General features: G+C 68.5%; 108 protein-coding genes, 1 tRNA gene, 3 pseudogenes and 1 riboswitch (1 of these 113 only partly in view). Of the genes and pseudogenes, 46 read left to right on the top strand and 66 right to left on the bottom strand.

Features of this window, described 5'->3' with window-relative positions:
• Positions 1–350: the 5' portion of a 23S rRNA (adenine(2503)-C(2))-methyltransferase RlmN gene (gene rlmN / locus ABGB08_RS29145; protein WP_347596171.1), read on the bottom strand. 766 nt of this gene lie to the left of the window's left edge; only the first 350 of its 1,116 coding nucleotides appear in the window; the start codon lies at positions 348–350; the stop codon falls past the left edge of the window.
• A 190-nt stretch (positions 351–540) separates the two neighbouring features.
• Between rlmN and ABGB08_RS29140 the strand changes: the two genes are divergently transcribed.
• Positions 541–1,551 (top strand): suppressor of fused domain protein, encoded by a 1,011-nt coding sequence (locus tag ABGB08_RS29140; protein WP_347596197.1) that lies wholly within the window; start codon positions 541–543, stop codon positions 1,549–1,551.
• Between the two features lie 16 nt (positions 1,552–1,567).
• On the opposite strand, the gene ABGB08_RS29135 is transcribed toward ABGB08_RS29140, so the two are convergent.
• The 6 genes from ABGB08_RS29135 to ABGB08_RS29110 form a co-directional block, all read right to left on the bottom strand.
• Positions 1,568–2,425 (bottom strand): phosphatidate cytidylyltransferase, encoded by an 858-nt coding sequence (locus tag ABGB08_RS29135; RefSeq protein ID WP_347596168.1) that lies wholly within the window; start codon positions 2,423–2,425, stop codon positions 1,568–1,570.
• 114 nt (positions 2,426–2,539) lie between these two features.
• Positions 2,540–3,097, bottom strand: a complete 558-nt coding sequence (frr, locus tag ABGB08_RS29130; RefSeq protein WP_155360320.1) for a ribosome recycling factor — start codon at positions 3,095–3,097, stop codon at positions 2,540–2,542.
• Positions 3,098–3,106: 9 nt separating this feature from the next.
• Positions 3,107–3,805: a UMP kinase gene (gene pyrH / locus ABGB08_RS29125; RefSeq protein WP_218038490.1), complete on the bottom strand. Its 699-nt coding sequence runs from the start codon at positions 3,803–3,805 to the stop codon at positions 3,107–3,109.
• 159 nt (positions 3,806–3,964) lie between these two features.
• Positions 3,965–4,798: a translation elongation factor Ts gene (gene tsf / locus ABGB08_RS29120; protein WP_347596164.1), complete on the bottom strand. Its 834-nt coding sequence runs from the start codon at positions 4,796–4,798 to the stop codon at positions 3,965–3,967.
• Between the two features lie 90 nt (positions 4,799–4,888).
• Entirely contained in the window at positions 4,889–5,797 is a 909-nt protein-coding gene (gene rpsB, locus ABGB08_RS29115; protein ID WP_347596161.1) for a 30S ribosomal protein S2, read from the bottom strand.
• Positions 5,798–5,991: 194 nt separating this feature from the next.
• Positions 5,992–6,675, bottom strand: coding sequence for a helix-turn-helix domain-containing protein (locus tag ABGB08_RS29110; protein ID WP_347596158.1), 684 nt, complete (start codon positions 6,673–6,675; stop codon positions 5,992–5,994).
• 230 nt (positions 6,676–6,905) lie between these two features.
• On the opposite strand from ABGB08_RS29110, the gene ABGB08_RS29105 reads away from it, so the two are divergent.
• Positions 6,906–8,354, top strand: a complete 1,449-nt coding sequence (locus ABGB08_RS29105) for an MFS transporter (protein WP_347596155.1) — start codon at positions 6,906–6,908, stop codon at positions 8,352–8,354.
• On the opposite strand, the gene ABGB08_RS29100 is transcribed toward ABGB08_RS29105, so the two are convergent.
• Positions 8,260–9,045 carry a CoA transferase gene (locus ABGB08_RS29100; RefSeq protein ID WP_347596152.1) on the bottom strand — a complete coding sequence of 262 codons (786 nt, stop codon included), beginning with the start codon at positions 9,043–9,045 and terminating at the stop codon, positions 8,260–8,262. The genes ABGB08_RS29105 and ABGB08_RS29100 overlap by 95 nt on opposite strands.
• 1,681 nt (positions 9,046–10,726) lie before the next feature.
• On the opposite strand from ABGB08_RS29100, the gene ABGB08_RS29095 reads away from it, so the two are divergent.
• Positions 10,727–11,494 (top strand): MerR family transcriptional regulator, encoded by a 768-nt coding sequence (locus ABGB08_RS29095; RefSeq protein WP_347596149.1) that lies wholly within the window; start codon positions 10,727–10,729, stop codon positions 11,492–11,494.
• 700 nt (positions 11,495–12,194) lie between these two features.
• Positions 12,195–12,659 (top strand): hypothetical protein, encoded by a 465-nt coding sequence (locus ABGB08_RS29090; protein ID WP_347596146.1) that lies wholly within the window; start codon positions 12,195–12,197, stop codon positions 12,657–12,659.
• A gap of 84 nt (positions 12,660–12,743) precedes the next feature.
• On the opposite strand, the gene ABGB08_RS29085 is transcribed toward ABGB08_RS29090, so the two are convergent.
• The 21 genes and pseudogenes from ABGB08_RS29085 to ABGB08_RS28985 all read right to left on the bottom strand — a co-directional run bounded on the left by ABGB08_RS29085 (position 12,744) and on the right by ABGB08_RS28985 (position 31,757).
• Complete coding sequence (locus ABGB08_RS29085) at positions 12,744–13,643, bottom strand: tyrosine recombinase XerC (RefSeq protein WP_347596143.1); 900 nt, start codon at positions 13,641–13,643, stop codon at positions 12,744–12,746.
• Positions 13,644–14,336: 693 nt separating this feature from the next.
• On the bottom strand, positions 14,337–14,885 hold the full coding sequence (locus ABGB08_RS29080; protein WP_347596140.1) for a DinB family protein: 549 nt from the start codon (positions 14,883–14,885) through the stop codon (positions 14,337–14,339).
• A 592-nt stretch (positions 14,886–15,477) separates the two neighbouring features.
• Entirely contained in the window at positions 15,478–16,668 is a 1,191-nt protein-coding gene (gene dprA / locus ABGB08_RS29075; protein WP_347596137.1) for a DNA-processing protein DprA, read from the bottom strand.
• Positions 16,669–16,808: 140 nt separating this feature from the next.
• Positions 16,809–16,973, bottom strand: coding sequence for a hypothetical protein (locus tag ABGB08_RS29070; protein WP_347596134.1), 165 nt, complete (start codon positions 16,971–16,973; stop codon positions 16,809–16,811).
• A gap of 343 nt (positions 16,974–17,316) precedes the next feature.
• The gene (locus ABGB08_RS29065) at positions 17,317–18,858 is read right to left on the bottom strand and encodes a YifB family Mg chelatase-like AAA ATPase (RefSeq protein WP_347596132.1); all 1,542 of its coding nucleotides are present in this window, start codon (positions 18,856–18,858) and stop codon (positions 17,317–17,319) included.
• Position 18,859: 1 nt separating this feature from the next.
• Positions 18,860–19,213 carry a YraN family protein gene (locus ABGB08_RS29060; RefSeq protein ID WP_347596129.1) on the bottom strand — a complete coding sequence of 118 codons (354 nt, stop codon included), beginning with the start codon at positions 19,211–19,213 and terminating at the stop codon, positions 18,860–18,862.
• Between the two features lie 477 nt (positions 19,214–19,690).
• Entirely contained in the window at positions 19,691–19,822 is a 132-nt protein-coding gene (locus ABGB08_RS29055) for a hypothetical protein (RefSeq protein ID WP_347596126.1), read from the bottom strand.
• 230 nt (positions 19,823–20,052) lie between these two features.
• Positions 20,053–20,376, bottom strand: a complete 324-nt coding sequence (locus tag ABGB08_RS29050; protein ID WP_030511723.1) for a DUF2469 domain-containing protein — start codon at positions 20,374–20,376, stop codon at positions 20,053–20,055.
• The gene (locus tag ABGB08_RS29045) at positions 20,373–21,080 is read right to left on the bottom strand and encodes a ribonuclease HII (protein WP_347596121.1); all 708 of its coding nucleotides are present in this window, start codon (positions 21,078–21,080) and stop codon (positions 20,373–20,375) included. Before ABGB08_RS29045 ends, ABGB08_RS29050 begins: the two co-directional genes overlap by 4 nt.
• A gap of 22 nt (positions 21,081–21,102) precedes the next feature.
• Entirely contained in the window at positions 21,103–21,696 is a 594-nt protein-coding gene (gene lepB, locus ABGB08_RS29040; RefSeq protein WP_246269125.1) for a signal peptidase I, read from the bottom strand.
• 10 nt (positions 21,697–21,706) lie between these two features.
• Positions 21,707–22,558 carry a signal peptidase I gene (lepB, locus tag ABGB08_RS29035; protein ID WP_347596117.1) on the bottom strand — a complete coding sequence of 284 codons (852 nt, stop codon included), beginning with the start codon at positions 22,556–22,558 and terminating at the stop codon, positions 21,707–21,709.
• 182 nt (positions 22,559–22,740) lie between these two features.
• Entirely contained in the window at positions 22,741–23,106 is a 366-nt protein-coding gene (rplS, locus tag ABGB08_RS29030) for a 50S ribosomal protein L19 (protein ID WP_155360681.1), read from the bottom strand.
• 391 nt (positions 23,107–23,497) lie between these two features.
• A pseudogene (trmD, locus tag ABGB08_RS29025) lies at positions 23,498–24,340 on the bottom strand (tRNA (guanosine(37)-N1)-methyltransferase TrmD); the annotation flags it as partial.
• Between the two features lie 2 nt (positions 24,341–24,342).
• Positions 24,343–24,855, bottom strand: a complete 513-nt coding sequence (rimM, locus tag ABGB08_RS29020) for a ribosome maturation factor RimM (RefSeq protein WP_347596113.1) — start codon at positions 24,853–24,855, stop codon at positions 24,343–24,345.
• A gap of 74 nt (positions 24,856–24,929) precedes the next feature.
• A complete protein-coding gene (locus tag ABGB08_RS29015) occupies positions 24,930–25,172 on the bottom strand; it encodes an RNA-binding protein (protein ID WP_155346803.1) in 243 nt (80 codons plus the stop codon).
• A 1-nt stretch (position 25,173) separates the two neighbouring features.
• Positions 25,174–25,614: a 30S ribosomal protein S16 gene (gene rpsP / locus ABGB08_RS29010; protein WP_347596110.1), complete on the bottom strand. Its 441-nt coding sequence runs from the start codon at positions 25,612–25,614 to the stop codon at positions 25,174–25,176.
• Between the two features lie 158 nt (positions 25,615–25,772).
• Entirely contained in the window at positions 25,773–27,287 is a 1,515-nt protein-coding gene (gene ffh, locus ABGB08_RS29005; protein WP_347596107.1) for a signal recognition particle protein, read from the bottom strand.
• 62 nt (positions 27,288–27,349) lie between these two features.
• Positions 27,350–27,904 carry an ATP/GTP-binding protein gene (locus ABGB08_RS29000; RefSeq protein ID WP_155360716.1) on the bottom strand — a complete coding sequence of 185 codons (555 nt, stop codon included), beginning with the start codon at positions 27,902–27,904 and terminating at the stop codon, positions 27,350–27,352.
• A 22-nt stretch (positions 27,905–27,926) separates the two neighbouring features.
• A complete protein-coding gene (locus ABGB08_RS28995; RefSeq protein WP_347596104.1) occupies positions 27,927–28,310 on the bottom strand; it encodes a DUF742 domain-containing protein in 384 nt (127 codons plus the stop codon).
• A gap of 2 nt (positions 28,311–28,312) precedes the next feature.
• Positions 28,313–28,729 (bottom strand): roadblock/LC7 domain-containing protein, encoded by a 417-nt coding sequence (locus ABGB08_RS28990; protein ID WP_218034378.1) that lies wholly within the window; start codon positions 28,727–28,729, stop codon positions 28,313–28,315.
• Between the two features lie 46 nt (positions 28,730–28,775).
• Entirely contained in the window at positions 28,776–31,757 is a 2,982-nt protein-coding gene (locus ABGB08_RS28985) for a nitrate- and nitrite sensing domain-containing protein (protein ID WP_347596100.1), read from the bottom strand.
• A 406-nt stretch (positions 31,758–32,163) separates the two neighbouring features.
• On the opposite strand from ABGB08_RS28985, the gene ABGB08_RS28980 reads away from it, so the two are divergent.
• The 5 genes from ABGB08_RS28980 to ABGB08_RS28960 are packed head-to-tail and all read left to right on the top strand — an operon-like array spanning position 32,164 to position 36,552.
• Positions 32,164–33,153 (top strand): ABC transporter substrate-binding protein, encoded by a 990-nt coding sequence (locus ABGB08_RS28980; protein WP_347596097.1) that lies wholly within the window; start codon positions 32,164–32,166, stop codon positions 33,151–33,153.
• A 1-nt stretch (position 33,154) separates the two neighbouring features.
• The gene (locus ABGB08_RS28975; RefSeq protein WP_347596094.1) at positions 33,155–33,937 is read left to right on the top strand and encodes an ABC transporter permease; all 783 of its coding nucleotides are present in this window, start codon (positions 33,155–33,157) and stop codon (positions 33,935–33,937) included.
• Entirely contained in the window at positions 33,934–34,746 is an 813-nt protein-coding gene (locus ABGB08_RS28970) for an ABC transporter permease (RefSeq protein ID WP_347596091.1), read from the top strand. The genes ABGB08_RS28975 and ABGB08_RS28970 overlap by 4 nt, the downstream gene beginning before the upstream one ends.
• Positions 34,747–34,774: 28 nt before the next feature.
• Positions 34,775–35,548 (top strand): ABC transporter ATP-binding protein, encoded by a 774-nt coding sequence (locus tag ABGB08_RS28965; protein WP_347596088.1) that lies wholly within the window; start codon positions 34,775–34,777, stop codon positions 35,546–35,548.
• Entirely contained in the window at positions 35,545–36,552 is a 1,008-nt protein-coding gene (locus ABGB08_RS28960) for a methyltransferase (protein WP_347596085.1), read from the top strand. Before ABGB08_RS28965 ends, ABGB08_RS28960 begins: the two co-directional genes overlap by 4 nt.
• A 44-nt stretch (positions 36,553–36,596) precedes the next feature.
• On the opposite strand, the gene ABGB08_RS28955 is transcribed toward ABGB08_RS28960, so the two are convergent.
• The 18 genes from ABGB08_RS28955 to ABGB08_RS28870 form a co-directional block, all read right to left on the bottom strand.
• Positions 36,597–37,211 carry an ATP/GTP-binding protein gene (locus ABGB08_RS28955; protein ID WP_347596082.1) on the bottom strand — a complete coding sequence of 205 codons (615 nt, stop codon included), beginning with the start codon at positions 37,209–37,211 and terminating at the stop codon, positions 36,597–36,599.
• Positions 37,192–37,563 (bottom strand): DUF742 domain-containing protein, encoded by a 372-nt coding sequence (locus tag ABGB08_RS28950; RefSeq protein WP_155360689.1) that lies wholly within the window; start codon positions 37,561–37,563, stop codon positions 37,192–37,194. The genes ABGB08_RS28955 and ABGB08_RS28950 overlap by 20 nt, the downstream gene beginning before the upstream one ends.
• Positions 37,564–37,582: 19 nt before the next feature.
• On the bottom strand, positions 37,583–37,996 hold the full coding sequence (locus ABGB08_RS28945) for a roadblock/LC7 domain-containing protein (protein WP_204043937.1): 414 nt from the start codon (positions 37,994–37,996) through the stop codon (positions 37,583–37,585).
• 5 nt (positions 37,997–38,001) lie between these two features.
• The gene (locus tag ABGB08_RS28940; protein WP_347596079.1) at positions 38,002–41,187 is read right to left on the bottom strand and encodes a nitrate- and nitrite sensing domain-containing protein; all 3,186 of its coding nucleotides are present in this window, start codon (positions 41,185–41,187) and stop codon (positions 38,002–38,004) included.
• A 212-nt stretch (positions 41,188–41,399) separates the two neighbouring features.
• Complete coding sequence (locus ABGB08_RS28935; RefSeq protein ID WP_347596076.1) at positions 41,400–42,680, bottom strand: glycosyltransferase; 1,281 nt, start codon at positions 42,678–42,680, stop codon at positions 41,400–41,402.
• Between the two features lie 85 nt (positions 42,681–42,765).
• Positions 42,766–43,899 (bottom strand): spermidine/putrescine ABC transporter substrate-binding protein, encoded by a 1,134-nt coding sequence (locus ABGB08_RS28930; RefSeq protein WP_347596073.1) that lies wholly within the window; start codon positions 43,897–43,899, stop codon positions 42,766–42,768.
• A gap of 270 nt (positions 43,900–44,169) precedes the next feature.
• Positions 44,170–44,754: an ATP/GTP-binding protein gene (locus ABGB08_RS28925; RefSeq protein ID WP_246264718.1), complete on the bottom strand. Its 585-nt coding sequence runs from the start codon at positions 44,752–44,754 to the stop codon at positions 44,170–44,172.
• Positions 44,735–45,094 carry a DUF742 domain-containing protein gene (locus ABGB08_RS28920; protein WP_155360693.1) on the bottom strand — a complete coding sequence of 120 codons (360 nt, stop codon included), beginning with the start codon at positions 45,092–45,094 and terminating at the stop codon, positions 44,735–44,737. The genes ABGB08_RS28925 and ABGB08_RS28920 overlap by 20 nt, the downstream gene beginning before the upstream one ends.
• Before the next feature lie 9 nt (positions 45,095–45,103).
• Complete coding sequence (locus ABGB08_RS28915) at positions 45,104–45,514, bottom strand: roadblock/LC7 domain-containing protein (protein WP_218038488.1); 411 nt, start codon at positions 45,512–45,514, stop codon at positions 45,104–45,106.
• 5 nt (positions 45,515–45,519) lie between these two features.
• Positions 45,520–48,276, bottom strand: coding sequence for a nitrate- and nitrite sensing domain-containing protein (locus ABGB08_RS28910; protein WP_347596071.1), 2,757 nt, complete (start codon positions 48,274–48,276; stop codon positions 45,520–45,522).
• Between the two features lie 152 nt (positions 48,277–48,428).
• Positions 48,429–50,717 carry a [protein-PII] uridylyltransferase gene (locus ABGB08_RS28905; protein WP_347596068.1) on the bottom strand — a complete coding sequence of 763 codons (2,289 nt, stop codon included), beginning with the start codon at positions 50,715–50,717 and terminating at the stop codon, positions 48,429–48,431.
• Positions 50,718–50,721: 4 nt separating this feature from the next.
• Positions 50,722–51,060 carry a P-II family nitrogen regulator gene (locus ABGB08_RS28900; RefSeq protein WP_155360696.1) on the bottom strand — a complete coding sequence of 113 codons (339 nt, stop codon included), beginning with the start codon at positions 51,058–51,060 and terminating at the stop codon, positions 50,722–50,724.
• A complete protein-coding gene (locus ABGB08_RS28895; RefSeq protein WP_347596065.1) occupies positions 51,057–52,424 on the bottom strand; it encodes an ammonium transporter in 1,368 nt (455 codons plus the stop codon). The genes ABGB08_RS28900 and ABGB08_RS28895 overlap by 4 nt, the downstream gene beginning before the upstream one ends.
• 304 nt (positions 52,425–52,728) lie before the next feature.
• Entirely contained in the window at positions 52,729–53,658 is a 930-nt protein-coding gene (locus tag ABGB08_RS28890) for a sigma-70 family RNA polymerase sigma factor (protein WP_347596062.1), read from the bottom strand.
• Positions 53,659–53,835: 177 nt separating this feature from the next.
• Positions 53,836–54,981, bottom strand: a complete 1,146-nt coding sequence (gene hutI / locus ABGB08_RS28885) for an imidazolonepropionase (RefSeq protein WP_347596059.1) — start codon at positions 54,979–54,981, stop codon at positions 53,836–53,838.
• A gap of 39 nt (positions 54,982–55,020) precedes the next feature.
• Positions 55,021–56,361 (bottom strand): formimidoylglutamate deiminase, encoded by a 1,341-nt coding sequence (locus tag ABGB08_RS28880; RefSeq protein ID WP_347596056.1) that lies wholly within the window; start codon positions 56,359–56,361, stop codon positions 55,021–55,023.
• A complete protein-coding gene (locus ABGB08_RS28875; RefSeq protein ID WP_347596053.1) occupies positions 56,358–57,515 on the bottom strand; it encodes an allantoate amidohydrolase in 1,158 nt (385 codons plus the stop codon). The genes ABGB08_RS28880 and ABGB08_RS28875 overlap by 4 nt, the downstream gene beginning before the upstream one ends.
• A 216-nt stretch (positions 57,516–57,731) precedes the next feature.
• The gene (locus ABGB08_RS28870) at positions 57,732–58,424 is read right to left on the bottom strand and encodes an SDR family oxidoreductase (RefSeq protein WP_347596051.1); all 693 of its coding nucleotides are present in this window, start codon (positions 58,422–58,424) and stop codon (positions 57,732–57,734) included.
• Between the two features lie 55 nt (positions 58,425–58,479).
• Between ABGB08_RS28870 and ABGB08_RS28865 the strand changes: the two genes are divergently transcribed.
• From ABGB08_RS28865 to ABGB08_RS28855, 3 genes are all read left to right on the top strand, one after another.
• Positions 58,480–59,010 carry a PadR family transcriptional regulator gene (locus ABGB08_RS28865; protein WP_347596048.1) on the top strand — a complete coding sequence of 177 codons (531 nt, stop codon included), beginning with the start codon at positions 58,480–58,482 and terminating at the stop codon, positions 59,008–59,010.
• Positions 59,011–59,138: 128 nt separating this feature from the next.
• Entirely contained in the window at positions 59,139–60,098 is a 960-nt protein-coding gene (locus ABGB08_RS28860) for an ATP-binding cassette domain-containing protein (protein ID WP_347596045.1), read from the top strand.
• Positions 60,099–60,118: 20 nt separating this feature from the next.
• Entirely contained in the window at positions 60,119–60,868 is a 750-nt protein-coding gene (locus ABGB08_RS28855; protein ID WP_347596042.1) for an ABC transporter permease, read from the top strand.
• On the opposite strand, the gene ABGB08_RS28850 is transcribed toward ABGB08_RS28855, so the two are convergent.
• From ABGB08_RS28850 to ABGB08_RS28835, 4 genes are all read right to left on the bottom strand, one after another.
• Entirely contained in the window at positions 60,822–61,775 is a 954-nt protein-coding gene (locus ABGB08_RS28850) for a MurR/RpiR family transcriptional regulator (RefSeq protein ID WP_347596039.1), read from the bottom strand. The genes ABGB08_RS28855 and ABGB08_RS28850 overlap by 47 nt on opposite strands.
• Positions 61,776–61,903: 128 nt before the next feature.
• Positions 61,904–63,550 carry a urocanate hydratase gene (gene hutU / locus ABGB08_RS28845; RefSeq protein ID WP_347596036.1) on the bottom strand — a complete coding sequence of 549 codons (1,647 nt, stop codon included), beginning with the start codon at positions 63,548–63,550 and terminating at the stop codon, positions 61,904–61,906.
• A 231-nt stretch (positions 63,551–63,781) separates the two neighbouring features.
• Positions 63,782–65,449 (bottom strand): ABC transporter ATP-binding protein, encoded by a 1,668-nt coding sequence (locus ABGB08_RS28840; protein WP_347596033.1) that lies wholly within the window; start codon positions 65,447–65,449, stop codon positions 63,782–63,784.
• Between the two features lie 68 nt (positions 65,450–65,517).
• Positions 65,518–65,751 (bottom strand): hypothetical protein, encoded by a 234-nt coding sequence (locus tag ABGB08_RS28835; protein WP_155346776.1) that lies wholly within the window; start codon positions 65,749–65,751, stop codon positions 65,518–65,520.
• Positions 65,752–66,094: 343 nt separating this feature from the next.
• Here ABGB08_RS28835 and ABGB08_RS28830 point away from each other — a divergent pair, with 343 nt between their 5' ends.
• The 4 genes from ABGB08_RS28830 (at position 66,095) to ABGB08_RS28815 (ending at position 72,857) form a co-directional block, all read left to right on the top strand.
• Positions 66,095–68,008, top strand: coding sequence for a cellulase family glycosylhydrolase (locus ABGB08_RS28830; RefSeq protein WP_347596030.1), 1,914 nt, complete (start codon positions 66,095–66,097; stop codon positions 68,006–68,008).
• Between the two features lie 158 nt (positions 68,009–68,166).
• Complete coding sequence (locus tag ABGB08_RS28825; protein ID WP_347596027.1) at positions 68,167–69,564, top strand: DUF4331 domain-containing protein; 1,398 nt, start codon at positions 68,167–68,169, stop codon at positions 69,562–69,564.
• 195 nt (positions 69,565–69,759) lie between these two features.
• A complete protein-coding gene (locus ABGB08_RS28820) occupies positions 69,760–71,043 on the top strand; it encodes a tetratricopeptide repeat protein (protein ID WP_347596024.1) in 1,284 nt (427 codons plus the stop codon).
• On the top strand, positions 71,040–72,857 hold the full coding sequence (locus tag ABGB08_RS28815) for a High-affinity nickel-transporter (RefSeq protein WP_347596021.1): 1,818 nt from the start codon (positions 71,040–71,042) through the stop codon (positions 72,855–72,857). The genes ABGB08_RS28820 and ABGB08_RS28815 overlap by 4 nt, the downstream gene beginning before the upstream one ends.
• 197 nt (positions 72,858–73,054) lie before the next feature.
• Here the strand turns inward: ABGB08_RS28815 and ABGB08_RS28810 are convergent, their stop codons facing one another.
• Together ABGB08_RS28810 and ABGB08_RS28805 are read right to left on the bottom strand one after the other, a co-directional pair.
• Positions 73,055–73,351, bottom strand: coding sequence for a DUF3459 domain-containing protein (locus tag ABGB08_RS28810; RefSeq protein ID WP_347596018.1), 297 nt, complete (start codon positions 73,349–73,351; stop codon positions 73,055–73,057).
• Positions 73,327–74,349, bottom strand: a complete 1,023-nt coding sequence (locus ABGB08_RS28805) for an alpha-amylase family glycosyl hydrolase (protein ID WP_347596015.1) — start codon at positions 74,347–74,349, stop codon at positions 73,327–73,329. Before ABGB08_RS28805 ends, ABGB08_RS28810 begins: the two co-directional genes overlap by 25 nt.
• 40 nt (positions 74,350–74,389) lie before the next feature.
• Between ABGB08_RS28805 and ABGB08_RS28800 the strand changes: the two genes are divergently transcribed.
• Together ABGB08_RS28800 and ABGB08_RS28795 are read left to right on the top strand one after the other, a co-directional pair.
• On the top strand, positions 74,390–74,998 hold the full coding sequence (locus ABGB08_RS28800) for a TetR/AcrR family transcriptional regulator (protein WP_347596012.1): 609 nt from the start codon (positions 74,390–74,392) through the stop codon (positions 74,996–74,998).
• Between the two features lie 315 nt (positions 74,999–75,313).
• Positions 75,314–75,988 carry a nucleotidyl transferase AbiEii/AbiGii toxin family protein gene (locus ABGB08_RS28795; RefSeq protein WP_347596009.1) on the top strand — a complete coding sequence of 225 codons (675 nt, stop codon included), beginning with the start codon at positions 75,314–75,316 and terminating at the stop codon, positions 75,986–75,988.
• A gap of 39 nt (positions 75,989–76,027) precedes the next feature.
• Here the strand turns inward: ABGB08_RS28795 and ABGB08_RS28790 are convergent, their stop codons facing one another.
• From ABGB08_RS28790 to ABGB08_RS28780, 3 genes are all read right to left on the bottom strand, one after another.
• A complete protein-coding gene (locus ABGB08_RS28790; RefSeq protein ID WP_347596006.1) occupies positions 76,028–76,180 on the bottom strand; it encodes a hypothetical protein in 153 nt (50 codons plus the stop codon).
• A 78-nt stretch (positions 76,181–76,258) separates the two neighbouring features.
• Positions 76,259–76,993 carry a hypothetical protein gene (locus tag ABGB08_RS28785; protein WP_347596003.1) on the bottom strand — a complete coding sequence of 245 codons (735 nt, stop codon included), beginning with the start codon at positions 76,991–76,993 and terminating at the stop codon, positions 76,259–76,261.
• A gap of 87 nt (positions 76,994–77,080) precedes the next feature.
• Positions 77,081–77,803 carry an FCD domain-containing protein gene (locus tag ABGB08_RS28780; RefSeq protein WP_347596191.1) on the bottom strand — a complete coding sequence of 241 codons (723 nt, stop codon included), beginning with the start codon at positions 77,801–77,803 and terminating at the stop codon, positions 77,081–77,083.
• Between the two features lie 120 nt (positions 77,804–77,923).
• Between ABGB08_RS28780 and ABGB08_RS28775 the strand changes: the two genes are divergently transcribed.
• The 8 genes and pseudogenes from ABGB08_RS28775 to ABGB08_RS28740 all read left to right on the top strand — a co-directional run bounded on the left by ABGB08_RS28775 (position 77,924) and on the right by ABGB08_RS28740 (position 86,833).
• Entirely contained in the window at positions 77,924–79,267 is a 1,344-nt protein-coding gene (locus ABGB08_RS28775; protein WP_347596188.1) for a glutamine synthetase family protein, read from the top strand.
• A gap of 174 nt (positions 79,268–79,441) precedes the next feature.
• Positions 79,442–80,779: an aldehyde dehydrogenase family protein gene (locus tag ABGB08_RS28770; RefSeq protein ID WP_347596000.1), complete on the top strand. Its 1,338-nt coding sequence runs from the start codon at positions 79,442–79,444 to the stop codon at positions 80,777–80,779.
• Between the two features lie 8 nt (positions 80,780–80,787).
• The gene (locus ABGB08_RS28765; RefSeq protein ID WP_347595997.1) at positions 80,788–81,552 is read left to right on the top strand and encodes a 3-oxoacyl-ACP reductase; all 765 of its coding nucleotides are present in this window, start codon (positions 80,788–80,790) and stop codon (positions 81,550–81,552) included.
• Positions 81,553–81,608: 56 nt separating this feature from the next.
• Positions 81,609–82,127 (top strand): annotated as a pseudogene (locus ABGB08_RS28760) (gamma-glutamyl-gamma-aminobutyrate hydrolase family protein); the annotation flags it as partial.
• Positions 82,128–82,249: 122 nt separating this feature from the next.
• A riboswitch (glycine riboswitch) is annotated at positions 82,250–82,347 on the top strand.
• Between the two features lie 129 nt (positions 82,348–82,476).
• On the top strand, positions 82,477–83,553 hold the full coding sequence (gene gcvT, locus ABGB08_RS28755) for a glycine cleavage system aminomethyltransferase GcvT (protein WP_347595994.1): 1,077 nt from the start codon (positions 82,477–82,479) through the stop codon (positions 83,551–83,553).
• A complete protein-coding gene (gene gcvH / locus ABGB08_RS28750) occupies positions 83,550–83,936 on the top strand; it encodes a glycine cleavage system protein GcvH (protein ID WP_155355386.1) in 387 nt (128 codons plus the stop codon). The genes gcvT and gcvH overlap by 4 nt, the downstream gene beginning before the upstream one ends.
• Before the next feature lie 23 nt (positions 83,937–83,959).
• Positions 83,960–85,369: an L-serine ammonia-lyase gene (locus ABGB08_RS28745; protein WP_347595991.1), complete on the top strand. Its 1,410-nt coding sequence runs from the start codon at positions 83,960–83,962 to the stop codon at positions 85,367–85,369.
• 63 nt (positions 85,370–85,432) lie between these two features.
• Complete coding sequence (locus tag ABGB08_RS28740) at positions 85,433–86,833, top strand: hypothetical protein (protein WP_347595988.1); 1,401 nt, start codon at positions 85,433–85,435, stop codon at positions 86,831–86,833.
• Here the strand turns inward: ABGB08_RS28740 and ABGB08_RS28735 are convergent.
• On the bottom strand, positions 86,820–87,287 hold the full coding sequence (locus tag ABGB08_RS28735) for a hypothetical protein (RefSeq protein ID WP_347595985.1): 468 nt from the start codon (positions 87,285–87,287) through the stop codon (positions 86,820–86,822). The two genes, ABGB08_RS28740 and ABGB08_RS28735, sit on opposite strands and share 14 nt — an antisense overlap.
• A complete protein-coding gene (locus ABGB08_RS28730) occupies positions 87,287–87,892 on the bottom strand; it encodes a DUF6286 domain-containing protein (RefSeq protein ID WP_155355388.1) in 606 nt (201 codons plus the stop codon). The genes ABGB08_RS28735 and ABGB08_RS28730 overlap by 1 nt, the downstream gene beginning before the upstream one ends.
• Positions 87,893–88,070: 178 nt before the next feature.
• On the opposite strand from ABGB08_RS28730, the gene ABGB08_RS28725 reads away from it, so the two are divergent.
• The gene (locus ABGB08_RS28725; protein WP_347595981.1) at positions 88,071–89,252 is read left to right on the top strand and encodes an amino acid deaminase/aldolase; all 1,182 of its coding nucleotides are present in this window, start codon (positions 88,071–88,073) and stop codon (positions 89,250–89,252) included.
• A 78-nt stretch (positions 89,253–89,330) separates the two neighbouring features.
• On the opposite strand, the gene ABGB08_RS28720 is transcribed toward ABGB08_RS28725, so the two are convergent.
• Complete coding sequence (locus tag ABGB08_RS28720) at positions 89,331–89,735, bottom strand: DUF3618 domain-containing protein (RefSeq protein WP_155355390.1); 405 nt, start codon at positions 89,733–89,735, stop codon at positions 89,331–89,333.
• 130 nt (positions 89,736–89,865) lie between these two features.
• On the opposite strand from ABGB08_RS28720, the gene bcp reads away from it, so the two are divergent.
• The gene (gene bcp / locus ABGB08_RS28715; RefSeq protein ID WP_347595978.1) at positions 89,866–90,339 is read left to right on the top strand and encodes a thioredoxin-dependent thiol peroxidase; all 474 of its coding nucleotides are present in this window, start codon (positions 89,866–89,868) and stop codon (positions 90,337–90,339) included.
• Positions 90,340–90,438: 99 nt separating this feature from the next.
• A tRNA-Leu gene (locus tag ABGB08_RS28710) sits at positions 90,439–90,512 on the top strand.
• Between the two features lie 198 nt (positions 90,513–90,710).
• Here the strand turns inward: ABGB08_RS28710 and ABGB08_RS28705 are convergent.
• Positions 90,711–91,844, bottom strand: coding sequence for an NAD(P)/FAD-dependent oxidoreductase (locus tag ABGB08_RS28705; protein WP_347595976.1), 1,134 nt, complete (start codon positions 91,842–91,844; stop codon positions 90,711–90,713).
• 392 nt (positions 91,845–92,236) lie between these two features.
• Here ABGB08_RS28705 and ABGB08_RS28700 point away from each other — a divergent pair, with 392 nt between their 5' ends.
• Positions 92,237–92,869 carry a TetR/AcrR family transcriptional regulator gene (locus ABGB08_RS28700; RefSeq protein WP_347595973.1) on the top strand — a complete coding sequence of 211 codons (633 nt, stop codon included), beginning with the start codon at positions 92,237–92,239 and terminating at the stop codon, positions 92,867–92,869.
• An 80-nt stretch (positions 92,870–92,949) separates the two neighbouring features.
• Here the strand turns inward: ABGB08_RS28700 and ABGB08_RS28695 are convergent, their stop codons facing one another.
• The gene (locus ABGB08_RS28695; RefSeq protein ID WP_347595970.1) at positions 92,950–93,849 is read right to left on the bottom strand and encodes an MBL fold metallo-hydrolase; all 900 of its coding nucleotides are present in this window, start codon (positions 93,847–93,849) and stop codon (positions 92,950–92,952) included.
• Between the two features lie 157 nt (positions 93,850–94,006).
• On the opposite strand from ABGB08_RS28695, the gene ABGB08_RS28690 reads away from it, so the two are divergent.
• A complete protein-coding gene (locus ABGB08_RS28690; protein ID WP_347595967.1) occupies positions 94,007–94,900 on the top strand; it encodes a LysR family transcriptional regulator in 894 nt (297 codons plus the stop codon).
• A 102-nt stretch (positions 94,901–95,002) separates the two neighbouring features.
• Here ABGB08_RS28690 and ABGB08_RS28685 read toward each other — a convergent pair whose 3' ends face one another.
• Entirely contained in the window at positions 95,003–95,566 is a 564-nt protein-coding gene (locus tag ABGB08_RS28685; RefSeq protein ID WP_347595965.1) for a helix-turn-helix domain-containing protein, read from the bottom strand.
• A 73-nt stretch (positions 95,567–95,639) separates the two neighbouring features.
• On the opposite strand from ABGB08_RS28685, the gene ABGB08_RS28680 reads away from it, so the two are divergent.
• Positions 95,640–96,026, top strand: a complete 387-nt coding sequence (locus tag ABGB08_RS28680) for a nuclear transport factor 2 family protein (protein ID WP_347595962.1) — start codon at positions 95,640–95,642, stop codon at positions 96,024–96,026.
• A 9-nt stretch (positions 96,027–96,035) separates the two neighbouring features.
• Here ABGB08_RS28680 and ABGB08_RS28675 read toward each other — a convergent pair whose 3' ends face one another.
• Both ABGB08_RS28675 and ABGB08_RS28670 read right to left on the bottom strand, forming a co-directional pair.
• Positions 96,036–96,413 (bottom strand): type II toxin-antitoxin system death-on-curing family toxin, encoded by a 378-nt coding sequence (locus tag ABGB08_RS28675; RefSeq protein WP_347595959.1) that lies wholly within the window; start codon positions 96,411–96,413, stop codon positions 96,036–96,038.
• Positions 96,410–96,610, bottom strand: coding sequence for an Arc family DNA-binding protein (locus ABGB08_RS28670; protein ID WP_347595956.1), 201 nt, complete (start codon positions 96,608–96,610; stop codon positions 96,410–96,412). The genes ABGB08_RS28675 and ABGB08_RS28670 overlap by 4 nt, the downstream gene beginning before the upstream one ends.
• A 376-nt stretch (positions 96,611–96,986) precedes the next feature.
• On the opposite strand from ABGB08_RS28670, the gene ABGB08_RS28665 reads away from it, so the two are divergent.
• From ABGB08_RS28665 to ABGB08_RS28610, 12 genes are all read left to right on the top strand, one after another.
• Entirely contained in the window at positions 96,987–98,177 is a 1,191-nt protein-coding gene (locus tag ABGB08_RS28665; RefSeq protein WP_347595954.1) for a sensor histidine kinase, read from the top strand.
• On the top strand, positions 98,174–98,836 hold the full coding sequence (locus ABGB08_RS28660) for a response regulator transcription factor (RefSeq protein WP_347595951.1): 663 nt from the start codon (positions 98,174–98,176) through the stop codon (positions 98,834–98,836). Before ABGB08_RS28665 ends, ABGB08_RS28660 begins: the two co-directional genes overlap by 4 nt.
• A gap of 115 nt (positions 98,837–98,951) precedes the next feature.
• Positions 98,952–99,695: an ABC transporter ATP-binding protein gene (locus tag ABGB08_RS28655; RefSeq protein WP_347595948.1), complete on the top strand. Its 744-nt coding sequence runs from the start codon at positions 98,952–98,954 to the stop codon at positions 99,693–99,695.
• 3 nt (positions 99,696–99,698) lie between these two features.
• Positions 99,699–102,224: an FtsX-like permease family protein gene (locus ABGB08_RS28650; protein ID WP_347595945.1), complete on the top strand. Its 2,526-nt coding sequence runs from the start codon at positions 99,699–99,701 to the stop codon at positions 102,222–102,224.
• 117 nt (positions 102,225–102,341) lie between these two features.
• Positions 102,342–103,181 (top strand): glutamate racemase, encoded by an 840-nt coding sequence (gene murI, locus ABGB08_RS28645; RefSeq protein ID WP_155355407.1) that lies wholly within the window; start codon positions 102,342–102,344, stop codon positions 103,179–103,181.
• Positions 103,178–103,930, top strand: a complete 753-nt coding sequence (locus tag ABGB08_RS28640) for an MBL fold metallo-hydrolase (protein WP_347595941.1) — start codon at positions 103,178–103,180, stop codon at positions 103,928–103,930. Before murI ends, ABGB08_RS28640 begins: the two co-directional genes overlap by 4 nt.
• A 5-nt stretch (positions 103,931–103,935) precedes the next feature.
• Complete coding sequence (rph, locus tag ABGB08_RS28635; RefSeq protein WP_347595938.1) at positions 103,936–104,652, top strand: ribonuclease PH; 717 nt, start codon at positions 103,936–103,938, stop codon at positions 104,650–104,652.
• Between the two features lie 48 nt (positions 104,653–104,700).
• Positions 104,701–105,306 (top strand): RdgB/HAM1 family non-canonical purine NTP pyrophosphatase, encoded by a 606-nt coding sequence (gene rdgB / locus ABGB08_RS28630; protein WP_347595935.1) that lies wholly within the window; start codon positions 104,701–104,703, stop codon positions 105,304–105,306.
• A 263-nt stretch (positions 105,307–105,569) separates the two neighbouring features.
• On the top strand, positions 105,570–107,264 hold the full coding sequence (locus ABGB08_RS28625) for a molybdopterin-dependent oxidoreductase (RefSeq protein ID WP_347595932.1): 1,695 nt from the start codon (positions 105,570–105,572) through the stop codon (positions 107,262–107,264).
• Positions 107,265–107,965: 701 nt separating this feature from the next.
• Entirely contained in the window at positions 107,966–108,739 is a 774-nt protein-coding gene (locus ABGB08_RS28620) for a toxin glutamine deamidase domain-containing protein (protein WP_347595929.1), read from the top strand.
• Between the two features lie 25 nt (positions 108,740–108,764).
• Complete coding sequence (locus ABGB08_RS28615; RefSeq protein WP_347595926.1) at positions 108,765–109,028, top strand: hypothetical protein; 264 nt, start codon at positions 108,765–108,767, stop codon at positions 109,026–109,028.
• A gap of 332 nt (positions 109,029–109,360) precedes the next feature.
• Positions 109,361–110,671, top strand: coding sequence for an RICIN domain-containing protein (locus ABGB08_RS28610; protein WP_347595923.1), 1,311 nt, complete (start codon positions 109,361–109,363; stop codon positions 110,669–110,671).
• A gap of 122 nt (positions 110,672–110,793) precedes the next feature.
• On the opposite strand, the gene ABGB08_RS28605 is transcribed toward ABGB08_RS28610, so the two are convergent.
• Positions 110,794–111,588: a thioesterase family protein gene (locus tag ABGB08_RS28605; protein WP_347595920.1), complete on the bottom strand. Its 795-nt coding sequence runs from the start codon at positions 111,586–111,588 to the stop codon at positions 110,794–110,796.
• A gap of 127 nt (positions 111,589–111,715) precedes the next feature.
• Here ABGB08_RS28605 and ABGB08_RS28600 point away from each other — a divergent pair, with 127 nt between their 5' ends.
• Both ABGB08_RS28600 and ABGB08_RS28595 read left to right on the top strand, forming a co-directional pair.
• On the top strand, positions 111,716–112,051 hold the full coding sequence (locus ABGB08_RS28600) for a hypothetical protein (RefSeq protein ID WP_347595917.1): 336 nt from the start codon (positions 111,716–111,718) through the stop codon (positions 112,049–112,051).
• 85 nt (positions 112,052–112,136) lie between these two features.
• The gene (locus tag ABGB08_RS28595) at positions 112,137–113,945 is read left to right on the top strand and encodes a DUF3352 domain-containing protein (protein ID WP_347595914.1); all 1,809 of its coding nucleotides are present in this window, start codon (positions 112,137–112,139) and stop codon (positions 113,943–113,945) included.
• A 111-nt stretch (positions 113,946–114,056) separates the two neighbouring features.
• Here ABGB08_RS28595 and ABGB08_RS28590 read toward each other — a convergent pair.
• Positions 114,057–114,276: pseudogene (locus tag ABGB08_RS28590) on the bottom strand (hypothetical protein); the annotation flags it as partial.

Genomic DNA, 114,276 nt, shown 5'->3' with positions numbered 1-114,276 from the left:
GGGTAGCGCATCAGCACCGATTCGACCAGGGAGCCGTCGAACAGCTTCCACAGCGTCTTGCGGGTGGTGCCGTTGTCGCAGGTGATCTCCCGTACCGGACTGAGCAGGTCGGGCATCAGCTGGGCGAGCACCGAGCGGGACGCGGCGGGCAGGTCGGTCATCTGGTCGGCGGACTCGGTGAGCTTGCCGAAATAGTGGCGGGAGAGCTGGTCGGCGCGGAACGCCTTCTCGCCGAGCTCCACCACCGCCGCCCGGCGTTCGGCCATGGTCAGGTCGGCCAGGTGCCGCTGCGGCTTGGCCCGGCGCGGCGCGATGAAGGTCAGCTGGCCCGCCTGAGGCGCCTCGGTCATTGCCCATCCTTCGGATCTCGATACTCATCGCCGCGTCTGCACTTAACGACGGCGGGAAGCGGCCATATTTATTAGAAAGTCGTGATCTGGACAGCCGCGACGGTGAGTCGCCTAACCGGCGGCTATGCGGCTGGCTATGGGACGGGTTTCTGGTAAATGAGTCCTGATCGGGAGGTGAGGTTTGGACAGCATGCTCACCAGCGCCAATCCCTACGGGAGCCGCACGCTGTCCGTCGAGTGCGATCAGGTGTCGTCCGTAGCTTACCTGCGCGACCCGGGCGGCATCGTCCATGGGGCGGTCTGGCTGGCCAATCATGTGCCCGCGCCGACCTCCGTCGATCTTGGCCGGTTGAACGCGGGGCTGCCGCCGATCATGCCGCGCTCGCACACCCGCTACCCGCAGGGGACCGAGCCCTTCGACGGCACGCGGCTGCGGGTGCTGTGGTTCGAGGAGGGGGACGGGGTCGCGCTGTACGAGGGCGAGGAGCTGCTGGCCGTCATCCCGGGCTGGGCCGATCTCGATCGGGGCATGCCGGGGTACGCGCGCGACGCGCTGGGGGAATCGCCGTTCGCCTGGGCGCTGGCGGAGGCGCTGGACGGGTTGGCGCCGCGGGTGCGCAAGGCCAGGGCGTACTGGGAGTGGCGGGAGGCGGAGGGGAGCTGGACGTCGTTCCAGCAGTTCGTGATGGGGCATCTGGACAGCCGGTTGGGGCCGCCCGGGCGGTATTGGGACGCCAGCGCGGGCGGGTTGCCGCGGATCGGGGTGACGGAGCGGCCTGGGCGGGATTACACGATCCTGTCCACGGTGGGGATGAGTTGTCAGCGCATGCCGACGGCTGAGCTGTATGACACGCCTACCCGGGTGGAGCTCGCGGTGGCGACCCGGCAGGATCCCCGGGTGGCGGCGCGGTTGTTCCTGTGGCTGGGGCAGTATCCGTGGCGGTCGGTGACCTGGCTGGGGCACGGGCATACGGCCCGCTGGTATCACCAGCCTGGCACGTTCCCGCTGGGCAACGGCCACGAGGGCGTGATCTTGCTGGCGGAGCCGGTGGGGTTGCCGGATATTTCGGGATTTGCGTTTGGGGGCGACGCCGTACAGTGGCTGTGGCTTGTGCCGATCACGGACACCGAGTTGCGGCTCGCGGCGGAGCGCGGGCACGAGGTGCTGTCCAGCCGGCTAGCCCCGCACACCCGCATTTAAGCCGATTTATCGGCGTTTAGTGGATGAAGAGGCTTAGCAGGAGCCAGCACGGGACCAGGGCGAACAGGAGCGAGTCCAGGCGGTCCATCGCGCCGCCGTGACCGGGGAGCAGGGTGCCCAGGTCCTTGATGCCCAGATCGCGTTTGATGATCGATTCGATCAGGTCGCCGATGGTGGCGCAGACGACCATGACCGCGCCCAGGATCGCGCCCTGCCACAGCGCGCCGCCGAGCAGCCACGCCACCAGCCAGGCCCCGACCACGACACAGGCCAGCGCGGACCCGGCGAAACCCTCCCAGGTCTTCTTCGGGCTGATGATCGGTGACATCTTGTGCCGTCCGAACAGGACCCCCGCGACATACCCTCCGATGTCGCTGGCGACGGTGATCGCGACGAAGGTGACCACCCGGTCGGCGCCATCCTCCGGGCGCAGCAGCAACGCCACGAAACCGGCGAGGAGCGCCGGATAGACCGCGATGAAGACGCTGGCCGTGGCATCCCGTACAAACCCATCCGCGCCCTGAAATGTCCGCACGCCCAGCAGGACCAGCACGGTCATCGCGAACGCGCCGACCAGCGAAACCGGCCCGCCGTAGTACGCACCGCCCAGCATCGCCGCGAGCCCAGCCAGCTGTAGCACCAGCGGCACCCGGATCTGCCGCGACCCGAACGCCTTCACCAGCTCGTGCACGCCGACGCCGACGGTCACCATGACCACGACCAGGAACAACGACTTGACCGTGTAGAGCGACCCGATGACCAGCGCCGCGAGCCCGGCCCCCACCCCGATCGCCGCAGGCAGATTCCGCCCGGTACGGCTCCCGCCCGCCGCTGGGGGCGCGTCGCCGGTACCCACCGGATCGTTGTCGTCCAAGCCGTTTACTCCCTTAATGCGCGTGATCCCTGCCCGTACGGGCGCCGCGGCGTTCGTGGCTGCGTGCGGACAAGGATCACGATGACGCCACCGGCCCGCCGGCCGGTTCGCCGCCTAGAATTCCAGCAGCTCGGCTTCCTTGTGCTTCAGCAGGTCGTCGATCTTCGCGACATGCTTCTGGGTCAGGTCGTCGAGCTCCTTCACCGCGCGATGCACCTCGTCCTCGCCCGTCTCGCCGTCCTTGACCATCTTGTCGAGGGTCTCCTTGGCGTGCCGGCGAATGTTGCGGATGGCCACCCGGCTGTTCTCCGCCTTGGTACGCGCGACCTTGATGTACTCCTTGCGCCGCTCGCCCGACAGCTCGGGGAAGACCACACGGATGATCACGCCGTCGTTGCCGGGGTTGACGCCGAGGTCACTGTCCCGGATGGCCTTCTCGATCGCGCTCATCGACCCCTTGTCATACGGCTGGATGAGGACCATCCGCGCCTCGGGGACGTGGAACGACGCCAGCTGCTGGATCGGCGTGAGCGACCCGTAATAGTCCACGTTGATCTTGTTGAACATCGCGGGCGTGACCCTGCCGGTCCGGATGGCCGCGAAGTCCTCCTTGGCGACCGTCACCGCCTTGTCCATCTTCTCTTCGGCCTCGAAGAGGGTTTCCTCGATCACTGCGGCTCCCTATTTCCCTGCCGGACTCACCAGCGTGCCGATCTTCTCACCGCGGACCGCCCGCAGGATGTTGCCCTCGCCCATCAGTTCGAACACGACGATGGGCAGGCCGTTGTCCTTGCACAGGCTGATCGCGGTGGCGTCCATGACCGCGAGGTCGCGCGCCAGGACCTCGCTGTACTCCAGCCGGTCGAAGCGCACCGCGTCGGGGTTCTTGCGGGGGTCGGCATCGTATACACCGTCCACTTTGGTGCCCTTCAGCAGGGCCTCCGCACCGATCTCCAGGGCGCGCTGCGCGGCACAGGTGTCGGTGGAGAAGAACGGCGAGCCGAGCCCCGCTCCGAAAATGACGACCCGGCCCTTCTCCAGATGCCGGATCGCACGCCTGGGCAGGAACGGCTCGGCCACCTGCTGCATCGTGATCGCGGTCTGGACCCGGGTCTCGATGCCCCGCTTCTCCAGGAAGTCCTGGAGCGCGAGGCAGTTGATGACGGTGCCGAGCATGCCCATGTAGTCGGCGCGGGCGCGGTCGATCCCGCGCTCCGACAGCGCGGCGCCGCGGAACATGTTCCCACCGCCGACGACCACGGAGACCTGCAGGCCCTCCCGGACGGCCTCGGCGATGGAGTCGGCGAGCTTGCCGACGGTGACCGGGTCGATGCCGAGCGAGTCGCCGCCCGCGAAGGCCTCCCCGGACAGCTTCAGCATCACACGCTTCCAGCGCAGCGGCCCGTCGTACGACGGGGCCGCCGGCGTGGCGGGTTCGGTGTTTTCCTGCACGTCGGCGGCCTCCTCGGTGTGGCGGTTCAAGCTGAGCGAGTATCCGTGAGTCAGCTCCTGAGGCGTTTCACGGGGACTGCCCCCAGACTATGCCTGGCCGACCTTGAAGCGGGTGAAGGCCAGCACCTTGACGCCCGCCTCGTCCGCGTACTTCCTGATGGTCTTCTTGTTGTCCTTCACGAACGCCTGCTCCAGCAGCGTGAAGTCCTTGTACCACCCGTTGATCCGGCCCTCGACGATCTTGCTGATCGCGGGCTCGGGCTTGCCCTCCTCGCGGGTCATCTCCTCGAAGAGCGCGCGCTCCTTCTCGATGACCTCGCCGGGCACGGCGGTCGGGTCCAGATACTTCGGCGCCATCGCCGCGGCGTGCTGCGCGATGTCCTTGGCGACCTCGGCGTTGGCCGAGTCCAGCTGGACGAGCACGCCGACGGCCGGCGGCAGCTGCGGGTCGGTCTTGTGCATGTACGCACCGATGTAGCCGCCTTCGAGCACCGAGAACCGGCGGATCTCGATCTTCTCACCGAGAGCCGCGTTGGCCTCGTCCAGGTGCTCCTTGACCGACTTTCCGGCCAGCTCGGACTCCAGCAGGCTGGGCACGTCGGCCGGGCGGGTGGCCAGGATGTGCGCGACGATCTCGGCCGCGAGTTGCTGGAAACGCTCGCCCTTGGCGACGAAGTCGGTCTCGCAGTTGAGCTCGAGCAGCGCCGCGGCGGCGTCGCCCTCCTGCTGGAGAGCGACCAGGCCGTTGGAGGCGGTGCGGGCCTCGCGCTTGCCGACATCCTTGGCGCCCTTGAGACGCAGGAGCTCGACCGCGCGGTCGAAGTCGCCCTCGGACTCCTCCAGCGCCTTCTTACAGTCCATCATGCCGGCGGCGGTCAGCTCACGAAGCCGCTTGACATCGGCCATGTTCACGGAAGCCATTGTCATTCCTCATGGGTTTTCGTCGTGGAGCGGGTGGGCGTTTCCGCTTCGGACGCGCCCACCCGGTGGAGCTTGCTGTGCCTGACCCGGTCAGGCCTTCTCGTCGCCGTCTTCCTGCTCTTTCGGCTCTTCCGGAGCGGTGACTTCCGCGACCTCGGGGGCCGGTTCGGCTTCGGCGGCGGGCTCCTCGGCCGGAGCCTCGGCGGCGGGGGCGGCGCTGCCCTCCAGGAGCTCACGCTCCCACTCGGCCAGCGGCTCGGCGGCGGCCACGCCGGTCGGCTTGTCGTCACCGCGGGCGGCGCCGGCGCGGGTCATCAGACCGTCGGCCACCGCGTCCGCGATCACCCGGGTGAGCAGGCTGACGGCGCGGATGGCGTCGTCGTTGCCCGGAATCGGGTAGTCGACCTCGTCCGGGTCGCAGTTGGTGTCCAGGATCGCGACCACCGGGATGCCCAGCTTCTTGGCCTCGCTGATCCCGATGTGCTCCTTCTTGGTGTCCACCACCCAGACCGCGCTCGGCACCCGGGCCATGTCCCGGATTCCGCCGAGCGTGCGCTCCAGCTTCTCCTTCTCGCGGCGGCGCATGAGGAGCTCCTTCTTGGTGAGCCCCGACGCGGCCACGTTCTCGAAGTCGAGCTCCTCCAGCTCCTTCAGGCGCTGCAGCCGCTTGTGCACGGTGGAGAAGTTGGTGAGCATGCCACCCAGCCAGCGCTGGTTGACATACGGCATGCCGACGCGGGCCGCCTGCTCGGCGATCGACTCCTGCGCCTGCTTCTTGGTGCCGATGAACATGATCGTGCCGCCGTGCGCCACGGTCTCCTTGACGAAGTCATACGCCCGGTCGATGAAGGCGAGCGACTTCTGCAGGTCGATGATGTAGATACCGTTGCGCTCGGTGAAGATGAAGCGCTTCATCTTCGGGTTCCACCGGCGTGTCTGGTGTCCGAAGTGAACGCCGCTCTCCAGCAGCTGTCGCATGGTGACGACGGGGGTGGCCATTGAAATGGTCCTCCATGGTTCTCGGTTGTTCCGCGGGAGCCGTGCGGCCCCCGCCCTGACGCCCCGAACCGTTCCAGCCAGATGGACCGAGGGAACGGTTCGTGTGATGGGCGTGCGAATTCGGCCCACATGCCGCAGGCCACCGAACAGTCTACCCGGATCCGTACCCTCAGTTGTCCGGGGCCTTGACCCCGCTACTCGGCTTTCCTGCCTCGTGGCGGGCGGGGGAACAGCCGGATATGAACCTCCACGAGGCGCGCGCCCGTGGGGGCTTCGGCGGGGTCGCGGAACACGACTTTGTAGGGGGTGAGGATCTCGGCGATTCGCGCGCTGATCTCGCGGAGCTCGTCGGCGTCCGCCAGCAGGACGGAGTGGGTGAGCGAGGTGGCGGATCGCCACTCGGACGACTCGCGCGCCGCCTGGCCGAGATACTCGGCGAGTCGCTTCCGCGCGTCGTCCAGCACGGTTTCGATGACCGCGTCCTGCGCGGCGAGGAGGTCGGGCGTGAGCTCGCCGTGGTCCGGGTCGCGGAGCATCCAGCCTCGTTGAAGCGCCCGCCAGACGCGCTCCCGGCCGTCGCCGCGCGCGGGAGCGTCCTCGACGAAGCCGTGTTTGGCCAGCATCCGGAGGTGGTAGCTGCACGCGCTCGGCGAGAGCCCGACAACCTCGGCGCATTCGGTGGCGGTGGCGGGACCTTCGGTCTGCAGCCGGGTCAAGATCGCCAGCCGAGCGGGGTGGGCCATGGCCCGCAAGACCCCCACATCATCGGTGAGGACGCGATACCGGTTGGTTTCCTGGTCTGACGGCGGCACTGCCGGGGATTCCTGCTCGGACCGCGAACTGACGCCGGACGAGTCCGACCCTGGCATTCGCGACATCGCGGACTCCTGCTCGGACGACGAACCGACTCCCCCAGAGCCCGGCCTTTGGGGCCTTGCGGGCTTCTTCTCGGACCGCGAACCCCCGTGGGGTGAGTCCGAGCCGAGAGTGGGGTCCTCTGTGGAGTGGCGCCGGGCCCCGGGCTTCTCGGTTGTCATGGCCCCCCACCGTACCTTCCTGCCATATCTGAAGGGTTGCTTTCATAGTTGTGAAGGATTAGCTTCATAATATGCTTCAGACGATTCCTCTTCGGAGACAGCGGGACTATCGGCTTCTGTGGGGCGCGCGAGCGGTCACCGAGGCGGGGAGTGAGGTGTCGCGGCTTGCCGTGCCGCTGACGGCGGTGACCTTGCTCGGTGCCTCTCCCCTGCAGATGGGCATGCTCACTGCGGCGGCCTCGCTGCCGTTTCTGCTGGTGGGGTTACCCGTGGGAGTCATCGCCGACCGGATCGCGCGGCGGCGGCCGGTGATGGTCGGGTGCGAGGTCGTGGCGGGGAGCGCGGTGCTGACGGTTCCCGTCGCGTGGGTGGCGGGGTGGCTCACCGTGCCCTGGCTGATCGCGGTGGCGCTGATCGTGGGCACCTGCACCGTGGTGTTCCGCAACTTCAACACACCCCATCTGACCAGCGTGGTTCCGGAACATCAGCGCACCGCCGCGCTGGCCGGGTTCCAGTCCGTGTTCGCAGTCGCGCAACTGGGCGGTCCTGGACTCGCGGGTTTGCTGGTCAGCGTTCTGACCGCACCGCTGGCGTTGATCGTGGACGCGATCTCGTTCCTGGTCTCGGCCGTGTGCCTGCGGTCGATTCGCGCGCCGGAGCCGACTCCTCAGACCCTTCACGGTCAGTCCGGTCGTAGTCAGTCCGACCCTGATCAATCCGACCCTGATCAATCCGGTCACAAACAGTCCGGTCACGGGCAGGTTCAGCCGGACCGGCCGTCCGGCCACGCGACTCGCGGTCGCCGGACGCTTGTTCGGGAGATTCGTCGGACGCTTGTTCGGGAGATAGGCGAAGGAATCCGGACCCTTGTCGGCCATCCGGTCCTGCGGGCGCTCACGCTGGCCGGGATGACGGTCAATCTTTTCGGGGCCGCGCAATTGGCGGTCTATGTGCTCTTCGCGGTCAATGTGCTCGGGCTGCCGGGGTGGCTGGTCGGGATCTCCGTGGTGGGGTTCGGGGGGGGTGGGCTGCTCGGCGCGGTCGTCGCGCCCCGGTTGGAGCGCCGGTTCGGTGGGAATCGGGTGCTGCTCGGGTCGGTGCTGTTCTTTCCGGTGGGGTTTGTCACGATGGCGGCGTCGTCCGGACCCGTTTGGCTGGTCTCCAGCTTGATCGCGGTGTCGGAGGTCGTGGTGGGTGCGGCCGTGGTGTGCTTCAGCGTCTGCTCGGGGGCGGCCACGCTGCGCGAGGCTCCGGAGGCGTATATCGGCAGGGTCAACGCCTCGATCAACTTCGCCACGCAGGGGGTGATGGCGCTGGGCGGATTGCTGGGTGGGGTGCTTGGGGAGTTTCTTGGGCTTCGTCCGGCGATGTGGGTGTGCGCGGCGGGTGCCGTACTGACGATTCCGTGCCTTTGGTGGTCACCGCTCACCAAGCGGGCGCATGTTCCCCACGCCGAGGCGGCGGACTCGCCCAGTACGGCTCCGCACCCTCGATCGACCCAGGAGGCCGAACAAAGGTGAGCTCCCCGAACACGCTGCCCATGGTGTCGAGCAGGTCATCCGCATAGGGTTCCGTGCCGAACTCGCCGCGCCCCAACTCGTCGAGCCACTGCGCGGTCCTCGCCAGCGACAGCTCAGCATGCCAGGAGCCACCCTCGTCAGCCCGGCGCAGCAGCCCCGCAACCGCCGCGAACGCGGCCAGATACCCCGTCGCATGATCAAGTGCCTGACACGGCAACGGCCGGGGACGGCTCCCATCACCCCCTTCATGGGCAATCCCGGACACCATCTGGACCAAACTGTCGAAACCCCGCCGCCCCGCCCACGGCCCCTTCACCCCATACGCCGATATATCCACCACGACAATCCCCGGGCGCACCCTCGCCAGCTCATCGGCCGCGAACCCAAACCCTTCCAAAGCTCCGGGCCGATACCCCCGCAAGATCACATCAGCGCCCCGAACCAACTCCCGCAACTTCTCCGGCTCAACCCGGAGATCAATATGACAAGACCGTTTCCCAAACGCGGTCTCCACCACCAGCCCCGGCACCTCAGGCAGATCCTCGGCACCCACCCGCAGCACATCCGCTCCATACGCCGCCAAGACCCGCCCCGCCACAGGCCCCGCGATCACCCGAGTCAGATCCAACACCCGAACCCCCGCCAAGGGCCGCCCATCCCCACCGAATCCGACTTTCCCAACCTCGACCATCGATCCCGAATCACGCCCGAACCTGGGTTCCCCGACCTCGACCATCGATCTCGGATCACGCCCGTACCTGGGTTCCCCGATCTCTTCCAATGGCCATGCGCCACGAGCGAGCCCAGGTGCCCCATCCTCGCCCTGCCTCTGCGCATCTCCAGCGAAGCCCGGCATCCCACGCACACCGCGGGCCAAATCGGACTGCGGCCCCTGTCCCAGCCGACCAAGCGAGATCAGCGGTCCCGCCGCGACAGCCACGGCCTGCGGGTGGTTCCGCCACTCCTCTCTCGTCCGCATCGCGGCCGCGCATCCCCCACTCCGCGTAACCGCCTCTTCAACCTCCAACGCGGTACGACCCGCGCAACCCCTGGCCAATGCCTCCCGCGAAGCCCGGTCAACCCTCAACGCCCGCAACGCCGCATCCCGGTGATGATCAAAGTTGCAATGCAGACGCACCCACCCATCAGCCGTCGCATAGTCCCCGGACAACGACGCCCACAGGCTCAGCGCTTCACCATTGATCCGGAAATATCCCTCACTTCGAAAAGCCACGGCCGCATGCCGTACATCCACCGAGACCTGCGCTCGCAACCCCGTCCTCCGACCCCACAACGCCGCCACCCCCGCCGTGAAGGCCCCGACGCTGGCCCCCGCCAACATCCCAATCCTGAACGCCGAGGGAAACACTGGCTCCGACCCCAGAACACGCACATCAGGCAACACAACCCCAGCCGCCCGCCCCAACTCTCCCACGAGCGCCCCAACTTCACCGGGACCCATCCCACCTGCAATCAGTCCGTCATCAGCCACGAGCCACCCCAGTTATCCACAGCTTTTATCCACAGCCCACAGGGTTATCCACAGAACCCCGCTCGGAAGCTCCTCCTCCAACCCGGCCGTGCACCCTTACCCCCATGCCCGCATGGATCCTGGCACCCCTCCTCGCACCAGCTCTCCTCACCCTCCAAACTCCCCACCACCAGGACCCGGCGACCCCGAATCCGCGCCCAATCCCGGCGTTCCCGAACCCCCACCAAGACCCAGCAGCTCCGAACCCCTACCTAAACCCAGCCGTCCAAATCCCCTTCCTAGGCCCAGCTGCTCCGAACCTCCACATGAACCCGGCCGTCCCGAACCGCCACCTACGCCTGACCGTGCCGAATACCCGCCTCAACCCGGCCGTCCCGAACTCCCACCTAAACCCGGCCGGCCCAAATCTCTATCTCCGCGCCAACACCCGTAGCCGCCGCGTCCCTCGATGGACCTGGCCGTTGTCGAGTCCACGTCTGGTGCGAAGGTTCAACCCACCTTCCTATCGCTGGCTCCCCGGCCATCGGGGTGTGGACCTCAAGGCCAATCAGGGGCAAGCCGTCATGGCCGCAGGCTCTGGTGTGGTGACTTTCGCCGGCAAGGTCGGCGGCCTGACCGCAATCGCAATCACCCACCCCGACGGCCTGCGAACGACCTATCTCCCAGTCGATCCGACCGTCCACGCAGGCCAGCGCGTCTCAACGGGAACCTCGATAGGCACGATCACCGGTCACCAGATCCCTCATTGCCCCGCGACCTGCCTCCACTGGGGCCTCATCCGCGCAGGCCGTTACCTTGACCCTCTCCTGCTCCTTGGTCATGGGGAAGTCCGCCTCTTCCCCTTGCACCTCACGCGACGTCAGGTCCTACCGTGAAAAACGTGATCGAGGCCGACAACGAACGTCGATGGAGCGTAGGCGAACTGGCACGAGCGACCGGACTGACCGTCCGGACCCTGCACCACTACGACCAGATCGGCCTCCTCACCCCACACGAACGAACAGCATCCGGACACCGCCGCTACACCGAACACGACCTACGACGCCTCTACCGAATCCGCGCCCTCAGCGCACTCGGCCTGTCCCTGGACGAGATCGCCTCAGTCCTGGCCGACCAGGACGACGAGCTGACCGCGCTCCACACCCTCCTGACCGCCCAACTACACGACTTGACCGCCCAAGCCACCCGAATCAACGAACTACGCACCCGAATCGACGGCCTGCTCCAACGCATCGCCGCCCGCCAGATGCCCAGCCCAGACCAATTCATGTCAACCCTGGAGTTGATCACTGTGTACGAGACCTACTTCACCCAGGAACAACGCGACCAACTTGCCCAACGCCGCACCGCCCTGGGCACCGAAGCCATCGAAGCCGCCAAACACGAATGGGCGGCCCTGGTCGAAGAGCTACTCCCACACGTCGCCGCCAACACCCCCACCGACGACCCCCAGGTGGCCGACCTGATCGCCCGCTACCAAGCCCTCGGCGCCCGCTTCCACCCTCCAGCCGAGCAGGGCGAACAAACCGCAGCAGCCGCCCGCCAAATGTGGCAGGACAACAGCACCGAACTCGCCGCCCGCCTCCCCTGGCCCCCCGACCGCATGATCGCCCTCGTCGAATACGTCAATCGAGCCCGCCACCCCTGAACAGCCACCCACCAACTAGCCCGCCTACGAACGTTCCCGTCTTCGGGTATGTCCTGCAGGTTGAGCCCCTGCGATCTGCCTGGCGAACAGCCGCACCCTCCCCGAAGATCAAGCAGGTCTCACACCACCCGAGCCGGAGATGTCCTACTCACGTGCAGAGACTTCTGCTCACGTACAAGAGCTCGCGTACAGAGACTCCGGCTCACGTAGAGACATGGACGAGCACGTGCAGGGACGAATGAGATGCGTAGAGAGACTTCTTTCATGTAGAAACACGGTCCAGTCACGTACAGGGACGAACGAGGTCACGTGCAGGGACACGGACGAGTGTCCTGTGCCAGTGGAGCTTAAGCGCGTGACATCGAACTTTGATCGCTATCGCCACAGGTCGCAGATCGGTCGGCGAGCCGCAGCCACTCAATCTTCGGTGGCACTCCAGGCAAGGTTCGGTGACACAGGACAACGAGCCCTACACGCACTCGGGGCTGATCGGGCTCGAAATGTCGGTGAGAAGTAGCAGCACCAGGAGATTCGACTAATCACTTAATGTGTTCTTGTGATTACCGATAGAGATGTGTGGTGGCCGGCTCGATGATTATCTGGGGTTGTCAAGCGAACTAGCTGGTCAGCTGCTTGATGGTCGCTAACACGTCAGGCAAGTAGGCTGGCTGCGGCTGCAGCGCTGGTGAAGGAGTCGCTAGTGATCACCGACCCGACGATCACCCGGATCGGCCAGGGGGTGGAGTTGCATCACCACCGAGGTCAGCGTGAAGCCGCTCGCGAGTTGTTCGCGCAGATCTGGGACGACATCGGCGGCGAGCAAGGCGATCCGCTGCATGTTTGTGTCCTTGCCCACGCGATGGCCGACGTGCAGGACGACGTGAACCAGGAGCTGATGTGGGATCTGCGAGCGCTTGCCGCCGCGGATCTGATCACCGATGAGCGGGTGGCCCAAGCTGGGGTGACGCTTTCAGTGGCCGGTTTGTATCCGTCGTTGCACCTCAACGTGAGCGAGTGCTATCGCAAGCTGGGCGATTTCGGCCGCGCCCGTAAGCACCTCCAGCAGGCGCGGGCCGAGATCGGCGCGCTTGGCGACGACGAGTATGGGCAGCTCATCAAGGGCGGCCTGGAACGGCTGGCCGAACAGTTGGGTGACGCCACCTGACTGCGCCCGAACGAGCGGACTGGCCCGGCGTGGGACTCCGACGAGAATCCGAGCTTGTTGTCGTTGTCGACATTGTTTCTGCGGTTAGGCGCGTGGGTGGGCTTGGCGGTAGGCGGTGTGGAGACGTTCGATGGAGACGTGGGTGTAGATCTGGGTGGTGCCGAGGGAGGCGTGACCGAGGATCTCCTGGACGCTTCGAAGGTCGGCTCCGCCTTCTAGAAGGTGAGTCGCGGCAGTGTGTCGGAGCCCGTGAGGGCTCAGGTCCGTTACGCCGGTGTCGGTCAGGCGGGCGTGGACGACACGGCGGACGGTGCCCTGATCGAGCCGGCCGCCTCTGATTCCGAGAAACAAGGCAGGACCGGTGCCTTCTCGAATCCAGAGAGGGCGTCCGCGGACACACCAGGCGTCCAACGCGCGAAGCGCGGGCAACCCGAAAGGAACCACCCGTTCCTTCCTCCCCTTGCCGAGGACTCGCAGCGTACGCCGCTCCCGATCGACATCGTCGACATCAAGCCCGCACAACTCGCTCACCCGGATGCCAGTGGCATAGAGCAACTCCAGGACAGCTTGATCCCGCAACTCTTTTGGATCATCGGCCCCAGCGGAGTCCAGAGCCGCCCTCGCCTCGTCCTGATCGAGTACCGCAGGCAAACTCCTCCCGGCTTTCGCCGAACCAAGCAGCAGCCCCGGATCATCGTCCAACCATCCCCGCCGATGGCAGAAGGCCGTGAACACCCGCGCACAAGCCGCCCGCCTGGCCAACGTGGCCCGCGCCTTCCCAGCCCCATGCTGATCGCCCAGCCACTCCCGAAGCATCCCGATATCCAACCCCGCGAGCCCCTCAACCCCAGCACTCTCAAGATGACCGATCAGCGAACCAACATCCCCCAGATACGCCCGCACCGTATGAGGCGACAAATCCCGCTCCACCCGCAAATACCGCTCGAACTCCACAACCACCTCCCCAACCACCGAAACCTCCATCCCTAACCCCGCAACAACGGCCAGCAACACCAGAAGCCAACCGCCGAACACCGAGCCCGAACTCGACACTCATGGCAACACCCGACGTTCAAGCTACCCAGGAGGTACCCAATCCGCAGCTGGCAGCACAAGATCACCTATCTGGTTTTGTTCGTGAGAGTTGGGATCTGGCACAAATTCCGTGAAGCCAACGAGCACGGGCGATCCACGTGAGTCTGTGGGGCCGTCGTCCCAGGTCGTAGCAACCTGCGTGAGCGATCCACGGCGTCGTTCACGGAATGTGTGCCAGAAGCCAGTTCCCGCGAGCAATACACCTATCGCAGTGCCCAGCGAGGCGGCCAGCAACGCCTGACAGCCCCTGCCCCTTCCGGTAACGCCATACAGGCACCAAATCGTGGCGGGCTACCCACCAACGCCAGAGCTTATGCCCCGCGCCTACCCGTTAGCGTCCACGAAGTGGCATATGGGCGATCCCTTCCCGTTTATAACGGTTCATGCCTCGCTAGGGGTTCTCGTGAACTAAGACGGCCACCTCGTAATCCTTCGAGACGCGAATCGAGGAAGGACGCTCCGAGAGATGGCCATAAACGACATCAGTGCCCGCTATCGGGGGCAACTTTGATGAGACCCTGGCCGAGGCGAGCCCGGACCTGCTGCGGGTGGTGGCGAGAAGACGGCAAGGCGCTGGGGAGGTCACATCCCAGTTGCCCCATCAATGCGTTCGCGTAGCAGGTCAGCGTGGCCGTTGTGTCGGGCATATTCGGCGATCATGTCGACCATGATCTTTCGCAGCGATATCGGCTCGCCGGTCTTCTTACGAATCCCCGTCTCATCCAATGACGCCGCAGCCGCCACGATCTGCCGGGAGTGCTCGCATTCTCCCCGCCACACGGCGAAGGCTTCGTTGACGTCGCCGTCCAGGGAATCGAAGTCCTGGTTGGGGTCATCGTCGGAGTAGTAGAGCATCGGAACGTCCTCACCGGTGAACTGGATCCGGAACCACCACCGCTCCACGCCAGCCAAATGCCGCGCCATACCGTGTAGCGAAAGCCCGGACGGAGGCACCGCACGCTCAGACAGCCGCTCTGGCGGCAAGCCCGCACACTTGAGCTCGAAAGTCGCTCGCTGCCAGTCCAGAACAGCACCCAAGATCTCCCGCTCGCCACCCACAGCAGGCGGATCCTCACGAGTATCGCCGTTCCACCTTGGCGAGGAGTGCTTGGGAACAGACGTGCCAGTCATGCTCCACCTCCGGTTCTTGCCCATGCTCACGATCAGTGTCGACGGCGCTGCAAAACGATTGGCCCGCCGTTGACAATCAGGAACGACCGAGTCTTCCAGGCACCACCGACAATTCGCTGCTGCCCCCATACGCTTGAATCCAACCACCCGCCTCGAACATGTTCCGACCCTCCTGACCCCGGAAATGACGACCTCAGGTTGGCGCGCAGCAGCAGCTCCGGCGTCGTCGACCAAATCACCCCAATTCCACGCCTGTGTGGCGCCCATCGGAAGGGACCGGGGATCGGGGACCGGGGACCGGGACCAGGGACCTGTCGGCGGCCACTGGCATGGCCGCAGGTCCGGATCTCCCGGTGGCCGCTCTGACCACCATTCGGGACTCCGAGAGCGGTCTGCTCTTGTGGGGTGCGTCGCGTGGCTCTTGTGGGGCGCGTCGCGTGGCGACCATTCCCAGCCTGATCTTCGCGCTCTGGGGCGAGTGATCTGCTCCTGCGAAGTGCATTGCACGGTTGGCCGAGTTCGGCGTCTAGCAGCTGGTCACGAGTGGTCTGTTCCTGTGGGATGTGCCGCGGTTACGGCGTGGGCTGTTCGTTCAGTTCGCTTGGATGGCATTAGTGGGTGGAAGAGGTTTGAGGCGCCAGCCGTCGGGGGTTCGGAGGATGTAGCCGGCGGATTCGAGGCCGCCGAGGCAGCTCAGTGTCGTGGTCAGGGGGAGGGCGGCGGCGCTGGCGATGGTGGCGGGGCCCGCGGGGGTGCGGGCGGGGACGGCGTCGAGGACTCGTTTGGTTTCTTCGTTGAGAGAGTCGCGGGGGTAGCTGGGGCCTCTCAGGGTGGGGGCAATGTCGTCGCCTATGGAGCCGACCAATTCGATGATCTCGGGTACTGAGGTGACGCAGGTGGCGCGGGCCTCGCGGATGAGGGCGTGGCAGCCGGCGGAGACGTCGCTGGTGATAGGGCCGGGGACGGCCATCAGCTGCCTGTTGAGGGCGGAAGCGTGCGATGCGGTGTTGAGCGCGCCGCTCCGGAGGGCGGCTTGGACGATCACGGTTCCCCGGGAGAGGGCGGCGATGACGCGGTTTCTGACCAGGAAACGCAGACGCGTGGGCTGGACGCCCGGAGGTGATTCACTGATCACCAGGCCTCGTTCGCGGACGGCGCGGAACAGGTCGGCATGGGCGGATGGGTAGCAGACGTCGGTGCCACAGGCCAGCACGACGACTGTTGGCGCGATGCCGGCAAGGGCGCCCCGGTGAGCCGCTCCGTCGATACCGTAGGCTCCGCCGCTGATCACCGACCAGGAGCGATCGCTCAGTCCAGCCGACAATTCCGCGGCCGCGTGTGTGCCGTAGGCGGTGGCCGCGCGAGCCCCGACGACGGACACCGAACGAAGGCATGCGAAACGCAGATCCTCTTCGCCGTCCAGCCACAATCCATACGGCCGCAACCGCCCGAGGTCATTGAGCTGCGACGGCCATCCGGGATCGCCGGGCACCAGCAGCCTCCCAGCAGCGAGATCATCTGCTGCCCGGCCCGCGCAACCCACCGCTCGCCCGGCCCATCCCGTAACCAATTGCCCCAGGTTGAGCCGCCGCCGCTCCGTATTGGCCGACTCCAGCTCCGCCTGAATGAACTCCGGCTCCAGAACGCCACGACGAACTTGAGCGAGCGCCCCCACTGCCCCGTATTCCTCGATCAGCCTCCCCATGACCGGATCCCCCGGCTCCGCGATCCGCGTGATCTCCGCCCGCGCCAACCGATCCGCATCCCCCGCCGGATCGATCACTCCCGAACACGCAGATCCCGACCGCCCAGATCCTGATCCAGAACCCAGCCCTCCAACGCCTGGCCACCTCGCTCCCTCACCATCCTCCGACCGCCCTGCGCCGTCAGCATGAGACTGAGGCAGATCGATCTGGTCCACACTCACGCGAGCAGGAACAGGAGCGATCTTCCCTTGCGAAGAAGGGCGGGGGTCCTGATCTGCCGACAGTGCGTGGCCTCGCCGGAGCCGAGGCTGTGCGTGGTGGCCGCCCCCGGGACCTCGTGGGCGGCTCTCGCGATCCCCGGACTGTTCTCGGCGATCGGCACCTTCCTGATGCGGCAGGCCTTCCGTGTAGGTGTTGAGGGGTGGATAGGTGATTGGGCGGAGAGCTGGGGACCAGTTGCTCGCTGGGTGATGGGAAGGGAATTGGCTGGTGACTGGGATGGGAGCCGAATAGGAGCTGAGGGCTGGGCGAACCGAAGCGCGGTCGGTGGCTTGGTCGGGAGCTAGAGAGCGACTGGAAGCCAGACCGGGAACTGGAGAGTGGTTGGGAGATGGAGAGGAGTTGTTGAGTGGGTAGGCGCGGGTCGAGGGGTTTGGAATGCGGTTGTTGGGGTTCTTCATCAGATCTCCTTCGTGGAAACCCCCGCCTTTACGAGGGGGATGCCGTTACTGGTCTTGTCCCATCCACATGGTTAGGGCGGCGGTGATTTCGTCGAGGCCGGGGCGGTCCTGGGCCGCGAGGTCGGAGATGGTCCAGGCGACGCGGAGGACTCGGTCGAGGCCTCGGGCGCTCAGAGTGCCGACGTCCAGAGCTCGGGTGAGGGGGGTGAGGACGGCGTGGGGGAGGCGGAATTCGCGGTGGAGGACTGCGGAGGAGACCTCGGCGTTGTTGCGCCAAGGGGTGCCCGCTAGGCGTTTGGCGGCGCGTTCCCGGGCTTGGGAGACTCGTTCGGAGACTGTTTTGCTTGGTTCCGTGTGGGCGCGGTCGGCTAGGAGTTCGGCTCGGCTGGGACGGGAGAGCCTGATTTTCACGTCCACGCGGTCGAGGAGAGGGCCGGAGAGGCGGGCGAGGTAGCGGCGGCGGGTGCTGGGGCTGCAGCCGCAGAATCGGCCTGCTTCGCCGCCCAGGCCGCAGGGGCAGGGGTTGGCCGCGAGGACGAGGGTGAAACGGGCGGGGAAGGTGACCGTTCCGGCGGCGCGGGAAACGGTGACCTTGCCGGACTCCAGGGGCTGGCGGAGGGAGTCGAGGACGCCGCTGGCGAATTCGGGTGCTTCGTCCATGAAGAGCACTCCCTGGTGGGCGAGGCTTACCGCGCCGGGGCGGATCAGGCCGGTGCCGCCGCCGATGACTGAGGCGACCGTGGCGGTGTGGTGGGGGGCAATGAACGGGGGTCGGAACAGCAGGGGGTGGCCGCCGGGGAGGGCGCCTGCGATCGAGTGGATGGCGGTGACTTCCAGGGCCTGGTCGCGATCCAGGACGGGGAGGATCGTGGGCAGACGTTCGGCGAGCATGGTCTTGCCTGTTCCTGGCGAGCCGAGGAGCCAGAGGTTGTGGCCACCGGCCGCGCAGATCTCCAGAGCCCAGCGGCCCAGGGGCTGGCCGACGACCTCCATCAGGTCGAGGTCGGTCGGCGGTGCGGGTGGGCGGGCGTCGAAGGAGGCGACGTCGTCGACGCAGGGCAGCCGGTGGAGGTCTCCCGCGCGGAGCCAGTCCACGAGTTCGCGGAGGCTGGATGCGGGGACGACGGTCAGGCCAGGGACCAGGGCGGCTTCGCTGGCGTTGAGCGAGGGGACGACGATGAGGCGGGCGCCGGCTTCGGCGGCGGCCAGTGCGGCGGGGAGGACGCCCCGGATTGGTCTTATCTGTCCGTCCAGGCCGAGTTCGCCTAGGAAGAAGGGGTCCGCGATCCTGGCGGGAGGGATGGATCCGGCCGCGCCGAGGATGGCGACCGCTATCGCCACGTCGAAGATGGATCCTCGTTTGGGCAGGCTGGCTGGGAACAGGCTGACGGTGACCCGGGCGTCGGGCCAATCGAAGCGGCTGTTGAGCAGGGCGGAACGGACACGGTCCCGGGATTCGCTGATGGCGGTGTCGAGGAGGCCGATGAAGTGCGTGCCGACTACGCCTCTGCCGACGTCGGCTTCGATTTCGACGGTGTGCCCGGCGACGCCGACCAGGGCGACGCACCGCGTGCGCGCGACGGGCATGTCAGACGAGCCCCCGCTCGTGCCGGATCGAGAAGTCGCCTGCGAAACGCTCCAAGGCGATCACGTCAACGCGGATCGAGTCGAACCACTCGTGTTGGGCCGCCAGCCACCGGCCGGCGAGGGATCGCAGTCGCAGCACCTTCTCCTGGGTCACTGACTCCAGGGCTGTTCCGTGGCTGCGGCTGGATCGGGTCTTGACCTCGACCACGACGAGCACGCGGCCATCGCGCGCCACGATGTCGATCTCTCCCGCGTCGCAGCGCCAGTTGCGGGACAGAATGCTCATTCCCGCCGCCCGCAGGAACTCCACGGCGAGCCGCTCGCCGGTCTTACCCAGTTCATCCTTCGCGGCCACGAGACCACCTCCGGCCCCGACCTTCGCTCATTCACCGCCCTCGTCGTGCGAGAAAATCCGCGCCTGTGGATAACCCTGTGACCTGTGGAAATCCAGATGCCATCATTTCGGACACCGAGATCGTCCGATTCTCCTCAAGAGCGCTGATCCTGGCCTTGTCAGCGCCAATCCCCCAGCTTGGTACACATCCCAGTGGATGCCGCCGAACGTCCTAGCGCTCGGATGCCGGATCGTCATGAATAGTGGTGTCGAGTGGATGGCCCCACCCGCCCAACCCTTTGTTCCACACGGGCCTCCGCCCGCCCCCGAAGACGCCCTGGACGACGATCTCGGCTTCACCGGGTGGACGTGGTTCTTCCCACCCGCCCACCCTTTTGTTGCCCTCGGGCTCCGCCCGACCCCGCCGCCGCCGTGATCATCCACACGGGCCAACAGCCACAACGCGGCCATCCTCCCGCCCGCTGGTTCCACGGGGCTCTACTCCACCGTGGCGGGGTTATCCCACCGACAGACAGTCACCCGCACCCAGCGGGCAGTTTGCGCTTCCCGGCCCTTCACCCCGCGCAGCGGATAGCGGGCGATCAGCTCCTCCAGTCGCGCGTACGCCACCAGCGGCCAACGACCTCACGCCCCACTGGGGGCCAGCACCAGCGTGGGGGTCTCCTACACTCCACAACGCGAAAGCCATCCTCGTCGCGAAGGAAAGCAGGAACTACCGCCACTAAGACCCTCAGGGGCCTAGATCAAACCCGGCGGGGCATGCTCGGCGCGAAACCGACACCCCGCCCGCTCCCGCCAGCCTCACCTACCGGCAAGAGTCCGCAACAACGTGGTCAAAATCAGCTGGAGAAGCCCTCCTTCGGCATTTCCAGGTCGGGTTTGGCGAGTTCTTCGACGTTGACGTCCTTGAAGGTGACTACCCGGACGTTCTTCACGAATCTTGCTGGGCGGTACATGTCCCAGACCCAGGCGTCCTGCATCTTGACGTCGAAGAAGACGTCGCCGTTCTCGGCGGTTCGCACGTCGAGGTCTACCGAGTTGGTCAGGTAGAAGCGGCGTTCGGTCTCCACGACATACGTGAACAGGCCGACCACGTCGCGGTACTCGCGGTAGAGCTGCAGTTCCATTTCGGTCTCGTATTTTTCGAGATCCTCCGCGCTCATGCCGGTCCTCCTGTTCCACACCCCGTCTGGGCCCCTGACCCATTCTCCCGCATGTCCATACCCAGCCTCGTCCGCGCCACTGTCACGAACGAGAACCGATGATGCGGGCTGGGTCCGTGGGTCGCCAGGGCCCTGCGGTGCGATTGGGTCACATATCCCTTGTGCAAGGCGAATCCGTACTCCGGGTGGACGTCGTGGAGTTCGGTCATCATTTGGTCACGTGTCACTTTGGCCACGATGGAGGCGGCGGCCACGCAGGCGGCGACCTGGTCACCCTTCCAGACCGCCAGGGAGGGGGCGGGGAGGCCGGGGACGGGGAAACCGTCGGTGAGGATGTAGCCGGGCAGCAGGCCCAGGGCGGCGATCGCGCGGCGCATGCCGGCCACGTTGGACTTGTGCAGGCCGCGGGCGTCCAGCTCCTCCGGAGGGATGATCACCACGCTCACGGCGCGGGCGGTGGCCATGATCTTGTGGTGGAGTTCTTCGCGGCGGGCGGGGGTGAGCAGCTTGGAGTCCGCCAGGCCGTCGATGTCGCGGCCGAGGACGACCGCCGCGACGACCAGCGGGCCCGCGCACGCGCCGCGGCCCGCTTCGTCCACGCCGGCCACGGGGGCCAGGCCACGCCGGGCGAGGGCCCGTTCATATCCGTAGAGCCCCGAATCGCGACGTACGACGCTGGGACGGGGTCGATAGGCAACTGTCATGACAGAAGCAGCGTACGCCCCATCATGGGATCTTGGAGAACGTCTCCGGACGAGAGAAGAAAGCCAATCGGTCGAACGGCCAATACCTGGCAAAAGCCGTGCCAATCACGTCAGCTTCGGCGATGGTGCCGGTGAACTCGTCTTCCATGAAGGAGCGGGAGTCCATCGAGTTGGTCCGGTGGTCGCCCATCAGCCAGAGGCGGCCTTCCGGGACCTTGACCTCGAAGGTCTTGCCGGCGTAGTCGCCGGGATAGAGGTAGTTGTCCTCTTCCTGAATGGGGGTGCCGTTGACGGTGATGCGGCGCTGGGCGTCGCAGCACTTGACCGTGTCGCCGCCCTTGCCGATCACCCGTTTGATGGTGTCCTCGCCGTCCCAGCCCTTGAACACGACGATGTCGCCGCGGTCGATGCCGCCCAGTTTGAACACCACCACCCGGTCGTTGACCAGCAGCGTGTTCTCCATCGACTCGGACGGGATGTAGAACGACTGCATCACGAACAGGTGCACCAGCACGGCCACGACGATTCCGCCCACCGTGAACATGACGGTTTCGCGGAGGGTGGAGCGCTTCTTTTTTTTGGGCGCGGGGGGATCGGTCTCTTCAGCCACGGTCACCTGCGGTAGGTTACCGCCTCACCCGTATGCGGCGTCTAAGCGCCACAAGCGGGAAGGCCATTGTGAATCCAAGGAGAAGGGGCGCGGCGCCCGAGGCCGCCTGCGCGGCGTGCAGGGCGGGCTGGCCGAAGGTGTCGGGGATGGGCAGCACGGCGGCCCGGTCGAACGGCCAGACGATGACGAAGGCACGGCCGATGACCTGGCCGATCGGGATGGTGCCGCCGCCGGGATCGCCGCCGTGAGCGCGGGAGTCGAGCGAGACCGCGCGGTGGTCGCCCATCACCCAGAGGCGGTCGTCGGGGACGTTGATCTCGAAGTTGGAGATGGACGGGACGTCGCCGGGGTAGAGGTAGGACTCCTCGTTCAGGGGCACACCGTTGACGGTGACGCGGCCCTTGGCGTCGCAGCACTTAACCGTGTCGCCGGGGACGCCGATGACACGCTTGATGTAGTCCTTCTCGCCGGGGACCACGCCGAAGGCGGTGCCGACCCAGCGGAAGAAGGCCGCGATGGGGTTGCTGGGCTCCTCGTATTCGGCTTCGCCGCCCCAGGAGTCGACGCCGGAGAACACCACCACGTCGCCGCGCTCGATGTCGCGGACCCGGTAGACGAGCTTGTTGACCAGCACCCGGTCGTTCTTGAGGAGGGTGTTCTCCATCGATTCCGACGGGATGTAGAACGCCTGGACCACGAAGGACTTGATGAGGAGCGCGAGCACCAGGGCGACGACCACCAGAACCGGCAGTTCACGCCAGAACGAGCCCTTCTTATCCTTGCCGCCCTTGGCATTCTGCTGGGTGTCTTCCGCGACCACGTCCACCCCGTCCTGGTCAGGGTCGATTGACCCCGCTTCGCTAGTCACAAAACACGCGAGCCCGCGACATGCATCGGGCTCGCCTGCTCATGAGCCTAGATGATGCCCGCGTCGCCGAGCGTTGCCGACGCGGCATCGACTTGCCAAATGCGGTGCCGGTGAATGGGAAACGTCCCCAAAATGATGAATAGCCCGTGCCGACGCGGCACGGGCTCCTCATCTCCGCCGCCTTACTTCGCGGCGGGCAGCGCGTCGCGCTTCTCGCGGATGCGAGCCTTCTTGCCACGCAGGTCACGCATGTAGTACAGCTTGGCGCGACGGACGTCACCGCGGGTGACGAGGGTGATCTTCTCGAGTACCGGGCTGTGCACCGGGAAGGTGCGCTCCACCCCGACGCCGTAGCTGATCTTGCGGACGGTGAAAGTCTCACGGTTGCCGCCGCCCTGGCGGCGCAGGACGAAGCCCTTGAACACCTGGATTCGGGACCGGTTGCCTTCTACGACGCGGACGTGCACCTCAAGGGTGTCACCCGGACGGAACGCCGGGATGTCCGTGCGGAGGGAAGCTTTCTCAAGCTCCTGGATCTTCGTGTGCATGACGGCGATTCCTCATCGAAGCGAGCACACGGAGGTCCATCCGGCCTGTCCTCCGTGGGCAGGCGGCGTGAGGGACGCGCGTGCTGAGCTGAATACGTCTGATCGGGCGCGATGCCCCGACCCTGCGGTGCCAACGTAGGCAACAGCGACTAAGTTTGCCACATCTTCAGGACTGAGGCGAAACGAGCCGCGTAATCGAGCATCGGGGGTCCTCGGTGCTCGCCGTTATCCGGCGCCGTTTGCGTCCGCGTCACATCTCGCCGTACCGGCGCAAAGGGGACCGGGCGGGCGTTGAGCGAATCCGCGATGGCCGATGACCGGTTCAGGTCGCGTCTGGATTGAGGTCTGCCAGGGCCTGGCGGTCCGCTTTGTCCAGATCTTGTACGGCCGGGAGCAGGTCAGGCCGCCTGATGTACGTGCGCCGAAGGGCTTCGTCACGACGCCAGCGGGCGATCTTGCCGTGGTGACCGGAAAGGAGGATTTCGGGAACCTCGTGGCCTCGCCAGACCGGAGGTTTGGTGTAAACGGGACCTTCAAGAAGGTTCTGCATGGCGCCAGGGGCGAAAGAATCGTCGGTGATCGAATTGGCGTTGCCGAGGACGCCAGGAAGCAGGCGGGCCACGGCCTCCACCATGACCAGAACCGCGGCCTCCCCACCCGCCAGCACGTAGTCACCGATGCTGACCTCGTCGACCCGCAGCCGGGAGGCGTACTCGACCATGACCCGGGAGTCGATGCCCTCATAGCGGGCAGGCGCGAACAGCAACCACGGCTCCGCGGCATATTCCAGCGCCACCGACTGCGTGAACCGGCGCCCGCTGGGCGTAGGAACGATCAGGCGTGGGGTACGGCCGGCAACCGGCCCCCGAACGGCGCCAACCTCGCCCTCAAGCCCAGAAACCAAACCTTCGCCAGAGACTCCGCCCGAAGCGCCAGCAACCAAACCATCATCGGAGGTTCCGCTCGAAGGCTCAGCAATCGAAGCGCCAGGGAACTCACCCGCGGAACGCGCGATGACAGCATCGATGGCCTCGCCCCACACCTCAGGCTTCATGACCATGCCAGGCCCGCCCCCATAGGGCGTGTCGTCCACGGTGTGGTGGACGTCGTGGGCCCAGTCGCGGAGCTGGTGAAGGCGGATGTCGAGAATGCCGCGCTCCCGGGCCTTCCCCATCAACGAGACGGAAAGCGGCGCGAAATACTCGGGAAAGATCGAGATGATGTCGATGCGCATGATCAAGTGTCCAGGTCGAACAGACCAGGAGGCGCGGCGACGACCAGGAAGCCCCGGTCCAGGTCGATGTCGGGGACGAGTGCCTTGACGAACGGCACGTACGCGTCGTCGCGACCCGCACGCCGTACCACCAGGAGATCCTGGCCGTGATGCAGGACGTCGGCGACCTCCCCGACGGGGGAACCGTCAGGGGTCTGGACGGCCAGGCCGATCAGCTGGTGATCGTGGAACTCGTCGGGATCCTCGGAAGGCGGCAGGTCCGCGGAGCCGATGACCAGCAGCGTGTCCCTGAGGGCCTCGGCGGCCTCGCGGCCCTCGACGCCAGCCAGGCTGAGCATGAGGATGCCCTTGTGCCAGCGGGCGCCCTCGACCACCAGCGGCCCGCGCGCGGCGGGCTCGGTGGTCAGCGTGGTGCCGGGGGCGAAACGCTGGTCGGGCGCGTCGGTGCGGACCTCCACGGTGACCTCGCCGCGAACGCCGTGCGGACGCCCGATCCTGCCCACGACTAGCTGCATGCGCTCTCCACAGATACCCCCAGAAAACAAGCCAGGGGACCCCCGTGGGGGGTCCCCTGGTCTCGTGCGATTGTTCAGCGGGCCTCGTTCAGGTCGACCAGGTCGACCCGCACGTACTTGCCGTCGGCGAGGGCGTTGACGACAGTGCGCAGCGCCTTTGCCGTGCGACCCCCACGGCCGATGACCTTACCGAGGTCCTCAGGATGAACCCGGACCTCTAGGACGCGCCCGGTACGGATCTTCCGAGCCCGAACCTGGACCTCGTCGGGATGTTCGACGATGCCCTTAACCAGGTGTTCGAGGGCCTCTTCCAGCACCTCAGGCCTGGGCTTCCGGCTCAGCCTCGGCGGCGGTCTCGGCCTTCGGCTCGGCCTTGCGGGCCTTGCGCGGCGTGGTGGCGGCGCTGGCGGAGTCGCCGGAGAGCGTCTCCTTGGCGGCGGCCTCGTAGAGCGCGTGCCGGTCCGGCTTGGGCTCGGCGACCAGGAGCGGCGGCGGCGCGGCCTCGCCCTTGAACTTCTGCCAGTCACCGGTCAGCTTGAAGATCTTCAGGACCGGGTCGGTCGGCTGCGCGCCGACGCCCAGCCAGTACTGCGCCCGCTCGGAGTCGACCCGGATCAGCGACGGGTTCTCCTTCGGGTGGTACAGACCGATCTCCTCGATCGCCCGGCCGTCCCGCTTGGTGCGGCTGTCGGCGACGACGATGCGGTATTGCGGGTTGCGGATCATGCCGAGCCGCTTGAGCTTGATCTTGACTGCCACGGGTGTGGTCTCTCCTGCTTCAGCAAGTGGGTGAGCGGTGTCTCATCGAGTGGGGCACGACGTGTCGACCGCCCGAGGGACAGGCGCGACAGGCGGGGGTGAGAGGGCACCCACCAGATCACGATGTTCCAACACCCCATTCTGCCAGATGTTCGTGCCTACTTCTGCCCAGGAAACTTGAACTTGGACGGATCGAAACCTGGCGGCAGCTGCTGGCCGAGGTTGCCGAGCGCGCCGGTCCCGGGTTTGGGCGTTTCCGCGACGGGCTTGGGCAGCCCGGCCTTGCGCGGGTCGCCGCTGACCCGGCGGCCCTTCTTGGGCTTGGTCGCCTTCTGCTGGCGCCGCCCGCCGGGCATGCCGGGAATGCCCATGCCCTGGGACATGCGCTTCATCATCTTCTGCGCCTCGAAGAAGCGGATGACCAGGTTGTTGACCTCGGTCACGGTGACACCGGAACCGCGCGCGATGCGCTCCCGCCGGGAACCCTTGATGATCTTCGGTTCGGCCCGCTCGCCGGGCGTCATCGAGCGGATGATGGCGGCGATCCGGTCCAGGTCCTTGTCGTCGACCTGGTTGAGCTGATCCCGCATCTGCCCCATGCCGGGCATCATGCCGAGCAGGTTCTTGATCGGCCCCATCTTGCGGACCATCATCATCTGGTCGAGGAAGTCGTCCAGCGTGAAGCCGTCGCCGGAGGCCATCTTGCTCGCCATCTTGGCGGCCTCGGCCTCGTCGAAGGTCTTCTGGGCCTGCTCGATCAGGGTGAGGATGTCACCCATGTCGAGGATGCGGCCCGCCATCCGGTCCGGGTGGAAGGCGTCGAAGTCCTCGAGCTTCTCGCCGGTGGAGGCGAACATGATCGGGCGGCCGGTGACGTGCCGCACCGACAGGGCGGCGCCGCCGCGGGCGTCGCCGTCCAGCTTGGTGAGCACGACGCCGTCGAAGCCGACACCCGTCATGAAGGCCTGCGCGGTGGTCACCGCGTCCTGGCCGATCATGGCGTCGACCACGAACAACACCTCGTCGGGGCTGACCGCGTCGCGGATGTCGGCGGCCTGCCGCATCAGCTCCTGGTCGATGCCGAGGCGGCCGGCGGTGTCGATGATGACCACGTCGTGCTGCTGCCGCTTGGCGTGCTCGATCGAGCGGCGGGCCACCTCGACCGGGTCGCCGACGCCGTTGCCCGGCTCGGGCGCGAACACGGCCACCTCGGCCCGCTCGGCCATCACCGACAGCTGCTGGACCGCGTTGGGCCGCTGCAGGTCGCAGGCGACGAGCAGGGGCACGTGGCCCTGCTCGCGCAGCCAGCGGGCCAGCTTGCCGGCCAGGGTGGTCTTGCCCGAGCCCTGCAGACCGGCGAGCATCAGCACGGTCGGCGGGGTCTTGGCGTAGCGGAGCCGCCGGGTCTCGCCGCCGAGGATGTCGATCAGCTCGTCATTGACGATCTTGACGACCTGCTGGGCGGGGTTGAGGGCCTGGGACACCTCGACGCCGCGGGCCCGTTCCTTGACATGGGCGACGAAGTCCTTGACCACCGGCAGCGCGACATCGGCTTCCAGCAGCGCGATGCGAATCTCGCGGCAGGTCGCGTCGATGTCCGCGTCGGACAGTCTGCCCTTGGCGCGAAGCGAGGAGAAGACCGAAGTCAGCCGGTCGGAAAGCGTCTCGAACACGTGATTGGCCAGCCTAGAAGTCGTGGGTCAGGGGACTACCCCAGGATCCCCAGCCTATCCGCTTACCAGCCGGGCGAGCCCACGCGCGTGGTGAGCGCGTGTTCCACCAGCGTGATGAGGGTGCTCTTCACCGACTCGCGGGTTCTGGCGTCGGTCTTGACCACGGGGATGTGCGGGGAGAGCGACAGGGCTTCCCTGATCTCCTCCTCGCCGTGGGCGTAGACGCCGTTGAACCCGTTGACGCCGACCACGAAGGGCAGCTTGGCTTCCTCGAAGTAGTCCACGGCGGGAAAACTGTCGGCCAACCGGCGGGTGTCCACCAGGACCACCGCGCCGATCGCGCCACGCACCAGGTCATCCCACATGAACCAGAAACGGTGCTGACCAGGCGTGCCGAACAGGTACAGGATCAGATCCTGGTCCAGCGACACCCGGCCGAAGTCCATCGCCACCGTCGTGGTCGTCTTGTTGGGCGTCAATGCGACGTCGTCGATGTCCTTGGAGGCGTCGGTCATCACCGCCTCGGTCGTCAGCGGCACGATCTCCGACACCGCTCCGACGAAAGTCGTCTTGCCAACTCCGAAGCCGCCGGCAACGACGATCTTCGTCGAGGTCAGGCCACGGCTGGCAGTGCCGTGGCTATAGACGTCGAAGTCCACTGAGTACCCTTTCCAACAATCCCAAGTCCGGCTTCCCGGCGTCCAGCTGTGGCTGGTGCACGTGCACGAGCCCCTCCGCCGCCATGTCGGCGATCACCACGCGTGCCACGCCCAGGGGGATCCGCAGCAGGGCGGACACCTCGGCGACCGAGCGCACCTGGCGGCAGAGCGAGCTGATGGCCCGCTGCTCCGGCGGCCGGTTGGACAGATCCTGGTGCATCGACGTCGCCGAGGAGACCAGGGCCTCCAGCGCGAGCTGCATGCGCGGCGCCGTCCTCCCGCCGGTGACCGCGTACGGCCGGACCGGCGAGGCGGGATCCCGCGGCGGGATCGGGGCACCATACGGCGGCCCCCACGAGTCCATGATTATCTCCTCGGGTGGGTGGCCTGGAGCTCAGCCCGCACCGCGGGAGTCAGAACCTGACCCGCACGTTCGACCAGGAGCGTCATCTGGTAGGCCACGAGGCCCATGTCGCAGTCGCTGGCGGCCAGCACGGCCAGGCAGGAACCGTCGCTGACCGACATGATCAGCAGCAGCCCGCGCTGCATCTCGACCATGGTCTGGGTGACCGGGCCGCCCTCGAACACCCGGGAGGCGCCCTGGGTGAGGCTGATCAGCCCGGCGGCGACGGCCGCGAGCTGGTCGGCCCGGTCCTTCGGGAAGCCGTCGGAGTACGCCAGTGGCAGCCCGTCGGCGGACACCACTACGGTGTGCGCCACGCCGGGTACCGAGCTGACGAAGTCGCTGATCAGCCAGTTGATGCCGCGCGCGGCATGGCTCATCTCTCGCACGGAACACCCCTGTACAGATAGGTAGATGTCGGCACGCTCACGGCTTTTCTCCTCTGCCGGCGCCCGGGTATCCCTCGTCTTCGCTGATCTCGCCTCTGGCTACCGCGCGGCCTTGCCGTACCCCCTGCTGGAGGCTGGACAGGCGGCTGCGCGCGCGTTCCGGCGAGAGGGCGGGCATCGGCGCGATGGCCGGCTTGCCCGCGTCGGCGGAACCGGGCACCAGGTTGGCCTTGGGCACCCGCTTGGGCAGGCCCGAGGAGGTGCTGGCCTCCCAGGAGGGCTGCTGGGCGGCCGCCTCCCAGCCGTTGTCGGCAGGTGTCTGGTTCCAGCTCTTGTCCTCGGGGCTGCGCTGGAACCAGGCCGATTCCACCGCCGCGAAGATGGGCAGGAAGTCCTCCGGCCGTTCTTCTCGTACGGCGGGCAGCGGGCCGGTGCTGTCCACATCCATCCCCGACATCCCGGGCATTCCCGAGAACCCAGAGATACCGGACAGACCGGAATCCCCACGCCGCTTCGGCAGCGGCGGCCCGTTGGAGGCCGGGCCTGGCGCGCCAGGCGGGGTGCGCGGGTCGAACGGCGAGCGCATGACCTGCCCGGTGGCGGGCGCGTCGAACGGCGACCTGGCGGGCTGCTGGTCGAACGGGTTCGGCTGCCCCTGCGGGGAGCCGAACGCGCCCCGGCCGTCGAACGGCGAGGGCGGCAGGGCGCCGGCCGGGCCGCCGCCCAGCGCGTTCCGGCCGTCCGCGGGACCCCGGCCGTCGAACGCGGACCGCTGGGGTCCCCCGTTGTCGACGCCGAACATGGCCTGCGGCATCCCCGGCGGTGGGAAGGACGGGTGTTGCCCGCCAGGACCCGGCGTGGCGAAGGGCCCGCCGGGACCGTTCGGCGCGGGCGCCGACAGGGCCAGCGGCGGGGCGCCCCAGGCGACGGGCTCGGACTGGCCCTGCGGCGACCAGCTGGGCGCGAATGTGCCCGCGTACTGCTGCTGGGAGTACGCCGGAGCGCCCATCAGCGACTCCGGCAGCAGCACCATCGCGGTCAGGCCGCCGCTGTCGTGCGAGCGCAGCTGGACCCGGATGCCGTTGCGGAGCGCGAGCCGGCCGACCACGAACAGGCCCATCCGGCGGGACACCGACACGTCCACGACCGGCGGGTTGGCCAGCCGCCAGTTGGTCGCGGCGATCTCCTCCTGGGTCATCCCGATACCGCCGTCGGTGACCGAGACCATCACGCCGCCGCCGTCGATCCGGTTGCCCGAGACGACCACCCGGGTGTCCCTGGCGGAGAACGAAAGCGCGTTCTCGACCAGCTCGGCCAGCAGGTGGATGACGTCGTTGACGGCCTGCCCGGCCAGCGCCACGTCGGACGGGATGTTGATGGCGACCCGCTCGTAGCCCTCGACCTCCGACAGCGCGGCCCGGATGACGTCGGTGAGCTCCACCGGCTGGCTCCACCGGCGGGCGGGTTCCTGCCCGGCGAGGACCAGGAGGTTCTCACTGTTACGGCGCATGCGGGTGGCCAGGTGGTCCAGCTTGAACAGGTTGCCGAGCCGCTGCTCGTCCTGCTCGCCCTGCTCCAGGCCGTCGATCAGGGCGATCTGCCGTTCCACCAGGGTCTGGGTGCGGCGCGACAGGTTGACGAACATGGCGCTGACGTTGCTGCGCAGCTTGGCCTCGTCGCCCGCCAGCCGGACCGCCTCCTGGTGGACCTCGTCGAAGGCCCGGGCCACTTCCCCGATCTCGTCGGTGGAGGAGACGCCGATGGGCTGCGGTTTCACCTCGGGGGTGTTGCCGGTGCCGTCGGAGTCGCGCAGCCGCTGGACCAGCTCGGGGAGCTTGTGGCCGGCGATCTCCAGGGCTTCGGAGCGGAGCCGGCGCAGCGGCCTGACCAGCGATCGGGCCATCGCGGTGGTGATGACCAGCACCAGGCCGAGGATCAGCACGACCACGATGATGTTGGCGATGGCGCCGCGCTGGTCGGCGGCGGCGAAGCCGTTGCTGCGGTCGACGATGGAGGCGATCTGGAGCTTCTCCACCTCGTGCATCTTGTCGACGGTGGCGCTGCTGACCTGGAACCACTCGTCGCCGTCCGGCCCTGGGCGGTCGTCCAGGTTGTTGAGCAGGCGGCGGGTCCTGATCACTTCCAGCGCCGACAGCCGCAGGAACTCGGCCCTGTCGATCTCCGGACCGGTGACGAGGTCGGCGTAACTCTGGCGTTCCCCCGGAGTGGCCACCGTGCGGAACGCGTTCAGCTCGCCCTCCTGCCGCTTGCGGGCGGCAGTGAACGCGTCCAGTTCCAGCGGGTCGAAGCGGCCGACGGTGGTACCGAGGGCGAGCGTGGCCCGGACGATGGAGGCTTCGTTCTTGGCGCGGGCCAGCGAGGCGAGGGCGGTGGCGCTGGCGTCGAGCTCCTCGTCGACACCGCCCTGGCCGTTCTCGTCGTACAGGCGGATCAGGTCCGCGATGAACGCGGAGTACTTGTCGATCGCGAGCAGCGCGGGGAGCTGAGTTTCCACGGTCGTCTTGCGCAAGTTGGCCAGCTCGCCGAGGCGCCGGTCGAGCCGGGAGAGGTTCTGCCGACCGACTTCTCCGAAGGAGTCGCCGGTGACCTCGACGCGGCTCCGGACCGCGTCGGTGAGCACATCGACCGAGCCGCGCTGGTTGCGGACCAGGCCGAGGGCGGGTTCGCCCGACCGGCCGGTCTCGATGTAACGCGCCGTCAGGTCGCGTTCGAGCTGGAGCTCGTGGATCAGGTCGCTCAGGATGCCGGTGAAGACCGCCACTTCGCTGACCCTCTGATATTCGGCGGCGCTGTTGATCGATGTCACCACACGAAGGCCACCCAGAAGCACCGCTGCAATGGTGGGGACCAGGATCAGGGCGACCAGGCGGCTGCGGACCCGCCAGTTCTTCAGCGCCAGCCGGTTACGCGTGTCTTCTTCGTCCTCGGGGCCGGGGAGGGCCGCCGGGGGCGTCTCGGACACGGTGCGGTGATCATTGTCGATCGTAGCCGTCCTCACAGGCCGCACCTTCCGCTAAAGAAAAATCAATTTATCCCGGGAAACCTCCCATAAGCCACGGGCAATTGGAGCATAAGACCACGAGATAGACCAATAGCCGTGACCGGATTGCCACGATCCAACACGTACCGCTCAGTAATGTCGAGAGGTCAGAGCGAACTTCCCTGGTTGAACCTCAACTGCGCACCCTCCATGGGATCATGCGTTCGATGGACCGATCCAACCCCCTGAAACACCTCATTTAGCGCAAAAGTCACCAACAGCTGACTTGTTTACAAGTTTGGTGACATAGTGCTCTCATTCCTGTTGAGGGGGTTTTTCCTCCGCTACGCTCGTCGCTCGTCGCCCGCCGTGTTCGAGATCATCTGACGATCCGCGGGCCATTCCCCCAGCTAAAGGAGACTCCATGAGACGCCTATTCCTGGGCCGACCGCTCGTGGTGAGCGTCCTGGCCGCATTGGCACTCACGGCATGCGGCGGCGCCGATACGAATACGACGGCGGACACCTCGAATAACGGCTTGGAAAAAACCGCCCTTACGGTCGGTATCCTGCCTATACCCGACTCGGCTCCGATCCAGATCGCGATCGACAAGGGCTTCTTCACCGCCGAAGGGCTGACCGTACGGACGTCCATCGAGGTCGGTGGCGCCACCGCCACGCCCAAGCTGGTCGCCGGCCAGCTGGACGCGACTCTGAACAACTACGTCTCCCTGTTCTCCGCGCAGGAGAAGGGCGTGGGCAAGTTCAAGGTGGTCGCGGACAGCTACCAGTCCGCGCCCGACAACTTCGTCCTGATGGCCAACGCGGACGACGCCAGCCTCTCGAGCCCGGCGGACCTGGGCGGCAAGAAGATCGCGGTCAACACGCTGAACAACATTGCCACCTTGGCCGTCACCGCCTCCGCCAAGGTGGCCGGCGTGACCATCGACCCCAAGCAGTTCGTGCCGATGCCGCTGCCGGACATGGGCGGCGCGCTGAAGAACGGCACCGTGGACGCGATCTGGGTGGCTGAACCCTTCATTTCGGCCTACTCCCAGCAGGGCGCCAAGAAGATCGCCGACACGATGAGCGGCCCGCTGGCCGACTTCCCCATCGCCGGCTGGGTGATGAACGAAGACTTCGTCAGCAAGAACCCCAAGACGGTGGCCGCCTTCCAGCGCGCGCTGGCCAAGGCCCAGCAGCTGGCCGCCTCCGACCGCAAGGCGATCGAAGAGGTCCTGCCGAAATACACCAAGATCGACGCGGCCACCGCCTCCGTCATCGCGCTCGGGGTCTACTCCACCACCCTGAGCGAGGCGCGCCTGCAGCGGGTCGCCGACACGATGAAGGAGTACGGCTACCTGCAGGCCGGGTTCGATGTGAAGTCGGTGCTGCACGCGCCGACCGCGGGGTGACGTGTCCAGATTGATCAGCTCGACAGTGCTCCGTGGCGTCATCGGCGCCACGGGGCTGCTTGTCGTTCTGGAGGCCGCGGGCAGGACGGGCCTCATCGACGCCGCATTCATCCCGCTCACCTCCACCATCCTGAGCAGGGCCGTGGAACTCGCCGTCGACGGCGAGTTCCTCGGCCACGCGCTCGCCAGCGTGGAAGCCTGGTTCTGGGCACTCGCGCTGACCATCGCCATCGCGGTGCCGGCCGGTCTGCTGCTCGGGGTGGCCCGGCCCGCCGAGGTCGCGACCCGGCCGCTGATCGAGTTCCTCCGGCCCATCCCGTCGGTGGCCCTCATCCCACTGGCTATCATGATCTTCCAGAACCAGCTGCACATGCGCATGTCGGTCGCGGTGTACGCGGCCACCTGGCCGGTGCTGATCAACACCATCTACGGTGTCCGCGACGTCGACCCGCTGGCCAAGGAGACGCTGCGGAGCTTCGGTTTCGGTCCTGGCGCGACGGTGTTCCGGGTCGTGCTGCCCAGCGCGGCCCCGTTCATCGCCACCGGGGTACGGCTGGCCGCCTCGGTCGCCATCATCCTGGTGGTTAGCGCTGAGGTGGTGGCGGGCGGCACCAACGGCGTCGGCGTCTTCATCAGCACGGCGGGCAGCGGCAACCGGGTCGACCTGATGATCGCCGCGACCGCCTGGGTGGGCGTGTTCGGCATCGCCGTCAACTCGCTGCTGGTGGCCGCGGAGAAACGGGTCTTCCGCTGGCATCACAGCCGGATGGCGGGTGTGTCGTGACCCGTACAAGCCTCAACCGGAAAAGCTTCGCGAGCAGGGTGGCCGGGCTCTGGATCGTGCCGGTGACGCTGGTGCTGTGGGAGCTGGCCACCCGGCTCGCCGCCCAGCCCTACTTCCCCGCGCCGAGCACGATCGCGGTGCGCATCCAGGAGCTCTGGTTCTCCGGGCCGCTGACCCGGGGGCTGCTGACCGACGAGGCGATCGAGGCCTTCGCGCCGAGCCTCGGCCGGCTGTTCGCGGGCTGGATCCTGGCCAGCGCGGCCGGAATCCTGATCGGGGTCGCCATCGGGCGGTCGGCCAGGCTGGCCGACTACCTGGACCCGATGTTGCAGTTCGGCCGGGCGGTGCCGCCACCACTGCTGGTGCCGATCTTCTTCGCGCTGTTCCAGATCGGCACGGCCACCCAGCTGGCGATCATCGTCTTCGGCGTGATCTGGCCGGTGCTGCTGAACACGGCGGACGGCTGCAAGACCGTGGATCGCCAGTATCTGGAGACGGCCCGGGTCTTCGGGTTCTCCCGCGCCGACGTGCTGTGGCGGGTGGTGATCCCGGCGGCCATGCCGAAGATCTTCGCGGGTCTGCGGCTCAGCCTGTCCCTGGCGCTGATCCTGATGGTGGTGTCCGAGCTGATCGGCAGCACCAGCGGGATCGGATACGGCCTGCTCACCGCGCAGCAGAACTTCCTGTTCGCCGACGTATGGGCCTACATCGTCCTGCTCGGCGTGCTGGGATTCCTGCTCAACGCCTCGTTCCTCCTGCTGGAGGGCCGCATCCTGGCATGGCATCAGCGTGCCCGGCGGACGATCTAGAAGATCTCGGAAGATCTAGGAAGCTCCGGTGCTTGAGTTAGTCGATCTGACCCACAGTTACGGCACATATCGCGCCATCGACCGCATCAATCTGACCGTCAAGCAGGGCGAGGTGGTCTGCGTCGTGGGCCCCTCCGGCTGCGGCAAGTCCACCCTGCTGCGGTCCATCGCGGGGCTGATCAAGCCCAGCGGCGGCGCCGTCCTGCTGGAAGGCCGGCCGGTCGAGAGCACGCCGGACAACCTGGCCGTGGTCTTCCAGGACTACAGCCGCTCCCTCTACCCGTGGCTGTCGGCGCTGGCCAACGTCGGCCTGCCGCTGCGCCGCCGCGGCCTGGACCGCAAGGCCAGGGACGAGGCGGCGATGGCCGCGCTCACCGAGGTGGGCCTGGGCGCCGCCGCCGCCAAGTTCCCGTGGGAGCTGTCCGGCGGCATGCAGCAGCGGGTGTCGATCGCCCGGGCGCTGGCCTACCGGCCGTCGCTGCTGCTCATGGACGAGCCGTTCGGCTCGGTGGACGCGCAGACCAGGGAAGAGCTGGAAGATCTGGTGCTCCGGGTCTGCGCGCACCACGGCATGACCATCCTGCTGATCACCCACGACGTGGACGAGAGCGTCTACGTCGGGGATCGCGTGGTCGTGCTCAGCAAGGCGCCGGGGACCGTGGCAGGCGACCTCACCGTCGATCTGCCGGGACCCCGCGACCAGATCCGCACCCGCGAACTCGACGCCTTCGTCAAGCTCCGCGCCGACGTCGGCCGGATGGTTCGCGGCATAACCACCCATCACGAAATGGAGACCAGGTGACCGCACAACCCGCCGACGCCGTCTGGGACGCGATCTACGGCATTTCACGCTTCGCCGCGCTGTCCACGATGGCCGAACTCGACTTCGCCGCGCACCTGCGGGACGGGCCCCTCAGCGCCGACCAGCTGGCCGCGCGCTGCGACGCCCACCCCCTGTCGGTCCGGCGAGTGCTCCGCGAGCTGGCGGGAATGGGGTTCGTCCGCAGCGTGCCGGAGGGTTACGAGGTCACCGAGGCAGGGCTCCTCCTGACGGACGACTCCCCCGGCTCGTTGCGCTCGGCCATCCGGCTGGTAGGCGAGGAGGCGTACTGGAACGGCATGGGCAAACTCCCCAAGACGGTCAAGTCCGGCGTCTCGGCCTTCCGCGAGCTGCACGGTCCGGTATACAAGTACCTGGGCGCGAACCCGGAGGCCGCAGTCGTCTTCGACGACTACATGACCCGCCGGGCGATCCCGTTCGCCAGCGGCCTGGCCGACCACTACGACTTCACCGGCGTCGAGCGGGTGGTGGACGTGGGCGGCGGGCGCGGGCACATCCTGACCGCCGTGCTGGCCGCCCACCCGGGGACCCGCGGCGTGCTGTTCGACCTGGACCGGGTGATCCCGTCCGGGCGGGAGGCGATCGCGGCGGCCGGTCTGGCCGACCGGTGCGAGTGCGTGGTGGGCGACTTCTTCGTCCCGGACGGCATCCCGGCCGGGGACGTGTACATCCTCGCCAATGTCATCCACAACTGGAACGACGACGACTCGGTCCGGATCCTGAGCAACATCCGGGCCGCGATGCCCTCCACCGGCAAGATCCTAATAGTGGAGATCGTCCTCCCCGACGACGACTCCCCGCATGTCGGCTTGGACGGCGACATGCGAATGCTGGCCCTGATCGGGGACGGAATGGAACGGACCCGGACGGAATATCAGACGCTGCTGGAGAAGAGCGGCCTGGCCCTGTCCAAGATCGTCGAGCTGCCCGCCTGGGCGAGCGCGGTCGTAGCGACCCCGATCTAGCGGATTCCGCGATTCAACCGTGTAACAGAAACCGCCGTCCCCGGCTAGCGCTGCCAGCCGGGGACGGCCACCCGCATGGTGAGCGCGTGCTCGACCAGCGTGATGAGCGTGCTCTTCACCGAGTCCCTGGCCCGCGCGTCGGTGCGGACCACCGGGATGTGCGGAGACAGCGTGAGCGCCTCCCTGATCTCGTTCTCCCCGTGCGGGTAGGTCCCGTCGAAGCCGTTGACGCCGACCACGAAGGGCAGCTTGGCTTCCTCGAAGTAGTCCACGGCGGGAAAACTGTCGGCCAACCGGCGGGTGTCCACCAGGACCACCGCGCCGATCGCGCCACGCACCAGGTCATCCCACATGAACCAGAAACGGTGCTGACCAGGCGTGCCGAACAGATACAGGATCAGATCCTGGTCCAGCGACACCCGGCCGAAGTCCATCGCCACCGTGGTCGTCGTCTTGTGCGGGGTCAGCCCGACGTCGTCGATTCCGGCCGAGGCGTCGGTCATCACCGCCTCCGTGGTCAGCGGCACGATCTCCGACACCGCTCCCACGAAGGTCGTCTTGCCAACCCCGAAGCCGCCCGCAACGACGATCTTCGTTGAGGTGAGGCCCCGGCCGGCGCCCGCGGCGCCTGCCCCGGGGTTATAGCCGTCGAAGTCCACTGAGCACCCTTTCCAACAAGCCCAAGTCCGGCTTACCCGCGTCCAGCTGCGGCTGGTGCACGTGCACCAACCCCTCGGCCGCCATGTCGGCGATCACCACCCGGGCCACCCCGAGCGGCATCCGCAGCAGCGCCGAGATCTCCGCCACCGAGCGCACCTGCCGACACAACGAACTGATCGCCTGGCGCTCCGGGGTCAACGTCGAGAGATCGACGTGCCCGGCGGTCGCCGAGGAGACCAGGGCCTCCATGGCGAGCTGCATCCGCGGCGACGTCCGGCCACCGGTTACCGCGTACGGCCGTACCAGCGAGCTGGTTTCCGCCGGAGGCTCGCCTGTCCAGCCGCCTGCCACCGCGTCCTCCTAGTGTCGATCAACGGGGATGCGAGGATTGGAGCTCGGCCCGCACCGCTGGCGTGAGAACCTGACCCGCGCGCTCGACCAGGAGCGTCATCTGGTAGGCCACCAGGCCCATGTCACAATCGGCCGCCGCCAGCACGGCCAGACACGAACCATCGCTGATCGACATGATCAGGAGCAGCCCGCGCTGCATCTCGACCACCGTCTGCGTGACCGGGCCGCCCTCGAACACCCGGGACGCGCCCTGCGTCAGGCTGATCAGGCCGGCGGCCACCGCCGCCAGCTGGTCGGCCCGATCCTTGGGGAACCCCTCGGAGAACGCCAGGGGCAATCCGTCGGCGGAGACCACCACGGTGTGGGCCACGCCTGGGACGTTGTTCACAAAATCAGTGATCAGCCAATTGACGCCGCGAGCGGCCTGGCTCATTTCCCTCATGCCTCATCCTTATCGCTCTCAGGACCGCTGTGGACGGCCCCAGGCCATCCTTGCTCCTCGCTGATGTCACCCCTGGCCACCGCACGGCCTTGCCGTACGCCCTGCTGGAAGCTCGACAGGCGGCTGCGCACCCGCTCGGGGGAGACCCCGGGCATCGGGCCGGGCGGTGCGGCGGGAACGGCGGCGGGCGCGACGGCGGCCGCCGCGACCGCCGAGGACGGCTTGGAGTCCGCGGAACCGGGGACCAAGTTGGCCTTGGGCACCCGTTTCGGCAGACCGGAAGAGGTTACCCCGCCCAGGGCGGGCTCGGCTGCGGCCTTGGCGGCCTGCCAGCCCGCGTCAGCCGGGGACGACCAGGCCTTGCGCTCGGCCGGGCCGCCTTCCGCGTCCCCGTCGGGCTCTTCCGAGCTGGGCGCGGACCGGCGGAACCAGTCGGACTCGACCGCCGCGAAGATCGGGAGGAACTCGTCGATCTCCTCCAGCGGCGAGCTGCGGACCACCGGCAGCGGGCCGGTGTTGTCCACGTCCGGCTCGAACGGGCCGCGTAACGGCCGCCCCGGCCAGCCGTTGCCCCGCTCTCCTGGAGCGCCCTGCGGCCCGCCAGGCCAGCTGGGGCTGCCGGGCGTGGGCGGCTGCCCGGGCCAGGGCGTCTCGGCCGGGACGCCGTTGTCGAAGGGTCGGGGGGAGGCGTAGGAACCGGAGGAGAAGGCGCCGGAGTCGAACGGGTTCGGCCCGGTCGTGTTGCCCGCCCCGAATCCACCGGAGGTGCTGGGGTCGAACGGGTTGGGGCCGGTCGTGTTGAATCCACCGGAGATGCTCGGGTCGAACGGGTTGGGACCGGTCGCGTTCCCGGCGCCGAAGGCACCGGACTCGAACGGGCTGCGCCCGCCCGGGTCGAACGGATTGCGGGTGGGCCCGGTGTCGAACGGGTTGCTCCCGGCAGCCGGTTCGAACGGGTTGCGCGTGCCGAACGGGTTGGTGGTGGACCCGGTGTCGAACGGGCCGCGCTCCAGAGCGGGCGGCGTACGGTCGAAACCGCCCTGCTGGTTGCGCTGCTCGAAGTTCTCGAACCGGCCACGCCGCCACGGCTCGGGCGCGCCCATGCCAGGGGCGTCCGCGCCGAAGACCGGCGGGCGGCCCATCGTCTCGAACGAGGTGGGGCTGGCCAGCGCGGGCTGCCCGAACGCCGGAGCGGGCGGCAGGCCGTACTGCTGGGGGCCGCCGGGCAGGGCGGCGGGCTGCTGCGGCATGCCGGGGAACGCGGCGGGCTGGGAGAGCAGCGACTCGGGCAGCAGCACCATGGCGGTCAGGCCGCCCATGTCCTGCTGGCGCAGCTGCACCCGGATGCCGTGCCGCAGGGCCAGCCGGCCGACCACGAACAGGCCCATCCGGCGGGACACCGACACGTCCACGACGGGCGGGTTGGCCAGCCGCCAGTTGGCGGCGGCGAGCTCCTCGCCGGTCATGCCGATGCCGACGTCGCTGACGGAGATCATCAGTCCGCCGCCGTCGATCCGGTTGCTGGAGACGGCGACCTTGGTCTCCCGGGGGGAGAAGGAGATCGCGTTCTCGACCAGCTCGGCGACCAGGTGCACGACGTCGTTGACGGACTGGCCGACGACGGCGACGCCCGGCTGGATCTGGATGTTGACCCGCTCGTAGTTCTCCACCTCCGACAGGGAGGCGCGGACCACGTCCACCACGGGGACCGGCTGGCCCCACCGGCGGGCGGGTTCCTGCCCGGCGAGGACCAGGAGGTTCTCACTGTTACGGCGCATGCGGGTGGCCAGGTGGTCCAGCTTGAACAGGTTGCCGAGCCGCTGGTCGTCCTGTTCGCCCTGCTCCAGGCCCTCGATGAGGGACAGCTGGCGTTCCACCAGCGTCTGGGTGCGGCGGGACAGGTTGACGAACATCGAGTTGACGTTGCTGCGCAGCTTGGCCTCGTCGCCGGCCAGCCGGACCGCCTCGCGGTGGACCTCGTCGAAGGCCCGGGCGACTTCCCCGATCTCGTCGCTGGTGGTGACCCCGATCGGGAACACGTCGGGGGCCTCGGCGGACTCGCCGGATTCGCGCAGCCGCTGGACCGTGTCCGGCAGCCGGGATCCGGCGATCTCCAGGGCCTCCCGGCGCAGCCGGCGCAGCGGGCGGGTGAGCGAGCTCGCCACCAGGGCGGTGATGGCCAGCACGACGGCCAGCAGGACCAGGATCAGGACGCCGGAGATGATGGCGCTGCGCTGCTCGCTGTCCTGCAGCGACTGACTGTGCGTGACCACCTGGGCGCCGAGGTCCTTCTCCACTTCGCGCATCAGGTCGATGGTGGAGGAGGCCGCGTTGTACCAGCTGGAGGCGTCGTTGCTGCGGAGCAGGTCGAGGTTGCCGATGAAGGTGCCCGCGCGGACCTGGGCGAGCGCGAGCGCGCGCATCGAGTGCGTGCGCTCGACCTCGGGGCCCTGCACCGTGCTCTTGTAGAGGGCGGCGATCGCGGGCGACGCCTCCTTCTGGAAGGTCACCAGGTCAGCGTCGTGGTTGCGGACAGCGGTGAGGAAGTCGGAGAGGTCGTCGTAGTCCAGCTTGCCCTTGGCGATGATCGCGACGGTCAGGATGCCGCGGCTCCTGGACAGGTTCTCCTTGGCCCGGCTGAGCGCGGTCAGCGCCAGGCTGTCGCCGAACAGCTGCTGGTCGGCGCCGCTGCGGCCGAGGTCCTCGTGGAGCACGCTGATGTCGGCGATCATGCGGGTGTACATGCCGATGGCGCCTCGGGCGGGCACCTGGCTGCTGATGAGGCCCTTGCGGTGCCCCTCCAGGCCCTGGAGCCAGCCGGTGATGCGCTTGGCCTGGTTGAGCACGCGGGTGGGCTGCGACTCGTCCAGCGTCTGGAGCGACTCGATCACCCGGCCCCGGATCCCGTCCACCTTGTTCTGCTGGTTGAGGACCTGGTTCTTCCGGGAGTTGCGGAAGCCCTCGGCGCTGTACATGGCCATCAGGTCGCGTTCTCTGGCCAGCTCATGGTTGATCTCGTCCAGCTGGACCACGAGTTCGGCGACCTGGGTGAGCCGGCGGTACTCGGCCGACGTGCTGATCGCCGCGGTGAGCTGAACACCGGCGAAGAGCACGCCGACGACCGTCGGCAGGAGGATCAGCGCGACCAGGCGGGAGCGCACCCGCCAGTTGCCCAGCCGCATAAACGCAGCGCGGGAGCCGGAGGAAGCCGCCGAAGCCGTGGGCTCCGGCCCGTTCCCTATCGCTCGGCCACCTCGCGGGTCGTGCGTTGTCACTGGCTTCTAAACCTCTCGCCTGTCACGCGTGTGCCTTCTGTGGCATCAGAAATTGGAACACACCATTACCAGATCGGCGAATCACACATGTTGCACGAATCCGGACGTATGGCATGTTATTACTTGGCAGCGACCTTCTCGATGACATCCGCGGCAATCCGCAACCCGTCCCGGCGGCGGATCTCCGTACCGGCGGCGGCCAGGCGTTCGCGCAGTTCGGTGTCGCCGAGCAGGCGGTCGAGCGCCGCGTAGAGCTCTTCGTCGGTGAACGTGTAGGTGTTCAGGCGGACGCCGCAGCCGGTCTCGTGGACCCGCTGGGCGTTGTCGTACTGGTCCCAGAACAGCGGCAGCACGATCATCGGCTTGCCGAAGTGCAGCGCCTCGGTGGTGGTGTTGTTGCCGCCGTGGGTGATGACGAGGTCGACCAGCGGGATGATCTTAGTCTGCGGCACGAACTCCGCACCCCACATATTGGGCGCGAGCTCGATCTCCGCGTGCAGCGGGCCCTTGGAGACGATGTACTTGTGCGGCGTACGGCCCAGCGCGTCGATCACCCGCCGCATCAGTTCCACATCGGCGGAACCGAGCGAACCGAGCGAGAAATAGATCAACGCCTCGTCGCCACGCTCGAAGGGAAGCGTGAAAGACTCATCGGTCTCCCGGACCGAGGAGTCCAGCCGGGTCCACGACGGGTCCAGCGGGCGCTCGGCGGTGTAGTCGATGATCTCGGGGTAGACGTAGAGGTTGGCGTCGCCCTCGTGGATGAAGTCCAGGTCCGGCAGCGGCGGAGCGCCCTGCTCGACCACCCAGGCGTTGAACGCGGTCCAGATCTCCCGGTGGGTGCGGTCGTACTCGGCCCGGAACTCCGCCCAGCCGGTGCCGTCGGCGGGCAGGCCGGAGAAGACCGGGGCCACGCCGTCGCCACGCACCTCCAGCGGGTTGCACGACATGATCCGGACGAACGGCACGCCCGCGGTCAGCAGCGCCGGGAAGGTGATGACGTTGTCCTCGACGATCACGTCCGGCTTGACCCGGGCGATGATGTCCTTCAGCTGCGGCTCGCAGTACTTCGCGCCGTCGATCAGGGCGTCCCAGATCGGCTTGGTGACCGTCTCCAGCTGCACCTGGGTGGACTTGCGGTATTCCGGCGCGGTGTCGCGGATGAAGTCCTTCCAGAACTGGCCGGCGTCCTGCTCCCCCGCGTCCTCGGCGGGCTCGGCCAGGTCGACCAGGTCCTCCTCGAACCCGAGGGCGGTCAGCTTGCCCTTCCAGGACGCCTCCGCGGCGAAGACCACCCGGTGCCCGCGGCGGCGCAGCACGTCGCCGATGCCGATGCAGTTGTTGGTGGGCCCGTAGGCGCTCTCCGGCATGAAGAGCACCGTCAGCGGCTGCTCAACCATTCGTCTGTCTCCCGATCGCAATCAATGTCCGGTGGGGACGGCAGGGCGGCGGGCGCCGCAAGCGCCCGCCGCCACACCAACGGCCTTACTGAGCTGCCTGGACCTCGGTCGACAGGCGGGTGTACTTCACCGAGTCCTGGCCGAGGTCGATGATCGACTCACCCTCCAGCAACTTCGCGGGCGTCATCGCGAGCGGCGGGTAGGACGCGTAGAGCGCGGGGTCCACGCTGTCCATCGCGGCCTTGTTGGGGACCTTGTAGAGGATGTTCGCGGCCACCCACCCGTGCACCTTCGGGTCCAGGATGTAGTTGATGAAGGCGTGCGCCGCCTCCTTGTTCTTGGAGGACTTCAGGATCACCATCGTGTCCGCCCAGAGGTCGCTGCCCTCGGTCGGGATGACGAACTTGACCTTCGGCTTGTCCGTCGGGCACCAGCCGTCCCAGGCCACGGCCATGGCCGCCTCGCCCTCGGCCACCTTCGTGCCGAAGGTGGTGTCGTCGAAGGCGAGCATGGTCGACTTGGCCTTGAGCAGCAGATCCTTGGCCGCGGCCAGGTCGGCGTCGGAGGTGGTGTTGATCGACTTCTTGAGGGCCTTCAGCGCGGGCAGCGCGAGCCAGCGCTCGGTGGTCATCATGAGGACCTTGCCGACGGCCTTGCCCTTCGGGGCGAGGATGTCGTTCCAGCTGGTCGGCGGCGCGTCCACCATGTCGGTGCGGTAGCAGATGCCGGTGGTGCCCCAGGTGTAGGGCACGGAGAAGACGTTGCCCTTGTCGTAGGACAGGTTGGCGGCCTCGGGGTAGAGGTTGGCCAGGTTCGGGATCAGCTCGGGGTGCAGGGGTTCGAGCAGACCGGCCTCGTTGAGCGCCTGCGCGTACTGACCGGAGACGAACACCAGGTCGAAGCTGGTGTCCTGGCCGGTGGTCAGCTTGCCCATGATGTCTTCGTTGGTGGCATGCGGAGCGATCTTCAGATCGAACTTCAGATCCTTCTTGATCCGCTCGGGGAGGTCCGGCGGGCTGTACCCCTCCCAGATCGACATGGAGAGGCTCTGCTTGCTGAGATCAGCGTTGGGGTCGAGCTGAACCGTCGTGGCGCTAGGCGCCGCCGCCGCGGTGGAGTCCGGCGAGGTGCTTGATCCACCACACGCGGCCAGCGCGAGGACAAGTCCGGCGGCGGTGAAAGCAGCCGGCAGTTGACGGGTGTACCGGATACGGGACACGACCGCTACTCCTTCATAGGTGCCTTGATGCCTGCGAGCAGCAGACCAAAGAGGGAGTGTTGCAGTCCATATCAAGATAGATCAAGACTTTTCGGGACATTGTTAGCTGGACGTTCACGGTCTGATTTGAATCTGGATTCAACTCATGTCCCGGTCCACTTTGCGAACCCGGACAAATCACCATAAATCACCATTTAATGATCTTTATCTGGGCAAAGCTAAGGGCCATGTGCCGGTTCCAGCGCATGGCCCTTAATGCCTATTTTCTGCCTAGTACGGTCTCCCGTACGCCGACCGCACCGTCAGCACATATTCCACCAAGGTGATCAAAGTCGACTTGACCGCCTCCCGGGAACGCGCGTCCGTACGGATGACCGGAATGGTGGCGGCCAGCGACAACGCCTCCCGCACCTCCTCCTCGGCGTGCAGGAACTGCCCGTCCCAGCCGTTCATCGCCACCACGAAGGGCAGCTGGGCCTCTTCGAAGTAGTCGATGGCGGGGAAGCTGTCGGCCAACCGGCGGCTGTCCACCAGCACGACCGCGCCGATCGCGCCCCGCACCAGGTCATCCCACATGAACCAGAAACGGTGCTGCCCGGGCGTGCCGAACAGGTACAGGATCAGGTCCTGGTCGAGGGAGAGCCGGCCGAAGTCCATGGCCACCGTGGTGGTGGTCTTGTTCGGCGTCAGCCCGAGGTCGTCGATGCCGGTGCTGGCATCGGTCATCACCGCTTCGGTCGTCAGCGGAAGGATCTCCGAGACGGCACCGACGAAGGTCGTCTTGCCCACGCCGAACCCGCCCGCCACGACGATCTTCGTCGAGGTCAGGCCGCGACTAGAGCCTGCGAAGTCCACTGAGCACCCTTTCGAGCAAATTGTGGTCTGGTTGTCCCTGGTTGAGCTGCGGCATGTGCAGGCGGACCAGACCCTCGTCGGCCAGGTCGGCGATCAGCACCCGCGCCACGCCGAGGGGGACCCGGAGCAGCGCGGAGATCTCCGCGACCGAACGCACGGAACGGCAGAGCGTCATGATCGCTTCCTGCTCGGGCTCGAGCATCGAGTAGTCATCGCTCATGAACGTCACCGTGGAGACCAACGTCTCCATCGCCAGATGGTAACGCGGTTCCGCACGTCCTCCGGTGACGGCGTACGGACGGAAGAGCGGCTCGTCCTCGGTGCCCTCAGGTCCACGCATCACCGAACATCACCGGCGACTGGTCTGCAGTTCGGCCCGCAACGCCGGCGTGAGCGTCTGACCTGCGCGCTCGACCAGCAGCGTCATCTGGTAGGCCACCAGACCCATGTCGCAGTCCGGCGCCGCCAGCACGGTCAGGCAGGAGCCGTCGCTGATGGCCATCACGAGCACCAGGCCGCGCTGCATCTCCACCACGGTCTGGGTCACCTCGCCGCCGTCGAACACCCGGGAGGCGCCCGCCGTGAGGCTGAGCAGCCCGGCGGCCACCGCCGCCAGCTGGTCGGCCCGGTCCGGGGGAAAGCCGTCGGAGTTCGCCAGCCGCAGGCCGTCGGCGGAGACCACCACGGCGTGCGCGACGCCGGGGGTGCCGCTCACGAACTCGGTGATCAGCCAGTCGAACCTGCGCGCCTCGACGCTCAGCTCGTTCACGAGCCCTCCCTCTCATTCGCCGATCCGTCGGCCGATTCGCCGGCCGCTTCCGCGCGGCCCCGCCGTACACCCTGCTGGAAGCTGGAGAACCGATCCCGCACCGCTTCTGGCGAGACCGGCGGGGCCGTGGCGGGCGGGGAGCTCGCCGCGTTCACCGATCCTGGCACCAGATTCGCCCGGGGCGTGCGGCGGGGCAGCCCCGCCGGCGTCACCCCGCCCGCGGCCGGCTCGTTGGCCGCCGCCGCCGCGCGGTAGCCGGTGTCCGCGCTGGACCGCCAGGCACTCTGCGGCGGCACGCCCGGCATGGGCACGCCCTGCGGCGGCATGCTCTGCGGCGGCACGACCGGGGGCTTCGGGTCCGGACGGCGGAACCAGGCCGACTCCACCGAGGCGAAGATCGGCAGGTACTCGTCGCCGCGTTCCAGCGACTCCGCCCGCGGCTCGTACGACGGCGCGCCCAGCACCGGGAACGCCCCCGAATGCTCGGTGAAGGCGGGGAACGAGGCGGTGACCTCCCCCGCCGGCTCCGGCCGGCCCGGCGACCGGGGCGGCGCGCCGAACGCGGACCACCCGTTGGACGAGGCCGGCTCCCTGGGCATCTCCCGCGGCGCGTGCCGGGGCGGTTCCTGCGGCGTGACCGGCCTGCGCACCGGCAGGCCGCTGGTGGTCGTGGGGGTGTGGAACGCGCCGGTGGGCTCGATGGCGGCGGGCGTCGGCCAGGCCGGAACCTCGCCGTATCCGGTGGCCACCGGCTTGGCGTCCGGGTTGGCGATCAGCTCAGCCGGGAACAGCACCATCGCGATCAGCCCGTTCACGTCGCCCGGCCGCAACTGCACCCGGATCCCGTGCCGCTGCGCCAGCCGGCCGACCACGAACAGACCCATCCGGCGGGAGACCGACACGTCCACGGTGGGCGGCTCGGCCAGCCGCCGGTTGATCTCCATGATCTCCTCGGGGGACAGCCCGATGCCGGTGTCGCTGACGGCGAGCAGGACCGCGCCGCCCTCGATCGGGCTGCTGGAGACGATCACCTTGGTGTCCCGCGAGGAGAACGCGACCGCGTTCTCGACCAGCTCCGCGACCAGGTGCACCACGTCGTTCGCCGCGTGCCCGGCCACGGCCGCGGAACGGTGCACCCGTACGGTGACCCGCTCGTAGCCCTCCACCTCCGACAGCGACGCCCGGACCACGTCCACCAGCCGGGCGGGCTGGCTGCGCTTGCGCGCCGGCTCGTGCCCGGCCAGGACCAGCAGGTTCTCGCTGTTGCGGCGCATGCGGGTGGCCAGGTGGTCCAGCTTGAACAGGTCGGCGAGACGGGTGCCGTCCTGCTCGCCGCGTTCCAGGCCGTCGATGAGCGAGATCTGCCGCTCTACCAGGGTCTGGGTCCGGCGGGACAGGTTGACGAACATCGCGTTGACGTTGTTGCGCAGCTGCGACTCCTCGGCGGCCAACCGGACCGCCTGCTGGTGCACCTCGTCGAAGGCCTGCGCCACCTCGCCGATCTCGTCGGCGCTGTCCACGGTGACCGAGTGGTCGTCGGCGGGCTGCTGGGGCTCGCCGGCCTCACGCATCCGCCGCACCACCTCGGGCAGGCGGATCCCGGCGATCTCCAGGGCCTCGGCCCGCAGCCGGCGCAGCGGGCGCACCATCGACCGGGCGATGAGCACGGTGGTGGCCAGCACCAGCAGGATCAGCGCGAGGATGAGGCCGCCCGCGATGAGGGCGCTGCGCTGCTCGGCGGACTGCAGCGCGGAGGCCCGGCCCAGCACCTGGTCGGCCACCTGCTGCTCCACGCCCTTGAGCGCCTCCAGGGCGGCCGTGTTGTCCTTGAACCACTCCTGCGCGGTGATCACCCGGCCGGGGATCGGGCGCAGCGCGTGGTTGCGGGAGCCGAGCGCGACCGCCCACGCCTTGGTCATCTCCACGTCCCTGGCGGCCGGCACGCTGCGGGCCTTGTAGAAGGCCGTGAACGCGGCCGTGTCGGCCTCGGCGTTGAACGCGGTGGTGTAGCCGGCCTGCCGGGACCAGGAGCCGAGGAAGCGCTGCAGGTCGTCGGGGGTGAAGGCCTGGCGCGGCTCCAGCAGCTCCGTGGTCAGCACGGCGCGCTGCTGGGAGGCCTCGTCCTTGGCGTGGGCCAGCGCGGACAGGGCCCGGGAGGCGGCGACCACCTGCGGGTCGTCGCTGATCTCGCCAAGCTCGTCGTGCAGGCGCAGGATGGTGGCGATGGCCTGGCCGTAGTCGAAGAAGACCGAGGTCGCCGCGTCCTTGTCGCGTTCCGCGGCGTGGCTGTCGGCGATGACCTCCAGCCGGCTGAGCGTCTGCCTGGCCTCCTCGGCGGCGCGCTCGCCGTAGGACTCGTCGATCTGCTTGACATCGTCGATGGAGGCGGCCAGCAGGCGGTCGACGGTGGCCTTCTGCTGGTTGAGGTCGTATTCCTGCTGCTGGATGACGCGGCCGGGATCGCGGAGCGAGGCGCGCACCCCGATCAGGCCGTCCACCCAGGCCGTGCGGTCGCGTTCCGTCGCGAGCTGCTGGCTCAGGTCGCGCAGCCGGGCCGCGTACTCGGCGGCGGCCAGGGTGCGTTCGTTGGCGGCGATGCTGTCGACTGATTCGGTGACCCGGATGCCCGCCAGGATGACGGCGATCAGGGTCGGTGCGAGGATCAGGGCGGTCAGCCGGGTTGGCACGCGCCAGTTCCGCAGCGCGAAGCGTTTGGCCCGTTCCCGTTCCCCGGTCTTTTGTTCCGTGCTCACCGGCCCCCGCTAAAACGTCAAGTGCCATTGCTAGACAAGCGCGGACAATTCGACCACAAGGTCACGATGGTAAGAGGCCTTACCGATACAAGGGACGCAATCGTTACCAACTGGTAAGAGGAATGATCCCAAGGCACAGGCCGGACAGAAGATCATCTAAGTGCGATAAGCACCTGTTCCCGTACTTGGGTCCGCTGCTGCTCGTCCAGGATGGGCCGGCCGGCCCGGTCCACCACGTAGAAGACGTCGACCGCCTCCGCGCCGAGAGTCTCCACCCGCGCCGCGCGTACGTCCAGGCCACAGTCCCCGAACGCCCTGCCGATCTTCCACAGCAGGCCGGGACGATCGTGCGCGCGGACCTCGACCACGGTGGCCGTGCTGGACGCGTCGTCCACCAGCGTCACCCGCGGCGGCGCCACCGGCACCCGGGGCGGGCGCAGCGATCGGGTCCTGCGGGCCAGCCGCTGCTCGATGTCCAGGCGCCCGGCCAGCACCAGGCGCAGATCCGCCTCCAGGGTCGCCGGGTCGGGGGGCGAGCCGTACTCGGGGACCACCGCGAACTCGATCACGGCCGTGGACCCGGCCGAGGCGGCGGAGGCCGAGCGCACCACCATCCGGTGCGCGGCCAGCACCCCGGCCGCGCGCCACAGCAGCCCGGGCCGATCCGGGGCGACCACGGTGACCGCGCCGCCGTTGACCCGGATCGCGCCGCCGCCGTGCCGGGCCAGCGACGCCTGCTCGGGCGACAGGCTCGGCGCGGGCGCGGGCGGCGTGCCGTTCAGCGCGGACCTGACCCGGCGCACCAGGTCGGAGACCAGGGAGGCCTTCCAGCTGTTCCAGGCGGCCGGACCGGTGGCCTGGCCGTCGGCGACCGCCAGCGCGGCCAGCAGGTCGAGCACCTCGCGGGTGCCGACCGCGCCGGCCACCCGGGAGATCGTCATCGGGTCGTCCAGGTCGCGGCGGGTCGCGGTCTCCGGCAGCAGCAGGTGATGGCGGACCATGGTGGCCAGCACGTCCACGTCGGCGGCGGGCAGCCCCATCCGGGTGGCGATGTCGCGGACCACCACCTCGCCGGTGCTGGAGTGGTCGCCCGGCCAGCCCTTGCCGATGTCGTGCAGCAGCGCGCCGATCAGCAGCAGGTCGGGGCGGGACACCTCGCGGGTGAACGCGGCGGCTCCGGCGGCCGTCTCGATCAGGTGCCGGTCCACGGTGAAGGTGTGGATCGGGTTGCGTTGCGGGCGGTGCCGTACCCGCTCCCAGTCGGGGATCAGCCGGACCAGCACGCCCGCCTGGTCGAGTTCCTCCCACACCGGCACCGCCGCGCGGCCCGCGCCGAGCAGGCCGACCAGGGCGTCCCTGGCATCGTCCGGCCAGGGCACCGGCAGCGGCGGGGACTGGGCGGCCAGCATGCTCACGGTGGCCGGGGCCAGCGGCAGCCCGGCTTCGGCGGCGGCCGCGGCGGCGCGCAGCACCAGGACAGGGTCGTTGCGGGGGCTGACGCCGCGCGCCAGCACCACCTCGCCGCCGTGCTCCACCACGCCGTCGGCGAGCGGGCGGCGGCCCCGCGGGGCGGGCCCGGAGAGCAGCCGGTCGACGGTCCGCCAGGTGGCGTCGAAGGCGTGCGCGATCGTGCGCCCGGCCTCGGCCAGGCGGCGCATCAGCGCCTCGGCGTCCAGCAGGCCGAGCGTGCCGGCCACCGCGTCCTGCTCCTGCAGCACCAGCCGGTCGGTGCCGCGCGCGGTGACCAGGTGCAGCCCGTGCCGGATGTCCAGCAGCAGCTCGTACGCCTCCCGCACCCGGGGCCCGGGGGCGGAGGCCACCCAGGCGGCGGCCACGGCCTGCATCGCCTGCACGTCGCGGATGCCGCCGCGCGCGTCCTTCAGATCGGGTTCGAGCAGGAAGGCCAGCTCCCCGCTGGAGTCGGCCCGGTTGTCGGCGGCCTCCCGCAGCTCGCCCAGGCGCCGCCGCGAATCGGCCCGCCACTCCACCAGGACGGCTTCGCGCGCGGCCCGGGTGAGCTCGGGATCGCCGCTGATGTGCCGGGCCTGGATGAGGCCGAGCACGGCCTTCAGATCCTCCCGGGCCACCTTGGCGGCCTCGTCGACGGTGCGGACCGAGTGGTCCAGGCCGATCCCGGAGTCCCAGATCGGGTACCAGATGCGGTCGGCGATCTGGGCGACGTCGTCGCGGCCGTTGTGCAGCAGGACCAGGTCCAGGTCGCTGCCGGGGGCCAGCTCCCCCCGGCCCAGGCTGCCGACGGCGACGAGCGCGACCCCGCTTCCCGCGGTGGCGCGCTCGCCGCCTCTCTCGATTTCGGGGAGCCCGCTCTTCCCGTTCCGCTGGCTGATCGCCGTGCGGAACAGATCGGTGAGCCAGCGGTCGATATCCGCGGCCCGCTCCTTGCGGGCCGCGGCGAACGAGCGAGCTTCCCCTCTCATCATTCGGTTACAGCGCCTCCGGCCCGCGTTCCCCGGTGCGGACGCGGATCACCGTGTCCACCGGCACGGACCAGACCTTGCCGTCGCCGATCTTGCCGGTCTGCGCGGCCTTGGTGATGACGTCGATGACGTCCTCGGTGTCCTCGTCCTCGGCCAGCACCTCGACGCGGACCTTGGGCACCAGGTCGACCTGGTACTCGGCACCGCGGTAGACCTCGGTGTGGCCCTTCTGGCGGCCGTAGCCGCTGGCCTCGCTGACCGTGATGCCCTTGACGCCGAACTGCTCCAGAGCGGCCTTGACGTCGTCGAGCTTGAACGGCTTGATGATTGCGGTGATGAGCTTCATGCGTCCACCTTCTTGGCCTCAGCCGGAACCGCCGGCCCGTTCGGCGAGGTTACGCCCGAGGAGTGGATCGTGCCGAGGTCGTAGCCGGTCTCGGCGTGCGTGGTGATGTCGATGCCGGTGACCTCGTCCTCCTGCGTGACCCGGAAGCCCATCGTCTTGTCGATGACCTTGCCGATGATGTAGGTCACGATGAAGGAGTAGAGACCGACGGCCACCGGGCCGAGGACCTGCAGGCCGAGCTGGCTGATGTCGCCGCCGAAGAACAGGCCCAGGCCCTGCTCCCGGCTCATGCCGAGGCTGGAGGCGAGCTCGCCGGTGAGGAACGGGTACTGCGCCAGGAAGCCGAGGGAGACGGCGCCGATGACACCGCCGACCAGGTGCACACCCACGACGTCAAGGGAGTCGTCGTAACCGAGCTTGTACTTCAGGCCCACCGCGAAGGCGCAGACGGCACCGGCAATGGCGCCGATGGCGATCGACGTGAGCGGGTTGACGAAGCCACAGGCCGGGGTGATGGCGACCAGACCGGCGACCGCGCCGGAAGCGACGCCGAGCGTGGTGGCGTGGCCGTCGCGCAGCTTCTCCACCACGATCCAGGCGCCCGCGGCGACCGCCGTGGCGACCTGGGTGTTCATGAAGGCGAGGCCGGTGGTGCCGTCCACCGCGAGCTCGGAGCCCGCGTTGAAGCCGAACCAGCCGAACCACAGCAGACCGGCGCCGAGCAGCACCAGCGTCAGGTTGTGCGGCCGCATCGGCTCCTTACGCCAGCCGGCGCGCTTGCCCAGCACCAGCGCGAGGGCCAAGGCCGCGGCACCCGCGTTGATGTGGACGACCGTGCCGCCCGCGAAGTCCTCGATGCCCAGGCCGTACAGCCAGCCGCCGCCCCAGACCCAGTGGGCGACGGGGAAGTAGACCAGCGTGGCCCAGACGACCGAGAAGACGACCCATGCGCCGAACTTGGCCCGGTCGGCGATGGCGCCGCTGATCAGGGCCACCGTGATGATGGCGAACGTCAACTGGAAGGCGGAGAAGACGATGTTGGGGATGTTGTCGGCGGTGCTGTCCGCGACCAGACCCGCGGCCGCGGTGTCGACAACGCCGTTCAAGCCGATCGCGTCGAGGCCGCCCACGATCTTATTGACGAAGCCGGTTCCGTCACCGGCGGCGTCGAAAGCGAGGGAGTGACCGTAGATCACCCAGGCGATGGTTACCGTGATGATGCTGACGAACGACATCATCATCATGTTCAGGACACTCTTTGCCCTGGTCATGCCCCCGTAGAAGAATGCGAGACCTGGCGTCATCAGCAACACGAGTGCTGTCGCTGTGATCATCCAGGCAGTGGAGCCGGTATCGATTTCCATCGACGCGGCCCTCCTTCCCATTGGCGTGTGGCCGGTTATCACGTGCGCAGTGGGCTTCACTCAGGCTTCATTGACCGGCTGGCACACTGACGATTTCGGACGAGAGCGCCTCCGCCACCGGCTCACACCGACCGCTCGGGTCCTCTTCCGTGGGCGCCAGCGTCTTCTTCTGCCGTTTCAGGTCACGACGTGGCGTGTTTCACATCTGTGAAACTCGTTTGTGGCATGTTTCGGGAAGGTTTCGGATCGTGTGGAAACGCAAAAACGCGCACCCCCAAAGGGGTGCGCGTTGGTAAAACCCTGGTCAAGCCGCCGCGTGGGCCATCTTCCGCAGCCGGGCCAGCGCGTCCCGCTCCACCCGGCGGGCCCGATCCCTGCCGATGCCATACCGCTCGCCGACCTCGGTGAGGGTGTGCTCGCGGCCGTCCACCAGGCCATAACGCCAGCGCAGCATCTCCCTGGCCTGACCCTCCAGGCCGGTCAGCCACTGCTCCAGGCGCTCCTTCTCCAGGGTGGCCATGGCCTGCTGCTCGGGGTCGGCCCAGGTGTCGTCGGCGATCATGTCGCCGAGCTCGGTCTCGTCCTCGTCGCCCACGCCCAGTTGCAGCGAGACCGGGTCGGAGGCCCAGCGGCGCAGCTCCCTGACCCGCTCGATCGGCAGGTCCAGCACCTCGGCCAGATCCACGTCGGTGGGTTCGGTGTCGAATTCGGCGAGCATGTCCCGGCGCACCCGCATCAGCCGGGTCATCTGCTCACCGGCGTGCGTCGGCAGCCGCACCGGCCTGGCCTGCTCGTGGATGGCGCGCCCCACCGACTGCCGAATCCACCATGTCGCATATGTCGAGAATTTGTAGCCACGCCGATAGTCGAATTTCTCCACCGCGCGCACCAGGCCCAGATTCCCCTCCTGCACCAGATCGATCAGCGGCATGCCACGCCCCGAGTATTTCCGCGCCACCGCCACCACCAGTCGCAGGTTGGCCTGGATGAACTCGTCCTTGGCCCGGTGCCCGGAGACCGCGATGCGTTCCAGCTCCTCGTCCAGCGCGTCGCCCACCTTGGGTTCCGCGTCCCCGGAGTCGAGCAGCTGTTCCGCGAAGAGGCCGGCCTCGATGCGCTTGGCGAGCTCCACCTCCTCCTCCGCGGTCAACAGCGGCACACGCCCGATCTCCGCCAGATAGGTTCCCAGCAGATCGCGATCCGCTACCTCTCCGGTGCGATTCCCCGTCGCCATTTCGATGGCACCTCGTTCCGCCGCGGCATCATTCATCAACAGCTTCGTCCTGCAACGACCAACGGATCGATCAGGGCAAAGATTCCCTTAACAAATACGACCCGGGAACGGTTTTGGTTTCCTCCTACAGGAGGATGCGCACCCGGAAATCGGGGCGTCTGCCCTGGGAAACGGGAATCAAACGACGCGCCGCCCCGCCTGCCACACCTGCGCCACCAGCGGAACTCCCGGCCGGTAGGCCAGATGCACGTACGAGGGCGCGTCCAGGATGACGAGATCCGCGCGGGCGCCCGGCCGCAGCGTCCCGACGTCGGCGCGCCGCAGCGCCGCCGCCCCGCCCCGGGTCGCCGCGCGCACCGCCTCCAGCGGCGTCATGCCCATCTCCCGTACGGCCAGCGCCACGCAGAACGGCATCGACGAGGTGAACGAGGACCCCGGATTGCAGTCCGTCGCCAGCGCCACCGTCACCCCGGCGTCGAGCAGCCGCCGCGCGTCCGGATACGGCGAGCGGGTCGAGAACTCCGCGCCCGGCAGCAGGGTGGCCACCACCCCGCTGGCGGCCAGCAGGTCCACGTCCCGGTCGCTCAGATGGGTGCAGTGGTCGGCCGAGGCCGCCCCCAGCTCGCAGGCCACCCGCACCCCCGGCCCCTCCCCCAGCTGGCCGGCGTGCACCCGGGCCTGCAGCCCGGCCTTCAGCCCGGCGGCCAGGATCTCCCTGGTCTGGTCCTCGTCGAACGCGCCGCGCTCGCAGAACACGTCCACCCACTTGGCGTACGGCGCGCAGGCGTCCAGCATCGGGCCCGCCGCCAGCCGCACGTAGCGGTCGGGGTCGCCGTCCGGGACGACATGGGCGCCCAGATAGGTGGTCTCGGGGGTGAACGCGGAGGCGATCTCCAGGGATCTGCGCTCGTCCTCGACGGTCAGGCCGTACCCGCTCTTGATCTCCATGGTGGTGGTGCCCTGGGCGATCATCTCCGAGACCAGCGCGGCCGTGTTGGCGGCCAGCGCCGGGGTGGTGGCCGCGCGGGTGGCGGCCACGGTGGTGCGGATGCCGCCCGCCGAGTACGGCCGGCCCGCCATCCTGGCCGCGAACTCGGCGCTGCGGTCCCCGGCGAAGACCAGGTGGGCGTGGCTGTCCACGAAACCCGGCAGGATCGCGCGGCCGTCCACGTCCACGTTGCGGTCGGCGAGCGGGGCGTCGGCGGCTTCGCCCACCCAGACCACGGCGCCGCTCTCGACGACCAGCGCGGCGTCCGCGATCTCCTCCCGCTCCGGATCGCCGGTATAGAGATGCCCGATCCCATGGAACAGCGTTGCCGTCATCGTCCCCACCTGAACGTCCCCACCCTGAATTCCGGCCCGTCAGCCGCGGACCGCGTCGATGGCGGTCCGCAGCAGCGCGCCGACCTCGCCCAGCGTGTGCCTGCCGTCCTCGACGATCCGCCGCCCGCCCGACACCACCGAGCTGACATCCGCCCCGATCGCCGCGAACATCACCGATTCCACCGCCGAACCGGCGGTCGCGCCAGCCGTACGGACCGAGTCGAGCCGGACCGTGACCAGATCGGCGTGCGCGCCCGGGAGCAGGAATCCGGCGTCGGGGAACCCGAGCGAGGCGTGCCCCGCGGCGGTGGCGGCGTTCAGCAGTTCCGCGGCCTGCCAGTGGCCGCGTTCCTGAGTGGCCAGGCGCTCGTCCAACTCGACCGCGCGGGCTTCCTCGAAGAGGTCCACGACCGCGTGGCTGTCGGAGCCGAGCGTGATCGGGCAGCCTGATTCCCGCAGGTGGCGGGCCGGGCCGATGCCGTCGGCCAGGTCGCGTTCGGTGGTCGGGCACATGCAGACGTGCGTGCCGGAACCGGACAGCAGCGCGATGTCCTCCTCCGACAGGTGGGTGGCGTGCACGGCCGTGGAGCGCGGGCCGAGCGCGCCGTGCTCGTGCAGCACCCGGACAGGCGAGGCGGCGTAGGCGGCCACGCAGGCGTCGTTCTCGGCGCGCTGCTCGGAGACGTGCGCGTGCAGCGGGCCCGCCTGCCGGTGGGCGAACTCCACCACCGTGGGCATCTGCTCGGGCGGGACCGCGCGCACGGAGTGGATAGCGGCGCCGATCTCCACGTCCTCCTCGCCGTGATAGGCGGCGGCCAGCTCCTCGGCGCGCTCGGCCCAGCGGTGCGCGTTCCCGTCACCGAACCGCACCTGCGGCCCCTGGAGCGCGGCCCCGAATCCGCCGTTCAGGTAGCAGGTGTCCAGCATCGCGACGCGCAGCCCGGCCTCGCGGGCGGCCTGGATCAGCGCGTGCCCCATCTCGTTCCCGTCCTTGTACGGCGTGCCGTCGGGACCGTGGTGGACGTAGTGGAACTCGCCGACGGAGGTGATTCCGGCCAGCGCCATCTCGGCGTACACGGCTTTGGCCAGGGCGTAGTAGTTGTCGGGGTCGAGGCGGGCGGCCACCGCGTACATCTGCTCGCGCCAGGTCCAGAACGAGCCGCGTTCGGTCTGGGTGTGGCCGCGCAGCGCCCGGTGGAAGGCGTGCGAGTGGGCGTTGGCCAGGCCCGGGATGGTGAAGCCGGGGAGCCGCACCGCGCCGGGCGGGGGATCGGCGTGGCGGGTGACCTCGAGGATCCAGCGGCCCTCGATCGTGATCAGGACGCCGGAGATGACCTCGCCGGGGGGAAGCCAGGCCAGCTCGCACCAGTAGCGGGTCATGGCGCCTCCCCGCACAGGTCGGCCAGAACGGCCGCGAGGGCGGTGACCCCGGCCGCGCAGTCGCCGGGCTCGGCGAACTCGGCGGGCGAGTGGGAGACACCGGTGGGGTTGCGGACGAACACCATCGCGGCGGGGATCCCGGCGGAGGCGAGGATCCCCGCGTCGTGACCGGCTCCCGTCGGCAGGATCGGGGCGGGGTGCCCGGCGATGGCGGCCACGCGGTCGCGCAGCGCGGCCGGGAAGGTGACCTCCGGGGTCCAGGATTCGCAGACGACCTCCTGGCCCTCGGATAGTTCGGCCACCAGGCGGCGCACCGCGTCCTCGTCGGCGCCCCGGGCGTCCAGCCAGGCCGAGACCAGGGATGGGATCGCGTTGGCGTTGTTCGGCTGGATCATGACCTTGCCGAAGGTGGCGAGCACGCCCAGTTTCTCTGCGACGCCGCGGGCGGCCAGCACCGCCTGCGCGTACTTGAGCGTCGGGTCGTCCCGGTCGGCCAGGGCCGTCGTGCCGGCGTGGTCGGCGGTGCCGTGGAAGTCGAAGCGCCAGCGGCCGTGCGGCCAGATCGCGGCGGCCACCCCGACCGGCGCGGTCAGCGCCCGGCCCTGCTCGATGTGCAACTCCACGAACACGCCCACCCGGGCGAGGGTCTCCCGGTCCCGGCCGAGCGCGGCGGGGTCGCGGCCCTGGGCGCGCATGACCTCGGCCAGCGTGACCCCGTCGTCCCCGGTCAGGCCGCGCGCCCGCTCGGGCGGCAGGATGCCGGTGAGCAGCCGGGATCCGACGCAGGGCATGCCGAACCTGGCGCCCTCCTCGTCGCTGAAGCTGACGATCCCGAGCGGCCGGCTCGGCGTGAACCCGCGCGCCCGCAGCACGTCCACGGCGTGGAAGGCCGACACCACGCCCAGCGGCCCGTCGAAGGCGCCGCCCTCGCGGACGGAGTCCAGATGGCTGCCGGTGACGACGCCCGGTTTCCTGTCCGGGTCTCCCCACCAGGCCCAGAGGTTGCCGTTGCGGTCCTCGTGCCGGTCCAGCCCGCGCGCGTCGGCCTCCTGCCGGAACCACTCACGAAGCTCCAGCTCAGCCGGCGACCACGCGTCCCGCCGGTAACCACCGGTCCGCCTGTTCCTCCCGATCCCCGCTAGAACTTCGAGCATGTTCACCACCTTAGTGAATGAAACCATTCAGTGATATGGCCGCGCCTCCGGCACGGCGGGCTTGGCCGCCTTCAGCCTGTGTCTTCCCTCGTCACTCCGGGTCGCTTCGCTCCCCTGCGTTCCTCAGTCCAGACACAGGCGCGGCCAAGCCGCTTGATTGCCCTGGATAGGAGTGATGGCCGGGTTAAGAAGGCGCGGCCGAGGCGGGACATATGACTAATGGTGCGGGGGTTGCGCGGAGGGGCGGATGGTTATTTCGGTGAGGTGGGCGTCTGGGGAGGTGGTGACCGCGGCGAGGACTGCGCGGGCGACCGAATCCGGGGTCAGGTAACGGTCCGGCTGGAACTCGCCGCCTTCATGCTCGCGCACCTCGCGTTGCATGTCGGTGGCGATCCGGCCGGGGTAGATCGTGGTGACGCGGATGCCGTGGGGTTCCTCTTCCTGGCGGAGCACGTCGGCGAAAGCGCGGAGGGCGAACTTGCTGGCGGCGTAGGAGACCCAGCCCGGGTGGGCCCGCAGCCCGGAGCCGGAGTTGATGATCACGACATGGCCCCGGGTGGCGCGCAGTTCCGGCAGCAGGAGCCGGGTGAGTTCGGCGACCGCGATGACGTTCAGCTCGTAGGTGTCGCGCCAGACCTCGGCCGGGGTGTCCTCGACGCTACCCAGCCTGACCATGCCCGCGCTGTGCACCAGCAGGTCCACCTGGCCGACCCCGGCCACGTCGAACGGGCTGAGCGCGGTCAGGTCCACCGGCAGCGGGCGGGCGCCGAGCTCCGCGCACATCAGGTCGAGGCCCGATCCGCCGCGCCCGCCGAGAACGAGGTCGTAGTCCGGGGCCAGGGCGCGGGCGATCGCCGCCCCGAGGCCGCGCGAGGCACCGGTGACCAGGGCTGTTGGACGTTCGCTCATGCCGGCCAGTTTATCGCGTTGACGTGATCATTCAAATTTGTATATAAATTTGAGTATGTCGTCTACCCGGATCCTCATCCTCGGCACTCTGCTGGACGGCCCGCTGCACGGCTACGAGGTGCGCCGCCGCCTCGAGCTGTGGGGCGCGAGCCAGTGGGCCAACGTGGCCTTCGGGTCGATCTACCACGGCCTGGCCAAGATGGCGGAGGAGGGCCTGCTCACGGTGGTCGAGCAGGGCAAGGGCGGGAAGACCGTCTACGAGCTGACCGCGGACGGCCGGCTGGAGTTCCAGCGGGGGCTGCTCACCTCCTGGTGGGAGGTCCAGCCCATCGTGGACCCGTTCCAGGTCGCGCTCACCTTCATGAACCGGCTCGCGCCCGCGGATCTGGTGGTCGCGATGGAGGCCAGGGCCGAGCAGTTGCGGGCGGCCATCTCGATGACCGAGCGGGCGATGGGCGGCAAGCAGGCCTTCGGCGCGCCGCGGCACGTGGACGAGTGCCTGCGGCTGAACGCCGCCCAGCTCACCGCGCAGCTCGCCTGGGTGAGCGAGGCGATCGGGCGGGTGAAGGACGGGGAGCTTCCCTAGCAGCGGAACTTCGCGGAATTGTCGGTGGTGACAGGCAGGATGGGGGCATGCCCGCGGCCGGGAAAACCCCTTGACCCTCACGCCGGGTCACCCCTCATGCTGGCTATTCCCCTGAATACGGAGTAAATATGATCATCGAAGCGAATGATCTTCGTAAGACCTTCATCGCCAAGCGTGGCCGTGGCAAGACCGAGGAAGTCCAGGCCGTGCAGGGCATCGACCTGGGCGTCGAGGAGGGCGAGATCTTCGCGGCGCTTGGTCCCAACGGCGCCGGGAAGACCACGACGGTCCGGATGCTGGCCACCTTCACCGCCCCCACCTCCGGCACGGCCAGGGTGGCCGGGTTCGACGTGGTGAAAGAGGCGGCCAAGGTCCGGGAGAACATCGGTTACGTCAGCCAGGCGGGCGGGGTCGACGAGAACGCGCCGGGTCTGGAGAGCCTGATGCTGGCGGCCAGGATCAGTGGCATGTCGCGTAAACAGGCCCAGATCAGAGCCGACGAGCTGTTGCAGGCGTTCAGTCTGTCCGAGATCGCCAACCGCCCGGCCAAGACCCTGTCCGGCGGGCAGAAGCGCCGGTTCGCGCTGGCCATCGGCCTGGTCACCAAGCCGCCGCTGGTCTTCCTGGACGAGCCGACCACCGGTCTCGACCCGCAGAACCGGGCGAACCTGTGGGACGAGGTGCGGGACCTGCGCGCCCAGGGCACCAGCGTGCTGCTGACCACCCACTATCTGGACGAGGCCGACGCGCTCTGCGACCGGCTGGTCATCATCGACCACGGCAAGATCGTCGCCGAGGGCACGCCCACCGAGCTCAAGAAGGAAGTGGCGGGCGACGTGGTCACCCTGAGGCTCAAGGGCATCGACGAGGCGCGCGAACTGCTGGCTGCCCAGGACTACATCAAGGAGGTCCGCGCGGAGGATGACATGCTGCGCGCCTACCTGGACGACGGGGAGCACGGGCTGCCGCATCTGCTGCGGGCGCTTGAGGAGCGCGGCCTCACCCTCGACTCGATCTCGCTGGATCGGGCCACGCTCGACGACGTCTTCCTCCGCCACACCGGCCGCTCGCTCCGCGACGCCGCCTGAACCTCGAAGGATTTCCCCCCATGCTTCGCCATACATCCCTTTTCCTGGGCTACGAGCTCCGGTTCCTGCTCCGCAATCCGGTCTGGCCGGTGTTCGGCATCGTGCAGCCGGTCATGTATCTACTCTTCTTCGCGCCGCTGCTGGGCAGCACGACCCCGAGCGGGTCGATGCCCGAGGTGCTGGCCATGTTCACGCCCGGCTCGATGATGATGATCGCCCTGTTCGGGTCGCTGTTCGCCGGGTTCGGGCTGATCAACGAGACCCGCAACGGCGTGCTCGAGCGGCTCGCGGTCAGTCCCGCCTGGCCTCCGGCGATCATCCTCGGCCGGGTGGCCAAGGACATGATCACCCTGGTGCTCCAGGCCATCCTGGTGATGGGCGTGGCCATGCTGATGGGCCTGCGGATCGGGCTGGTCGCCTTCCTGATCATGCTCGCCCTGATGGCCACGACCGGTCTGTTCGCCGCCAGCCTCTCCTACGGCCTGGCCCTGGCGCTCCGCGACGAGAACGGCATGTCGCAGATCGTGCAGTTCTTCGCCATGCCGCTGACCCTGATCGCGGGCCTGTTCCTGCCGGTCTCGCTCGGGCCCGACTGGCTGCAGACCGCCGCCAAGTTCAACCCGCTCTACTACGGCGTCGAGGCCGGTCGCGCGCTCTTCCGGGATGATCTGTCCGACAGCACCATCCCCACCGCTTTCGGGCTGCTCGCCGTCCTCGCCGTGATCACCCTGATCTGGTCGATGCGTTCTCTCCGTAAGATGGCGGGGTGACGAAGATCCCCTGTTGCTCGGTCATCCGCTCGTACTCCTCCAGGCGAGCCTGAGTTCGCAGCGGCGCCGCGTCGGCCATGGCCTCCACCAGCACCATGGCCAGGGCCAGCGGCGCCGCATGCGAATCGAACACCAGCCGCTCCCCCACCGGCGCGTCCAGGACCACGTCGGCGGCGAACGGCGCATCGGCCCTATCCGTGATCACCGCCACCCGCAACCCCAGCTCCCGCGCCAGCTCCAGCGCCGCCACGGCCTCCACCGGATACCTCGGCAACACCACCGCCAGCACCCAGGCCGCCCCCGCCCGCCGCGCGCCGTGCAGCCCATCCGCCAGCTCCGACCCCCCATGGGTCAGCAACCGCACATCCGGATGGATCCGCCGCGCGAAGTACGCGAACGTCGTCGCCAGCCCACTCGACACCCGCACCCCCACCACCGGCAAAGGCTCCGACCCCGCCAACGCCTGCCCAAGCTCCGCGATCACCCCCATCAGCCCATCAGCACCCGAACTGGCGGAGCCCGCCACTGACCTGGCCTCCGGCGACTGCCCGCCGATGCGATTGCGAAGAGCGGTGAGGTTGCGGATCTCGATATCCAAGGCATCCCGGACCAGCGCCCGCTCCCCCAAAAGATCGGCATGCCCGCCCCCGGCCCCACCGAGAACCAGCGGCCGAAGCGCCTGCCGAAGCTCCGGGTAACCCGCGAACCCCAGCGCCGCCGCAAACCGCGTCACCGAAGGCTGACTAACCCCCACCCGCTCCGCCAACTCAACACTCGACAGAAAAATCGCCTCATGCAGATGCTCCCCCAAATAATGAGCAATCCTCCGCTGCACCGGCGAAAGCCGCCTCCCCTCCACCAACCACCCAAGCCCCTCGCTCACACCCACTCCTTCAGCCCTTCTCATGGAGCACCCAACAGAATGAGCAGGTCACCGGGCTACTCGCCGTTATCCGGCGCCGTTAACGCGGGCGGTGGTTCTCACCGCACCCGGCGCCAAGAGCGGCAGCGGCACTCTGCTAGTTGTTTAGGCCCTTAGTTTTCGCGCATCGGGATGCGGACGCCTTGGGTGGTGGCGACTTCGGTGGCTGAGTCGTAGCCGGCGTCGGCGTGGCGGATGACGCCCATGCCGGGGTCGTTGGTGAGGACGCGGTTGAGTTTTTCGGCGGCGAGGGGGGTGCCGTCGGCGACGGTGACCTGGCCGGCGTGGATGGAGCGGCCGATGCCGACGCCGCCGCCGTGGTGGAGGGAGACCCAGGAGGCGCCGGAGGCGACGTTGACCATGGCGTTGAGCAGGGGCCAGTCGGCGATGGCGTCGGAGCCGTCGGCCATGCCCTCGGTTTCGCGGTAGGGGGAGGCGACGCTGCCGCAGTCGAGGTGGTCGCGGCCGATGACCACGGGGGCGCTGATGGTCCCGTCGGCGACCATGGCGTTGAAACGCTCCCCGGCGCGGTCGCGCTCGCCGTACCCGAGCCAGCAGATGCGGGCGGGGAGTCCCTGGAATCGCACGCGTTCTCCGGCCAGCCTGATCCAGCGGGCGAGCGGCTCGTTGTCGGGGAACAGGTCGAGGATGGCCTGGTCGGTGGCGTGGATGTCGCGCGGGTCGCCGCTGAGCGCGGCCCACCGGAACGGGCCCTTGCCCTCGCAGAACAGCGGCCGGATGTAGGCGGGCACGAAGCCGGGGAACGCGAACGCGCGCGCGTATCCGGCCAGCTGGGCCTCGCCGCGGATGGAGTTGCCGTAGTCGAAGACCTCGGCGCCCGCGTCCTGGAAGCCGACCATCGCCGCCACGTGGGCGGCCATCGACTCCCGCGCCCGGGTGGTGAACCCGGCGGGATCCTTCTCCCGGGCGGCCGCCATCTCCTCGAACGCGACCCCGACCGGCAGGTACATCAGCGGATCGTGCGCGGAGGTCTGGTCGGTGACCACGTCGATCTCCGCACCCCGGCGCAGCAGCTCCGGCACGACCTCGGCGGCGTTGCCCTCCACCCCGATGCTGAGCGGGCGCCGCGCGTCCCGCGCCTCGTAGGCCAGCCGCAGCGCCTCGTCCAGGTCGGCGGCCCGCACATCCAGATACCGATGCTCGATGCGCCGCGAGATGCTCCGCGGATCGCAGTCGACGCAGATCACCACCCCGCCGTTCATGGTGACCGCGAGCGGCTGCGCCCCGCCCATGCCGCCGAGCCCGGCGGTGAGCGTGATCGTCCCGGCCAGCGAGCCGCCGAACCGCTTGGCGGCCACGGCGGCGAACGTCTCGTACGTCCCCTGCAGGATCCCCTGCGTCCCGATATAAATCCACGAACCCGCGGTCATCTGGCCATACATGGTGAGCCCGGCCGCCTCAAGCCGCCGGAACTCCTCCCAGTTCGCCCAGTCCGGCACCAGATTGGAGTTGGCGATGAGCACCCGGGGCGCCCACTCGTGCGTCCGCATCACCCCGACCGGGCGGCCGGACTGCACGAGCAGCGTCTCGTCGCCGGCGAGCGTGGTCAGCGTGCGCACGATCGCCTGGAAGGACGGCCAGTCCCGGGCGGCCTTGCCGGAACCGCCGTACACGACGAGCTGTTCCGGATGTTCGGCGACCTCGGGGTCGAGGTTGTTCTGGAGCATCCGGAGGGCGGCCTCCTGCGGCCAGCCCTGCGCGGTGAGCGCGGTGCCGCGCGGCGCACGTACGGTAGGCATCGGCCGTCCTCCTGAATGAAAGCATTCACGTTGGTCACTCGAAGGATACGGCGCGGGCGCCACTCGGGGCACCCCGGTGTCCTGTGATCCCGGGGTGCCCGCACCCGCGATCCCGGCGCGTACCGCACGTACGCGTGGCCCGGGAGCGGATTGTGGCGAAGGAGAGGCTCCGCACTGACGGAGGTGCCCCCCATTCCGGCGGCAGATCGTCAGCGCGCGGCAAATCTTCGATCACGGTGTCGCGGTGGCCAGGAACTGGGTGGTGGCGAGCTCACGGTAGAGGTCGTCATCGGTGAGGAGTTCGGCGTGGGTGCCGGTGGCGCGGACCCGGCCTGACTCCATCACGATGATGCGGTCGGCTCCGGTCACCGTGGACAGCCGGTGCGCTATCACCAGGACCGTGGTGTCCGTTGCCACTTCCGCGATGACCTCGCGCAGTCGCAGCTCGTTGACCGCGTCCAGCTGCGAGGTGGCCTCGTCCAGCAGGAGCAGCCGGGGCCGCCGCAGCAGCGCCCTGGCGATGGCGACCCGCTGCCGCTCCCCGCCGGACAGCAGCACCCCGCGGTGGCCGACCTGCGTCTCCAGGCCTTCGGGCAGGCGCGCGACTAGATCGTCCAGTTTGGTACGGGCGAGCGAGTGCCGTACCTCCGCCTCGGTGGCGTCCGGGGCGGCGAAGGTGAGGTTCTCCCGGAGGGTGCCGTCCAGGACAGGGGCGTCCTGTTCCACGTAGCCGACAGCGGCCCGCAGTTCGGCGAGGTCCCAGTCCCGGATATCCCGCCCCGACATCGTGATATTTCCGGATTGGGGGGAGTAGAAGCGCTCCAGCAGCGCGAACACCGTGGATTTGCCCGCGCCCGATGGCCCGACCAGGGCAGAAAGACCGCCCGCGCGGACCTCGAAGCTCACCCCGTCGTGCACGATCGGCCGATCATCCCCGTAGCGGAACACGACGTCATCGAACGTGACCCCGACCGGCGGCCCGTCGGCGCGCAGCGCGGCGACGGTCGGCTCGCCGGGCAGCTCCTCGATCTCCCTGATCCGGGTGATGGCGGCCAGCCCGTTCTGCAGCTGGGTGAAGCTCTGCACCAGCTGCCCGATCGGCGCCACCAGGTAGAACAGGTACAGCAGGAACGCGATCAGCGACGCGATCGCCATCGACCCGTCGGCCACCCGGGCCCCGCCCACGCCGAGCACGGCCAGGAACGCCAGCTGCACCGACATCCAGGCGCTCACCCCGGCGGCCGACTGCCAGGCCGACGCCGTCACGCCACGGTCCCTGGCCTGCCGCGCCGCCGCCGACACGACCTCGATCTCGCGATGCTCCGCGCCGCTCGCCTTCACCGTACGGAATGCCTGCAGCGCCCGGTCCAGCGCGGAACCCATCTCCCCCAGCGCCACCTGCGCCAGCGTGGACGCCTTCCGGATCCGCGGCAGGATCAGCGCGTTCACCAGGCCGACGCTGGCTACCACGCCCAGCGTGATCAGCAGGAGCACCACGTCCATGACCGCCATCAGCACCGCGGCTCCGGCGAACATGAACACCGAGCCGACGGCGGTGACCAGGGCGTCCGTACAGACCGCGCGGAGCAGCGTGGTGTCGGCCGTGACCCGGGAGAGCAGGTCGCCGGGCTTGAGCCGGTCCACCTCGGCCACCCGCAGCCGCAGGATCCGGTCCACCAGCCGGGTCCTGGCCCCGAACACGATGCCCTCGCCCATGCGCTCCAGCACGAACCGCCCGACGGCCGAGATGATCGAACCGGCCAGCACGGCCCCGCACAGCAGGAGCAGCGGGCCGAGCAGGGTCCGGCCGGTGCCGAACGCCTCGATCACGCTCTTGGCCAGCAGCGGCATGGCCAGCCCGGCCGCGCTCCCGATCAGGGCGAGCACCGCGCCGAGCACCAGCGTGCCCCGATGCGGGCGCAGGTAATCGAGTAACAGCCGCCACGACGCCCGCTCGCCCAGCGCGTTCAGCCGTCCTTCCGGAACAGCCGCCCCCCGCCGAACTTCTTGTGCACGGCCTGCTTGCTGACCCCCAGGGCCACTGCTATCTGCACCCATGAAATCCCCTGTACGCGTGCCCGCCGCACCTGCACCGCCGCCAGCCGGTCGGCCTGTCGCCGCAGCTCGGCCGCCGCGACGAGCCCGCGCAGGGGATCGTCCCCTTCGGCTGTGGTCACGAGAGCCACGAGTTCTCCGTTCATAAGGGTCAACCTATGTTGACCACCCGGCTTGGTCAATCTAGGTTGACCCGCACTCCCGGGTCAACCCGGGTTGACCCGATTCCGCTCTGCGCGTACGGCGACGGAGGTGAATCTTTCATCGGATTCCAGGGCGACATTTCCCATATCCCGCCCTGGATGTTCACCACCGGGACGGTCAGCTCCCCGCAACATCCTGTACACACCCACGAAATGCCCCGAGTCTGGGAGCGCGCCGGGCCGTCCCAAGAAGACCGGTTCACCAGCCCAACCGACCCTGCGGTCAATCCGCCGGGGCACACTTCTCCGGCCATTTGCTTAACCGGTTAATATAGAAAGGCAGATCATGAGAAAACGGATCGCACTATCCGGTGCGACGGTCCTCGCCCTGCTCGTGTCCCTGTTCGTCACCGCGCTCCCCGCCGACGCCGCGGTCGGCCTGCGGATCAGCGGCCGGAACATCGTCGAGGCCAACGGCAACAACTTCATCATCCGCGGCACCAGCCACGCGCACACCTGGTTCCCGACCCAGACGAGCTCGATCGCGAGCATCAAGGCCAAGGGCGCCAACGCGGTCCGCATCGTGCTCAGCGGCGGCCGGTGGCAGCCCGCCAACAACGCCGCCGACGTGGCCAACATCATCTCGCTGTGCAAGGCCAGCCGGCTGGTCTGCATCCTGGAAAATCATGACACGACCGGGTTCGGCGAGCAGGGCGGGTCGATCAGCCTGGACGCGGCGGTCAACTACTGGATCAGCATCCAGAGCGCGCTGACCGGCCAGGAGAACTCGGTCATCATCAACATCGGCAACGAGCCGGTCGGCAACAACGCGGTCACCCCGAACTGGACCCAGGCCACCAGCGCGGCCATCACCCGGATGCGCAACGCCGGCTTCCAGCACCTGCTGATGGTGGACGCCCCCAACTGGGGCCAGGACTGGCAGTTCGCCATGCGCGACACGGCCGCGTCCGTGAAGGCCGCCGACCCGACGGGCAACACCGTCTTCTCGATCCACATGTACGGCGTGTTCGACACCGCGGCGGAGATCAACGCCTACCTGAACGCCTTCCAGACCGCCAACCTCCCCCTGGTGATCGGCGAGTTCGGCCACAACCACTCGGACGGCAACCCCGACGAGGACACGATCATGGCCCAGGCGCAGGCCCGTGGCCTCGGTTACCTCGGCTGGTCCTGGAGCGGCAACGGCGGCGGCGTGGAGTACCTGGACCAGGTCACCAACTTCAACCCCAACCAGCTGACCTCGTGGGGCACCCGCCTGTTCAACGGCCCCAACGGCATCGCCTCCACCGCCCAGGAGTGCTCGCTCTGCGGCGGCACCACCCCCACCGACACGACCCCGCCGACCACACCGGGCGCCCCGACCGCGTCCAGCGTGACCTCGACCGGGGCGACCATCTCCTGGGGCGCCTCCACCGACAGCGGCGGCTCCGGCCTGGCGGGCTACAACGTCTACCGCGAGCAGGGCACCACCGACCCCCTGCTCGGCCAGTCCACCACCAACTCCCTCGCCCTCACCGGCCTGACGGCCAACACCCAGTACCAGGTGTACGTCCGAGCACGGGACGGCGCGGGCAACCTGTCCGGCAACTCGACTTTGGTCACCTTCACCACCACCGGCGGTACCACCGACACCACTCCGCCGACCACACCGGGCACCCCGACCGCGTCCGGCGTGACCTCCTCCGGCGCGACCCTCACCTGGACCGCCTCCACCGACTCGGGCGGTTCCGGCCTGGCCGGCTACAACGTCTACCGCGAGCAGGGCACGACCGACCCGCTGCTCGGCTCGCCGACGACCAACTCGATCACCCTGACCGGCCTGACCGCCAGCACCCAGTACCAGGTCTACGTCCGAGCCCGCGACGGCGCCGGGAACCTGTCCGGCAACTCGTCCCTGGTCACCTTCACCACCACCGGCGGCGGCACCGGCGGCGGCTGCACCGTGGTCGCCACTACCCAGAACACCTGGAACAACGGGTACGTGATCCAGCCGGTGACCGTCACGGCCGGAAGCTCGCCGATCACCTCGTGGACGGTCACCTTCACCCTCCCGGCCGGCCACACCGTCTCCGGGTCCTGGAACGCCACCTTCACGCAAAGCGGCCAGACCGTGACCGCCAAGAGCGTGAGCCACAACGGCAACCTCCCGGCAGGAGGCAGCGGCAACTTCGGCTTCCAAGGCAGCCGTCCCAACGGCAACACCGCCGTGCCGTCCGGCTACACCTGCACCACTCCGTAACCTGACCTGCGGAAATGTGGCCCCGGGACCCCCGGGGCCACACTTTTTGAAAAAGAACCAATCCGCGAGCCTCCATGGGGCGAATAGGCGGTCGAGGAGTCCGGCCGGACACCTCATCTGACCCAAACCTCCCTACCGTCCCGAGAGGACCGTTTGACATGGAGCTCCGGATTAACCGGCGATCCCTGATCGCCGTTGGGGTCGCGGGGGCGCTGGCCGCCTCCTCGATCCTGCTTCTTCGCCCGGCCGCCCCGAGCGCCTCCTCGCACCGCGAGGCTCCGCTCATCTCCGGCGACCCGCGCAACGACAACACCGACGTGTACGCCTTCGTCAGCCCCGACAAGACCGACACGGTCACCCTGATCGCCAACTGGATCCCGTTCGAGGAGCCCAACGGAGGCCCGAACTTCTACTTCTTCGACACCAACTCCCGCTACAACATCAAGATCGACAACGATGGTGACGCCAAGCCCGACGTCACCTACCAGTGGACCTTCAAGAACATCGACAAGCGCGGGAACGGCAGCGGCACGTTCCTCTACAACAACGGCCCCGTGACCTCGCTGAAGGACGAGAACCTGCTGTTCAAGCAGAAGTACACGCTCAAGCGCATCACCGAGAAGGGCACCACCACGATCGGCTCTGGCACCGTCGCGCCGAGCAACACCGGCCCCGCGTCGTTCCCCGACTACGCCAAGGTGCGCGGTGAGGCCGTGGACGGCATCAAGGGCGGCGGCAAGCAGTTCGCCGGCCAGTCCGATGAGGCCTTCTTCCTCGACCTGCGCGTGTTCGACCTGCTCTACGGCGGCAACCTGTCCGAGGTCGGCCAGGACACCACCCGCGGCTACAACGTGCACACGCTGGCCGTCCAGGTGCCCAAGAAGGAAGTCGCGCTCAAGGGCGACGTGACGCGCAACCCGGTCGTCGGCATCTGGTCGACCACCGACAAGTGGAGCCCGAGGGGCTACGTCCAGGTCTCGCGCCTGGGCCAGCCGCTGGTCAACGAGGTCGTGGTCCCGGCCCCGCTGAAGGACGCCTTCAACTCGCTCAGCCCCGACAAGGACGCGGGCATCCCGGCCGTGGTGAAGAAGGTCACCCACCCCGAGGTGCCGATGTTGCTGGAGGGCATCTACGGCCTGAAGGCTCCCAAGACCCCGCGTGACGACCTCGTCGAGATCTTCCTGACCGGCATCGCGAAGAAGAACGGCCCGATCAAGGCCGACCTCAACTCGCAGATCCTGAACAAGGACGCCGGCAAGCTGCGCCCGTCGGAGATGCTGCGGCTCAACCTCACCATCCCGGTGACCGCCAGCCCGAACCGGCTCGGCGTGCTCGCGGGTGACCTGCAGGGCTTCCCGAACGGCCGCCGCCTCGGCGACGACGTGGTGGACATCGCCCTCCAGGCGATGGCGGGCGCCGCCCAGACCGGCCAGCTGGTCCCGGCCCTGGCGGCGGGCGACAAGGTCGACCGGAACGACGTGCCGTTCCTGACGACCTTCCCGTACATCCCCGGCCCCAGCAACCAGGCCGTGAACCAGACCTTCAACGGTTCCTGACCCATCCAGACCCCGCCGCCGCGGCTGAGCTGTCGCGGCGGCGGCTGTTACATGGCCGCGCCTCCGGCACGGCGGGCTCGACCGCCTTCAGCCTGCGTCTTCCCTCGTCTCTCCAGTCGCTACGCTCCCTGCGTTCCTCAGTCCAGACACAGGCGCGGCCGAGCCAGCAAACGGATATCAAAGGAGGTCCTCAAAATGCTGGAAGTACCCACTAAAAAGCGCACGGTGGGCGTCATCGCGGGGGCCCTCCTCGCGGCGGTCGTCCTCACGGCGGGCGCCACCCTGATCCCCGGATCCGAAGCTCCCGCCCCCGCGGCTCCCGCCGTGGCGGTCGGTTCGAACGGCTCCGCGCCAGGCTCGATCCCCGCGCTCCAGGTCCGCTTGAAGCGGCTGCCGAAAGACGACAGCGCGTGGGCCGCCCTCGGGGCCGCCTACGTTCAGCAGGCCAGAATCACTGGGGATCCCTCGTTCTATCCCAAAGCCGAACAGGCCGTCGCCCGGTCGCTGGAGCTCAAGCCGGGCAACTTCGCCGGGCTCACCGGACAGGCCGCGCTCGCGGCGGGCCGCCACGACTTCGCCGCCGCCGTACGTCTCGCCGACCAGGCCATCGCCGCCAACCCTTACGGACCGGTCGCGTACGGCGTGCTGGCCGACGCGCACACCCAGCTCGGCGCGTATGACCAGGCCACGAAGGCGATCACCAGGATGATGGAGCTCGCTCCGGGCGTCTCCTCCTTCACCCGGGCTTCCTACGACGCCGAGCTACACGGGGACCAGGTGACCGCGCGCCGCATGCTCGAATACGCGCTCCGCGACGCCTACCTCCCCGGCGATGTCGCCTTCTGCCAGCACTACCTGGGCGAGCTGGCCGTGCACTCGGGCGATTTCGACCGGGCCCGCGAGCACTACCGGCTGGCGCTCTCCGCCGACCCGCAGTTCGTGCCCGCACAGGCCGGTCTGGCCCGCGTCGCCGCGCTCACCGGAAACCTGGCCGAAGCCGCCGACCAGTACGCGAGCGTCACCGGACGCCTCCCCCTCACCCAATACCTGGTCGAATACGGCGAAGTCCTCGAAAAACTGGGCCGCGACGCCTCCGGCCAGTGGCGGCTGCTCACCGCGCAGCGCGGGCTGATGCGCGCCAACGGCGTCTACGACGACGTCACCTGGGCCGAGTACGAGGCCGACCACGGCGACCCGGCGACCGCCGTCACGTATGCCCGGGCCGAATACGACCGCAACCCCAGTGTGATCGCCGCCGACGCGCTCGCCTGGGCCCTGCACCGGAACGGCGACTCCCGCCAAGCCCTGCCGTACGCGAAGGAGGCGACCGCCACCGGCTGGCGCAACGCCCTGTTCGCCCACCACCGGGCCGAGATCGAGCGAGCGCTCGATCTCCCGGCAGCCAAGTCCGAGGCCCTGGTCACGACCTACAACCCGCGCTTCGACCCGGAGCTCCCAGCCCTGCAGAGGTTCTCATGACCACCGCCCTCGACCACCTGGCCGACCTGCGCGGCGCCGACGGCGCCCGGCGGCCATCCCGGCTCGGCCGCGGCTTCCGGCTGGCCCTCACCGCGGCCCTGACCGGGCTCGTCGTGGCCGTCGCGTCGCTGGCCGTGCTGATGGCCATCCCCGCGGTCGCGCAGGCACACCCGCTCGGCAACTTCACCGTCAATCACTACAACGGCCTGCGCCTCTACGCCGACCATGTCGAGAACACCGCCGTCGTGGACTCCGCCGAGCTCCCCACGCTCCAGTCGGAACCGGCCATCGACACCGACGCCTCCGGTTCGGTCTCGGCCGGCGAGTCCCAGACCCACGCCACCTCCCAGTGCGCCGCCCTGATCGCCGCCCAGCGCCTCACCGTGGGCGGCTCCCCCATCCCCTGGCAGGTCGACACCGCTTCCTTCGCCTACCACCCAGGCCAGGGCGGCCTCAAGACCAGCCGCCTGACCTGCGCCCTCACCGCCGCCACCACCCCCACCGGCACGATCGCCTTCACCGACGACTTCCTCGCCGACCGCCTCGGCTGGCGCGAGATCACCCTCTCCTCAGATTCGGTACGGCTCGCGCCCACCGGCCTCCCCGTCACGAGCGTCTCCAACGAACTCCGCGCCTACCCGGAGGACCTGCTCGCCTCCCCCCTCGACCAGCGCGCCACCACTGTGACCGTCGACCCCAACGGCACGATCCCCGGCCTGCCCGAGACGGCTTCCACCCAGAGGATCTCGACCCCCGGCATCTCCGCCCCCGGTCCGATCGGCTCCTGGCTGGCCGGTCTCGACCGCACCTTCACCGACCTGGTCGGCTCCACCTCGCTCACCGTCCCCGTGGGCCTGCTGGCCGTCCTCCTCGCCGCCGTCCTCGGCGCGGGCCACGCCCTCATCCCCGGCCACGGCAAGACCATCATGGCCGCCTACCTGGCCGGCCGCCGCGGCCGCCCCCGCGACGCCCTCGTCGTCGGCATGACGGTCACCGTCACCCACACCGTCGGCGTCCTGGTCGTCGGCCTCCTCCTGAGCGCCTTCTCCGCCCTGGCCGGCGACTCCGTCCTCGCCTGGCTAGGCCTGGCCAGCGGCCTCCTCATCACCGCCATCGGCGCCCGCCTCCTCTGGACCTCCCTCAAGGGCAACCGCGACGGAACTGCCTACGGCCACGGGCACGGACATGGTCACGGGCACGGGCACGGGCACGGACATGGTCACGGGCACGGGCACGGACATGGGCACGGGCACGGGCACGGACATGGGCACGGCCATGGCCACGGACATGAGCACGCCGACGAACACAGCCACGCACCCGATCACGCGGAAGAACACGGACATGGTCACGGGCACGGACATGGTCACGGGCACGCACTTGCAACCGAGAGAGCCGGTAGTGTCACGACTCTTGAGCGGAGCGACGTCGAGGTTCTCGCGGATCTCGAATCTCCTGAGCCGGAGCAGCCCAAGCAGGCTGCGCGCAGCGGGCGGCGGATCGGACTGGTCGGCATGGGCATCGCCGGTGGCCTCGTGCCGAGCCCATCCGCCCTGATCGTGCTCCTCGGCGCAATCGCCCTCGGCCGCACCTGGTTCGGCGTCGGCCTGGTCGCCGCCTACGGCATCGGCATGGCCGCCACCCTAACCGCCACCGGCCTACTCCTGGTCAAACTGGCAAGCCGCCTCGACCGCCTAACCACCACCGGCACAGGCCTCCTCTCCAGAATCTCCACCCTCGCCCCAATCGGCACCGCCTTAATCGTCATCACCCTCGGCTTAGGCCTAGCAATCCGCTCCCTCACCGGAAGCTCCTAAAGAGGGCGTTTCGGGAGCGCATGAGCTGTTGATACCCGCACGCCCGTAGGGACTTTCCGGAAGCAGATTGACCCTTGGTGCCGACACGCTCAACTGACAGTTATGGGCGAGCGAGCCATATCCCAGCGATCTGTCGGACGAGTGGTGGGAGCTGATCCGGCCGGTGGTGTCGGCGTGGAAGGGCAAGCACCCCTCGGTCAGCGGCCATGCAGGCCGTTACGAGATGTGACGATCGTCCACCCGTGGGCGGGTACCAGGCAGGGGTCGTGAGGGTCCCCGCCCGAGGTCTCGGCAACGGCGAGCCCGGCGCCGTCCAGCGGGAATCGGTATGCCTGCGCGCCCAGGTTGAGCAGGGTGAGGAACCTGCCCGCGCCGTCGTCCGCGGCTTCGAACGCGACGGCCGTGTTGGTCAGATGGCGCACTTCGGTGCGCGCCCGCACCAGCCACGGATGGCGGCGCCGCAGCCCGATCAGGCGTTGGTGCAGCCGGTACACCGGCCACCCGGCGGGATCGAGCTCACCCGAACTAGCGGGGAAGGCGGGCCGGATCGCGTCATCGCCGCCGCCCGATCCTCCTTCAACCCGCGGAAGGCCTGCTCGTCACCGTAGTAGACGCTGGGCAGCCCGCCCACGGTGAACAGCACCGCCAGCGCGTGGCCGAGATAGCGCTCGTCGTCGAGCCGGGTGGCCAGCCTGGTCACGTCGTGGTTGCCAGCGAACGTGAGCGGCAGGAACGAGCGGAGGCAGGCGTTGTGCCGGTCCACGGCCCAGGCCAACTCGAAGAGGTTGCGGTCGTTCAGCGAGCTCCAGATGGCCTTCCACAGCTCGTACTGAGTTACCGAGTCCAGCCCGCTCCGCGCCACGTAGTCCCCGTAGTCGCCGTGGATCATCTCGCCGACGAACCAGGCGTCCGGATGGCGCGGGCGGATCTGAGTGAGCGCCTTGTGCCAGAAGGCGGCCGGCATAGCGTAAGCGGCGTCCAGCCGCCACCCCGACGCGCCGCGGCTCAACCAGTGATCCATGACCCGCACGACGTGGTCAAGCACGTCCGGATGGTCGTGGTTGAGCGTCACCAGCCCGTGGTGCCCCTCGAACGTGCGGTGCCCTGCTCCCTCGGGTACGAACCAGTGCGCGAAGTGTGGATCGGCGAACTTCGGGTGCCCCCTGCCCACGTGGTTGAACACCCCGTCCAGGACGATCCGCAGGCCCCGGTCGCGGGCGGCGCGCACCAGCCGGTCGAAGTCCGCCTCGTCACCCAACCGGGGATCGATGCTGAAGTGGTCGAGAGTGTCGTATCCGTGTGTCTCCGAGGCGAAGATCGGGCCCAGCAGCAAGCCCGAGCAGCCCAACTCAATGGCATAGTCCAGCCACGGCTCCAGGTGTCGCAGGCGGTGGCGCACCGGCATGCCGGGCGGCGCGGCCCCGGGCTCGGCGCCGGTAAAACCCAGCGGGTACACGTGCCACCAGATCGCATGTTCTCTCCACGACGTCACGCTAGTGAGCCTAACTCAGTAGCTGGTGTAATGTCGGCGCATGCGACGAAGTGATCGGCGCCCCAGGCAGCGCCTCGGCGAGGAGGCGCGCAGGCAGGCCATTCTGCGCGCCGCTGGGGAAGCGTTCTCACGGGCCGGATACGAGCATGTTTCCGTCGATCAGGTGGCTGCGACGGCCGGTGCGTCCCAGGCCTTGGTGCACCGCTACTTCGGCAGCAAGAGCAAGCTTTACGTGGCGGTGGTCGAGGCCGCGATCGGCCGGCTGCTCGACCGGCAGCGCGCCGCCGACGCCACGCTCAGATCCGGTGCGACGGCACTGGAACGGCTTGCCGTCAGCATCGGGATCTACCTGGACACCGTGAAAGAGTGGGCGGCCGGCTGGCGCGGGCCGTTCCTGGCGCCGAGCGGCGAGCCCGCCGAGGCCGCCGCCATCCGGCAACGCAGCCGGTGGCAGTACGTTCGACTGCTCCACGAGGTCCTGGAGCTCGACGACACAGAAGGCGTAGATTACGCGCTGTATGGATACCTCGGGTTCCTGGATGCCGCCTGCCTGGCCTGGTCCGAGGCTGGCTACCCGGACTCCCACCGACAGCTGCTTACCGACCAGGCCCTGTCAGCCCTCGACGGCGCCCTCCGGCCGTCCCTCTAGGAACATCTAACAGAGTCCCCCTGTCCCCTTCCGGTGACGCCACGCAGGCGGGGATTCGGGCGGATTTCCCCGCCGATGCCGGAGCTTCTGCCAGGCCTACCTGAGGTCGTGTCAAATGCCGCAGCCACTCCCGGCGCCAGTGTGGCGAGAACCGTCACCGGCGTTAACGGCGCCGGATGACGGCGAGCAACCCGGCGGACCGCTCATTTTCTTGGGCGCCCCCGGCCTAAGGCGTGGGATCCGCTGGATACGGCCTGATCAGGACGGGCATACTGCGATCATGACGATTCGAGCGTTCGCGCGGATCCTGTGGTGATGCGGCTGACGCCCTTCTACGAGCGGGTTCTCGACGCCGTGTGCGAGGTGGACCCGAGCTACGGCCTGCGCCTGGCCGGGGCGTACGCGCTGCGGGCGCATGGGCTGGTCGAGCGGCCGAGCCGGGGGTTGGACTTTGTCACGGTCAGTGAGTTGCCGCTGGTTGACATCGCCGACCAGGTGGCCGAGGCGTTGCGGGAGGACGGTCTGGCGGTGAAGCAGCGGCCGGGGAGCCCGCTGCAGGCCAGGATGGTGGTCTCGGATCCGGTGGTGCCCGAGCAGGACTGCCCGGTCAATGTGCTCAAGGCACCGCTGCAGCGGCCGCCGGTGCTGATCGACGACCGGCCGGTGGCGGATCTGGACGACGTCGCGGGCATGAAGGTGGGGGCGGTGCTGAACCGGGCGCTCCCCCGGGACCTCATCGACGCGACCGCCCTCAGCGAGCGATATTCCTTCGATGACCTGGAACGCCTGGGCGCGCACTTCGAGGAGGGCTTCACCCAGCAGGGGCTGGCTTTCGAGCTGGAGACCGCCCTCGTTTACGACGAGGACGCCTACGCCGAGTACGGCCTCCCCCCGGAGCAGATCGCCCGGGTCAAGCGTTTCGCCCTGCTCTGGTACGAGGACCTGTCGATGCGCATCGCCGAAGAAACCGACATCGACCCCTTCGAATAGGGCATCAACCCAAGATCCTTGCGGGGCCCGGCCCTGACGTCACCGGGCGGAGCGGAACTCCCTGCGGATCTTCCGAGCCGTGGCCTTGATCATGTCCTTGGTCCGGAGCAGCCGCGCCTCCGCCGTCTCGGTACGGCCTTCGGCCGCCAGCCGCCGGTTCCCGGTCCGAGCCCCCAGCCGCTGCTTGGCCATAGCCTTCAATTCCCGAAATTTCGTGATGAGTCGCATACCAGTCGTCTGCCCGCGACGACCGTCCGTTAACGCTTTCGGTTAACGCGGGAGGTCATGCCGTCCCGACACGAACTCCTGAACGGCGATTTTGGCTCGGATCACCGGGCGGCGCCAGCGCTCCTCGCGGTGGAGGGCGCGCGCCAGCTTGCGGTCGTTGCCCGTGTAGAACCAGTGGGCCCACGGCGAGCCGGGACGCGCGAGCCGTACCGCGCCGACATAGCCGAAGACGGGGACGAACAGGCCGACCAGGCCGCTCCAGATCTTGCCTTTGAGCAGAGTGATCACGGCGAAGATCAGGTTCAGGACGAGAAAGGCCGTACCCGCCCCGATCCCGTCCGAGACGGTCCAGTCGAGCGGGCGGCGGCCGAGCAGGAGCAGGGCGGTGACCGCGATGGCCACGAACACCGCGTCCACCGAGGTGCGGCCCTCCTCGGCCCAGTAGACATCGCGCAGGTGCAGGATCAGGGCGAACTCATCCAGCACCAGCGCGGACCCGACCCCGAAGACCGCCGCCGTGACCGCGTGCCACCCGACCGATACCCCCGAGACGATCAGCCCGGCCACCCCGCCGAGCAGCATCAGCACCACCCCGAACACCACGTGATGGATGTGCATGTCGCCCACGTTGACGTTCTTGAACCACCAGCGCGTCTCCGCCCGGATCAACCGCACGTTGATCCTCGTGAACACGAAAGCCACGATCAACGCCACGAAGAACGCGAACAACGGCAACCGTTGCGTATCGACGATGCCGCGCTGGAAGAGTTCAGTCATAATGCCCCGATCTTCGATGGTACCCAGCCCCTGGCCTCCCAGCGCGCAGCGCGACCGGCGCCAGATAACGGCGAGCAACCCGCCCTCTTATGCCAGGAAGCCCCGCAGCAGGGCGGCCGTGCCCTCCAGGTGTTCGGCGACGGCCTGGCGGGCGCGGTCGGGGTCGCGGTTCAGGATGGCCTCGACGATCGCGGCGTGCTGGTCGGCCGAGTGCTGGATGTTGAAGCTGAGGATGGGGATGGCGTTCAGCAGGTCGGTGACACGTAAGCGCGCGTCGGCGCAGGCGGCGGCGAGCAGTGGGGAGCCGGTGAGTTCGGCGATGCACAGGTGGAAGGCGGTGTCGAGGCGGCGGTAGTCGGAGGGGCCCGCCTCGTTGACGTCGGACAGCCTGCGGCGGAGGGTGGCGATCTGGGCGGGGGTGAGGTCGCGGTCGGCGAGGACCTGGGCCGCGCCGCATTCGACGGCCATCCGGAAGGTGAGCGCGTCGTCGAGTTCGCTGGGGCCCATCTCGTTGACGGCCCGGCGCAGGTCGCCGTGGCGCGGGTCGGGCGGCTGGTAGACGACGAAGGCGCCCCCGTAACGTCCCCGGCGTACATCCAGATATCCGGATTCCTGCAGGGCACGGATGGCTTCGCGCAGGGTGACGCGGCTGATGCCGAGTTGGGCGGCGAGTTCCCGTTCCGGGGGCATTTTCGCGCCGTGGGCGACGACGCCGAGCTTGATCGCCTGGAGCAGCCGCTCGACGGTCTCCTCGAACGCGTTCCCCGAGCGGACCGGACGGAGCAACGAAACGAGTGAGGATTCCGTCATCATGCACCGCCCTCCAAATGGCCCAAGATTAGCCCAATCCGCTGTTGACGAGCTGACAGGCCTGGTGCTTGCATGCCTCCATTGGTCTGATTCCAGACTTTTAGAAGGGACTCGCGCGTGCTGACTGTGGAGCAGCTTCGAGTTGAGGCCGAGGCAGGCAAGATCGACACGGTGCTGCTGGGGTTCACCGACATGCAGGGCCGCCTGCAGGGCAAACGGCTGTCGGCACGCTACTTCCTGGACGAGGTGCTCCGCCACGCGGCCGAGGGCTGCAACTACCTGCTCGCGGTGGACGTGGAGATGAACACCGTCAGCGGTTACGCGATGTCGTCCTGGGATCGTGGTTACGGGGACTTCGTCTTCAAGCCCGATATGGCCACGCTCCGCCGGGTCCCCTGGCAGGAGGGTACGGCGCTGGTCCTGGCCGATCTGGTCTGGGAGGACGGCTCCGACGTCACGGCCTCGCCCCGGCAGATCCTGCGCCGCCAGCTGGCCCGGCTGGGCGAGCGCGGCTGGGGGGCGTATGTGGGGACCGAGCTGGAATTCTGCGTGTACGCCGACAGCTATGAGGAGGCGTGGCGGAACGCGTACCGCGATCTGACCCCCACGAACCTCTACAACGTGGACTATTCGCTGCTCGGCACCTCCCGGGTGGAGCCGCTGCTGCGGCGGATCCGGCTGGGTATGGAGGGCGCGGGGCTCTACGTGGAGTCGGCCAAGGGCGAGTGCAACCTGGGGCAGCACGAGATCGCGTTCCGGTATACCGACGCGCTCGCCACCTGCGACAACCACTCGATCTACAAGAACGGCGCGAAGGAGATCGCGGCCCAGGAGGGTATGTCGCTGACCTTCATGGCCAAGCCGAACCAGCGTGAGGGCAATTCCTGCCATATCCATATATCGCTGAGGGACGCCGACGGCACCCCGGTGATGGCCGGGTCCGAGCCCTACGGCCTGTCCAAGATCGGGCAGCATTTCATCGCCGGGCAACTGGCCGCGATGCGGGAACTCACCCTCCTCTACGCGCCCAACATCAACTCATATAAGCGGTATGTCCCCGGCTCGTTCGCCCCGACCGCCGTCAAATGGGGCATCGACAACCGCACCTGCTCGCTCCGCCTGGTCGGCCACGGCCACGGGCTCCGGATCGAGAACCGGGTGCCCGGCGGCGACGTGAACCCCTACCTGGCGGTGTCCGCGCTGATCGCGGCCGGGCTGTACGGCATCGAGAACGAGCTCCCGCTGGAGGACCCCTACGGCGGAAATGCCTATATTTCCGGCGCGGAGACCGTCCCGGCGACGCTGCGCGACGCGCTCGACCTGTTCGCGGGGTCCACGCTGGCCGCCACCGCCTTCGGGCAGGATGTCGTAGACCATTACGCCAACTACGCCAAGGTGGAACTGGCCGCCTTCGACGCGGCCGTCACGGACTGGGAGATGTTCCGGGGGTTCGAACGACTGTGAAGACCGTCAACCAAGCCAAGGCAGAGCCAGCCACCTTCGACGCGACCGCCACCGACCGGCAGACGATCCGGGGGTTCGAACCACTATGAAGACCGTCAACCAAGCCAAGGCAGAGCCGACCACCTTCGACACGGCCGCCACCGACCGGCAGACGTCCCGGGGGTTCGAACCACTGTGAAGATCGTCAACCCGGCCACTGAGGAGGTCGTCGCCGACATTGAGCTCGCCGACGCCGCCGAAGTCGACCGCGCAGTGGAACGAGCCCGGGCAGCTTTTCGGACATGGCGCGAAATATCGCCCGGGGATCGGGCGCGATTGCTGCGCGCCTTCGCCCGACAGGTCGAGGAGCACGCTGAGGAGCTCGCCCAGCTGGAGATCACCAACTCCGGCCACACCGTCGGCAACGCCCGGTGGGAAGCCGGGAACGTCCGCGATGTCCTGCACTTCTACGCGGGCGCGCCCGAGCGTAACCACGGCAAGCAGATCCCCGTCCCCGGCGGGATCGACATCACCTTCCAGGAGCCGCTCGGCGTGGTCGGGGTGATCGTGCCGTGGAACTTCCCGATGGTGATCATGATGTGGGGGGTCGCCCCGGCCCTCGCCGCCGGGAACACGGTGATCGTGAAACCGGCCGAATGGACTCCGCTGACGGCGCTGCGGCTGGCCGAGCTGGCCCTGGCGGCGGGCCTCCCCGAGGGGGTGCTCCAGGTCCTGCCTGGCGCAGGGGAGGTCGCGGGAGCCCGCCTGGTGGACCACCCCGAGGTCGCCAAGATCGTCTTCACGGGATCCACCGAGGTCGGCAAGCAGATCGCCGCGAAGGCCGCGGGACAGGTCAAGCGCGTCACGCTCGAACTGGGCGGGAAGAGCGCCAACATCGTCTTCGCCGATTCCGACCTGGCCAAGGCCGCGGCCTCCGCGCCGATGGCGGTGTTCGACAACTCCGGGCAGGACTGCTGCGCTCGGTCCAGGATTCTGGTGGAGCGTTCCGTCTATCACGAGTTCCTGGAACGGTTGACGGTGGCCGTACGGGAATTGAAGGTCGGAGATCCCCGCGATCCGGACACGGCGCTCGGGCCGTTGATCAGTGCCGAGCATCGGGAGCGGGTGGCCTCGTTCGTCGAGAGACCGTACTTCCAGGGAGAATGCCCGGCGGGGCCCGGCTTCTGGTTCCCTGCCACCGTGCTGACCGGGGATGAGGATCGAGCCTTCCGCGAGGAGGTCTTCGGGCCGGTCGTGTCGGTGGTGCCTTTCCAGGACGAAGCCGACGCGATCGCGATCGCCAACGACACGCCATACGGATTGTCCGGGTCCATCTGGACCAGGGATGTGGGCCGGGCGTTGCGGGTGGCGCGGGCGGTCGAGGCGGGGAACCTGTCGGTCAACTCGCATTCCAGCGTCCGCTACTGGACGCCGTTCGGCGGCTTCAAACAGTCCGGCCTCGGCCGGGAACTCGGCCCGGACGCGCTCGCCGCGTTCACCGAGACCAAGAACATCTTCATCGCATCGGAGTAGAGGCTTACATGCAGCGTTTGCAGGACCGGGTGGCCGTCATCACCGGCGGCGCCGGGGGGATCGGCCTGGCCACCGCCAAGCGGTTCGCCGCGGAGGGGGCCAAACTGGTCCTGGTCGACCTGGATGAGAACGTCGGCGACCAGGTCGCGGCGGAGGTCGGGGGGATCTTCGTCCGGGCCGACGTGACCAGCGAGGACGACGTGATCCGGATGTTCCAGGTGGCCTACGACACCTATGGCAGCGTGGACATCGCGTTCAACAACGCGGGCATCTCGCCGACCGACGACGACTCGATCCTGACCACGGGGATCGACGTTTGGCGGAAGGTGCAGGAGGTCAACCTTACGAGCGTGTACCTGTGCTGCAAGCATGTGCTGCCCTATATGCAACGGCAGGGGAAGGGGTCGATCATCAACACCGCGTCGTTCGTGGCGGTGATGGGGTCGGCGACGTCGCAGGTGTCGTACACGGCGTCCAAGGGCGGGGTGCTGGCGATGAGCAGGGAACTGGGGGTGCAGTTCGCGCGGGAGGGCATCCGGGTGAACGCGCTCTGTCCCGGGCCGGTGGACACGCCCCTGCTCAGGGAGCTGTTCGCGAAGGATCCAGAGCGGGCGCAGCGGCGGCTGGTTCATGTGCCGATGGGACGGTTCGCGCGGGCGGAGGAGATCGCGGCGGCGGTGGCGTTCCTGGCGTCCGATGACGCGTCCTTCATCACGGGGGCGGAGTTCCTGGTGGACGGTGGTATTTCCGGCGCTTATGTGACGCCGCTGTGAGGCCGGTGATCGGGATCACATGTTACGTCGAGCCCGCGGCGTACACGGTGTGGCAGATGACGGCGGCGCTGTTGCCGTACGACTACGTGCGGCACGTCGAGCGGGCGGGCGGGCAGCCGGTGATCCTGCCGCCCGCCGGGGAGCCCGCCACGCTGACCGGGCGGCTGGACGGCCTGATCCTGGCCGGAGGCGGCGACATCGACCCGGCGCGCTACGCCGCGGACCCCCTCCCAACCACCGCTCCCTCCTATATCCGGAAATTTCGGGATGATGCCGAGTTTGGGCTGGTTCGGGCGGCGCTGGCGGGCGGGTTGCCATTTCTCGGGATCTGCCGGGGGCTCCAGGTGCTCAACGTCGCGCTCGGCGGGACGCTGCACCAGCACGTTCCCAACGTGGTCGGCCACACCGGCCATTCCCCCGCTCCGGGCACATTCGGCCGCCTTCCCGTACGGCTCTCGCCGGAACTCGCCAAGATCTACGAATCCGACGAGATCACCCCCGCCCACTACCACCACCAGTCCATCGACCGCCTGGCGAACGGTCTCACCGTCACCGCGACCGCCGACGACGGCACCATCGAAGCCGTACAGCTGAACGAGCGGACCACAGCCGTCCAGTGGCATCCGGAAGCCGACGAGGACGGCCGGCTCTTCGACGACTTCGTGGCCCGGATTCGGCTAGGCTGGCCGGACACCGGTGATCCCGCGCGGGAGAGCGGCCTGGCATCCGGCCAGGTCCCCTGAAGGAGCAAGCCCTCCCCGCGAACCTCTCAAGGCAAAGGACCGTGCGGGCCAGGTGTCCTCTGGAAAGCAGGCCTGCGCCTCGCCGAAGGTGAAAGTCCGGGCAAAATCCGGGCGAAGCTCTCAGGCACCGATGACAGAGGGGGAGGATGCAGAACATCCGACCCTGCCTGAGGTGCGCCCTATGCCACGACAGACACCGCTGCACGAGGTTCATCAGAGCCTCGGCGCGACTCTCACCGACTTCGCCGGCTGGCTGATGCCGCTCCGCTACGGCAGCGAGTCCGCCGAGCACAACACGGTGCGCTCGGACGCCGGGCTCTTCGACCTCTCCCACATGGGGGAGATCTTCGTGACCGGACCGCAGGCGGGCGAGGCCCTCGACTACGCCTTCACCGGCCAGCTGAGCACGCTCGCGCCCGGGAAAGCCCGCTATACGGTGATCTGCGCCCCCGACGGCGGCGTGCTGGACGACGTGATCATCTACCGGCTGACCGCCGAGGAGTTCATGGTCTGCGCGAACGCCTCCAACTACCCGCGCGTCGCCGCCGAACTCGCCGACCGGGCCGCCAGGTTCGAGGCGAAGGTGGCCGACCGCTCCGAGGAGTACGCGCTGATCGCCATCCAGGGCCCTCGCTCGCAGGAGATCCTGGCCACGCTCACCGACGCCGATCTGGACGGCCTGAAGTACTACGCCGGGCTGCCCGGTGTCGTGGCGGGCGCCGAGGCGCTGATCGCGCGCACGGGTTACACCGGTGAGGATGGTTTCGAGCTGTTCATCGCGAACGCGGCTGCCGTACCGCTCTGGCGGGCTCTGACCGCCGCGGGCGCGCGCCCGGCCGGGCTCTCCGCCCGCGACACCCTCCGGCTGGAAGCCGGCATGGCCCTGTACGGCAACGAGCTCACCGAAGAGACCACCCCGTTCGACGCGGGCCTCGGCCGGGTAGTGAAGTTCGACAAACCCGGCGATTTCATCGGACGTGCCGCACTGGAGACCAAGACCGAACCGCGCCGCCGCCTGGTCGGCCTGGTCGCCCGCGGGCGGCGGGTCCCCCGGCACGGCTACCCGGTCGTGGACGCGTCCGGGGCGGTCGTCGGCGAGGTCACCAGCGGCGCGCCGTCGCAGTCGCTGGGCAAGCCGATCGCGATGGCGTACGTGCAGGCGGAAATGTCGGAAAATGACGATCTAGCCGTGGACATCCGCGGCACGCGCGAACCGGTCGACGTCGTTGACCTGCCTTTCTACAGGAGGAAGAAGTGAGCACCATCCCCGGCGAGCTGAGCTACACCAAAGAGCACGAATGGGTGGCCGGCCTCGATGACGGACTGACGGTGACGGTCGGCATCACCGAGTACGCCGCTGAGGCGCTCGGTGACGTGGTCTACGTGCAGGTGCCCGAGGTGGGCGGCACGGTCGCGGCCGGAGACGCGGTGGGCGAGGTGGAATCCACCAAATCGGTCAGCGACATCTACTCCCCCGTCAGCGGCGAGGTGGTCGAAACCAACCAGGCCGTCGTGGACGACCCGTCCCTGGTCAACTCCGACCCCTACGGCGAGGGCTGGCTCTTCCGGATCCGGATCGAGGCCGACCCGACCGACCTGCTGACCGCCGAGGAATACGGCACCCTCACCGCGGGCGAATAGCCCACTAGCAAGGGCACAGATCAATGGCGATCAGCGTCTTCGACCTGTTCAAGATCGGCATCGGGCCGTCCAGTTCCCACACGGGCGGCCCGATGGCGGCCGCCCACCGATTCGCGCGCGCGCTCAGCCAGGACGGCCTCCTGGAGAAGACCGCCCGCGTCGAAGTCATTTTGTACGGCTCGCTCGGCCTGACCGGCAAAGGTCACGGCAGCGACAAGGCCATCCTGCTCGGGCTGTCGGGCGAGAAACCGGAAACGGTCGACGTGGAAGCGGTCGAATCCCGGCTGGCCGAGATGCGGTCGACCGGGACGATCCGGCTGTTCGGCGGCCACGACATCCCGTTCGTGGTCGGCGAGGATCTCGTCTTCGAGCGCAAGATCTCCCTGCCGCACCATCCGAACGGCATGCGCTTCACCGCGTACACCGCCGATGGGAACCCGCTGCGGGAGAAGATCTACTACTCGGTCGGGGGTGGCTTCGTCGTGGACGAGAACGCCACCGGCGCGGATCGCATCAAACCCGACGACACCGTGCTCCCGCACCCGTTCACCACGGCTGCCGAGCTCCTGGGCCACTGCGCCGAGACCGGTCTGTCCATCTCCGGCTTAATGCTCGCCAATGAGCGCGCCTTCGGCCGCGACGATCAGCAGATCAAATCCCAGCTTCTCCACTTGTGGGAGGTCATGTCGGAATCGGTCCGCCGGGGTTCCTCGCGGGAGGGTGTGCTTCCCGGCGGTCTCAAGGTCCGCCGGCGCGCGCATCAGCTCCAGCGCCGCCTGCAGAGCGAATCCGCCGAACGTGATCCCCTCCAGGCCATGGACTGGGTCACCCTGTTCGCCCTGGCCGTCAACGAGGAGAACGCCGCGGGCGGGCGCATCGTCACCGCCCCCACCAACGGCGCGGCCGGAATCATCCCTGCCGTTCTGACCTACTACTCCAGGTTCATCCCCGGCGCCGACGATGAGGGCGTGGTCCGTTTTCTCCTCACCGCGGGCGCCGTCGGGGTGCTCTTCAAGGAGAACGCCTCCATCTCCGGTGCCGAGGTCGGGTGCCAGGGTGAGGTCGGTTCGGCCTGCTCGATGGCCGCCGCCGGGCTCACCGAGGTCCTCGGCGGCACGCCGGAACAGGTCGAGAACGCCGCCGAGATCGGCATCGAACACAACCTCGGCCTCACCTGCGACCCCATCGGCGGCTTGGTGCAGATCCCCTGCATCGAACGCAACGCCGTGGCCTCCATCAAGGCCATCGCCGCCGCCCGAATCGCCCTCCGCGGCGACGGCCGCCATTTCGTCTCGCTGGACAAGGCCATTCACACCGTACGCACCACTGGGCGAGACATGTCCACCAAGTACAAGGAGACCAGCAGGGGCGGCCTGGCCGTCAACGTCATCGAGGCGGAGTCCCACGTGGGCGTCAACATCGTGGAGTGCTAGCGAGCGGCGGGGCGTACTCGGGATCGGCAGTATTCTGGCGACCCGAATGAGGAGGCCAGGGTGATGATCCGCTCGCGGTGGGGTGTGCACCTGTTGTTTGGGGGGGTGCTTCTCGCGGGTGTTGTCGTGCGAGGGCTGGCGGTGCTGGGGTATCGGCCGGTTTTGTGGTTTTGGGCGGATTCGTTCTCTTATCTGAGTTCGGCTGTTGATCTGCGGCCGTTGCCGTCTCGGCCGGCGGGGTACTCGCTGTTCCTGTGGTTCTTCGACAGCGTGCAGGTTGTTGTGGTCGTGCAGCATCTGATGGGGATCGCGATGGCTGTGGCGATCTACGCGGTGTTGTTGCGGGCTGGATTGCCTGCGTGGGGTTCGGCATTGGCCGCCGCGCCCGTTCTGCTGGATGTGCATCAGGTGCAGTTGGAGCATCTGATGATGGCCGATCTGCTGTTCACCTTCCTGGTGGTCATGGCGGTCGTGCTGCTGCTGTGGCGGCCCGCGCCGTGGGCGGTGGTGGCCGGGCTCGGCCTGCTCGGGATGGCGACGGTCACGCGGACGCTGGGGCTGCCCCTGGTCATCGTCGCGGTGGTCTGGCTGCTGCTCAGGCGGGCGAGCTGGCGGGCGGTGGGGGCGGGCGTGCTCGCCGCCGGGGTCGTGATCGGGGGGTACGCGACCTGGTTCAACGCCGTGCACGGCTCGTTCGGCCTGGGCGGCAGCAACGTCTGGATGTGGTCGCGCACAATGACCTTCGCCGACTGCCGGATCATGGACCCTCGCCCCGAGCTGGCGGTCCTCTGCCCGGAAGCGGGTCCTCGGCTGGCCGCGCCCGTCTACATCTGGGACCCGAAGTCCCCCATCGTCCGCAGCGGGGCCGAAAAGGAGGAACTGACCGGCGAGTTCACCTCGCTGGCCATCCGCAGCCAGCCCCTGGACTTCCTGCTCACCGGCCTCGGCGACGCCCTCTGGGCCTTCGAATGGAACCGCCGGATATATCCCTCGCCGGGCCCGCAAAGCGCATATGTCTTCCCCGACTCGGTACGACCGTTCCCCGACAAGGTCGCTTCGGCCGGGCGAACCGCCACCCAATTGACCGTCGAGTACCAGGGTTCCAGCGCCGAGACCCGGATCGTCGAGCCGTACGCGGGCTGGCTCCGGGCCTACCAGGAACACGGCTACCTGCGCGGACCCTTCCTCGCGGCGATCCTGCTCGCCGGGCTGGGCGGGATGCTCGTCAAACTGGTCCGCGGCCGATTCGCGGACCTGACACCCGCGCTGCTGCCCTGGACCGCCGCGATGACACTGACATTCCTGCCGCCGCTGGTGGCCGCGTTCGACCACCGGTATGTGGTGCCCGTCGTCCCGCTCGCCTGCCTCGCCGCCGGGTTGGCCCTCGCCCGCCGCGCCAGCGGTGACATGCCGATCGCACCCGCCACCCGAGCCAAGCACAAGGCCCGACTCACAGCCGGGTGACGTGCAGGCGCACCAGGACCGGGAGGTCGGCGCTCGGGCCGAGGACGCCGCGTACGCGGGTGATGGCCTGCTGGTCGAGGCGGCGGGCCACCTCGCCCAGGGACGCGCCGGGGCGGCAGCGGACGTGGATGCGGGTGCGCTCGCCGCAGACGACCCGGACTGTCAGCTTGTCGACGCGGTCCAGGCCCTGGAGGGCGACGCCGAGCATGGCGGTGCCGGTTCCGTGGCGGGTGCCGTACCGGTGCAGGGCGAGGGCGAAGATGAGCCAGCGGGTGGCGATGGCGGCGGCGGCGGGGAGCACGGCGGCGGCGATGATGTAGGCCCAGATGTGGGCGGCGAAGAAGCCGGGGTCGAGGATGGCGAGGTCGGGGTGGGCGTCCCTGGCCCAGAGCGCGTACAGGCCGGCGAGCAGCAGGAGCGTGCCGACGATGCCGATGCCGATGCGGTTGGCCATCAGATTCTCCTCCGGCGGAGCCGTACCACGACCTCGTGGCGGCCGTGCAGGGCCAGGCTCTGCAGGCGGTCGCCGACGGCGGCGCCCACCTCGCGCAGCAGGTCGCCGGTGCGGTCGGCGTCGGTGACCACGGTCACCTCGATCTGGCCGTGCCGCAGGCGGACGCGTGCCACGTCCACGCCGTCCACGGTGAGCGCCGCCGCCACGAGGGTACGGCGCAGCCCTTGCCGGGTCAGGCCCATGGTCACGCCCTCGTCGGCGGTCTCCAGGGCGATCAGCTTCACCCGTCCCGGCAGCAGGGCCAGCAGGATCAGGACCACGCCGGCCGTGATGGCGGCGAGCGCCAGGCCAGGGACGAGTGCGTCGCCCCAGGTCCTGGCCACCAGGCGGGACATTCCCGGCCACGCCGCGGGCCCGCCCAGCCAGGAGACGACCATCTCGGCCGTGCTCCCCCAGGCGACGATCGCGAGGGCGGCCGCCACCACGACGCCCGCCGAGTCGCGGCCGGGGCGTAGCCTCCTGGTGGCCTGTCTGGCGAGCATTCTGCGCCGGGCTCGGCTCGCGGTGGAGTGCCCGCCGGCCAGGATCTCCTCAACCGTGCTCATGGTCATCCAGGGATACACGGACGCGGCGGCCACCGGGCGGCTCACCCGCCACTTTGCCCGATCATGCAGGGGCGAAGCCGGATTGTTTGCGACGTAGCCGGTTAACATGAACCCAGCTCACATACGCCGGGCGGACTAAGCTGCCTAGCAGACATCGACCGCGATGCCTGGAGATTTCATGACATCTGCTGAAGCCTCGGCAGCCCGTTATGACCGGGCGACCGCGGCGCTCGAACCGCCCTTCGCGGTGCTGGACCTGGACGCGTTGCGCGCCAACGCCGCCGACATGGTCCGGCGGGCCGCCGGGAAGCCGATCAGGGTGGCCAGCAAGTCCATCCGGAGCCGGGCGATCCTGGAACGTGTGCTGGCGATGGAGGGCTTCGCCGGAATCATGGCGTACACGCTCGAAGAAGCATTGTGGCTGGCTTCTTGTGGTTTCACCGACATCCTCGTCGCGTACCCGACCGCCGACCGCGCCGCCATCGCCACCCTGGGCGCCGACGCCCGAGCGGCCCGCGAGATCACCCTCACCATCGACTCCTCCGACCACCTGGACCTCCTCGACGGCCTCCCCCACGAAATCCGGATATGTCTTGATATCGACGCCGGATTTATCACCATGGCGGGGAAGTTCCGCGCGGGTGCGCTTCGCTCCCCCGTCCGCGAACCGGACCAAGCCACCGAACTCGCCGCCCACATCGCCAAACGCCCCGGCCTCCGGCTCGTCGGGCTCCTGTCGTACGAGTCCCAGATCGCCGGCGTCGGCGACAACCTCCCCGGCCTGTACGGCAAAGCCGTCCGCTGGATGCAAGCCCTGTCCCAGCGCGAGCTCATCGTCCGCCGGGGCCGAATCGTCCGAGCCGTACGCCAGGTGGCCGACCTCGAATTCGTCAACGGCGGCGGCACCGGCAGCATTGAGCGAACAGTACGAGAAAGGGCGATAACCGAAGTAGCCGCCGGTTCAGGCTTCTACCACCCGCGCCTCTTCGACTTCTACCGCGACTTTACCGGCATCCCCGCCGCCCTGTTCGCCCTGCCCGTGGTCCGCAAACCCGCCCCCGGCGTGGCCACCGTCCTGGGCGGCGGCTACCACGCCTCCGGCGCTCCCGGCCCGACCCGGCTCCCGCAGCCGTACCTGCCGGCCGGCCTGCGCTACCACCCCGACGAGGGCGCGGGCGAAGTGCAGACGCCTCTGCTCGGCGAGGCCGCCCACGACCTCCGCGTCGGCGACCGCGTCTGGTTCCGCCACGCCAAAGCCGGCGAACTCTGCGAACACTTCCCCGCCCTCCACCTCATCGAGGGCCCAGAAATCACCGGAACCGTCCCGACCTACCGAGGCGAGGGCAAGGCCTTCCTGTGAGGACAACCGGGCAGCCCCTTTTTGGCGCCGGTGCGGCGAGGAGCCGTACGAACGCGAACAGCGCCGGATAACGGCGTGCTACCTCCGGCGGCGGCGCATGATGATGATCGCCGCGCCGATGGCCAGGGCGACCCCCACGCCGATCAGGATGGGCGCGATGTTGGGGGGCGGGTATTCGTCCTCCCATCCCTCGGCCTCGCCGGGACTCGCCGCCCCGTTCGCCGCGGCGGGCGCGGCCCCGTTCGCGACCGGGCTCGTGGCGCCCAGCCCGCGTCCGGCCCCGTTCGGCCGCTGCGCTCCCCCGCCCACGAAGTCGCCGATCGTCGTGACGACATGCTCGGCCTGCGCCTTCACCCTGGCCACGTTGCGCTCCGCGACCCGCTTGGGGCTGACCCGGTCCGCGATGGCGTCGACCGTGCGCGCCAGCTCCGTCCGGGTGCGCTCGATCTTCCGCTCCAGCGCCTCGGGATCGGTGTCCGCCATGACGATCCCCTCCTGTTGTCTCGTCTGTGATCAGTGTGGCAGGTCGGGTACGGCCCCCGGACGCCGCCCGACCCGGTAGTTTGTTGCCGTCGCGACCCGGATATTCCAGAGCACGCCACGCGGAGGCGAAGTGAGCCAGTCCAGACTTGAGCCCGGCGACGCCGCACCGGACTTCATCCTGCCCGACGCCGGCGGCGAAGAGGTCTCGCTGAAGTCCTTCCGCGGCAAACGCGTCATCCTGTACTTCTACCCCGCCGCGATGACCCCTGGGTGCACCAAACAAGCCTGCGACTTCCGCGACAACCTGAACGCGCTGACCGGCCACGGCCTCACCGTCCTCGGCGTCTCCAAGGACAAGCCCGCCAAGCTCCAGCAGTTCGCCGAGCGCGACGCCCTGACCTTCCCCCTGCTCTCCGACCCCGGCCTGGAGGTCCACAAGGCGTACGGCGCTTACGGCGAGAAGCAGAACTACGGCAAGACCATCACCGGCGTCCTCCGCTCCACCTTCGTCATCGACTCCGAGGGCAAAATCGAAAAAGCCCTCTACAATGTGAAAGCCACCGGCCATGTCGCCCGCCTGCTAAAGGACCTGGGCATTTCCTGACCCCGGAAAACCGGGTGCCTCCCACCAGCCACCACCCGCTAAGATGGGTGCCACCCGGGACCCGGTCCAGAAATACCGAATTCCCAATAATTAAACAATGGGGTTGTGGCCCAATTGGCAGAGGCACATGACTTAGGATCATGCCGGTGCGGGTTCGAGTCCCGCCAGCCCCACTTTTGGTGGACGTACGCGAACCAGCGGTTGTCATGCTGATGAGCCCGGTCGTCGTCGACCGCACTCGCCCGGTTCGAGGTCGACCAGGCGTGCACGGCCGTCTCGCTTTGCCGGGCATCGGTAGGGTCAGCGGGTGTCCGCGTCGGTCCAGCGGCACCGGGAGTACTGGCACCCCGGAGGTTCGTGGCTGGTGGTGCTCATGAGGGCTGCTCGTCGTCCATGTCCATGCCGAGCAAGACGTAGGGCGTGCCCTCGCCGAAGAGGAGCTCGTGGCCTTCGGTGCCTTCGGCGGCGGCCCCGGTGCTGCGGGGAAACATGGCCTGCTCGTACTTGGTGATGGCGGTTTCGACGTCGTCGGGGTGGACGGCGATGGCCCTGGCGAGTTCGGAGCCGTCGTACATGGCCAGGTTGGCGCCTTCGCCGTTCGGGGCCGTGAGGTGGGCGGCGTCGCCGAGCAGGGTCACCCCCGGCACCCGATCCCACCGGTGTTCGATCGGCAGGGTGTAGAGGGGGCGCAGGACCAGCGGGGTGTCGCTGTCAGTGATCAGCGCGGTCAGCTCGGGGGCCCAACCGTCGAACTCCTGCGCGATCCGTGCGGCGGCTGTGGCGGCATCGGTGAAGTCGATGGCGGCGAACCAGGACTGCGGCTCGGTGACAAACACGTAGTTGTGCAGGGTTCCGCCCCTCTCGCGGTGCGCCAGGAGCCCCTTTCCCGGCGCGAGAGCGTACATCGCCCCCGGACCGACCGCCTTCGCGGTGGCAGGGTGCCGGGTCTCGCTGTCGAACAGGTGGGTTTCGACGGCCGACATGCCGGTGTACTCGGGGGTGGCGTCGGACAGCAGCGGCCGGACCCGTGACCAGGCGCCGTCCGCGCCGACCAGCAGGCTGGTGACAACTGTGGTGCCGTCGTCAAAGGTCACCTCGTGGTGGCCCTCGCCGAGGGCGGCCACGCCGCTGACCCGGTGGCCCCACTTGACGCTACCGGCCGGGAGGGAGTCGAGCAGGATCTGGCGCAGTTCGCCGCGGAGGATCTCGGGGCGTCCACCCGTGCCGTCATCGGGCTGGTCGGCCAGGACGGTCCCGTCCCGGTCGAGGAACCGGCTCGCCTGACGGCCCTCCAGGACGTGGCTGCGGAACTCCTCGATCAGGCCGGCTTCCTGCAGAGCCAGTTGGCCGTTGTAGTCGTGGATGTCGAGCAAGCCGCCCTGGGTGCGCGCGGTCGGGGAGGTTTCCCCCTCGTAGACGGTTGCCGGGATGCCGTGCACGTGCAGGACGCGGGCCAGCGTGAGGCCGCCGAGGCCCGCGCCGATGATCGTGACGGGAGTGGACATGGTGCTCCTTCAGGGTCGAGCGCGCGCCGACAGAAGCCTGCACGGCATGGGAAATGGTCTGGATGCGCGAGTGGGCCGCGTCGTCGTGGTTACGAGCGGTGCGGTTGCGGCAGTTCGGTGGCGCGGTCACACCGGTCGAGGCGATGGCCCGAGGTGCGGGCGTCTGCTCTAGAGCCAGGCTCGGCACCGTCGTGGATATGTCGTGCGACGGGTGGATGAGGCAGCTTCCGGCACGAGGCCGCCTCAGGCCCGTACCGGAGACAGGGGGCTCCGACGACGGTCACATCCGTCTTCTGCACAACGCACCCCTTAGTCTCTGTCGCAGGACCTACCCGGTTTGCTTACCCGGTAAACTTACCGAGTAAACCTAACACGCCGAGGAGTCGTTGTGCATGCCCAATCGAGGAGACCGTGGTGGGTCGAAGACCCGGGCGCACATTGCTGATGTCGCGACCGGGCTGTTCCTGGACCGCGGCTTCGACAACGTCACGATCGTTGAGGTCGCCGCCGCAGCGGGGGTGTCGAAGGTGACCGTGTTCTCCCACTTCGAACGCAAAGAGGACCTTCTGCTCGACCGCCTTCCCGACGCGGTCGAGATCGCGCGGGCTGCCGTCCGCGAGCGGGCAGACGATGTCGGCGCTGTCGAAGCGATCCGTCGGACCCTCCTCGCCCTCGCCGAGGAACGACACGGGCTGTCCGGCCTGGAGGAGGGGATCGAACCGTTCCTGCGGATCGTCCTAGAAGCCCCGACGTTGATCGCACGGCTTCGCGTATTCGAGCACGAGATCGAGGCGGCGCTGACCGAGGAACTCGAATCCGACAAGCGCTTCTCCGGGGACAGTGCGCTCCTCGCCGCGCTCATTGTCGCCGCGTACCGCATCGTCGCCGTCGCGACCGTCCGACGCCGGCTCGCCGACGACGACCTCGCCGACATCGCGACGGACCATCAACAGCGATTGAACCAAGCGTTCGACGCGATCGAGCACGGCATTTCAGCCGCACCCGGACCCCTGGTTCGGCCATGACACCGTCGACCACCACGGAAGTGACCGACAGACACCACCGGACCGCGGTGCAGCACCTCGACCTGTTGTTGAGTTAGGGGTCATGGGTCCACAACGTGCTCGGCGCACAGGCAGCCGATGCCTCGCTCGATCCATTCCCGCCCGGCCCATTCGGGGTGCCGCTCGATGATCAGGGCCGTGACCTCCTCGGTGATCGTCTCCTCGCTCATGGCCGAGTCCCGGCGTGCCCAGGTTTCGTCGCGCAGCAGTTGAAGGTAGTCGCGGACATCGGCCAGCAGTTGCGGGCCGCCGATGTCGCCATGGCCGGGGACGACCACCTGCGGGTCGGCGGCGGCCAGCCGGTCCATCACCGCGATCCAGCGGATGCCGGAGACGTCGGTGTCGTGCGGCGGGAACCACGGGAAGATGGCGAACTGCCCGGCCTCCACCAGGTCGCCGGTGAACATCACCCCGGCGTCGGGGACCGTGATTACCTGGTCGCCCTTGCTGTGTGCCCGGCCGGTGGCGCGCAGTTGCACCATCCGGCCGCCTAGGTCGAGGTCGTAGGAGTTGTCGTAGACGACGTCCGGAATGGCCAGTTCGACGCCCTCCAGCTGCCGGGCGACCGGTTCACCGAGTCCGGCGAACATGTCGAGGTAGCCGGCGCCCTTGGTGGCCAGGTCCTCGGCCTGCGCCCTGTTGATCAGGAAGGTCGCGAACCCGGTGAACGCCTGCGCACCGAACGCGTGCTCGGGGTGAAAGTGCGTCGTGGTCAGATACAGCTTGCGGTCGCCCGCGTAGTCGGCCGCGAATTTGAGCACGGTTTCGGCGTTGCGGGGGCCCATTCCGGTCTCGACGACCAGCACGGAATGCGTGCCGCCGATAATGCCGATGTTCGGCACCAGCTGCACGCCCTGGTTCGGGATCACAACCAGATCGCGAGCGAGTTCCCGCACATCTGTGATCCGCACAACAGGTTCCGGGAACGGGTATTCGGCCATTAATTGATACTCCTCAGGAGGTCAGGACCGCCGCTGGGTGGCTCGGCACCAGGTCATGTCGCGGCCGGTCGAGTCATTTCCAGTCCATCGCGGGGCTGTTCGAGGCGTCCAACACCGATTCCACACACCCGATACTGTTCGGGTATCGTCGCTGGTGATGGACTTACGCCTGTTGCGCTACTTCGTGGCCGTCGCCGAGGAACGCCACTTCGGGCGCGCTGCCGTCCGCCTGCACATGACCCAGCCGCCGCTGAGCCGGGCCATCAAGCGGTTGGAGACCGATCTCGGCACCGTGCTGCTGCATCGCTCAGCCACGGGAGTCACGCTCACCGTCGCGGGAACCGCGCTCTACGACGAGGCGCGCACGCTGCTGGAGCAGGCCGAACAGGCACGCGCCCGGGTCACCGCCGCGGCCCGCGGCGCCACCATGACCGTCGGCACTCTCGCCGACAGCGCCGAACAGGTCGGTACGCGCCTTGCCGCCGCCTTCCGCCGGCGCCACCCCGGCGTCCATGTCCACATCCGAGAAACCGACTTCACCGACCCGACCACGGGGCTCCGCGCAGGTCTCGTCGACGTCGCCCTCACCAGGACGCCCTTCGACGACACCGGCATCAGCACCCATGTGCTGCGCTCCGACCCCGTCGGCGTAGTCCTGCGCACCGACGACCCGCTCGCCCGCCACGACACCCTGCACCTACGCGATCTCGCTGGCCGCCGGTGGTTCCAGTTGCCCGAGGGAACCGATCCCCTCTGGCGCGCCTACTGGAACGGCACCACGCCTACCGGTGAGCTCCGAGATGGTCCCGTAGTACGCACCGTCCACGAGTGCCTGCAGGGCGTTCTCTGGAACGGCGCGATCGGACTGACACCACTCGCCCACGCCCTTCCTGACGGACTCACATCCGTCCCCCTCGCCGACATGCCACCCAGCCACGTCGTCGTCGCCTGGAAAACCACCAACACCGACCGACTCATCCGCTCGTTCACCCAGATCGCCGCAGCCATCTACCGCTCGACAGCTCCGCCGACGAGCAGCCACCCGGCCTGACGGACGGCGAGCCGCACACAAGTGCGGGCATCGTGACCACGGCTGGCCAAGCTGAGCGTGGCAGCGCTTGGTGGCGTAGTGGCACACGTGGCGCGTCAGAACTCATTCAGGTGGCCGGTGGGAGATTGCGGTAGTGGCACTGGGGTGGAGGCCGTCGGTGATTACTGTGAGTAGGCGGTCGCGGGATGGGGGGGTCGCGTGGCTGGCAGCGTGTACCGCGCCTGACAGGAGGGCCATCAGGTCGGGGAGGGTGATGTCGGTGCGGACTGCGCCTGCCTGTTGGGCGCGGGTCAGTAGGCCGTCCAGGGCATTTGCCAGTTCTCGGCCGATCTGGGTTTCGCCGGTACGGCCTGCTGCTAGGACATCGGCGTACATGGCACCCGATTCGACGGTGTAGGCGAAGAACGCGAAGAAGGCGGGGCCCGCTCCCTCGGGGGTGAGGGAGTCGACCTTGGATGCCAGGATGCGTACGCGCGCGAGGAAGACGGCCTCCAGGAGGGCTTCCTTGGTGGGGAAATGCCGGAAGACCGTCCCAACGCCGACTCCTGCCTCGCGGGCGATCTCCTCGGTCGAGGCGGCCAGGCCCTTGGCCGCGAAGACGGCGTCTGCCGCGGCCAGCACGCGGTCCCGGTTGCGCCGGGCGTCGGCGCGCAGCGGCCTATCCATTGACAAACGGAGTGATCACTCCGTATCTTCTAAGCGGAGTCACGAATCCGATTATATGCCCGGAGGTCCTCCCATGAACGCACGCGAAGCCTTCGCCGCCTGGCAGGAGGCCGTCCTCACCAACGGCAGCATCGATCACCTCTTCGCCGACGACGCCATCATCGAACTCCCGTTCAACCCCGGCCGCCCACGCCTGAACCGCACCGAATTCCTCACCCTCGCCGGCGCCCGCGCCACCATGCCCGTCCGGTTCGACGAATTCCGCGACCTCGTCATCCACGACACCGGCGACCCCGAAGTGATCATCGCCGAATACTCCATCGCCGGCACCCACACAACCACCGGCGACCAGGCCACCGCCCCCTTCGTCATGATCCTCCGCGTACGAAACGGCCGAATACTCCAGCTCCGCGAATACCAGGACGTCCCCACCATGACTGCGGCGCTGGCTCCCGCATGACCCGGCCGATCAGCCGTCGCCGAGGTCGCGAAGTCTCTTGGCGATTTCGCTGACGTCATCGAGTTCGCCGGTGGTGACGGCGATCACCAGCGCCTCCGCGGCATCGGTATCCGTGCCGGTCAAGATCTGGCCGTTCAACTCCAGAAAGACCACAGCGGAAGTCCAGCCCAGGCGTTTATTGCCGTCGATCAGAGGGTGACCGATGATCAGGCTCTGCATGAGGGCGGCCGCCTTGGTCCACAGATCGGGGTAGGCGTCCTCGCCGTACAAACTGGTTTGCGGCCGGAAAACAGCCGCGTGCAACTGCCCCCCATCGCGCAATCCAACCGAGGGAAGGATCTCCTCCGCGATCGCCAGCACATCCGTCGTCGTGAGGAACACCGTCACTGCGAAAGCCGGTGCAGAAGCTCGGCATCGCGCTGAGCGACCTTACGCGCGATGGCCCGCACAGCACTCTCCTGCCGACGAGCCAGATGCTCTTCAATCGCGATGACAATCTCGCTGTTCAGACTGTTGCCATCCTCATCGGCCACGACACGCAACCGCGCATGGATCTCATCCGGCAACCGAAGTCGAAGTTCCATAAAAGCGATGGTACCCAAGCACGGTACCTCCGAACGATCCCATCAACGACGAGAGTTCACTCTGCTGGCGTCAATTGGCGGAACTGGCCGGCGGAGTCGACTCCGGGGCCCGCAGCAGCCTCGGAGTGACTCCGCCGTGGTCTTTGGAGGGTCGGTGTGGTGGGCGGGTCGCGCGGTGTGTCCTGGCACCGCGCGACCCTTTCTCGAGTTCCACCATCAGTTCGTATCCCTTTACCTACCCCAAGGGGCGTTCCCGTAAATGATGATGCTGGAGAAGTCGTAAGGGGCGTGTAAGCGAGATCTGCGACCTGAGTCGTACTCGCGAATCAGCCCTGAGGCGGACCGCGATTGAGCAGGCCATACATATCGTGGGGGCATGTTCGGCAGACTGCGGGCCTGGGGGCGGCGGCATCGTGCGGTGGTGGACCTGGTCACCATCGCGCCCTTGGTGTTGTTCTGTCTGGCCGCGGTGCCGGAGTATGTCAATGATCCGTTGATGGCGCCGAGCGTGCGGCTCGGCGTGCCGGGAGCAATCGCGCTTTCGGTGATGTTGCTGGGCCCGCTGGCATGGCGGCGAAACTACCCGCGTGCGGTGTTCGCGGCGGTGGCGGGGATCAGCCTGGTCCAGTGGCTGGTGGGGATCGAACCGTTGCCCGCGAATCTCGCGGTCCTGGTGGGCATGTACGGCGTCGCCGCCCGCTGCCGACTGGAATGGGCGATCGCGGCGGCCGTGGTCGCGGAGATCGGCACCTACCTGGCCCTGCGGACATGGAACGACCTGACGCTGGAAATTTTCCTCAACGCATCGGTATTCGTGACAGCGATCTGGATCGGCGGCATTTACACAAATATCCGGCAACGATACGTCCAGGGCCTGGAGGATCGCGCCGAACGCGCCGAACGGGAGCGGGATCAGCAGGCGCTGATCGCCACCGCGGCGGAACGGGCCCGGATCGCCCGGGAACTCCACGACGTGGTGGCGCACAACGTGAGCGTGATCGTCGTCCAGGCCGACGGCGCCGGATACGCGATCGACAACGATCCCGAACAGGCACGCCGAGCGGTCCAGGCCATCTCCGCCACCGGGCGGCAGGCACTGACCGAAATGCGGCGGCTGGTGGGCGTCCTGCGGGACGACACCGCCGGAACGGAGGACTACCAGCCCCAGCCGGGCCTGGGGCAACTGGAGGAACTCGTCCGGCAAGTACGGGAATCAGGCCTACCTGTGGACATGACCGTCGAAGGCGACCTGTCCGGCCTGCCCGAGGGCGAGCAATTGGTGATCTATCGGATTGTTCAGGAAGCGCTGACCAATACCCTCAAACACGGCGGGCCGCAGGCCCGGGCGGACGTGCGGGTGGAAGCCGGCGGGCGGGAGATCGTGATCAGAGTGGTCGATGACGGGCGCGGCGCGGCGGCCCTCGTGAGCGAAGGCGGTCACGGGCTGATCGGCATGCGGGAACGCGTCACCATGTACGGCGGAACGATGGACGCCTCCCCCCGCACCGGCGGCGGGTTCCTCGTGGTCGCCCGGCTCCCGGCGGGCCTTCGCGAGGGAGCCGCATGATCCGCGTGGTGCTGGTCGACGACCAGGAACTGGTCCGCGCGGGATTCCGGATGGTGCTGGGCGCCCAGCCGGACATCGAGATCGTCGCCGAAGCCGCCGACGGCGCCGCCGCCGTGACGGCGCTCCGCGAGATCAGCGCGGATGTCGTGCTGATGGACGTGCGCATGCCCCGGATGGACGGCGTCGAGGCCACCCGGCTGATCCTCGCCCAGCCCGACGCCCCGAAGGTGCTGATCCTGACCACGTTCGACCTGGACGAGTATGCCTTCGCCGCCATTCGCGCGGGCGCGTCCGGCTTCCTGCTGAAGGACGTGCCGCCCGACGATCTGCTCAGCGCGATCCGCTCGGTGCACGCGGGCGATGCCGTCGTCGCGCCCAGCACGACCCGGCGGCTGCTCGATCTCGTCGTCGCGTACCTGCCGAATGAGGCCAGGCCGACGCGGGACCCGCGGGTGCTGACGGCGCGGGAGCGTGAGGTGCTCCTGCATGTCGCCCGCGGGCTGTCGAACGTGGAGATAGCCGGCCAGTTGCATCTGGCCGAAGCCACCGTGAAGACCCATCTAGGCCGCATTCTGGCCAAGCTGGAACTGCGGGACCGCGCCCAGGCCGTCGTGTACGCGTACGAGAGCGGCCTGATCACCACTCGGCCGAAAGGCTGACCCCCGGCTACCTCAGGAGTCGCACCACCCCCCCGCCGAAGGCTCCTCGAGGACCAGTCCGAGCCCGTCCCGAGGGCCGAGGCTTCGCCGGGCAGCGCGCCCTAGCGTTGCTGCCATGACGATTACCACTGATGTCCGGCACGCCGTCGAGGCCAAGGGACTGACCAAGATATACGGGCAGGGCGACGCGGCCGTGCACGCGTTGCGCGGGGTCGACGTGAGCTTCGCCACGGGGGCGTTCACGGCGATCATGGGCCCGTCCGGCTCGGGGAAGTCCACGCTCATGCACTGCCTGGCCGGTCTCGACACGGTGACCGAGGGCAGCGTGACCGTCGGCGACACCGAGATCACCCGCCTGTCCGACAAGCAGCTGACGCTGCTGCGCCGGGAACGGGTCGGATTCGTGTTCCAGGCCTTCAACCTGCTGCCCACGCTGACCGCCGAGCAGAACATCCGGCTGCCCCTGGAGATCGCCGGACGGCAGGCCGATCAGGTGCTGTTCGACCGGGTCATCGACACGGTGGGGCTGCGGGACCGGCTCTCCCACAAGCCGAGCGAGCTGTCCGGCGGGCAGCAGCAGCGGGTGGCCGTGGCCCGGGCGCTGATCAGCAAACCCCAGGTGATCTTCGCGGACGAGCCGACCGGCAACCTGGACTCGCGCAGCGGCGCCGAAGTGCTGGCGTTCCTGCGCCATTCGGTCCGCGAGCTCGGCCAGACGATCGTGATGGTCACCCACGACCCGGGCGCCGCCTCCTACGCCGATCGGGTCATCTTCCTCAGGGACGGCCTGATGGTCAGCGAGCTGGCCGAGCCCACGCCGCAGACCGTGCTCGACACGCTGCTGAAGCTGGAGGCCTGACCGGTGCTCAAAACCACCCTGGCGGGGCTGCGAGCACACAAACTCCGGCTCCTGCTCACCTCCCTCGCGATCACCCTGGGCGTCGGCTTCATCGCCGGAACGTTCGTGCTCACCGACACGATCGAGGTCGGCTTCCGGCAGAAGTTCACCGCCGACGCCGCCAAGATCAGCGTCGCGGTCAAGCCGAAAGACGACCCCGAGGCCCAGGGAGCGCCCATCATCCCCGCCGACGTCCTGGAGCAGATCCGGAAGGTTCCCGGCGTCGCCGACGCCCAGGGCCTGCTCCAAGGCCCGACCCCGCTGCTCGGCCGGGACGGCAAGGCGGCGGGCAACATCCCGACGACCGCCATCTCCGTCCCCACCGGCTCGCTCAACCGCGTCATCGTCACCAGCGGCGACTTCCCCGCCCGGCCGGCCGACGCGATCCTGGACGAGAACACCGCCAAGACCAGGCGCTTCGCGATCGGCGACACCATCACCGTGCTGGACGCGAAGGGCGCCAGGAACGACTTCACCCTGGTCGGGCTCTTCGACACCGGCGTGAACCAGAACCTGGCCTACACCGGCGCGGTCGGTTTCACCACCGACACCGCCCAGCGCATGACCGGCGCCAAGGGCTTCGGCGAAGTCGACATCGCCGGCGCGGAGGGCTCGGACCCCGCGCGGCTGCGAGACGCGGTGGCCACGGCCATCGGCGCGGACTACGAGGTGAAGACCGGCAGCCAGCTGGCCGACGAGCTGGCCGCCCAGAGCAATGTCGAAACCAGTTACCTGACTCTGATGTTGCTGCTGTTCGGCCTGATCGCGATGTTCGTGGCCGCTCTGGTGATCTACAACACGTTCAACATCCTGGTCGCGCAGCGCACCCGCGAGATGGCGCTGCTGCGCTGCATCGGCGCGACCCGCGCCCAGATATTCGGCTCGATCCTGCTCGAATCCGTGGTCGTCGCGATCCTGTCCTCCGGCCTGGGCCTCCTGCTCGGCCTCGGCCTGGGCGCGGGCGCGATGGCCGGCCTGGACCTGCTCGACGCGCCCGTCCCCAGCGGCGCGGCCATCTCCCTCGCCCCCCGGACGATCATCCTCGCCGTGGTGATCGGCCTGGTCGTCACCGTCGGCGCCGCCCTGCTCCCGGCCCGCGCCGCCACCCGCGTCGCCCCCATCGCGGCCCTCCGCTCCCAGGTAGAGGAACAAGCCTTCAAAGCCGGTCTGGTACGGACGATCCTCGCGACCCTCTTCCTCCTCGCCGGAACCGGCGTCACCATCGCCGGAATCACCATGGACGGCGGCGACGACGCCCTGATCGTCATCATGGCCGGCGGCGCGCTCTTCTTCCTCGGCGTGCTCATCCTCAGCCCGGTCATCATGCGCCCGCTGGCGAGTTTCGTCGGCTGGCTCCCGCGCCGCCTGTTCGGCGTGCCCGGCAGCCTGGCCGTCGACAACGCCCGCCGCAACCCCAAACGCGCGGCGACCACGACCGTGGCCCTGACCATCGGCGTCACCCTGATGACGCTGATCTCCGTGATCACCGCCACCACCCGGGCCACGATCAACGCCCAGCTGGACGCCCAGTTCCCGGTCGACTACATGATCTCCGAACAGCGCGGCCCAGACTCCCGCATCCCGCGCGCCCTGGCCGCCGCGCTCCGCCAGAGCCCCGAAGTCGGTTCGGTCATCCAGATGCAGCGCGTCGAGGCGCGCCTCGAAGGCTCCGGTACGGAGAAATTCCAGGTAGGAAACTTCCCGGCATCGCCAGAATTCCGGCCGCAGGCGACCACGGGCTCGTTCGACGCCTTTGTCCCCGGAACCGTCGCCCTGGTCGACGGCACGGCCCGGTCTCTGGGCCGGAAGGTGGGCGACGCGATCCAGCTGAAGACCGAACAAGCCGGAACGGTCAGCTTGAAGATCGCCGCGACCTTTGACCGGGATAGCAGCGACCTGGCCCCCATCACCATTCCGCAGGCGGAATTCGACCGATATTTCGGCGCACTTGATGACGCGGCCGTCTACGTGAACGCCAAGGACGGCGTCGCCCCCGACGTCGCGCGCCGGGCCGTGGAGGCGATCGCGCAGCCGTACCCGACCGCGCTGGTGACCAGCTCGACCGAGATCCGCGGCGAGTTCGAGGACGCCCTGGACATGATGCTCATGATCTTCGGCGGCCTGCTGGGCCTGGCCATCCTCATCTCCGTACTCGGCATCGCCAACACCCTCTCCCTGTCCGTCCACGAACGCACCCACGAATCCGCCCTGCTCCGCGCGCTCGGCCTGACCCGCCCCCAGCTCCGCCGCATGCTCTCCCTGGAAGCCCTGCTGCTGGGCCTGATCGGCGCGCTGATCGGCATCACCCTCGGCGTCGTCTTCGGGTGGTCCGCCATGCAGACCCTCCCGTTCGACATCCTCTTCCGCGCCCCCGCCGACCTGATCCTGCTCTTCCTGGTCCTGTCCGGCCTGGCCGGCGTGCTGGCCGCCCTGCTCCCCGCCCGCCGCGCCTCCCGCGCCTCGATCGTGGACGCCCTCGCCAGCACCTGAGGTCCCCCCGCCCGCTCTCACCCCTGAGGGCGGGCGTTCCTCGGTTCGGGCAAACACACATGGTTCTGAGGATTCTTACCGGGAGTGCCCGGGGGTGGTCCCTTAACCTTGGGAAGCATGTTGCACGGAAGTATTGGCATCTTCGACAGCGGTGTCGGCGGGCTCACCGTGGCGCGGGCGATCATCGACCAGTTGCCGCACGAGTCGATCTTGTATGTGGCGGACACCGCGCGCCAGCCGTACGGGCCGAAGAGCATCGCGGAGGTCCGGGGCTATGCGCTGGAGGTGATGGATCACCTGGTCGCGCATCAAGTGAAGATGCTGGTCATCGCCTGTAACAGTGCCAGCGCGGCGGTGCTGCGGGACGCGCGGGAGCGCTATGACGTGCCGGTGGTGGAGGTGATCCAGCCGGCTACCCGCAGGGCGGTGCGGGCCACCAGGAACGGGCGGGTGGGGGTGATCGGGACGCGCGCCACGATCGAGTCGATGGCCTACCAGGACGCGTTCGCGGCCGCGCCGCACGTGCAGCTGGTGGGCGTGGCCGCGCCGCGGCTGGTGGAGTTCGTGGAGCGGGGCGAGACCGACAGCGAGGAGCTGATCGAGGCGGTGCGGGACTATCTCGCGCCGGTGCTGGCGGAGGGCTGCGACACGCTCATCCTCGGCTGCACCCACTATCCGCTGCTGGTCGGGGCCATCTCCTACGTCGTGGGGGACGACGTGACGCTGGTGTCGAGCGCCGAGGAGACCGCCAAGGACGTCTACCGCGTGCTGCACGATCGGGGGCTCAACCGGTCCGCGGACGTGCCGCGGCACCGGTTCCGCGCGACCGGTGATCCGGCTCCGTTCGCGCGACTGGGGCGGAGGTTCCTGGGGCCGGAGATCCAGGCAGTCGAGATGGCGACGATCGGCGACGCACCCACGATCGCGGACGTTTCCGGAAATGGGAGGTCTCAGTGAGACTCACGATCGTCGGTTGCTCGGGGAGCTTCCCGGGGCCGGACAGCCCGGCCTCCTGCTACCTGTTCGAGGCGGAGGGCTTCCGCCTGGTGGTCGACCTCGGCAACGGCGCTCTCGGCGCGCTCCAGCGCCACATCGGCCTGCACGAGGTGGACGCCATCTGCCTGTCCCACCTGCACGCCGACCACTGCCTCGACCTGTGCTCCTACCACGTCGTGCGCACCTACAGCCCCGGCGGTCCGTTCCCCCGCATTCCCGTGTACGCCCCTGCCGACGCCCCCCGCCGCCTCAACCGCGCCTACGGCATGCCCGACGAGCCGACCCTGGAATCGGCCTTCGACTTCCACGCCCTCACCCCGGACCGCCGCCAAATCGGCCCCTTCGAGGTGACGACCGCGCTGATGAACCATCCAGTGGAAACCTACGGATTCCGGATCTCGTACGGGGGCCGCTCGGTCGCCTACTCCGGCGACACCGGCGAGTGCGCCGAACTGGTCCGGCTGGCCAGGGACGCGGACGTGCTCCTCTGCGAGGCGTCGTTCCTCGATCTCCCCGATCTCACCCCCGACCTGCACCTCAACGGCCGCCAAGCCGCCGAGCACGCCGCCAAGGCCGGGGCGGACCGCCTGGTGCTGACCCACCTCGTACCCTGGTACGACCACGACCGCATCCTGTCCGAAGCCGCCACCGCGGGCTTCACCGGGCGGCTGGAGTTGGCCAGAAGCGGTGCGGTCTATGACCTAGGGTGAAGGTCATGGCTCGCTCTGATGGACGTACGCCCGACCAGCTCCGGCCCGTCACACTCACCCGGAACTGGCTCGCCCACGCCGAAGGCTCGGTCCTCGTCGAGTTCGGCGGCACGAAGGTGCTCTGCGCCGCGACGGTGGAGAGCGGGGTGCCGCGCTGGCGCAAAGGCAGCGGTCTCGGCTGGGTGACGGCGGAGTATGCGATGTTGCCCCGCGCCACCAACTCACGCGGCGACCGCGAATCCGTGCGCGGCAAGATCGGCGGCCGGACGCACGAGATCTCCCGCCTGATCGGCCGCTCGCTGCGCGCGTGCGTCGACTACAAGGCGCTCGGCGAGAACTCGATCATCCTGGACTGCGACGTACTCCAGGCCGACGGCGGCACCCGCACCGCCGCGATCACCGGCGCGTATGTGGCGCTGGTGGACGCGGTCTCCTGGATGCGCAAGAAGCGCATGTGCCCCGGCGATCCGCTGGTCGACTCGGTCGCGGCCGTCTCGGTGGGGATCGTGGGGAACACGCCGCTGCTGGACCTCTGCTATGTCGAGGACGTGAAAGCCGGAACCGACATGAACGTGGTCATGACCGGCAAGGGCGCGTTCGTCGAAGTGCAGGGCACGGCCGAAGGCGCTCCCTTCGACCGGGACACGCTGGACGAGCTGCTCGACCTGGCCGCGGCCGGCTGCGCCGAGCTGACCGAGCTGCAGAAAATCGCTTTGGCCTGAGCGCGCACGAGCCCGATCATTGAGGTCTGGCTTCTGTTTGGGGATGGAATGACACGTCTAGTGCTGGCGACCCGCAACGCGGGCAAGATCGTCGAGTTCCGCCGGATTCTGGCGGACGCGCGCGTACCCATCGATCTGGTCGGCCTGGAGGCGTTCCCCGAGATCGGCGAAGTGGCCGAAACCGGCCTCACCTTCGCGGAGAACGCCCTGCTCAAGGCCCACACCGTGGCCAAGGAGAGCGGCCTGCCCGCGGTCGCCGACGACTCCGGCCTCTGCGTCGACGCCCTGAACGGCATGCCCGGCATCTTCTCGGCCCGCTGGTCAGGCGGCCACGGCGACGACCAGGCCAACCTGGCCCTCCTGCTGGCCCAGCTCACCGACGTCCCCGACGACCGCCGCCAGGCCCACTTCACCTGTACGGCGGCGCTCGCGCTGCCCTCAGGCGAGGAACGGGTGGTGGACGGCATCATGACCGGCACCCTCATCCGCGAGCCCCGGGGCACCAACGGCTTCGGCTACGACCCGATCTTCGTCGCCGACGGCGAAACCCGCACCACGGGCGAAATGCCAGCCGCCGAAAAGGACGCCATCAGCCACCGGGGCAAATCCTTCCGCGCCCTGATCCCGGTCATCATCGAGGTCCTCGGTTCCTGACCTGGCGCCTTCGCTTGAGAGCCACCATGGGAGTCTTCGCGGGAGACCACCGTGGAGTCTTCGCGGATACACCCTGGACTTCTTCGCGGAAACACCACGGCGCTGGCGGGGGCGGGCGGAGCCCGAGGGAAACAAAGGGATGGGTGGGTGGGAGAACCACCGTGTCTTGACTGTCGTTTCATGTGGGAGCTGGCGGGGATCTCGATCGCCTCGTAACCCGCTCGTAAGATCTTCTGTCGCTGGGTAGGCGTAGCGTCTGGAGTGTGGAACCACGCACTCGCCCGCCCGGTTGGGCGGCCGCTCTGGCGGGGGTGACGGCCGGAGCCGTCGCGCTCGGTATCGCCCAGCTCGTCGCCGGGGTTTTCGGCGGAACCTCGCCGATCATCGCGGTCGGAAACTCGGCCGTCGACAACACACCGTTGTGGCTGAAGGAATGGGCGATCCGCACCTTCGGCGAGAACGACAAGAACGTGCTCATCGGCGGCATCCTCGTCGTCGTCGCCCTGCTCGCCGCCGCCCTCGGCGTGCTCTCCCGCCGCCGGGTGGGCTTCGGCGTGGCCGGGCTGTGGCTCTTCGGCCTGGTCGGCATGGTCGCCGTCCTCACCGGAGCCGAGGCGGGGCCGCTGGCCATCCTGCCGCCCCTGATCGGCGCCGGAGCCGGGGCGATGACCTTGTCGTCGCTGTTCCGGCGGTTGGAGCCGCCCCCCTGGGCCGAGTCGGAACGCGCCGAAGTGCTCGCTGCGGCGAAAACCGATGATTCGCACGCCGCAGCGGAATCCGATGATGCGCACGCTGCGGCGGAGCATGACGATTCACACGCGGCAACGGAACGTGACGATTCCGAGAAGCCGGAAATGCCGCCCGTGATGCGGGCGGGATCCGAGCTGCATGCCTTCAGCAGGCGTCGTTTGCTGACCGGCGTCGGCGTGGGTGTGGGCGTCGCGGGTGTGTCCGGGATCGCGGGCCAGCTCCTCTCCGGCCGCAACGACGTCTCCGGTGCCCGCACGGCCGTCGCCAAGGCGCTGCCGACCGCGGCCACGCCGTTGCCGCCCCTCCCCGCCGGAGTGGAATTCAAGATCCCGAACCTGTCCCCTTTCTCGACCCCCAACCACGACTTCTACCGCGTGGACACCGCCCTCGTCGTGCCCGCCGTGGACCCCAAGAGCTGGACCCTGAAAATCCACGGCATGGTGGACAAACCCATCGAGATCACCTTCGACGACCTCATCAAACGCCCGCTGATGGAAGCCGACGTCACCCTGACCTGCGTCTCCAACGAGGTCAACGGCCCCTACGTAGGGAACGCCCGATGGCTCGGCGTGCGCATGGCCGACGTCCTGCGCGAGGCGGGCCTGCAGGCCAACGCCGACATGCTGCTCAGCACCTCCAGCGACGGCTGGACCTGCGGCACCCCCATCGACATCGTCATGGACGGCCGCGACGCCCTGTTCGCCATCGCGATGAACGGCGAGGTCCTCCCCGTCTCCCACGGCTTCCCCGTCCGCCAGGTGGTCCCCGGGCTGTACGGCTACGTCTCCGCCACCAAATGGGTCACCGACATCAAGGTCACCCGCTACGACCTCGACGAGGCCTACTGGACCCCCCGAGGCTGGTCCGCCATGGGCCCCATCAAGACCGGCTCCCGCATCGACGTCCCCCGCAACAAGGTCAAACCCGGCCGCAACACGATCGCCGGCGTCGCCTGGGCCCAGCACCGCGGCATCGAAAAGGTGGAAGTCCAAGTCGACGACGGCGACTGGCGCGTCGCCCGCCTCGCCGAAGTCCCCGGCCCCGACACCTGGCGCCAGTGGGCGATCGACTGGGACTTCACCCCCGGCCTCCACACCATCCGCTGCCGCGCCACCGACGGCACCGGCCAAACCCAAACCGCCAACGGCGCCCCACCCGCCCCCAACGGCGCAACCGGCTATCCCACCGTCCTGATGGAAGCCGTCTAACCGGCCAGACTGCCCCGGCAGTCGACCATCCGACCGACCCCTCTCCGTCCGAATGGAAACCACCACCCCACGCAGCAAACGCCAAGCCAATCGACCAACCAACCGGCATCTCCGTCCAAATGGAAGCCACCCGCCACGCAGCATGCGCTAAGAACGCCCAACAGAACGCCGCTGCCGCTCTTGGCGCCGGTGCGGCGAGAACCGTCACCTGTGTGAACGGCGCCGGATAACGGCGAGTAACGCGGCGACCTGCTCATTCTGTTAGGCGCTCTAAGCCAATCGACCATCCGACCAAGCCCTCCGTGCCCACGGAAGCCGGCCATTCCGCGCAGCTCGCCCAAGCCGCCCAGCCTCATACGCGGTTCGTGTCCCTCGGTGCAGGGCTTCCTCCAGCCCTCACCGCACGATGACGTCCTTGCCTCCGGCTCGGGGTTAGCACCTCTGCCCCCAGGAGACCTCTCCCCCAAGCAATCGCCCATGCTGGGCGCACAGCATCGAGCCGACTGGCCCTCCGATCGGCGTCTTCGTCCTGGTGGAAGCCGTTAATCCCGGCTGCGCCGACGCGTGGTCTTTCGTGTGGCGGCCGGTTCTTGGGTTGGCCAGCTGAGCGGCATGATTTGGGAAATACGACTTACCAGACGGGAGCGGCCTCTACGATCGACATCCTGAGGGGGAGGGGCCTGCAGTTGGTTTTCAGGGGGATGGCCGATCGTCAGTCGCGGTGGCGGCTGCCGAGCGGCGTCTACAACCCCGTCGTCACGGGTGACGGCCGCCGCTGGCGTGACTATGAGCACGCCGCCGAGACGCCGGCCCCGACGCTGGATGAGCGTCCGTCCCTCCCGCGGAGCTCGGGCGTCGGCAACGACTGGTTCGATCGTGGTTGCCGTCCGCCCCGCCTGGACGAGGCCAGGCCGTACGGGATCGCGGGGGGTCTGGCCCGGCCGGACCCGCAGACGCAGGAGGACCTGCTGCAGGCGGCGGTCGGCCGCTTCCCGGATCCGCGTGGCACCTGGATCCGGCTGATCAACGCGGAGGGCCCGACGGAGGACCCCTTCCGGTCCACCAACGCGATCGACTGCGCCCTCGCCGTCCTGTCCACCTGGCACGGCGAACCCGCGGTGGCGGCGCCGCGCCAGCCCGAATACGACCGCGCGGGCAAGCCCGTGCTGTCCGGCGAGACCGGCGGGGTGGCCAGGGCCGAACAGTGGCTAGGTCATCGATTCGAGTATCTGGGCCAGGGCCGCCGCGCCTACTCCACCATCGCCCAGCGCCTGCTCACGGGTGGCCAGGGCGCCGCCGCCATGCTCATCACCCGCTGGCCCAACGGCGGCAGCCACGCCTGGAACGCCGTCAACTCCGGCGGCGAGGTCCTCTGGATCGACGCCCAGCGCGGCCACATGGCCGTCGAACCCCCCTACGAGAACGTCACCGGCGTCTTCTGCGTCATCATCGACCACACCGGCCAGCGAATTTGACCCGCCCACACCCGGAGCGTGCGCGATGACCCCCGAAAGCGCACGAGCCCTGGCCGAGGACTACTTCAACGGCGGCCGCCCCCACCCGCTCGACATCGCCGTCTACACCTTCGACGCCGGCTACGTCGCCTGGCCCCGCGAACCCACCCCCGAGGACCCCACCGTCTTACCCGACATCGTCGGCGGCGCCTGCATCATCATCGACCGCCACACCGGCGAGGTCTCCGTCCGCCCCCTCCTCCCACCAGAAGTGGTAGCCGAACTCTGGCCCGACCCGACCCCTCGCTAGAACACCTACGCCATAGGCAGGATCAGCCTGGCTACCCGGCCTGGGACCACACGTCATTTCGCGCATTGCGGCGCCATGATCTTGGCGTGCCCAGTCTCTGACACCGCTCTCACACCCTCCTGACCCCGGCATTGACAGCGGACCCGGACTGATCGTAGCCTCAACCAAGGCTTATAATTAGTAAACTTTCCTAAGGAAAGGCCCTGAAGGCTTCCGCCGTCCCCACGTTGGCACGGAGGCGCGGTCGCCCATCGGCGCGTACGCAATGGCAGGCCAGGCACCGGCGGCCATCACTCTCGGCACCAGCCACTCCCCCAAGCTGAAGGATCCCTGTGCCCAGAAAATTCGTGAAACGCTCCCTCGCCGCACTCGTCGGCATCACCGTCGCGGCCTCCATCGGCTTCACCGTCAGCCCCGCCACCAGCGCCGTCACCAGGCAGGCCGCCGCCCCGTTCAAGGTGCTCGCCTTCTACAACGGCACCTGGGACGCCGCCCACATCGACTTCGACAAAGAGGCCAGGGAATGGTTCCCCACGGCCGGCGCCCAGTACGGTTTCACCTGGGAGGCGACGACCGACTGGAGCCGCCTCAGCGCCGCGGGCCTGTCGCAGTACAAGGTCATCATGTTCCTGGACGACGCCCCGCCCGCGAGCCAGCGGGCCGCGTTCCAGACCTACATGCAGAACGGCGGAGCCTGGATGGGCTTCCACGTCAGCGCGTTCACCACCAACCCCAGCTCATGGAGCTGGTACTACAACACCCTGCTGGGCTCGGGCGCGTTCCAGACGAACACCTGGGGGCCGACCGCCGAGACCCTGAAGATCGAGGATCGCGGCCACCCGTCCACGGCAGGACTACCGGCGACCATCCAGTCCTCGGTGAGCGAGTGGTACTCGTGGAGCCGTGACCTGCGGCAGAACCCCGACATCGACATCCTGGCGTCGATTGACGCCGCCAGCTTCCCGGTCGGCACGGACCCGAACCAGCAGTGGCGCAGCGGCTTCTACCCCGTCATGTGGACCAACACGAAGTACAAGATGCTGTACGCAAACTTCGGCCACAACGCTATGAACTACTCCACGAATACGCGTACGTCGTCGACCTTCGCGAGCGCCCAGCAGAACCAGTGGCTGATCAACGGCCTGCTCTGGCTGGGCGGCGTAGGCGGCACCACGCCGCCCACACCGCCGCCCACACCAGAGCCGATCTCCCCGACGACGTGGTACTCGGTCGTCAACAGGGGCAGCGGCAAGTGCGTCGACGCCCGCGCGGCCGGCACCACCAACGGAACCGCGATCCAGCAGTACACCTGCAACGCGACCAACGCTCAGCAGTACCAGTTCGCGCCGACGAGCGGGGGTTTCGTGCGCGTCAACAACCGCGGTAACAGCGCCCAGGCGCTCGACGTGACCAACGTGTCGACCGCCGACAACGCCCCGATTCAGACCTGGACGTACGGGGGCGGCAACAACCAGCAGTGGCAGCCGGTGTCCGAGGGAGGTGGCTACTACCACTTCGTCAACCGCAACAGCGGCAAGTGCCTCGACGTCCCAGCCGCGTCCACCGCTGACGGGGTCCAACTCGTCCAGTACTCGTGTAACGGCACGGCCGCCCAGTCCTACCGGCTGGTCGCCCAGAGCTGAGGCGGGAGGCTCACGAGCGGGAGCGGTGGCTGGACGTCGGCATCCTGCCGATGCCGGGGTGTCCTGGCGACATCCAGCCACCGTGAACGGCGCCGGATAGCGGCGAGCGGCTCGGCCTCTCTTCAGCCGCGGCCGACGCGGGCTAGCTGGCGGGATTGGGCTACCAGGCGGCCGGTGGAGTCGTGGACTTCGACGTCCTCGTCGAACCAGTCGTCGGAGATGAGGCGGCCGGAGGCGAGGATGGTGAGCCAGCCGGGGGCGGGGAGGGCGCGTAGGTGCCAGGTCAGTTCGACGGTGGGGGCCCAGCCGCGCAGGCCGGCGGAGAAGACGACCGGAGGGAGGGCGTCGACGGCCAGGGCGAGGACGTACGGGTCGGGGTCCTGGGGTTCGGCCAGGCGAAAGTAGGCGCGGGATTCGGGGTGGTTCGTGGGGGTGTCGCTGAGCCAGCCGACGGTCGGGGGGTCGAAGCGCAGGTCGGTCTGGGCGTTGAGGTTCATCTGGGAGTCGGGCTTGGGGTCGGGGAGCCGCACGCAGTCGTCGAGTGGGGGCATGGGCGTGGCGGGCGGGATCGAGTAGAAGGGCGTGGGGTCGGGATCGAGGGTGGCGGTCGTGATCAGGGTGGCCAGGTAGGGGTCGCCGTTCTGGGTGAGGGTGGCCTGGGTGACCGTGGTCGTACGGCCGGATTTGAGCGGGGTCAGGTGCACGAGGGCGGGGCCGGGGCGGGCGGAGCGCAGGAACTGGACGCTCGTGGAGACCGGATGCGGGTGCGGGGACGCGTCCACGACCGCGCGGAGCAGAGTGGCCATCAGGTAGCCGCCGTGGAGCGGGCCACCGATCAAGTAGCCGTCGTCCAGGCACACCTCGTAGGTCGTCGCGTCGACACGCGTGGCCTTCGTCGCCTCGTCGAACCGCGTCATATACCCCCCTCACCGAATGTTGTTCTGGCGGATACCTTAGGCCATATGCCTTCTTGGCCGGGCCATTAGCCATCTGATCAGGGAAAACACGGCATCCACGGGCAGACTCCCATTGGGGGGATGATCTATGTTGGGTGCCCGGGACCTGATCGGCCAATCGGTGTGGGATTCGCGCGGGATCTGGGTCGGCCATGTCGTCGACGTGAAGATGATCCGCGAACGCAGGGGCTGGTTCCGCAAACCGGAAGAGCCGGAATCGGCGGGATTGCTCGTCTCGCGCAACCGCGCGCCCTTCCTGCTGAGCGTGTACCGCGACGCCAACGGCAAGCTCACCGGCGCCCTCCAGAACTTCACCCGCCTGCTGTACGCCCACAGCAAGGTAGTCCCCTGGGACCTCATCGAATCCAGCCATACCGGCGAAATCCACCTCAAAGGACCAGTCACAGATCTCAAACGGGACTAACATCAAGCACACTGCAAGCGAATCGCAGGCAATGTGGCATATTTTCAAGCTCGCCGAGATAAACCCTCTGATGTGAGTTGAGAAGATGCCTGCCGAGAACCCCCCCGGCTTCCCGTTCCCCGAGAACCAGGACCCGGATCGGACCGTCCACTACCGCACCCCTCAGCCGTCGTACGGGCCCTACGGTCAACCGGAGAGCGACCAGCCGACGCGCATGGCGTACCCCGGACCGGCAGGACAGGATGAGCACCCGACCCGGGTGCAGTACCCCAGCCAGGTCCAGCAGCCGCCGTACCCTCAGCAGCAGCAGCCGTATGGCGACCAGACTCGGATGGACTACCCCCCGAGCCCGCAGCAGTACCAGCAGTGGCAGCAGCCCGAGGAGCTCGCCTACGGCTTGCCGCCCGTCCAGCTCGGCCCCGAGCCGAGGCGCGGCGGCGGTGGCATCGGCCGCGGCTGGATCATCGCGCTGATCGCGGCCGTGCTCGCCGGCGTCGTCGGCGGTGGCGGTTTCTACCTCGTGAACGCGCTGAGCGGCGGCGGCACCCAGCCGCACGAGGTGCTGCCCGCGAGCGCGTTCGCCTACGTCCGCCTTGACCTCGACCCCGCCGCCAACCAGAAGCTGGCGCTGTTCACCATCGCCCGCAAGTTCAACGCCACCAAGGACGTCTTCAGCGGTGACGACCCGCGCAAGGCGCTGTTCGACTCGCTCCGGGAGAGCAGCCCGAACTTCAAGGACATCGACTACGCCAAGGACGTCGAGCCGTGGCTCGGCAGCCGCGTCGGCGTAGCGTTCTCCCAGCCCGCCAAGGCGAGCGGCGGCGACCCGCAGGCCGCCGTGGGCATCGCGGTCGCCATCCAGACCAGCAACGAGGAGGCCACCCGCGCCTTCATCGACAAGATGAACGCCGCGGAGGGGGAGAAGGCCGGCTACGTGTTCCGCGACGGCTACGTGATCCTCGCCGAGACCCAGGGCGAGGCCGACAAGTACGCCGCCGCCCCCACGCTGGCCGAGAACGCCGACTTCGCCGGAGACATGGAGGCACTGGGCGAGCCCGGCGTGATGTCCTTCTGGGCCAGCGCCAAGAGCCTCCTGGACTCGGGGCTCAGCGGCAGCGTGGACCAGGCCCTGGTCGACAAGGTCAAGGACGGCCGGTTCGCCGGCGCTCTTCGCTTCGACGGCGACTACGCCGAGATCGCGGGCATCACCCGCGGCGTGGACACCACCATCACCGGCGACCTGGAACCCACCAGGATCGGCGAGCTGCCGGACAGCACCGCCGCCGCGTTCTCGATCTCCGGTCTGGGCGACGTGCTCAGCCAGCAGTGGAGCGAGATCCTGAAGACGGCGGGCGCCGCCGGCCCCGAGGGCGCCTCGTTCAACCAGTTCGTGGACCAGGCCCAGCAGCAGTTCGGCCTGACCCTGCCGGACGACCTCGCCGTGGTCCTCGGCAAGAGCATCACCCTCGCGCTGGACGAGAACGGCCTGGACGGCAACCTGCCCAACGTCGGCACGGTCCTGTCCACCGACCCGGCGAAGGCCCAGCAGGTGCTGGAGAAGGTGGAGCTCGCGCTCGCCAACACCGGCACCACGCTCGAGCTGATCAAGAAGGCCGGTGACGACAAGCTCGTCGTCGCCACCACCGAGGAGTACGCGGCCAAGCTCGCCGAAACCGGCTCGCTCAAGGACAGCGAGACCTTCCAGCTCGCGATCCCGAACGCGGCCGACGCCAACTTCGCCCTCTACGCCGACCTGGACAAGATCGAGAAGCTCTACCTGAACTCGCTCCAGGGCGAGGAGCGCGCCAACCTGGAGGCCCTGCGCGCGGTCGGCCTGAGCGCCAACTACTCGGGCGCCGAAGCCAGCTTCAGCCTCCGCGTCCTGTTCAACTAACGACCATCCCTCGGTGCCCGGCCGGGACACCCACCCATAGACGCCCGGCCGGGCATCATAAGAAACGCCCGTCTCCCCTGAGAGTTGGAGACGGGCGTTTCGTTCGACACTTTACCGAGAAGCCGCAGAAGGCCCACCCTTCAGGGCGGGGATAAATGCCGTCCCGGGGAGGGGATGGCCCGCCGTCAGGCGAGGCAGCCCGCAGCGCGGTGCGCGGTGCGCGGTGCGCGGTGCGCGGTGCGCGGTGCGCGGTGCGCGGTGCGCGGTGCGCGGTGCGCGGTGCGCGGTGCGCGGTGCGCGGTGCGCGGTGCGCGGTGCGCGGTGCGCGGTG

The sequence above is a fragment of the Acrocarpospora sp. B8E8 genome (assembly GCF_039871605.1).
In the GTDB taxonomy this organism is placed as follows: domain Bacteria; phylum Actinomycetota; class Actinomycetes; order Streptosporangiales; family Streptosporangiaceae; genus Acrocarpospora; species Acrocarpospora macrocephala.
Note: the sequence above shows the minus strand (reverse complement) of the source record. Positions and strands in the feature narration are given on the sequence as shown.

What these genes read in the sequence shown, in the direction of transcription:
- ABGB08_RS29140 (WP_347596197.1), top strand. Translation starts at nt 541, where the DNA reads ATGCTCACCAGCGCCAATCCCTACGGGAGCCGCACGCTGTCCGTCGAG.
- pyrH (WP_218038490.1), bottom strand. Translation starts at nt 3,805, where the DNA reads ATGCTGAAGCTGTCCGGGGAGGCCTTCGCGGGCGGCGACTCGCTCGGC.
- tsf (WP_347596164.1), bottom strand. Translation starts at nt 4,798, where the DNA reads ATGGCTTCCGTGAACATGGCCGATGTCAAGCGGCTTCGTGAGCTGACC.
- rpsB (WP_347596161.1), bottom strand. Translation starts at nt 5,797, where the DNA reads ATGGCCACCCCCGTCGTCACCATGCGACAGCTGCTGGAGAGCGGCGTT.
- ABGB08_RS29110 (WP_347596158.1), bottom strand. Translation starts at nt 6,675, where the DNA reads ATGTCGCGAATGCCAGGGTCGGACTCGTCCGGCGTCAGTTCGCGGTCC.
- ABGB08_RS29105 (WP_347596155.1), top strand. Translation starts at nt 6,906, where the DNA reads ATGCTTCAGACGATTCCTCTTCGGAGACAGCGGGACTATCGGCTTCTG.
- ABGB08_RS29100 (WP_347596152.1), bottom strand. Translation starts at nt 9,045, where the DNA reads ATGGTCGAGGTTGGGAAAGTCGGATTCGGTGGGGATGGGCGGCCCTTG.
- ABGB08_RS29085 (WP_347596143.1), bottom strand. Translation starts at nt 13,643, where the DNA reads ATGGAGGTTTCGGTGGTTGGGGAGGTGGTTGTGGAGTTCGAGCGGTAT.
- ABGB08_RS29080 (WP_347596140.1), bottom strand. Translation starts at nt 14,885, where the DNA reads ATGACTGGCACGTCTGTTCCCAAGCACTCCTCGCCAAGGTGGAACGGC.
- ABGB08_RS29065 (WP_347596132.1), bottom strand. Translation starts at nt 18,858, where the DNA reads ATGCCCGTCGCGCGCACGCGGTGCGTCGCCCTGGTCGGCGTCGCCGGG.
- ABGB08_RS29050 (WP_030511723.1), bottom strand. Translation starts at nt 20,376, where the DNA reads ATGAGCGCGGAGGATCTCGAAAAATACGAGACCGAAATGGAACTGCAG.
- ABGB08_RS29045 (WP_347596121.1), bottom strand. Translation starts at nt 21,080, where the DNA reads ATGACAGTTGCCTATCGACCCCGTCCCAGCGTCGTACGTCGCGATTCG.
- rplS (WP_155360681.1), bottom strand. Translation starts at nt 23,106, where the DNA reads ATGCACACGAAGATCCAGGAGCTTGAGAAAGCTTCCCTCCGCACGGAC.
- rimM (WP_347596113.1), bottom strand. Translation starts at nt 24,855, where the DNA reads ATGCAGCTAGTCGTGGGCAGGATCGGGCGTCCGCACGGCGTTCGCGGC.
- ABGB08_RS28995 (WP_347596104.1), bottom strand. Translation starts at nt 28,310, where the DNA reads ATGGACTCGTGGGGGCCGCCGTATGGTGCCCCGATCCCGCCGCGGGAT.
- ABGB08_RS28990 (WP_218034378.1), bottom strand. Translation starts at nt 28,729, where the DNA reads ATGAGCCATGCCGCGCGCGGCATCAACTGGCTGATCAGCGACTTCGTC.
- ABGB08_RS28980 (WP_347596097.1), top strand. Translation starts at nt 32,164, where the DNA reads ATGAGACGCCTATTCCTGGGCCGACCGCTCGTGGTGAGCGTCCTGGCC.
- ABGB08_RS28945 (WP_204043937.1), bottom strand. Translation starts at nt 37,996, where the DNA reads ATGAGCCAGGCCGCTCGCGGCGTCAATTGGCTGATCACTGATTTTGTG.
- ABGB08_RS28940 (WP_347596079.1), bottom strand. Translation starts at nt 41,187, where the DNA reads ATGCGGCTGGGCAACTGGCGGGTGCGCTCCCGCCTGGTCGCGCTGATC.
- ABGB08_RS28935 (WP_347596076.1), bottom strand. Translation starts at nt 42,680, where the DNA reads ATGGTTGAGCAGCCGCTGACGGTGCTCTTCATGCCGGAGAGCGCCTAC.
- ABGB08_RS28920 (WP_155360693.1), bottom strand. Translation starts at nt 45,094, where the DNA reads ATGCGTGGACCTGAGGGCACCGAGGACGAGCCGCTCTTCCGTCCGTAC.
- ABGB08_RS28905 (WP_347596068.1), bottom strand. Translation starts at nt 50,717, where the DNA reads ATGATGAGAGGGGAAGCTCGCTCGTTCGCCGCGGCCCGCAAGGAGCGG.
- ABGB08_RS28900 (WP_155360696.1), bottom strand. Translation starts at nt 51,060, where the DNA reads ATGAAGCTCATCACCGCAATCATCAAGCCGTTCAAGCTCGACGACGTC.
- ABGB08_RS28895 (WP_347596065.1), bottom strand. Translation starts at nt 52,424, where the DNA reads ATGGAAATCGATACCGGCTCCACTGCCTGGATGATCACAGCGACAGCA.
- ABGB08_RS28890 (WP_347596062.1), bottom strand. Translation starts at nt 53,658, where the DNA reads ATGGCGACGGGGAATCGCACCGGAGAGGTAGCGGATCGCGATCTGCTG.
- hutI (WP_347596059.1), bottom strand. Translation starts at nt 54,981, where the DNA reads ATGACGGCAACGCTGTTCCATGGGATCGGGCATCTCTATACCGGCGAT.
- ABGB08_RS28880 (WP_347596056.1), bottom strand. Translation starts at nt 56,361, where the DNA reads ATGACCCGCTACTGGTGCGAGCTGGCCTGGCTTCCCCCCGGCGAGGTC.
- ABGB08_RS28875 (WP_347596053.1), bottom strand. Translation starts at nt 57,515, where the DNA reads ATGCTCGAAGTTCTAGCGGGGATCGGGAGGAACAGGCGGACCGGTGGT.
- ABGB08_RS28870 (WP_347596051.1), bottom strand. Translation starts at nt 58,424, where the DNA reads ATGAGCGAACGTCCAACAGCCCTGGTCACCGGTGCCTCGCGCGGCCTC.
- ABGB08_RS28865 (WP_347596048.1), top strand. Translation starts at nt 58,480, where the DNA reads ATGTCGTCTACCCGGATCCTCATCCTCGGCACTCTGCTGGACGGCCCG.
- ABGB08_RS28860 (WP_347596045.1), top strand. Translation starts at nt 59,139, where the DNA reads ATGATCATCGAAGCGAATGATCTTCGTAAGACCTTCATCGCCAAGCGT.
- ABGB08_RS28855 (WP_347596042.1), top strand. Translation starts at nt 60,119, where the DNA reads ATGCTTCGCCATACATCCCTTTTCCTGGGCTACGAGCTCCGGTTCCTG.
- ABGB08_RS28850 (WP_347596039.1), bottom strand. Translation starts at nt 61,775, where the DNA reads ATGAGAAGGGCTGAAGGAGTGGGTGTGAGCGAGGGGCTTGGGTGGTTG.
- hutU (WP_347596036.1), bottom strand. Translation starts at nt 63,550, where the DNA reads ATGCCTACCGTACGTGCGCCGCGCGGCACCGCGCTCACCGCGCAGGGC.
- ABGB08_RS28835 (WP_155346776.1), bottom strand. Translation starts at nt 65,751, where the DNA reads ATGAACGGAGAACTCGTGGCTCTCGTGACCACAGCCGAAGGGGACGAT.
- ABGB08_RS28830 (WP_347596030.1), top strand. Translation starts at nt 66,095, where the DNA reads ATGAGAAAACGGATCGCACTATCCGGTGCGACGGTCCTCGCCCTGCTC.
- ABGB08_RS28825 (WP_347596027.1), top strand. Translation starts at nt 68,167, where the DNA reads ATGGAGCTCCGGATTAACCGGCGATCCCTGATCGCCGTTGGGGTCGCG.
- ABGB08_RS28820 (WP_347596024.1), top strand. Translation starts at nt 69,760, where the DNA reads ATGCTGGAAGTACCCACTAAAAAGCGCACGGTGGGCGTCATCGCGGGG.
- ABGB08_RS28815 (WP_347596021.1), top strand. Translation starts at nt 71,040, where the DNA reads ATGACCACCGCCCTCGACCACCTGGCCGACCTGCGCGGCGCCGACGGC.
- ABGB08_RS28800 (WP_347596012.1), top strand. Translation starts at nt 74,390, where the DNA reads ATGCGACGAAGTGATCGGCGCCCCAGGCAGCGCCTCGGCGAGGAGGCG.
- ABGB08_RS28795 (WP_347596009.1), top strand. Translation starts at nt 75,314, where the DNA reads ATGCGGCTGACGCCCTTCTACGAGCGGGTTCTCGACGCCGTGTGCGAG.
- ABGB08_RS28790 (WP_347596006.1), bottom strand. Translation starts at nt 76,180, where the DNA reads ATGGCCAAGCAGCGGCTGGGGGCTCGGACCGGGAACCGGCGGCTGGCG.
- ABGB08_RS28785 (WP_347596003.1), bottom strand. Translation starts at nt 76,993, where the DNA reads ATGACTGAACTCTTCCAGCGCGGCATCGTCGATACGCAACGGTTGCCG.
- ABGB08_RS28780 (WP_347596191.1), bottom strand. Translation starts at nt 77,803, where the DNA reads ATGACGGAATCCTCACTCGTTTCGTTGCTCCGTCCGGTCCGCTCGGGG.
- ABGB08_RS28765 (WP_347595997.1), top strand. Translation starts at nt 80,788, where the DNA reads ATGCAGCGTTTGCAGGACCGGGTGGCCGTCATCACCGGCGGCGCCGGG.
- gcvT (WP_347595994.1), top strand. Translation starts at nt 82,477, where the DNA reads ATGCCACGACAGACACCGCTGCACGAGGTTCATCAGAGCCTCGGCGCG.
- ABGB08_RS28745 (WP_347595991.1), top strand. Translation starts at nt 83,960, where the DNA reads ATGGCGATCAGCGTCTTCGACCTGTTCAAGATCGGCATCGGGCCGTCC.
- ABGB08_RS28740 (WP_347595988.1), top strand. Translation starts at nt 85,433, where the DNA reads ATGATCCGCTCGCGGTGGGGTGTGCACCTGTTGTTTGGGGGGGTGCTT.
- ABGB08_RS28735 (WP_347595985.1), bottom strand. Translation starts at nt 87,287, where the DNA reads ATGGCCAACCGCATCGGCATCGGCATCGTCGGCACGCTCCTGCTGCTC.
- ABGB08_RS28730 (WP_155355388.1), bottom strand. Translation starts at nt 87,892, where the DNA reads ATGAGCACGGTTGAGGAGATCCTGGCCGGCGGGCACTCCACCGCGAGC.
- ABGB08_RS28725 (WP_347595981.1), top strand. Translation starts at nt 88,071, where the DNA reads ATGACATCTGCTGAAGCCTCGGCAGCCCGTTATGACCGGGCGACCGCG.
- ABGB08_RS28720 (WP_155355390.1), bottom strand. Translation starts at nt 89,735, where the DNA reads ATGGCGGACACCGATCCCGAGGCGCTGGAGCGGAAGATCGAGCGCACC.
- ABGB08_RS28705 (WP_347595976.1), bottom strand. Translation starts at nt 91,844, where the DNA reads ATGTCCACTCCCGTCACGATCATCGGCGCGGGCCTCGGCGGCCTCACG.
- ABGB08_RS28700 (WP_347595973.1), top strand. Translation starts at nt 92,237, where the DNA reads ATGCCCAATCGAGGAGACCGTGGTGGGTCGAAGACCCGGGCGCACATT.
- ABGB08_RS28695 (WP_347595970.1), bottom strand. Translation starts at nt 93,849, where the DNA reads ATGGCCGAATACCCGTTCCCGGAACCTGTTGTGCGGATCACAGATGTG.
- ABGB08_RS28690 (WP_347595967.1), top strand. Translation starts at nt 94,007, where the DNA reads ATGGACTTACGCCTGTTGCGCTACTTCGTGGCCGTCGCCGAGGAACGC.
- ABGB08_RS28685 (WP_347595965.1), bottom strand. Translation starts at nt 95,566, where the DNA reads ATGGATAGGCCGCTGCGCGCCGACGCCCGGCGCAACCGGGACCGCGTG.
- ABGB08_RS28680 (WP_347595962.1), top strand. Translation starts at nt 95,640, where the DNA reads ATGAACGCACGCGAAGCCTTCGCCGCCTGGCAGGAGGCCGTCCTCACC.
- ABGB08_RS28670 (WP_347595956.1), bottom strand. Translation starts at nt 96,610, where the DNA reads ATGGAACTTCGACTTCGGTTGCCGGATGAGATCCATGCGCGGTTGCGT.
- ABGB08_RS28665 (WP_347595954.1), top strand. Translation starts at nt 96,987, where the DNA reads ATGTTCGGCAGACTGCGGGCCTGGGGGCGGCGGCATCGTGCGGTGGTG.
- ABGB08_RS28660 (WP_347595951.1), top strand. Translation starts at nt 98,174, where the DNA reads ATGATCCGCGTGGTGCTGGTCGACGACCAGGAACTGGTCCGCGCGGGA.
- ABGB08_RS28655 (WP_347595948.1), top strand. Translation starts at nt 98,952, where the DNA reads ATGACGATTACCACTGATGTCCGGCACGCCGTCGAGGCCAAGGGACTG.
- murI (WP_155355407.1), top strand. Translation starts at nt 102,342, where the DNA reads ATGTTGCACGGAAGTATTGGCATCTTCGACAGCGGTGTCGGCGGGCTC.
- rph (WP_347595938.1), top strand. Translation starts at nt 103,936, where the DNA reads ATGGCTCGCTCTGATGGACGTACGCCCGACCAGCTCCGGCCCGTCACA.
- rdgB (WP_347595935.1), top strand. Translation starts at nt 104,701, where the DNA reads ATGACACGTCTAGTGCTGGCGACCCGCAACGCGGGCAAGATCGTCGAG.
- ABGB08_RS28620 (WP_347595929.1), top strand. Translation starts at nt 107,966, where the DNA reads ATGGCCGATCGTCAGTCGCGGTGGCGGCTGCCGAGCGGCGTCTACAAC.
- ABGB08_RS28615 (WP_347595926.1), top strand. Translation starts at nt 108,765, where the DNA reads ATGACCCCCGAAAGCGCACGAGCCCTGGCCGAGGACTACTTCAACGGC.
- ABGB08_RS28605 (WP_347595920.1), bottom strand. Translation starts at nt 111,588, where the DNA reads ATGACGCGGTTCGACGAGGCGACGAAGGCCACGCGTGTCGACGCGACG.
- ABGB08_RS28600 (WP_347595917.1), top strand. Translation starts at nt 111,716, where the DNA reads ATGTTGGGTGCCCGGGACCTGATCGGCCAATCGGTGTGGGATTCGCGC.
- ABGB08_RS28595 (WP_347595914.1), top strand. Translation starts at nt 112,137, where the DNA reads ATGCCTGCCGAGAACCCCCCCGGCTTCCCGTTCCCCGAGAACCAGGAC.